The following is a 113,031-nucleotide window of genomic DNA, read 5'->3' on the forward strand; positions in this document are numbered from 1 at the left end:
AGCGCGAGCGCCTCGGTCGCCATGAGGGACCGCTCGTAGGTGAGGCCGGCCGCGTCCGCGGGGGAGAGCTTCACGATGACGCGCTCGCCGCCGTCGAGTTCGACCGCTGCGACCTCGTTCGCCGTGCCCGCTCCGAGCATCGTGATGGTCGGGCTGCCGGGCTGCATCGCCGGTCGCTCGGCCGCCCAGTGCTCGGCGACCGCGATCATGGTGTCACTGGGGCGAGGGGTTCGGCTCATCCGCCCACGGTAGCGCGCCCTTCGCCCTCCGCCCGCCGCTCGCCGCTCGCCGCTGGCCCGCTCGCCGACTGCCCCTACCCCGGTCACCGAGCCCCCCGCCCCGGTCACCGAGCCCCCCGCCCCGTTGCCGAGCCTCCCATCCGGTCACCGAGCTTGTCGAGGTGCGAAGCCCAGAGCGTTCACAACTCCTGCTGGAGTCGCGCGCGGCTCACACGGGGTGCGGGACCTCCTGGCGGGCGGCGTCGGTGGGCTCATCCTGCAGGAGTTGTGGACGACGGCGGGAGCGCTTCGCGGCGGTGGACGCACCGATGATGACGATCAGGCCGAGCAGGGTGATGGCCGCTCCGGCCCAGATCGGCGAGGTGTAGCCGAGGCCGGCGGTGATCGTGACGCCGCCGAGCCAGGCGCCGAGCGCGTTGCCGAGGTTGAACGCGGCGATGTTCGCTCCCGAGGCGAGCGTGGGAGCGGCCGACGCGTACCGCATGACCCGCATCTGCAACGCGGGGACGGTCGCGAATCCGAAGCCGCCCATGAGGACGAGGGCGATCACGGTGGCGACGGGCGACTGTGCGGTCGCGGCGAAGGCGACCAGGATCACGGTCAGTACCGCGATGACGACGATGAGCGTCCGGTCGATGTTCCGGTCGGCCGCCTTGCCACCCACGATGTTGCCGACCAGGAGCCCGACGCCGAAGAGGATGAGGAGCCACGGCACCGTGGTCGAGGCGAAGCCGCTGACCTCCGTGAGTGTGTACGCGATGTAGGTGAACGCACCGAACATGCCGCCGTAGCCGAGGACCGTGACAGCGATCGAGAGCCAGACCTGGCCGGAGCGGAACGCGCGCAGCTCGGCGAGGAGCGATGCCGGGGCTTCGTCGCGCTTCGGCTTCGGCACGAGTGCCAGGATGCCGACGAAGGCGACGACCCCGATCACCGTGATGGCCCAGAAGGTCGAGCGCCAGCCGAAGTGCTGGCCGAGCAGCGTGCCGAACGGGACGCCGAGCACGTTCGCCGCGGTGAGGCCGGTGAACATGACCGCGATCGCGCCGGCCTGTTTGTGGGCGGGGACCATCGCCGCCGCCAGGACCGAGCCGATACCGAAGAACGCTCCGTGGCTGAGGGCGGCGAGGATGCGGCCGGCGAGCATGATCTGGTAGTCGCCGGCGAGTGCGGAGACGAGGTTGCCGACGATGAAGAGCACCATCAGGGCCAGCAGGACGGGCTTCTTCGGCAGTCGGGTGACCGCCGCGGTGAGGGCGAGCGCCCCGACGACGACGGCCAGGGCGTAGCCGGAGATGAGCCAACCGGCTGCGGCCTCCGAGACGCCGAAGTCGGCCGCCACCTCGGGCAACAGCCCCATGATGACGAACTCCGTGAGGCCGATGCCGAAGCCGCCGAGGGCGAGGGCGATGAGACCGAGTGGCATGACGATTCCTGCGATTCCTGGGGGTCGTGGGGAGAGTGCTGGTGGCCTGCAGCCGGGGCGCGTACGCTGATAGTTGCAGACGCGCGATAGATATCGTTGCACGCGCTAGGTAATAGCGCAAGCAACTATGTGCGTCTGCAATCAATTGATCGATGTTCGAACCGAGGAGTCCCGATGGGCATCGCCGACGACGCTGTTGAGATCCGCGCGCAGGGGTGGCGGACGCTCGCCGCCCTCTACGGATCGATCGAGTCCGATCTGGAACGCGCGCTGCAGACCGAGGCCCGGCTCTCCGTGGTCGAGTACACCGTGCTCGACGCCCTGGGGCGCCAGGACGGCTGGCACATGCGCATGCAGCAGCTCGCCCGCGCGACGGCCCTGTCGCCGAGCGCGACCACCCGGCTCGTCAACCGCCTCGAGGACCGCGCGCTCCTCACCCGCGTGCTGTGCGCCGACGACCGACGAGGGGTCTACACCGAGCTCACGGCGGCCGGGAAGGCGCTGCTCGAGGAGGCCCGACCGGTGCACGATCGCGCCCTCGAGGAGTCGCTCACCACCGCGGAGTCGCTCCCGGAACTCGCACCGCTCGTGGAGGCGATCCACCGGCTGGAGCCCGTCGCCACCATCGCTTGACCGACCGGACCGTTCTCAGGAGAACTCCGGCGCGTCGCCCGGGGAGCAGGGCGGCGTGCCGGAGGAGTCCTGAGACAAGGACGTCCGCGTCGCAGAACGGTGCACGCGCGCGTCGGTGGGTGATGCCATGCTGAGTCGTCCGACTCGAGGGAGCACGATGAGCACCGCAGCACCGAACACCCGTGTCACCGCGCTCGTCGCACCAGGGTCCCGCAGGGTGCTGGGCGCCTATCTCGGCGCCGCGCTCATCTGGGGTGCCAGCTTCCTCTTCATGAAGACCGGCCTGACCGGGCTCGCTCCGGCGCAGGTCGCCCTGTCCCGCGTGGTGCTCGGTGCCCTGACGCTCTGCATCATCATGCTCGTCACCCGACGCCGCTGGCCGCGAGAGCGTCGGCTCTGGGCGCACCTCGCCGTCGTCTCCGTCTTCCTCTGCGTCGCCCCGTTCCTCCTGTTCTCCTGGGCGGGACAGTTCCTGCCGTCCGGCCTGTCGAGCATCCTCAACGCGACCACGCCGATCATGACGCTCGCCGTCGGCGCCGTGTTCCTCCCGAAGGAACGGCTGAACGGCCTGCAGGTGTTCGGCATCTTCGTCGGCGCCCTCGGCGTCGCGATCGTCGTCGGCCCCTGGCGCGTCCTGGCCGACCCGGCGATCCTCGAGTCCATCCCGGCTCAGCTCGCCTGCCTCGGCGCGACCCTCTGCTACGGCATCGCCTTCGTCTACCTCCGGAAGTTCGTCCTCGGCACCCACAGCTACGACGCGGTCGTCATCTCCGCCGTGGAGATCTCGCTCGCCGCCGTCATCATGCTCGTGCTCTCGCCGTTCATCGCGATGCAGCCGGTGTCGCTCGACGCCCCGGTCGTCCTCAGCATGCTCGCCCTGGGAGCACTCGGTACCGGCGTCGCCTACATCTGGATGACGACGATCGTCGACTCCTGGGGCCCGACGGCGGCGTCGACCGTCACCTACCTCACGCCCCTGGTCGGTGTCGTCCTCGGCATCCTCGTGCTCGGTGAGATCCTGCACTGGAACGAGCCGGTCGGCGGCGTGATCGTCGTGCTCGGCATCCTCGTGAGCCAGGGCCGGCTCCGGCTCCGGCGGCGCACGCCCCCACTCTCGGCATAGGGTGGCTGGACGGCCGCGCGCTGACGGTCGCGGCCCTTCCCACGGAACGAGGTTTCACATGCGCATCGCATCCGGGCAGTTCTCCGCCGGAACGGACATCGACGAGAACCTCGCCAGCGTGGTCGCCCTGCTCGGTGAGGCCGCGGCGGGAGGTGCCGAGCTGCTCGTGCTGCCCGAGATGAGCAGCTACGCCACCTCAGAACCGCCGAGCGCGCTCGCCGCGATCGCTCAGCCACTCGACGGCCCTTTCATCACGGGCGTCGCCGCCGCAGCCGCTGCGCGCTCCCTCCCGACGGTCGTCGGCACCATCGAGGAGAACCCCGGCGGGTTGCCCTACAACACGCTCGTGGCGATCGACGCCGAGGGGGACATCACCGCGACGTACCGGAAGGTGCACCTCTACGACGCCTTCGGGTACGCCGAGAGCGACGGCATCTCGGCCGGGGAGCTCACCGAACCGTTCGTCCTCGAGCTCGGCGACCTCCGCATCGGTGCCTTCACCTGTTACGACCTCCGCTTCCCGGAGAGCGCGCGGCGACTCATCGACGCCGGCGCCAACGTCATCCTGCTGCCCGCGATGTGGATCGTCGGCCCCGGCAAGGAGGACGCCTGGACGACCCTCGTGCGCGCCCGGGCGATCGAGAACACCGCCTACGTCGTGAGCGCCAACCAGACCGGCCCGCTCGCCACCGGGAACTCGATCATCGTCGACCCCGCCGGCGTCGTCATCGCCGCCGCCGGCGAGGCGCCCGGGGTGGTCTTCGCCGAGCTCGATCCTGCGCGACTCGACGCCGTCCGTGCGCGGGTGCCCTCGCTCGCCAACCGCCGGTTCACCGTGGTCCCGCGGACCGCCGAATGAGCGTGGGCGAGCGCGTGAGCGACCCGGTCGGTCTCCCGGAGGTCGTCTCCATCACGCGCGACCTCATCCGGATCGACACCTCGAACTACGGCGGCGGGCGTGCCGTCGGCGAGTCCCGCGCGGCCGACCTCGTCGAACGCCTGCTCGACGAGGTCGGGATCGTGTGCGAGCGCTTCGAGGCCGAGCCCGGCAGGACGAACCTCGTCGCGCGGTGGCCAGGTCGCGACCGCACCCTGCCCGGCCTCCTGCTGCACGGGCACCTCGACGTCGTCCCGGTCGACGCGGCAGCATGGACGGTCGACCCGTTCGGTGGCGAGATCGCCGACGGCATGCTGTGGGGCCGCGGTGCCGTCGACATGAAGAACATGGTGGCGATGATCGTCGCGTCGGTCCGGCGCATGGTGACGGCGGGGGAGCAGCCCGAGCGAGACGTCGTCCTGGCGTTCTTCGCCGATGAGGAGGCCGGGTGCGTCCTCGGCTCGCACTGGATGGTGGAGCACCACCCGGAGCAGTTCGCCGGCGTCCGCGACGCGATCAGCGAGGGCGGCGGGTACAGCGTCACCCTCGGCGAACGAGCCGACACCCGCGCCTACCTGCTCAACACCGGCGAGAAGGGCGTGCTCTGGTTGCGACTGACCGCCCACGGTGCCGCCGGTCACGCCTCGCTCGCGAGTCAGGATTCGGCGATCGTCAAGCTCGCCGCCGCGGTCGGCCGGATCGGCGCGCTCGACTGGCCGGTGTCGTTCACCGAGACCACGACGCACCTGTTCCAGCGGCTGCGTGAACTGACCGGAGCGTCCTCCGAGCTGTCGCCGTTCGAACTCGCCGCGCTCGTCGGCCCGAGTGCGTCGCGGCTGCGCGCCGGCCTGCAGAACGTGGCGAACGTCACCATGATCTCCGGCGGGTACAAGGAGAACGTGATCCCCGAGTCCGCGACCGCGACGGTCGACGCCCGGTTCCTGCCCGGCCAGCGGGACGAGGTCATCGCGCGCATCCGCGAGGCGGCGGGTGAGGGGGTCGACGTCGAGGTCCAGCTGGAGCTCATCGCGATGGAGTCGCCGAACGACGGTGAGCTCGTCTCGGTGATCGAAGCGGTCATCGAGCGGCACGATCCCGGTGCGACCGTGCTCCCGCACCTCATCCCCGGCGGCACCGACGCGAAGGCGCTCAGCCGGCTCGGCATCACGGGGTACGGGTTCATCCCGCTCCGGCTGCCGGCGGACTTCGACTTCCCCGGGATGTTCCACGGTGTCGACGAACGCGTGCCACTCGACGCGCTCGACTTCGGCTGCGCGGTGCTCACGGACATCATCCGCTCGGCCTGAGCTGACGCATGCCGGTCCCTGAGCCTGTCGAAGGGCGGTGGCGGGCTCGGTCGGGGCACCCTTCGACGAGCTCAGGGACCGGCGCTTCGCTCAGGGACCTGCGCTTCGCTCAGGGACCTGCGCTTCGCTCAGGGACCGGCGCTTCGCTCAGGGACCGGGGGGGGGGGGGCAGACCGGTGTTCGGGTTCGCCGATCGGCCACCCGGAGTCGGTGGCACGGTGTTCTGGCGAGCTCGGAGTCCGGGAGTCTCCGCGGTACTAGCGTGCGGGCGGAACAGGCGTCGGTGCCGTCGCGAACGGGCCGGAGAGCCTCGCCCACTGCAGCAGCATGATGGTCTTCGCGTCGATGATGTCGTCGCCGATGCGCGCGATCGCGTCGTCGATGTCGAGTTCGAGGAGTTCGATCTCCTCGCCCTCCTCGGCGAGCCCGCCCCAGTCGCCGCGACGCGCAGCGGGGTCGTACTCGGCCGCGTAGAAGTGCAGGCGCTCGGTCACGGAGCCGGGGCTCATGAAGGCGTCGAACACATGCTGGACGGCCTCGACCGCGAACCCGGTCTCCTCGCGGGCCTCACGGGCGACCGCCGTCTCAGGATCGTCGTCGTCGAGTAGGCCGGCGGCGGTCTCGATGAGCTCGCCGGTCGGGTGTCCGTTGACGTACGCCGGGTAGCGGAACTGCCTGGTGAGCAGGACCTTCCGGGAGTCACCGTGGTAGAGCAGGATGGTCGCGCCGTTGCCGCGGTCGTAGGTCTCGCGCTGCTGCGTCGACCATGCGCCTGAGCGGTCCTGGACCCGCAGCGTCGTCCGGCGGAGGACGTGCCAGGCGGCGGCGACCAGTTCCACGTCGGTCACCTGGACGCGCGGGTTGCCGGTGAGGTCGAGACCGGTCCGGTGCAGGCCGGTGCGCCCGCGGGCGTCGGGGAGGTCTCCTCCGGGTTGCGGCTCCCGGACCGTCGTGGAATCGGCCATCCATCGAGTGTACGACCGCCCGCGAACGGCATACCAGCGGGGTGTCCCGTGTGCGCCGCTCGGGTGAGCCCTGCTGTGCGCCGCGTCCGATGGTGAATGACGACTGCTCTTCGGTTTTCGCGGGTTCTGCAACATACTGGTGGGAGCACCGGTCGCGGTCCACGGAGGACCCCCGTCGAAAGGCACTCGATGACGAGCAGCAGTCCCGCCACCAGCGGCCCCGCCACCAGCGGAGGCACCACGCCTTCAGCGCGGTCGGTCACCTGGGTCGTGACCACCCAGGACGCACCCTGGCAGGAGCAGGAGCCGCTCGGGTTCGGACGACTCGCGGGGATGCAGAACGTCATGGTCGACGTGATGAACCCCCGGCAGACCGTCGACGGCATCGGCGGGTGCTTCAACGAACTCGGCTGGACGGCGCTCGGGCTCCTGTCCGAGGAGGACCGCGAGGGCATCCTTGCCGACCTCTTCACGCCGGGCGCTGGACTGAACCTCTCGCTCTGCCGCATGCCCGTCGGCGCCAACGACTTCTCCACCGACTGGTACTCCTACGACGAGGTCGACGGCGACTTCGACCTCGAGCACTTCAGCATCGACCACGACCGCGCGACGCTCGTCCCCTTCATCCAGGCGGCGCAGCGGTACCGGGGCGACCTGCGTCTCTGGGCGTCGCCGTGGAGCCCGCCCACCTGGATGAAGACGAACGGGCACTACGCGGCTGCACGCCCCTGGGCGGGATCGGACGTCGACAACGGCATCCGTGACGACCAGCTGGGCTCCGAGGGGACCGATCTGTTCATCCTCGAAGACCGCTACCTCGAGACCTACGCCCGGTACTTCGCCCGCTTCGTCGAGGCCTACGGCGAGGAGGGCATCCGCGTCGAGATGGTCATGCCGCAGAACGAGTTCAATTCGGCGCAGGTGTTCCCGAGCTGCGTGTGGACGGCCGAGGGGCTCGCGCGGTTCATCGCCGTCATCGGCCCGGAGATGGACCGTCTCGGAGTGCGGGTCTTCCTCGGCACGCAGGAGCGGCCTCACGACGCGCAGATCGAGACCGTGCTCCGGGATCCGGCGGCCGGCCCGTGGGTCGCCGGAGTCGGATTCCAGTGGGCAGGCAAGGGCGCGATCGCCGCCGTGCATCACGCCCACCCCGACCTCGCGCTCTACCAGACCGAGCAGGAGTGCGGCGACGGACGGAACGACTGGCGCTTCGTGCGGCACACCTGGGGACTCATGCGCCACTTCTTCACACACGGTGCGCAGGCCTACACGTACTGGAACCTCGCGCTCACCGAGGGCGGGGTCAGTCGCTGGGGCTGGGCGCAGAACTCGCTCGTCGTCGTGGACCCCGAGACCCGGACCTTCCGATACACCCACGAGTACTTCCTCATGCGGCACCTGGGGCACTTCCTGCAACCGGGGGCACAGCGGCTCGCGACGATGAGCTGGACCGGGCACGAGAACCTGCTCGCCTTCCGCAACCCGGACGGCGGCGTCGTGCTCGTGATGCAGAACGACCTCGGCGAACCGCTCCCCGTGCAGATCGTGGTGGGCGACGACGTCATCACGCCGACCCTGCCGGCAGACTCCTTCGCGACGCTCGTCATCCCGCCCGCCTGACCGTCGGTGCCGGAGCCACCCCTTGTGGGCGGTCGCCTCTGCGGCCTAGCCTCTCGCGTACCGGCACTGGCGACGGAGGACACATGGGCAGGCTCATCTACTCGGCGATCAGCTCGCTCGACGGCTACCTCGCCGATGAGGAGGGCCGCTTCGACTGGAGCGCCCCGGACGCCGAGGTGCACGCCTTCGTGAACGAGCTCTCCCGGCCGATCGGCACCTACCTGTTCGGCCGGCGGATGTACGAGATCATGACGTTCTGGGAGACGGCGGACGAGCTGCCGGACGAGCCCCGCGAGATCGCGGACTTCGCGGCTCTGTGGCTCGCTGCCGACAAGGTCGTGTACTCGACGTCGCTCGACGCGGTCTCGACGGCCCGGACGACGCTCGAGCGATCGTTCGATCCGGAGGCCGTGCGCCGGTGGAAGGCGGAATCGGACCGAGACCTCAGCGTCGGCGGCCCACACCTCGCAGCCGAGGCGATCGCCGCGGGGATCGTCGACGAGGTGCAGTTGTTCCTCTCGCCGGTGATCGTCGGCGGCGGCTTGCGTGCGCTGCCGGCCAACCTCCGGCGACGCCTGGAACTCGTCGACGAGCGTCGCTTCGAGGCCGGCGTCGTCCACCTCCGCTACACCGTCACCGGCGAGCCCGTCTGAGTCGGCAGCGCGGCCAGCTCGTCTCGCGCACAACTCCTGCTCCTCCGAGGCGGGGATCGGTGCCGAGCGTCAAGCAGGAGTTACGGACGGGTCAGACGGCCTCGAGGATGATCGCGGAGCCCTGGCCGCCGCCACCGCAGATGCCGGCTGCACCGATCGAACCTGAGCCGGCGGCGGCGAGGCGCCGGGCGAGGTGCCCGACGATCCGGGTGCCGGAGGCGCCGATCGGGTGACCGAGGGCGATCGCGCCGCCGTTCGTGTTGACGATCGCAGGATCGACCCCGAGTTCGTCGGTCGAGTGGACCGACACGGCGGCGAACGCCTCGTTGATCTCGACCGCTGCGAGGTCGCCCGTCGTGTGGGAGGTCTTCGCGAGGGCGGCGACGATCGCGTTCGACGGCTGGGCGTGCAGGCTCACATCGGGTCCGGCGACGAGCGCGTGCGCGACGACCCGGGCGATCGGGGTGAGTCCCCGGGCTGCAGCCGCCTCCTCGCTCATGAGCACGACCGCGGCCGCTCCGTCGGTGATCTGGGAGGAGTTGCCCGCGGTGATCGTCCCCTCGCCGCCGAACGCGGGACGCAGCCCGGCCAGCGACTCGGCGGTGGTGTCGGCGCGGAGTCCGTCGTCGGCGCTCACGACCGTCGGACCCTTGCGCCCCGGCACGGAGAAGGGTTCGATCTCCTCGGCCTGGACGTCCGCAGCTGCCGCGAGCCGCTGGTGCGAGCCGGCCGCCCAGGCGTCCTGCTCCGGGCGTGCGATGCCGAGTGAGCCGTTGCGCTCCTCGGTGGACGAACCCATCGACCGGTGCTCGAACGCATCGGTCAGGCCGTCGTGATCGAGGGTGTCGACGAGCTCGATGGCGCCGTAGCGCTTGCCGGCGCGCGAGCCCGACCAGGCGTGCGGGGCGAGGCTCATCGACTCCTGGCCGAGCGCGACGACGACGTCGACTTCGCCGGCGTCGATGAGACGCGTGCCGGTGACGATCGCCTCCATTCCGGAGAGGCACACGGCGTTGACGGTGATGGCGGGGACGGTGAAGGGGATGTCGGCCCCGACGGCGGACTGCCGGGCGGGGTTCTGTCCGGCGGCGCCCTGCAGCACCTGGCCGGCGATGACCTGCTGCACGTCGGCGGCGTCGACCCCCGCCCGGGACAGGGCCGCGCGGATGGCGTGGGCGCCGAGCTCCGTGGCCGGCACGGACGCGAACGCCCCGTTGAACTTCACGAACGGGGTGCGGGCGTACCCGACGATGACGGTGCTCATGCGTGTGCCTCCTGAGGCGTGGCGGGTGCGGTCGGCACCTCGCCGGTGGTGGTGGGGTCGAGTTCGACGGAGAACTCCGCGCCTGTCAGGGTGCGCAGCTCGGCGACGCTCGTGTCGGGCGCGACGGCCCGCAGGACGAGCGCCCCCTCGACGATATCGAAGACGGCGCGGTCGCTGATGATCCGGTCGACGACACCGACACCGGTGAGTGGGAGATCGCACCGCTCGACGATCTTCGGGCTGCCGTCCTTCGCGACGTGCTCGGTGACGACCACCACCCGCGGGGTCCCGGCGACGAGGTCCATCGCGCCGCCCATCCCCTTGACGAGCTTGCCCGGGATCGTCCAGTTCGCGAGGTCGCCCGCACCCGAGACCTGGAGTGCGCCGAGGATGGCCAGCTGCACGTGGCCGCCGCGGATCATGCCGAACGACATCGCCGAGTCGAAGTAGCTCCCGCCCTCGAGGAGCGTGACCGTCTGCTTCCCGGCGTTGATGAGGTCGGCGTCCTCCTCGCCCTCGATCGGGAACGGACCCATGCCGAGGAGGCCGTTCTCGCTCTGGAGGGTCACGTGCACCCCCGGCGGGACGTGGTTCGCGACGAGCGTGGGGATGCCGATGCCGAGGTTCACGTACTCGCCGTCGCGGAGTTCGGTCGCCGCGATCGCGGCCATGTCGTCTCTCGTCCACATGATGATCAGGCTCCTGCCGGTGTCGTGGTGGCGGCCGCCGGACGGACGGTGCGCTGTTCGATGTCCTTCACCCGCGGCGTCGCCGTGACGAGGCGCTGGACGAAGATGCCGGGGGTGACGACGGTGTTCGGATCGAGGTAGCCGTCCTCGACGACCTCTTCGGCCTCGGCGATCGTCAGCCGGCCGGCGGTCGCGACGATCGGGTTGAAGTTCCGCGCCGTGTGGCGGAAGACGAGGTTGCCCTCGCGGTCGGCGCGGAACGCATGCACGAGGGCCACGTCGGCGACGATGCCGCGCTCGAGGACGTAGGTCTCCCCGTCGAACACCTCCGTCGGCTTGCCCTCCGCGACCGGGGTGCCGACGCCGGTCTTCGTGTAGAACCCGGCGATACCGGCGCCGCCCGCGCGCAGCCGCTCGGCGAGCGTGCCCTGCGGGGTGAACTCGACCTCGAGCTCACCGTCGAGGAACTGCTTGGCGAAGAGCTTGTTCTCGCCCACGTACGACGCGACGACCTTCCGCACCTGTCGGTTCTCGAGGAGGATGCCGAGGCCCTTGCCGTCGACACCCATGTTGTTGGAGACGATCGTGAGGTCGGTGGCGCCCGTGTCCCGGAGGGCCTCGATGAGATCGGTCGGGTTGCCGCTCAGGCCGAACCCGCCGACCGCGATGGTCGCTCCGTCCCGGACGACCTCGTGCAACGCCTCGGCGGCGCTCGACCAGTGTTTCGTCATGTCACTCCCTTGTGGATGGCGGACCGGCCTGCCCACATGGTGGTTCTGGCCGTTCGTCTCTCCTGTAGTCAGTCACAGCGGTCCTGCGGTGTCAAAGGTGGCATCGGGTCCGATCCCGGATTCACTCATGACGTGGTCCGGTCTGCAGCGTAGGCTCACCATGTGGACAAACTGGGGGTACGACGTGGCTGAGGGGATGCGCGGCGCCCAGGTCGTCTCGCGCGTGAGCCGGATCCTGAAGATCGTGTCGGAGCATCCCGGTGGTGCGTCGTCTTCGGCGGTGGCCGCGGCCGCCGGGCTCACCCGGCCGACGGCACACCGCCTGCTCGCCTCGCTCGCCGCCGAGGGCTTCCTCGACCACGACGTCCGCGCCGCCCGGTGGCACCTCGGCCCGGAGCTGTTCCTCCTCGGATCGCTCGCGGCGGAGCGGTACGACGTCGCCGAGCTCGCCCGGGAGAGCGTGCGGATCCTCGCGCACGAGAGCGGCGAGAGCGCGTTTCTGTCTGTGCGCCGCGGCTTCGAGACCGTGTGTCTGCTACGTGAGGAGGGGAGTTTCCCGGTGCGGTCGTTCGTCCTGACCGAGGGTGTCCGCTTCCCGCTGGGGGTCGCGTCGGCGGGGCTGGCGATCCTCGCGTTCTCGAGCGACGAGGAGATCGACGACTGCCTGGGCCGCGTCGACCTCGTCGAGCGGTGGGGTGGGGCCCACGCCGCCGACCGCGTGCGCGAGCGGATCCGCGAGACGCGCGAGCGCGGGTACGCCGTGAACCCGGCGCTCATCCTCGAGGGCAGCTGGGGCATGGGCGCGGCGGTCTTCGATGCGGCGGGGAAGCCCGCCTGGGCGCTCAGTCTCACCGGGATCGAATCCCGGTTCCGGCCTGAGCGCCAGGCGTTCCTCGGTGGCCTGCTGCTGGAGCAGGCGCACGAGCTGTCGAAGCGGCTCCGCTGAGCCGGGTGGTCGGTCCCTGAGCTGCGCTGCACTTCGACAAGCTCAGTGACCGGGTGGCCGCTCCGTGACCGGCGGCGCGGTTCCTGAGCCTGTCGAAGGGCGCACTTTGACAAGCTCAGTGACCGGAAGGAAGCGTCAGTGACCGCGCGTCCGGGCTACTCCGAGACGGCGGACAGCTCCTCGAACTCGTCGTCGGTGAGCTCGATCGTCGCGCCCTGCAGGTTGTCCTCGAGGTGCTCGATGCTCGACGTCCCCGGGATCGGGAGCATGACGGGCGAGCGCTTGAGCAGCCAGGCCAGCGCGAGCTGCGACGGGGTCGCGTCGTGTCGCTCGGCGAGCTGCGTGAGCGGGCCGTCCTCCTTGCTGAGGGCGCCGGTCGCCAGCGGGAACCACGGGATGAAGGCGACGCCGCGCTCGGTCGACCAGTCGAGGAGGTCCTCCGAGGAGCGGTCGGTGAGGTTGTAGAGGTTCTGCACCGACGCGATCGGAGCGATCTTCTGGGCCGCCTCGACCTCGGCGACGCTGACCTGGCTGAGGCCGATGTGCCGGATCTTGCCCTCGTCCTGCAGCTTGCGCAGCTCGCCGATCTGGTCCTCGAACGGCACGGTCGGGTCGATCCGGTGCAACTGCAGGAGGTCGATGCGCTCGACGGCGAGACGGCGGAGACCGAGCTCGACCTGCTGGCGGAGGTAAGCGGGCACGCCGGTGGGCGTCCACTCGCCGGGACCCTGTCGCGTCTGGCCGACCTTCGTCGCGATCACGATGTCGTCGTAGGGGTGCAGCGCTTCGCGGAGGAGGGTGTCGGTGACATCGGGGCCGTAGGCGTCGGCGCTGTCGAAGAAGTTCACGCCGAGCTCGGCGGCGCGCTTGATCAGGCGGATGGCGCCGTCGCGGTCGTCGGGCTCGCCCCAGACGCCCTCGCCGGTCAGCTGCATCGTGCCGTAGCCCAGTCGGTTGACGGTGAGGTCGCCGCCGAGCTGGAAGGTGCCGGCGGCGGTTGCGGGGCGGGTGGTGGTGTCGGTCATGCGGGTGCTCCTTCGGAGGAATGCGGAAATTCCACCCAAGCACCGGCGGCTGGGAGGTGCACCCCCCTTGCGCGTTCGTCCAGGCACATCCTCGGGCTCAGCGGCCGTATTTTCCCAACAGGTGGGTTGCTTGCCGAGCGATCTGCGGCTGCTGGGGATAATTTTCAGCCGCGCTCTCTAAGGGCTTCCTGCGAGAGCTGGAGCTCCTCTTGGAATGCATAGAGAGGCCCGCGTTCATCGGTATTGATGGCCATGGATCAGGCGAAGCAGATCCCAGATCTCGGAACCCAGTGAATGCAAGCCGCGGCCTCAAGGCGCCCCGAGGACCCGAGTCCCTTTATAGAACTGTGGTGATCCTGAGCCCATCTTTCGGAAAAACTGAGAGTAAGTCGGCAACCTTGGCTAATCAAAAGCCCTGGGGGGCTCGTCAGGAGGCGGCAATGGTAGCGAAATCTGGAATCGCGGTTCCGATCTACAGGATCGATATCGACGGAGTGCTCGAGAGCTTTCCCGGGGACGTGAACCTAGAGGACATCCCGGCTCTCCTCGTGCAAGCGTACAATAACGAGAAGTCAGCCCTCGTGTACCAATCGCAAGGGCGCGCGGTGATCGATGGTCACTTCATCGAACTCTTCCACAACGTAAAATCCCAGCCACACACGAGTTCGTGGGTCAAGTTTTTCGAGGGTTCCGGGGTCGAGCTTCCCGAAATCGAGAGTCAGTTTCAGCATCTTCTTTGCTTCATCGTTATCGAGGACGAGCTCTACGCGTTCACCGCAGGACAAGCTGCAGTGGTATTCGAGAGATATGTCGATATCGCCTTTCCGCTGGATGTCGGACGCCGGGTGGCTCGCCCAGAGATTCGTTCCGCCAGGGCAAATCAGATCACAGGTCGCACGCTCGTGAGTGATCAGCACTTCCGAGACCCTCGTAGAATCATGTTGTCGGAGTCGCTAGACACGGTCTGGAGTTCACTCAGTGGCGATGTGCGGAACGAGTGGCTAGCCGACCCTGAGTTGCAGAACATATTTGGTGCAAAAAAGAAGATGCGCATCAGTGTCACCGGTGCTATTCGGCTAGGCCCGAAGATCGAATCGCTCGAAAAAATGGTCGCTCTCGTCACGTGGCTAGGCACGATAGTAGATCAACCACTTCCTGTCGATGACGCCTGGAGTGCGTTGGATTCGATCAAGGCTCTTAATCCTCGGAAGCAGAAGCGACTGATCGCACGACTTCGTGCGGCACTCGCTCGTCAGATCTTCGTCGACAGGAATACCGACGAACTGGCGCTCACTCACCCCGACGTGTCGTTTTACACTAGCGCCACGGATTACATGGCTACGTTGGACGGCGAGGTACTCTTTGAAGTCGACGTGGAGCCGACGCTCCGAGAGATTGTGGACGCAGCCGGGGTGGGGAGCGAAGGTGCGGAGAGTGCTCTTGAGTCAATCGTCATCACTAGCGTGAACGCGGACTTCGGGGATGCATTCGCGACGAAGGGTAGCCTCCTTGCTCACACCCACGGCGAGCTGCGCGTCGACGGGAAGACTTACTTTTTGCTCGCCGGTCGGTGGTACGAGGTGGACGCGAGTTTCATCGACAGTATCAAGCGTGAATTTATCGAGCTTGCGGGTACCTTGGAGATGGATCGCGAGGATATCGGGCTCGAGGCGTGGCGCACTGAGGATGCGGAGGGCGTGTACAATATGGGATCAATATCCCATGACTCGTCGATCAATGGCGATACCGTTTTGACAGACAATATCGAGTTGTTCGATACGTTGTCTTATGCCGCCGACGACCGGCTGCATATCCTGCATGTCAAACGGGGATTCAATGTAAAGATACGCGATGTTCGATCGCAACTTGTTGCATCAGCGCAGCTTATCGAGAATGATCTACGCACTGGTGGAGCGAAACTTCGGAGTCACTTCGAGCAGCTGCGGTCGAAAGGCCGCACCTCGCTGTCTGAAGACGAATTTATGGAGCTCTTCGAGCGGCCTCGAGTCTACGGTTTGTGTTACGCATCCGAAAGGAAGATTTCGCCGCAGACGGCTAGTACTTTCAGATCTAGTGTTGCAAAGATGGAGTTGGTCTCGCTGAATGGTCAGTTTCGGCAGTTGAGCTCAAATGATTCAGCCGCGTCCCTTAGGTTGATTTGGATTCCGATTGTTTGATCCTGGACACCGCGCCTAGTTGCCACGGAATTGCTTTGATGGTCTGGATAGTGAGGCTGCTGAGTCCGCAGGTTGAGGAATCGTGGTTGGCTATGCTCCGCTAGCTGAGATCTGATGGAATGCAATCTCCAGCTATGCCGCCGCGTCCTCGAGGGCGGCGCGGAAGGCGACGATCGCCGGGCGGGTGACGCCGGCCTCGCGCGCGGAGGTGAAGATGGTGCGCCGCGGGAGGTCGGGCAGGTCGACGAGGCGACAACTGGCCGGCTCGCCCGCCCACTGGAGGTCGGGGATGAGGGCGACCGCGTTGCCGGACTCGATCAACCGGATCTGCGCCTGGAGGTCGGCGGTCTGGTAGCGGACGTCGGGCTCGAACCCCGCACGGCGACACAACTGCTCGGCGAAATGCCGTGACGCCGCTCCGTGCGGCTCCATCACCCAGGGGAGGTCGGCCGCGTCCTCGATGCGCAGGACCGGGTGGATCTCGTTCGCGACCGGCGGGCACGCGAGTCGGATCGGGTCGGTGGCGAGCTGACGACGGTCGAGTCCTGGATGCCGCGGGGCGGCGTGGGCGGGGTACTGCTCCGCGACGACGACGTCGAAGTCGCGCGCCCAGGTCTCGGCCAGTGCCGTCTCCGGCTCGTGTTGCACCATCTCGACGCGGACGTCCGGGTGGTCGCGGCGCATGGCGCTCAGGGCCGCCGGCATGAGCGCGAGCGCCGCCGACTGGAAGACCGCGACGCGGATGGTGCCCGACACGGTCGTGAGGGACGCCCCGAGGTCGGCTTCGGCCCGTTCGAGGGTGTCGAGGAGTGCGTCCGTGTGCCCCACGAGGATCTCGGCCTGCGGGGTGAGCTGCACCCGTCGACCGACCTTCCGCAGGAGCTCGACGCCGGTCTCCTGCTCGAGGACGGAGAGCTGCTGCGACACCGAGGAGGGGCTGAAGTTGAGGGCGGAAGCGACCTCGGCGATCGTCCCGCGGATCTTGAGTTCGCGCAGGAGGCGGAGCCGTCGGACGTCCAGCACGGTGCCCTCCAAAACCATCGGCTCAACCGATGGATATCGTTCGAAAACCTTCGCTGTATCTTATTGGTCTCGACGCCGATACTGGCACCATGACCGACACTCTTGCACCGACGCAGCAGCTCGACCGCGACGCCCTCGCCACCGAGGCCATCGCCCTCGTCCGCCGCTGGCTCCAGACGGCCTCGACGATCCCCGCCGACGCCTCCGCGCAGCAGCTCGCCGGTGTGTTGAAGGATCCGACCGGCCTCGAGTTCACGGTCGGCTTCGTCGACGGCGTCGTGCGTCCGGAGGACCTCCGCGTCGCGGCCCGCACCCTGCAGACGATCGCCCCGAAGGTGCCCGCGTTCCTCCCCTGGTACTTGAAGGCCGCCGTCCGCTGCGGCGGTGCGTTCGCCCCGATCCTGCCCGGCGTCGTCATCCCGATCTCCCGCAAGGTGCTCCGCAACATGGTCGGCCACCTCGTCGTCGACGCCACTGACAAGAAGCTCGGCCCCGCGATCGCGAAGATCAAGACGCCCGGCACCCGGCTCAACGTCAACCTGCTCGGCGAGGCCGTCCTCGGTACGGGTGAGGCGGCACGTCGTCTCGAGGGCACCCACAAGCTGCTCGCGCGCCCCGACGTCGACTACGTCTCCATCAAGGTCTCCTCCACTGTGAGCCCCCACTCGGTCTGGGCGTTCGACGAAGCCGTCGAGCACGTCGTCACGAGCCTCACCCCGCTGTTCGAGCGTGCCGCCAAGGCCACACCTGCGAAGTTCATCAACCTCGACATGGAGGAGTACAAGGATCTCGACCTCACCATCGCGGTCTTCACCAAGCTCCTCGACCTCCCGCAGTTCCGCGATCTCGAGGCCGGCATCGTCTTGCAGGCCTACCTGCCCGACGCCCTGTCCGCGATGATCCGCCTGCAGGAGTGGTCGGCCGGGCGTCGTGCCGCGGGCGGTGCCGGCATCAAGGTGCGCATCGTCAAGGGTGCGAACCTCCCCATGGAGCAGGTCGAGTCGTCGCTCCACGACTGGCCGCTCGCCACCTGGTCGACCAAGCAGGACTCCGACACCAACTACAAGCGCGTCGTCGAGTACGCCCTGCACCCCGACCGCATCGACAACGTGCGCATCGGCGTCGCGGGCCACAACCTCTTCGACATCGCCTTCGCCTGGCTGCTCGCCAAGCAGCGTGGTGTTGAGCGTGGCGTCGAGTTCGAGATGCTGCTCGGTATGGCTCAGGGCCAGGCCGAGGCTGTGAAGCGCGACGTCGGCGAGCTGCTGCTCTACACGCCGGTCGTGCACCCGCAGGAGTTCGACGTCGCCATCGCGTACCTCATCCGCCGCCTGGAGGAGGGCGCGAGCCAGGACAACTTCATGTCCGCCGTGTTCGAGTTGAGCGAGAACGAGACCCTCTTCGCCCGTGAGGAGCAGCGGTTCCTCGCGTCGCTCGCGGAGCTGGACACCACCGTGCCCGCGCCGAACCGGCAGCAGGACCGAACGAAGCCTGCCGAGGCGTCCCCGGTCGACGCGTTCGAGAACACCCCCGACACCGACCCCTCGCTCCCCGCGAACCGGGTCTGGGGACGCGACATCCTCACCCGCGTCACCGAGTCGCGACTCGGGAACGACACCGTCGCCGCGTCCATCCTCGACAGCGTCGAAGCCCTCGACGCCGTCATCGACGGAGCGACCGCAGCGGGCGCCTCGTGGGGCTCGCTCTCCGGCGCCGAGCGTGCGGTCATCCTGCACCGCGCCGGCGACGTCCTCGAGCAGCGTCGTGCCGACCTCATGGAGGTCATGGCGTCGGAGACCGGGAAGACCCTCGACCAGTCCGACCCCGAGGTGTCCGAGGCGATCGACTTCGCCCACTACTACGCCGAGCGCGCCCGCGAGCTCGACCACGTGGACGGCGCGACCTTCACCCCCGCGAAGCTCACCGTCGTCACCCCGCCGTGGAACTTCCCCGTCGCCATCCCCGCCGGTTCGACCCTCGCGGCGCTCGCCGCCGGGTCGCCCGTCATCATCAAGCCCGCCCGTCAGGCTCGCCGAAGCGGCGCGGTCATGATCGAGGCGCTGTGGGAGGCCGGTGTGCCGCGCGAGGTGCTCCGCTTCGCGCAGCTGGCCGACAACTCGCTCGGAGAGCGCCTGATCGCCCACCCGGCGGTCGAGCGCGTCATCCTCACCGGCGGCTACGAGACGGCGGAGCTGTTCCGCTCCTTCCGTCCCGAACTGCCGCTCCTCGCAGAGACGTCCGGCAAGAACGCGATCATCGTCACCCCGAGCGCCGACCTCGACCTCGCGGTGAAGGACGTCGTCGCGTCGGCCTTCGGTCACGCCGGCCAGAAGTGCTCGGCCGCGTCGCTCGTGATCCTCGTCGGTTCCGTCGCATCCTCGCGCCGCTTCCGTCACCAGCTCGTCGACGCCGTCACGTCGCTCAAGGTCGGCTACCCGGTCGACCCGACCACGCAGATGGGTCCGATCATCGAGCCGGCGAAGGGCAAGCTGCTCAGCGGCCTGACGACCCTCGGCTCCGGCGAGTCGTGGCTGGTCGAGCCGAAGCAGCTCGACGACAGCGGCAAGCTGTGGAGCCCCGGCGTGCGTGCCGGCGTCGCCCGCGGCTCCGAGTACCACCTCACCGAGTACTTCGGTCCGATCCTCGGTGTCATGACGGCCGAGACCCTCGAGGAGGCCATCGCCATCCAGAACGAGATCGACTACGGACTCACCGCCGGGCTGCACTCCCTGAACCCGGCCGAGCTGCGCCTCTGGCTCGACGGCATCCAGGCCGGCAACCTGTACGTGAACCGCGGCATCACCGGCGCGATCGTGCAGCGTCAGCCGTTCGGCGGTTGGAAGAAGTCCGCGGTCGGCGCGGGGACGAAGGCCGGTGGCCCGAACTACCTCATCGGCCTCGGCTCGTGGGCGAGTGCCGAGAGCACGGCGGAGCGCACCGTCGGTCGGTCGGCGGAGCGCCGTGGCCCGAAGCCCGCTGTCGCCTCGGTGCTGCGTGCCGCTGACGCGGTGCTCACCCCCGACGAGTTCGCGTTCCTGCGTCGGTCGGTCGCGAGCGACGCAGCTGCGTGGGCCGACGAGTTCGGGGTCGCGAAGGACGTCTCGAAGCTGACCGCCGAGCGCAACGTGTTCCGGTACGTGCCGCGTGAGGTCCACGTGCGTCTCGTGGACGGCGGTTCGGTCGCGGAGCTCCTCCGTGTCGTCGCCGCCGGTGCGACCGCGGGCGCGACCGTGCACGTGTCGTCCGCCGTCGCGCTGCCGCCGAAGCTCGTGCCGGCCGTCGAGGCGATCACCGGGACGATCACCGTCGAGAGCGAGGACCGCTGGTACGTGACGGCGTCGTCGCTCGTCGGGACGAAGACCGGGGCTCGCGTCCGGATCATCGGTGGGACGACCGAGGGTGTCGCCCACGCGACCTCCGGGAGCCCCGACGTCGCGATCTACGCCGGCGACGTCACCGAGGCCGGCCGCATCGAGCTGCTGCCGTTCCTCCAGGAGCAGGCGGTCTCGATCACGGCGCACCGCTTCGGGACGCCGAACCACCTCTCGGACGACCTCATCTGACCCGACTCCGCGCGGTTCGCGACCCAGGAACGCCCCGGCGTGTCATCCCGACACACCGGGGCGTTCTGCGCGACGCGCCGACATCCTCCTGAGTTGTGAACCTGTCTCAGGAGAACTCCGGCGGTCGGGTGGGTGCGGGGGCGACGCGCCGGAGCTGTCCTGAGTTAGGTACGCGTGCGGAGACGAGGGTGGGCTAGCGGAGGGTGCCGTGGACGGCGAACTCGTCGATGCGGGCGAGTTCGGCGTCGTCGAAGTCCAGGCGGTGGATTGCCGCGTAGTTGCCCTCGAGCTGCTCGACCGAGCTGGCACCGATGATCGCCGACGTGACCGTGTCGCGACGCAGCACCCACGAGAGCGCCAGCTGCGCGAGCGTCTGGCCGCGTTCCTCGGCGATCGCCTGCAGGCCGCGGGCGCGTTGGAGGTAGGTGTCCGTGATCGACTCCTCGTTGAGGAAGTGGCTCGTCGCCGCACGCGAGTCCGACGGAACGGTCCCACCGAGGTAGCGGTCGGTCAGCATGCCCTGCGCGAGCGGGCTGAACACGACGGCACCGAGACCGAGGTCGTCGAGGGTGTTGAGCAGGCCGTCCTCGACCTCGCGGGAGAACATCGAGTAGCGCGGCTGGTGCACGAGCAGCGGGACGCCGTGCTCACGAAGCGCGGCCGCCGCGGCGATCGTCTGCTCGGGGGAGTAGTTCGAGATACCGGCGTACAGCGCCTTGCCCTGCTTGACCGCCGTCGCGAGCGCACCCATCGTCTCCTCGATCGGGGTCTCCGGGTCGGGCCGGTGCGAGTAGAAGACGTCGACGTACTCGACGCCGATACGGCCGAGGCTCTGGTCGAGCGAGGACAGCATGGTCTTGCGCGAGCCCCACTCGCCGTAGGGCCCCTGCCACATGGAGTAGCCGGCCTTCGAGGTGATGATGATCTCGTCACGGTGGGCGGCGAGGTCCTCGGCGAAGATGCGGCCGAAGGCGGTCTCGGCGGAACCCGCGGGTGGGCCGTAGTTGTTGGCGAGGTCGAAGTGGGTGATCCCGAGGTCGAAGGCGCGGCGCACGATGGCCCGCTGGACCTCGATGCTGCGGCCTTCGCCGAAGTTGTGCCAGAGACCGAGGGACAGCGCGGGGAGGCGCAGTCCGCTGCGGCCGACGCGGCGGTAGGTCATGTCGTCGTAACGGGTTTCGGCTGCTTCGTAGGGCATGGTCTGCGCTTTCATCATCGAATCGTCGTGGTGCCGGGAGCAAGCGTACCGTGATCGTTCACGGTCGAGTCGGTGCGGCGTCGAGTAGCGTGAGCACGTGTCGTCAACCGCGCTTCCGCCCGCTGAAGAGCCCGTGTCGCAGCCGCGCTCCGGGTGCGGCGTCGCGATCGTCCGCGAGGGTCGGATCCTCCTACTCGAGCGCCTGCGCGAGCCCGAGGCCGGATCCTGGGGCATCCCCGGCGGGAAGGTCGACTGGATGGAACGCCTCGAGCACGCCGTCCGTCGCGAGGCCCTGGAGGAGACCGGGCTCGAGCTCGGCTCGATCGAGCTGTTGTGCGTCGTCGACCACTTCGAGGAGGCGCTGCAGCAGCACTGGATCTCGCCGGTGTACCTCGCGGAGGACACCGTCGGCGAGCCTGAACTCCGAGAGCCGGAGAAGCATGGCGGCCTCCGGTGGTTCCCGCTCGAGGTGTTGCCGGAACGGGTGACCGTGTCCACGGTGGCGGCGGTCGAAGCGATCGCGCGGTCTCGCGGATCCAGACGCCCGGACGGCGCCGACTCGTAGACTCGGGCGCGTGACCGATCACCCGTCGTCCGACGCCCGCAACGACTTCGTCACCTTCGACGCGCTCCGAGCGGAGGCCGTCGAGCAGCCGGTCCGACGTGGAGCGGGCGCATGGGGCTTCTTCGGCACGGTCGCGATCGTGATCGGCGCCCTGCTGATCCCGGTCGCCCTCGTCAGCACCTGGGCGGACACGATGCTCCGCGACACCGATGCGTTCGTCGACACCCTCGCCCCATTGGCCACGGAACCCGCCGTCCAAGCCTTCGTGGGGGACCAGGCGCTCGCCGCGCTGGAGAGTCAGGTCGACCTCGATGCGGCGGCTGCAGTACCGGCCGACCTCGCGGCGACCCTCTCGCTCCCGCCGGCGATCTCGGAGGTGCTCGGCGCGATCGGTGGCGACACCGCGGATGCGCTGCGCGAGGTCCTGCGCCGGAACGTCGCCGAGTTCGCGGCCTCGCCCGCGTTCGCGACCGCCTGGACCGAAGCCCTCCGCGTCACGCATGAGCAGCTCGTCGCGGGCGTCTCCGGTTCCCAGGGAGCGGTCATCGACGTCTCGGCCGAGCAGGGCCTGGGCGTGCAGTTGGGTCCGATCGTCTCCGCGACCCGCACGTGGCTGGTCGACGCGGGGTTCGGCTTCGCGGCCGTCATCCCGGACGTCGACCGCGTGGTCGACGTCGTCCCGGCATCGCAGGTCGCGCCGGTACTCAGTGGAATCCAGGTGATCGAGACGGCGGCGGGTTGGTCGCCCTGGCTCGCAATCGGGCTCCTCGCACTCGGGGTGATCCTGCTCTGGCTGGGGCGCCGCAACCCGAGCCGGACCGTGGCCGGAGCCGCGATCGGCGTCCTGCTCGCTGCGGGCCTGACGCTCATCCTGCTCGGCGCTGCCCGGCTCGCCCTCGTGTTCGCGGTGTCGGTCGCGATCCCCGGCGGCGTCGGAGACGCGGCGGCGTCGCTGCTGCTGGGCCCGCCCACTGATGCCGCCTGGTCCGTGCTCTGGGTGTCGCTCGCCGTGGCGGTGCTCGCCTTCGTCAGCGCCGCGTTGCGGCTCCCCGAGCGCATCGCGCAGGGCGTTCGGTCGGCGCGGGGTCCGCTGTCGGGCACGAACGCCTAAGCGCCGGTCGCCGATCCGTCGGCGTGGACGGCCCGGCTCGTGCGCGGTGCGGCGAGTCTCCGATGCCACGGCACCTCCACGAGCGTGTGGAGCAGCCACGACGCGGCGAGGATCGAGCCGAACCAGGCCAGGATGATCGGAGCACGGAGGAGGAGCGGTAGCTCGCCGACGGCGCTCGGCGTGATCGCCTTCGCCAGCAGGACGAGCACGAAGACGTGCACGAGGTACGTGGAGAACGAGAGCTGCCCCAGGAAGCGCGCGGGGCGGCTGCGCAGCCCCGCGGTGGAGCGCGGACTCGCGACCGCCAGGCCTCCGACGACGATCCCCGCGAAGGTGATCGCGGCCCAGGCTCGTGGTGCTCCCGGTTCGAGTGTGATCGCCGCCACCACGAGGCCGGCGGCGCCTCCCGCAGCGACCCACGCCGCTCGTCGGGTGGCGGGGAGGGCCGCCGTCCACTCCGCCAGACAGATGCCGAGCGCGAAACAGCACAGCACACGGACGGCCGGGGTCGCCATACCGTTCATGGCCGACGGGGCGAGGGCGGCGGCGATCGTCGTCGCGCTGACGAGCACGATCGACAGGGTGACCACCGGGACCGGGCCGCGCACCCGGCCGCGGAAGGCGAGGGCGATCGCCGGGAACAGGATGAACGCGAGGAACTGGGCCGACAGCGACCAGGCGGGTGGGTTCCACCACAGTGCGTCGCCGAACCACGCGCGGGTGAGCGTGAGTTCGGCGAGGAGGCCGATGGGCGGGAACGCCCCGTCGTCCGTTGGGACACCGACCATCGCCCCGCCGACGCAGAGCAGTGCGAAGGCGAGGAGCACGGCCACGTGTGCCGGGTAGAGGCGCGCCACGCGGTTCCGGAGGAAGCGACCGTAGGCGGGCCAGGTCCAGCGTCGATCCAGGTGGGCCCGGGCGATCGTGTACCCGCTCAGGACGAAGAAGACGTCCACGGCGAGTCCGGTGTGGGCCATCGGCGCGAGCCACGAGAGCTCGGGGAGGACGGAGAACAGCCAGTCCGCGGAGTGTGAGAACACCACCCACCAGGCGGCGGTGGCGCGGGCTCCGGCGAAGGCGGTGTGGTCGACGCGGGGTGCCGGTCGGCGGCCCGGCCCGGTCGCGCGGTTCTCCGGTGACGGCATGGTGCTCCTGAATGATCGGACGGCGGTGATCACGCCGCACGCCAACTCTAGGATGCTTCTGCGCCTCATGCTTCTGTACTGTGTGGATTGTGGACAAGACATCATGGCGCGACGGAACAGCCCGGGGGCGGGGGACCGGAGCGGAACCCGAACCGATCCCGGAACCTGAACCGACGGCCCTCGATCCCGATCCCGAACCCGAGGCCCCGTCGTCACCACCCGACCCCGACCCCGCACGATCGGCACCGAGCGGGAGCGCGGACACCCAGGCCGCCCCGCCCGTCGAACTCGTGCTCGAGGGTCCCGGGATCGATCCGACCGGTGCCTCCGTCAGCACCGCCGCGGTCCTCGCCTGGTTCGCGGCCGTTCCGGTCGGCAGCACCGTGATCGTCCGCGGCGGCGACGTCATCGCTGTGGACGCGACGATCAGGATCGACCGTCGAGTCCATCTCCGCGGGCGCGGCGAGCTGCGGTTCGTCGGAGGTGTCGAGGCGGCCCCGGCGCTGAAACTCATCGTGTCGGGCAGCTCGGTGACCGGTGTCCGGGTCAGCTACGCGGGCCCGCCGGCATCGAGCACGGGTGAGCGCAACACCGGGATCAGCATCTGGGCGAGCGACGTCCTGATCGACGGCGTCACCGTCGACGGGTTCCAGAACGGCATCGCCGTGCAACCGTCAGGCGAGTTCGAGGGCGTCGTCATCTCCGCGTGCCATGTCCTGAACGTCGTCGGCTCGGGCGGAGGGCGAGGCTCCGCCTCGTCCGCGGGGGAGGACCGCGGCGACGGCATCACCGTCTGGGGTGCGCGTTCGGCGGTCATCGGTAACATCGTCTCGGCTGCCCCCGGCACCGACGCACGGGTCGGCATCCACGCGGAGAACCTGCCCGACTACGCGGTCGATCCCGGGTCCTGGGCCGATTCGATGGTCACGATCGAGGGCAACGTCGTCACCGGGCCGTTCCGCCGATCCATCGCCGTGGAAGGCATGGCCCACACCGTCGTGACCGGCAACACCGTGTCCGACGCGACCTGGTGGGGACTCGCCGTCATCGACACCCGATCGGTCGCCCTGGTCGCGAACACGGTGCGCTGGACGCGGACGGCCGACGACGACCAGGGGTCGGCCTGGGGGCCGAAGCGCTGCCCGGTCATGATCTACCGCGACGCGCAGGGAACCGTGGTCTCCGGGAACGTCATCGAGATCCGCGGCGTCGCGGCCGCGGGCATCATGGCCCAGGCGGCGACACCGCCCCGCGGTTCGACCACCGTCATCGGCGCCGTCGACGCGCTCATCACCGACAACGTGGTCCGCATCGCCGCCGGTACCTGCCCGATCGGGATCGCGCTCGATCGGACCAGGCAACCCGTCGTCTCCGGCAACCGCGTCGCCGTCACGCTCGCATCCGGCTCGGTGGGCGGTGTCGTGTCGTACCTCGCCGAGGATGCGGTGGTCTCCGACAACTCCATCACCGGGGCGGCGACCTCCAACGGGTTCGGGGTGCTCCACCAGGGTGCCGGCTCGATCGTGGTCATGGGGAACCGCATCGACCGCATCCGCGTCGCGGTCGCCGTGAGCAACTGCACCGGTGGCGCGACGATCATCGGCAACACCGCGCGCGAGTGCGAGTACGGCCTCGACACCTTCGGCACGACCGGGCATTCGGTGGTGCAGGGCAACCGCTGGGAGTCGAGCAACACGGCGCACGCGAACGCGCAGCCGAACACGAGCTACCTCTCCACGCGGCACATGGGGCTCGCGCGGCCGTACGGCGGCCGCTCCGGCGACATCCTCGTCGGGAACGGACGACTGTGGGTGAACGATCAGGGCACCTGGCGGTCGACCACCCTCAGCTGAACCGACGGGCGGGCGCCCGGGAATCGAGCGCCCGCCCGTCGTGGCGTCGGTGTCGGATCAGCTGCGCGGTGCGTGCGCCGTATCGGACCCGCTGGCGACGGCTGCCTCGTCGATCGCCGACTGCTCCTCGCCACCGCGGAACTGCGTGCGGTAGAGCTCGGCGTACGCGCCGTCGACCTCGAGGAGCTGCGCGTGCGAGCCCTGCTCCACGATCCGGCCGTTCTCCATCACGAGGATCGTGTCCGCGTCGCGGATGGTCGACAAGCGGTGGGCGATGACGAACGAGGTGCGGTCGGACCGCAGCGCCGCCATCGCGTGCTGCACCAGCAGCTCGGTCCGCGTGTCGACGGAGGACGTCGCCTCGTCGAGGATGAGCAGCTTCGGCTTCGCGATGAACGCGCGGGCGATCGTGATGAGCTGGCGCTCACCGGCCGAGACGCTGCCGCCGTCCGCGTCGAGGACGGTGTCGTACCCGTCGGGCAGCTGCCGCACGAAGCGGTCGACCATCGTCGCCTCAGCGGCCTCGACGACCTCCGCGTCGCTCGCGTCGAGTCGGCCGTATCGGATGTTCTCGCGGATCGTCCCCTCGAACAGCCAGGCGTCCTGCAGCACCATCCCGACCTGCGACCGCAGCTCGGCACGCGTCAGCGCCGTGACGTCGACCCCGTCGAGGAGGATGCGCCCGCCGGTGAGCTCGTAGAACCGCATGACGAGGTTCACGAGGGTCGTCTTCCCGGCCCCGGTCGGGCCGACGATCGCGACGGTCTGACCCGGCTGCGCGGAGAAGGAGAGGTCCTCGATGAGTGGCTTCTCGGGGTCGTAGCTGAAGGAGACGCCGTCGAACTCGACGTGGCCGTCGGTGTGCTCGGGCAGGTGCGCCGTCGCCGTCTCCGGGTCCTGCTCCTCGGCGTCGAGCAGCTCGAAGGTGCGCTCGGCGGACGCGACACCCGACTGCAACTGGTTGGCCATGCCCGCGATCTGGCCGAGCGGCTGCGAGAACTCGCGGGAGTACTGGATGAACGCCGTCGCGTCGCCGAGGGTCATCTGCCCGGAGGCGACCCGGAGGCCGCCCACGACGGCGATGAGCACGTAGGACAGATAGGAGACGAAGGTCATCGCCGGCATGATCATGCCGGACACGAACTGCGCGCCGAACGCCGCCGTGTAGAGCTTCTCGTTCCGCTCGTCGAACTCGGCGAGCATCTCCTTGTCGCGACCGAAGACCCGCACCAGCTCGAGGCCCGAGAACGACTCCTCGATGTGCCCGTTGAGCGAGCCGGTGTTCTTCCACTGCGCGGTGAAGAGCTTCTGCGAGCGGGAGCCGATGACCCCGGCGATCAGCGCGGACAGCGGCAACGCGATCAGCGCGATGAGTGCGAGCTGCCACGACACGATGAACATCATCGCCGTGATGCCGAGCACCGTGAGGGCGGACTGCACGAGTTGTGAGAACGCCTGCTGGAGGGCGGTCTGGATGTTGTCGACGTCGTTCGTGACCCGGGACATGAGGTCGCCGCGCTGGCGGGTGTCGAAGTAGCTGAGTGGGAGGCGGTTGAGCTTCCGTTCGATGTCCTGGCGCAGGTTGTAGACCACGCGCATGACGAGTCCGTTGAGGATGTAGCCCTGCGCCCAGTTGAGGATCGACGCGACGATGTACATGGCGAGCACGATGATGATCAGGCGGCCGAGCAGGGTGAAGTCGATGCCCTGGCCGGGCGTGATGTCGGACTTCACGAGCATGTCGGCGTACTGGTCGTTGCCGGACGCGCGTGCTTCGTCGACGATCCGGTCGAGCGGGACGCCCGCCGGGAGTTGCGAGCCGATGACGCCGTTGAAGATCGCGTCCATCGCGAGCCCGAGGATCTTCGGGGCGATGACCGTGAGGACGACGGAGAGCACGACGAGCCCGACGACGAGGCTCATCTTCACCTTCTCGGGTGCGAGCAGACCGACGAGCCGCTTGGCGGACGGCCAGAACTGCTCGGCCTTCTTCGAGGGCGTGCCGCCGAACATGTCGCCGTCGGACTCTCCCGGGGTGAACTCCGGCTCGAGGACGTCTGCCTCGATCGCGTTCAGCTCGGGAGCCTGGGCGGTGTCCTTCGAGGTGCGCTTGTCACGTGGTGAACGGGCCATGGTCACGCCACCCCTTCCACAGCGAGCTGCGATTGGACGATCTCGCGATACGTCTCGTTGGATTCCAGGAGTTCGTCGTGGGTGCCGCGGCCGACGATGCCGCCGTCGTTCATGACGATGATGTGGTCGGCCTCGCGGATCGTCGCGATGCGCTGCGCGACGATGATGACGGTCGCGTCGGCGGTGCTGTCGCCGAGGGCTGCCCGGAGTCGGGCGTCGGTGGCGACGTCGAGGGCCGAGAACGAGTCGTCGAAGAGGTAGACCAGGGGCTTCGCGACGAGGGCCCTGGCGATGCACAGGCGCTGACGCTGGCCGCCGGACACGTTCGTGCCACCCTGGGCGACGCCGTCGTTCAGCATCTTCGGCTTCGCGCGGACGAAGTCCTCAGCCTGCGCGACGTCGAGGGCGCTCCACAGCTCGTCGTCGGTGGCGTCGGGACGTCCGAACCGGAGGTTCGAGGCGATCGTGCCCGAGAACAGGTACGGCTTCTGCGGCACGATCCCGACGACCCCGGCGATCTGCTGCCGGGTGAGCTGCGAGACGGGGACGCCGTCGATGGTGACGTGGCCCTGCTGCGGGTCGTAGAGGCGCGGGATGAGCGAGAGGAGCGTCGTCTTGCCGGAGCCGGTCGAGCCGACGATCGCGGTGGTCTTGCCGGGCTCCGCCGTGAACGTCACGTCCGACAGGACCGGTCGCTCCGCACCGGGGTATCCGAAGGTGACGCCGGTGAACTCGACGCGACCGACCGACGGCACGCGGATGTCGGTGCTGGTCGGCACCGTGAGGCTCGGCTCGGTGTCGAGGACGCTCTGGATGCGTTCGGCGCACACGACCGCGCGAGGGATCATCATGACCATGAAGACGCCCATCATCACCGAGGTGAGGATCTGGAGCAGGTACTGGAGGAACGCGGTGAGGGAACCGACCTGCATCTGTCCGGCGTCCACCCGCTGACCGCCGAACCAGAGGACGGCGGCGGTCGCGAGGTGCAGGACCATCATGATGACGGGGAACATGAGGACGAAGATGTTGCCGACCTTGATCGAGACGCGCGTGAGCGCCTCGTTCGCACGGTTGTAGCGCTCCGACTCGAACGGCTCGCGGACGAAGGCGCGTACGACGCGGATGCCGATGATCTGCTCGCGCAGCACGCTGTTGATGCCGTCGATGCGGTCCTGCATCTGCCGGAACAGCGGCATGAGCAGGTAGACCAGGAACCCGACGATGATGAAGAGCACCGGCACGGACACCCACACCAGCCAGGACAGCCCCGCGTCCTCACGGAGGGCCATGATGATGCCGCCGACGCACATGATCGGTGCGGACACCATGAAGTTGAGGGTCATGAGGATCAGCATCTGGACCTGCTGGACGTCGTTCGTGCCGCGCGTGATGAGCGTCGCGCTGCCGAAGCCGCCGATCTCGAGGGCGCCGAGCGAGTCGACCTTCCGGTAGAACTCCCGGCGCAGGTCGCGGCCGATGGCCATGGCGGTGCGGGCGCCGAAGTAGACCCCGCCGATGGCTGCGGCCACCTGGACGAGGCAGACGAGCAGCATCGTCATGCCGGTGGACCAGATGAAGTCCGTGTCGCCCCGGGAGACGCCCTGGTCGATGATCTGGGCGTTCAGGCTGGGGAGGTAGAGGGCCGCGATCGTCGAGACGAGCTGCAGCACGAACACCGCGACCACCCAGGCCGCGTACGGCTTGGCGTGTCGGAGGGCGAGGGCGAGGAGGGCCACGTGAGGTCCTTAGACGGTTCGTGTCCGGCGCGGGGCATCGCGCGGACGGGTGACGAGGTGGAGCGGGCCTGGCGCGAGACCAGTGCTCCGGTCGGCGGCGCAGCCGGACAGGAGCGTGAGGGACGTGCCCGAGTGACGATACTCCGCACCGGTGACACGGTGGTGTCCCGGTTCGGAATCGTGATGATCCCGGGTCAGTCGACGCCGACGGAGATGGTGTGCCAGCCCTCCGCGCCGTCGGGGACGACGTCGACGGGGGTCTCGCTCTGCGTCTTGCCCGCGGCGTCGGTCGCGCGGACGGCGATGGTGTGGTCGCCGGCCGGGGCGTCCCACTGGAGGACCCACTGCACCCAGGTGTCGTCGGAGATGGCGGTCGCGAGCGTCGTGTCGAGCCAGTCGCCGTCGTCGATCCGGACCTGGACCCGGTTCACGCCCGTGTGCTGCGCCCAGGCGACGCCGGCGATCGCGACGTTCCCCGCCGCGACACGTCCACCATTGCGCGGTACGTCGATGCGCGACTCCGTCTTGATGGGCCCGCGCTCCGACCAGCCGCGGTCGGTCCAGTAGGCCCGGGCGTCCGCGTAGCGGGTCACCTCCAGCTCGACGACCCACTTCGTGGCGGAGACGTAGCCGTACAGGCCCGGGACGACCATGCGCACCGGGAAGCCGTGCTGCAGCGGGAGCGGTTGCCCGTTCATCCCGACGGCGAGGAGGCTGTCGCGACCATCGTCCTGCAACACCTCGAGCGGAGTGCCGGCGGTGAACCCGTCGATGCTCCGCGACAGGACCATGTCGGCTCCGGCCTTGGGCTTCGCGCGGGCGAGCAACTCGCGGATCGGGTACCCGAGCCAGAGCGCGTTGCCGATGAGGTCGCCGCCGACGGGGTTCGAGACGCAGGTCAGCGTGATGATCGACTCCTGGAGCGGGAGGGCGAGGAGTTCCTCGAACCCGATCTCGACCTCCTGCTCGACCATGCCGGTGATCTTGAGGCTCCAGGTCGAGGGGTCGATGTTCGGCACCTGGAGGGCCGTGTCGATCCGGTAGAAGGAGTCGTTCGCCGACACGACCGGGGTGAGTCCGTCGATACCGAGTTCGGCTCCGGCGGGGACCGGCGGTGCGGCGACGGCGGCCGTCGGGAGCTTGAGCGCCTTCCGGATGGTCTCCACGGCGACCGCTCCGGCCGAGGCGACGCGCGCGCCGACGCCGACGACGAGTGCGCCGACCGCGGTGCCGCCGAGCAGGACGAGGAAGGAGCGCCGGGGGAGTTCGGCCCGGGAGGCGCCGACGACCGGCCGGGCTTCATCCGCGACCGTCGCGTCGTCCCAGGTGCGGAGCCGGGTGACGAGCAGTCGCAGGACGAGGATGCCGACCGCGGTACCGACGACGCTCGGGAACGCCCAGTCGAGGCCCGCGTCCGCGCGGGTGATCGCTGCGACGACCGCGACGACACCGACGAGCGCGAGCGCGATGCTGCCGACCACCGGGCGACGCTCCTCGAGGATCCCGATCCCGACGGCGAGGGCCGCGACCAGGACGCCGAGCACGATGAGCAGCACGAGCTTGTCGTTAGTGCCGAACAGGGCGATGACGAGGTCCTTCACCCAGCCGGGCACGAGGTCGATCACGAGGGAACCCACGGCGAGCAGTGGCGAGCTCGCGGGGGCGACGAAGGCTGCGACGGCCTCGGCCGAGCCGAGGGTGGCGACGGCTGCGACGACGCCGGACGCACCGGCGAGCAGGGTGCGGCGGCGGGGCTCCATGTCCGTCATGCTACGCGCGCCCGCTGGGCGTTCCTCCCCGAAGCGGCTCTAGAGGGGCAAGTCGGCCGTCCATCCCCGTACTCTGGGGGGATGACCACAGTCGGGCTCGGAATCCCACGCATCGGGTCGCCGCTCAGGCACATCCCGGACGCTGCCGGGCGCCCCGACGTCGACGGCCTCATCGACCGCTTCGGCAGGGTCGCCCGCGACCTCCGGGTGTCGATCACGGAGAAGTGCTCGCTGCGCTGCACGTACTGCATGCCCGAGCAGGGTCTCCCCGCGATCGCCCGCGACGACCTGCTGACGCCCACCGAGATCGGTCGCCTCGTCGAGATCGCCGTCCGCGACCTCGGGGTGCACGACATCCGCTTCACGGGTGGCGAGCCGCTCATGCGCCCCGACCTCGCGGAGATCATCGCCCGCAGCTCCGCGGTCGCCGGCGACGCCTCGATCTCCATGACGACGAACGGCATCGGACTCGACAAGCGCGTCGACGAGCTCGTGGCCGCCGGGCTCACCCGCGTGAACATCTCCCTCGACACCGTCGACCGCGACCACTTCGCGCGACTCACGCGTCGCGACCGACTCCCCGCCGTCCTGGCCGGCATCGAGGCCGCCAAGCGCGCCGGGCTGACGCCGCTCAAGATCAACGCCGTCCTCATGCGCGACACGCTCGACGGCGCGGTCGCCCTGCTCTCCTGGGCGATCGAGAACGGTTGCCGCCTCCGCTTCATCGAGCAGATGCCGCTCGACGCCGACGAGGCGTGGGTGCGGGAGAACATGGTCGACGCGGCCGAGTTGCTCGACGTCCTCGGCTCCCGCTTCACGCTCACTGCCCCGCATCGCGAGGACCCCTCCGCTCCCGCAGAGGAGTGGCTCGTCGACGGCGGCCCGGCCACGGTCGGCATCATCGCCTCGGTCACGCGCTCGTTCTGCGACGACTGCGACCGCACGCGTCTCACCGCCGAGGGGACGATCCGCTCCTGCCTCTTCGGCGACGACGAGACCGACCTTCGGGGCATGTTGCGTTCGGGCGTCGAGGACGTCGAGATCGCGGATCGCTGGCGCGCGGCGATGTGGCACAAGCAGGCCGGGCACCGCATCGCGTCACCCGACTTCGTCCGTCCCGAGCGGAGCATGGGAGCGATCGGTGGCTGAGACGACGACCCTGCAGGTGCTCGTGCGCTACTTCGCCGCTGCCGAGGAGGCCGCCGGCGTCCCCGAGGAGTCCTTGCCGGCGGTCGCGACGGTCGGCGAGCTGAAGTCGGTGCTGCTCGAGCGCTACGGCGACGCGATGGCGAAGGTCCTCGCGTCAGGCTCGTTCCTGGTCGACGGCGTCGTCAGTCGCGACGACACCCGTCCGCTCGGCGCCCGGGTCGACGTCCTCCCACCCTTCGCCGGCGGCTAGGACGGGGACGTCGCTGAGCGACCACGCTCGGCGAGGGCGCGGGTCGCGCGGTGTTGGAACCATCGCAGGAGGTCCAGGATGCGATGGCGCCGTGCATCCGATTCGTCCTCGTGCGACGCGCGGTAGCCGGGGACCGAATCAGCCGGGTAGTCGTCGAGGTTCTCGCAGCGCATGGTCCAGTCCGGGAACCGCCGGTAGTCGATCTCCTCTTCGACCAGGACCCGCAGCTCGCTGTGTCGGGTGTCCTCGCGCAACCGCTGCAGCACGTGGCGCACGGCCGTAGGAGGCCCTTCGATCACCTGGAAGAAGTCGTCGCCGCGCACGGCGAGCATGCCGGTGAGGCCGGAGCGTCCGTTGTTGTCGCGGGACTGCCGGAGGATCGCTTCGAGGGCGGTCTGGGTCAGCGGCGCAGCGGAGGTGCTCACGTAGGTCAGGGAGAGGAACGCGGATTCGGGCTGCGTCATACTCCGTGACCTTACACGTCAGGTGTCGGATAGGGGCTCATCGCGAAGCCTGCCAAGCGCGACGGGCCACCCCGGCCGACCGGAACATCAGGATGAGCGAGCAGATCGCTCCGACGACGGTCGCCAGGAACGCCACGAGCGCGAGCATCTGGAGCAGTTCACCGATCGATGACGACCGGCCGACGTACGGCGGGATCTCGTCGGACACGGTGTTCCCGACGCCGAAGCCGGCGACGAACATGGCCAGGAGACCGAGCCAGACGAGCATCGAACCGAGTGTCGCGACGTGGACCCAGTGTGTGCCGAGCCGGCCGCGCCATCCGAAGTGGGTGAACACCAGAATGGCTGTGAGGCCGAGCAGGAACGCGATCGCGACACCGACGAGGCCGACGGCCAGGGTGGTGGGCGTGAACACCCCGTAGATCGCCTCGATGCCGTAGGAGTCGTCCGTCATCGCGAGCGGCGCCCAGATGAGTTCCTCGATGGGAGCCAGCACCAGCATCACCGTCGCGGCGACCGCCCAGACGACGACGGCGATGCGCTGAGCGCGGAGGTCACGGCGTGCATCGGTCGTCTGCATGGACTCCACGCTAGGCGCTCGGCGACGGCGGGGCGTCATCCCGCCGACGCGTCCTCCGGTGACGGTGCCGCTCCGAGCAACGCCAGTCGCTTCGCCAGGTAGGGCGCGGTGCGGCTGTCGGGGTCTGCGGCGACGGTGTCCGGCGTGCCCGCGGACACGATGCGTCCACCAGCGTCGCCGCCGGACGGTCCGAGGTCGATCACCCAGTCGGCCGCCGCGACGACGTCCATCTCGTGCTCGACCACGACGACCGTGTCGCCGGAGTCGACGAGCGCGTTCAGTTGCGCCAGCAGACGACGGACGTCGGCCGGGTGGAGGCCGGTCGTCGGCTCGTCGAGGAGGTAGAGGGTGTGGCCGCGTCGCACCCGCTGGAGTTCCGTCGCGAGCTTGATGCGCTGCGCCTCACCGCCCGACAGCTCGGTGGCCGGCTGGCCGAGCCGCAGGTACCCCAGGCCGACCTCGAGCAGGGTGCGGAGGCTGCGCGCAGCCGCCGGGACGGCCGCGAGGAACTCGGCCGCCTGCTCGACCGTGAGTGCGAGGACGTCTGCGATCGACTTCCCGTCGTAGGTGACCTCGAGGGTCTCAGCGTTGTACCGAGCGCCGTCACAGGTCGGGCACTTGCCGTAGCTGCCGGGGAGGAACAGCAGCTCGACCGACACGAAGCCCTCACCGAGGCAGGTCTCGCAGCGACCTCCCGCGACGTTGAACGAGAACCGGCCGGCCGTGTAGCCGCGTTCGCGGGCGAGGTCCGTGGCGGCGAAGGCGGCGCGGACGGCGTCGAAGAGGCCGGTGTAGGTGGCCAGGTTCGACCGCGGTGTGCGTCCGATGGGCTTCTGGTCGACCCGGACGAGGCGGTCGACGTGCTCGAGCCCTCGGACGCGGCGGACGGTGAGCGTGTCGGCATGTCCGTCCGGCACCGTCGCCTCCGCCAGGCCGGAACCCTCGGCCGCATCCGGATCGGTGGGCACCTCGTCGTCATCGTCTGCGACGTCGTCCGTCGTCCGGCCGTCTGCCCGCAGGTGATCGCGCACGACGTCGCGGAGGACGCGGCTCACGAGGGTCGATTTGCCGGAACCGGAGACACCGGTGACGGCCACGAACGTCCCGAGGGGGATCGAGGCGTCGACGCCGGCGAGGTTGTGGAGCGTGATGCCCTCCACCTCGAGCCAGTCGCGCGCCTCACGGAGTGCTCGTCGCTCGGGAGCCGGACCGTGCTGGTCGGGGAAGAGGAACGGACGGGTCGCCGACGCCTCGACGTCGGCGAGACCCTCGACGGCGCCGCTGTAGAGCACGTCGCCGCCACCCTCACCCGCGCCGGGGCCGACGTCGACGATCCAGTCCGCGTTCCGGACGACGTCCATGTTGTGCTCGACGACGTAGACCGAGTTGCCGGAGCGCTTCAGCTGCTCCAGCACCTCGAGGAGGGGCTCCGCGTCGGCCGGGTGCAGACCCGCTGACGGTTCGTCGAGGACGTAGACCACGCCGAAGAGCCCGGAGCGCAGCTGGGTCGCGAGCCGGAGCCGCTGCATCTCGCCGGGGGAGAGCGTCGTCGTCACGCGTCCGAGGCCGAGGTAGCCGAGTCCGAGGTCGGTGAGCACGCGGATGCGCGCGAGGAGGTCGGTCGTGATGGCGACGGCGACGTCGGTGCGCTCGCCGGACAGCGTGGTCGGGAGCGCGGGCGCCGCGTCGGTCAGCTCCGTGGTGGGGCGGATGACCTCGGCGAGTTCCGTCATCGGCAGGGCGTTGAGCTCCGCGATCGTGCGGCCGGCGAAGGTGACCGCGAGCGCCTCGCGGCGGAGTCCCGTGCCGTGGCAGAGCGGGCACGGACCCGAGCGCACGAACTGCAGCACTTTGTTCCGCATCATCTGGCTCTTGGAGTCGGAGAGGGTGTGGAAGACGTACTGCTTGGCGCTCCAGAACATGCCGTTGTACGGTTTCGCGACGCGGTCGCGTTGCGGCGTGATCTGCACGACCGGCTGCTCCTCGGTGAAGAGGATCCAGTCGCGGTCCTCCTGGTCGAGCTCCCGCCAGGGGCGGTCGACGTCGTATCCGAGCGCGATGGTGATGTCGCGGAGGTTCTTCGCCTGCCAGGCGCCCGGCCAGGCGGCGATCGCGCCCTCGCGGATGCTCAACGACGGGTCGGGCACGAGGGAGTCCTCGGTGACCGTGTGCGCGACGCCGATGCCGTGGCACTCCGGGCAGGCGCCGACGGCGGTGTTGGGGGAGAAGGCGTCCGAGTCGAGTCGGGTCGTGAACCCCTCGGGGAAGGTGCCGGCGCGCGAGAAGAGCATGCGGAGCGAGTTCGAGAGGGTCGTCACCGTGCCGACGCTGGAGCGCGAGCTGGGGGCGCCGCGACGCTGCTGCAGGGCGACCGCCGGTGGCAGACCGGAGATCGAGTCGACGTGCGGGTCATGACCCTGCTGGATCAGCCGCCTGGCGTACGGTGCGACGGACTCGAGGTACCGTCGCTGCGCCTCGGTGAAGATGGTGCCGAACGCGAGCGACGACTTGCCCGAGCCGGAGACCCCGGTGAAGGCGACGATCGCATCGCGCGGCACGTCGACGTCAACGTTGCGGAGGTTGTTCTCGTTGGCTCCCCGGACGCGGACGAACGGGTCGGATGCTTCGGGGGCGTGTTCGGGCATCAGATCACCCTACGTCGCCGCGGTCCGGTGGGCGACCGGTTGACGTGCCCCGCCCGATGCGCGATGTCGGGGGTGGACGGCAGGATCGTCCTCATGACTCGTGAACGATCCTGGCACGGCTGTGTCTTCATCGGCGTGAGCCTCGACGGCTTCATCGCAGGGCCCGACGGTGACCTCGGCTGGCTCACCGAGCTCGAGCCGCGGGGGCATGCCGCGGATGCGCCAGGGCAGCACCCGGCGCTCGACTGGGATTCGTTCTTCCCGACGATCGACACCCTCGTGATGGGCCGCACCACCTACGACACCGTCCTCGGCTTCGGCGAGTGGCCGTTCGACGGCAAGCGGGTCGTCGTGCTGAGCACCACGCTCGAGGTCGGGGACGACCGCATCACGGTCGCCGGGTCGCTCGACGAGGCGGCCGCCCTGCTCGACGAGGCCGGGGCCGGCCGCGTCTACATCGACGGCGGCAGGACCATCCAGGCGTTCCTCGGTGCGGGCCTCGTCGATGAGATCACCGTGTCGGTCGCACCGGTGCTCATCGGCTCGGGCGCCCGCCTCTTCGGCGACCTCGACGCCGACGTCCGCCTGCGGCTCCGCGGTACCCACGCGACGCCCGAGGACGGGCTCGTGCGCATCACCTACGACGTGCTGCCGCGCTGACAGTCGATTCGCCCCGGATCGTCGCCCACGCTTCGTGCGTGCGACCACTCGGGGCGAATCGAGGACGAGCCGCTACAGGCCGACCCATTCCGTCTCGCCGTCGGCCAGGTGTTGGCGCTTCCAGATGGGGACGGTGCGCTTGATCTCCTCGACCAGGCGCTCGCAGGCGGCGAACGCCTCGGCCCGGTGCGCAGCGGCGACGGCGGCCACGAGGGCCAGGTCGCCGACGACGAGTGACCCGACGCGGTGGGCGGCGGCGACCCGCAGGCCGGTCTCCGCGGCGACCGTCCGGCAGCAGTCCTCCAGGAACCGTTGGGCGTCGGGGTGGGCCCGGTAGTCGAGGGCGTCGACCGCCTCGCCGTGGTCGTGGTCGCGCACGATGCCTCGGAAGGCGACGAGGGCGCCGTTGGCGGGCGCCGCGACGAAGTCCTCGATCGCATGCGCGTCGAGGGGTGACTCAGAGATGAGGGCGAGGACCTCGGGAACCGTCGACTCACTCATGCGCGCCACCTCCGGCGATCTGGGCGACGAGGTGGTCGAGCAGGCCGTCGAGGACCGCGAGTCCGTCCTTCACGCCGCCGGTCGATCCGGGCAGGTTCACGACGACGGTGCCGCCGGAGACCCCCGCGAGCCCGCGACTGAGCGCCGCGGTCGGGGTCTTGGTCGATCCGAGGGTGCGGATCGCCTCCGCGATGCCGGGCAGCTCTCGGTCGAGGTGGGGCTGCGTCGCCTCCGGAGTTCGGTCGCTCGGCGAGAGGCCGGTGCCGCCCGTCGTGATGATCACCGCGGGCGCGGCGTCCAGGGCTGCCGTGATCGCGAGGTGCACGTCGGCGTCGGAAACGACCGTCACCGCATCGACCGCGTAGTCGTGCTCGGACAACCACGCGGAGATGCGCGGCCCCGTGAGGTCCTCGCGCGTGCCGGCCGCGCCGGCGGTCGACGCGACGATGACGGCCGCGGTTCGTGGACGGACCGTTCGCGCCACAGGTGCTTCGATCGGCTCCACCGCTTCCGGCGTCCAGTTCCCGCGCTTGCCGCCGGACTTCTCCAGCAGCCGGATGTCGCCGAGGACCGAGGCCGGGTCGACGGCCTTGACCATGTCGTGCAGGGTCAGGCCGGCGATCGACGCGGCCGTCAGGGCCTCCATCTCGACCCCGGTCTGGCCGGTGGTCTTCGCCGTCGCGGTGATGACGATGGAGTCCGCGGTGAAGGCGAAGTCGAGGCTCACGGACGACAGCGCGAGCTGGTGGCACAGCGGGATGAGCTCGCTCGTCCGCTTGGCCCCCGCGATCCCCGCGATGCGAGCGGTCGCGATGACATCCGCCTTCGGCAGGCCGTCCGCCTGGACGAGTGCGATCACGTCTGGTCGGGTGGTGAAGGTCGCGGTCGCCGTCGCGACCCGCTTCGTCGTGGCCTTGTCGCCGACATAGACCATGCGTGCGCGGCCGTCGTCGTCGAGGTGTGTGAGCCCGGTCATAGTGCCCATGCTTCCACAGCGTCACCGGCGTCGAGCTCGAGCGTGTCCTCCGGGATCACGATCAGCACGTCGGAGGCCGCGAGCCCGGCGACGAGGTGCGAGCCGGGGCCCGAGACCGGTTCGACCCGGCCATCGTCTCGTCGGCGTCCGCGGAGGAACTGGCGCTTGCCGGGCACCGAACGCACGGCGACCGCGAGTTCGGCCGGTGCGCGTGTCGCCTGCGGCAGCCCGGCGACCCGGCGGAGGACCGGAGCGACGAAGACCTCGAACGAGAGCTGGGTGCTCACCGGGTTGCCGGGGAACGCGATGATCGGGACGCCCCGGTGGGCCCCGAGCGCCTGTGGTCCGCCGGGCTGCATCGCGACCGAACCGATCCAGCCACCCAGCGGACCGAGGACGTCACGGACGACCTCGTGCTCACCCATGGAGATCCCGCCGGAGGTGAGGATGAGATCGACCTCGCCGTGGAGGTCGTCGAGCAGGGCGAGCAGGACGTCGGCATCGTCGACGACGCGCGCACGGGCGTTGACCTTGGCCCCGGCTGCGACGACGGCGGCCGCCAGCGCGGTCCCGTTGGAGTCGAAGGTCTGGCCGAGCGTCGGAGTCTCGCCGGGTTCGACGAGTTCGGCACCGGTCGTGACGATCGCGACCCGCACCCGCCGACGCACCTCGACGGTCGTGATCCCGGCCGCAGCCAACACGGCGAGGTGTCGTGAAGCGAGGCGCACGCCGGCCGGCAGCAGCTCCTCGCCGGCGCGGACGTCGCTCCCGCGTTCCCGGACGAACAGCCCCACCGGGCGCTCGCCACCGCCGCGCGCAGGACCGAGGAGGACGGTCTCGACACCGTCCGGATCCGTCTCGACCTCGCTCTCCTCGACCGGCACGACGATGTCCGCACCCGGCGGAACGACCGCGCCCGTCATGATGCGCACCGAGGTCCCCGCCTCGAGCGGCGCGGGGTCGATCGGGCGCGCGGCGATCTCGCCCACCACCCGCAGACGCGTCTCATCGCCCGTGAGGTCTGCCGCCCGAACCGCGAAGCCGTCCATCTGCGAGTTGCGGAACAGCGGCAGGTCGACCGGTGACGGCACCGCCACCGCCGTCACCCGAGCTGCGGCCTCGTCGATCGGCACGTGCTCGGCGCCGGTGTCGGTCACGTCGTCGAGGAGGGCTGCGACGTCGGCGGCGTGTTGCTCGACGGTCTTCCGACTCGTGGGCGCTGGCGTCGTCATGGTGGTTCCCGTCGTCGAGGTCGGTCGGTGGGGCTGCATGGGGTGTTCGGAGCCGCGGTCAGTAGCGGGGGACGGTCGGATCCACGAGCCGCGACCACGCGTCGATGCCGCCCTCGAGATGGACGGCCGAGTAGCCGCGCTCGAGGAGCAGGCGAAGCGCGGACTCGGATCGGATGCCGTGGTGGCAGTAGACGACCACGGGCGTCTCGGGGTCGAGCCCGTGGAGCGTCTCGGGGAGCGAGCCGAGCGGCATCAGCGTCGAACCGGGCAACCGGGCGATCTCCGCCTCCCACGGCTCCCGGACGTCGAGCAGGACGGCCTCATCGTCGCTCGCCGCGAGCTGCGGTGCGGTGATCGTGCGGCCGCCGTGTCGCGGCTCGTGCGGGGCTGCCGCTGCGGCGCTCGCCGCGTCCCCTCCTGGCGTCCGATGCAGATGCTCATCGAGCGACACCTGCCGGGCGCCCGCGGGGTCGCGCTCGTACCGGAGTTCGCGGAACCCGCCGCTCAGCCCGTCGAACATCGTCACCCGGCCGAGCGAGAGGGACCCGACCCCGGTGAGCACCTTGATCGCCTCGGTGGCCATGACGGACCCGATGACCCCGACCGTGGTGGGCAGGACGCCGCCGGCCTCGCAGGAGAGCACCGAACCGTCCGTCGGCGGGTGGGGGAAGAGGTCGCGGTAGCGCGGGCCGCGAGACGACCAGCTGAGTCCAGCCTGCCCGCCGTACTGCGAGACCGCACCCCAGACGAGTGGGACGTCGGCGAGCGTCGCGGCGTCGTCGACCAGGTAACGGGTCTCGAAGTTGTCGCTGCCGTCGATGACGAGGTCGATCTCCGCGTCGGCCAGGAGGCCCATGATCTCGCCGGGTCCGAGGCGGAGGCGGTGCCTGAGGATCGTCGCATCGGTGTTGACGGCGAGGGCGCGGTCCGCTGCGGAGTCGACCTTCGGACGGCCGACGTCCGCGGTGCTGTGGACGGTCTGCCGATGCAGGTTGCTGAGCTCGACCGTGTCGTCGTCCACCAGGTGGATCGCGCCGTCACCGGAACCGACACCGGCAGCGGCAAGCGCCGGGATGACGATGCTGCCGAGGCCGCCGGCGCCGACGATCAGCACCCGTGCGTCGGCGAGACGCTGTTGCGCCGCTGGTCCGAACCCGGGGAGGGCGAGCTGCCTGGCGTACCGCGCGGTCGAGGACATGCGCCGATTATCCCACCGGCACCGTGCCCGTCGGCCCTCAGACCGCATCCGCTCGCGTCCGCAGAAGGCTGCAGGCGCCGCCGCGGGAAACCGACAGGAGGTGTGAAGTGGCACGACGCGTCGATCGATGCTGGGATGGACGCATGGATGACCACCTCCCCATCGTCGAGTTCGCGTTCCCCGGCCCGCTGCGGGACAGGCTGGTGGCGGCGATCGAGTCCGGCGAGAAGGCCGCGACGAGTTCCCTGGCGCACGAGTACGAGGTGGCAGGCGAGGAGTTGCCGGCGGTCGGGCAGCGCGGAATCGTCGTCGATTCCGATGGCGCTCACCGCTTCGTCATCGAGACGGTGGGTGTCGAGGTGGTACCGCTGGACGAGGTGCCACTGGCTCACGCTCTGGCGGAGGGCGAAGGCTACGCCTCGGTCGCCGACTGGCGTGCCGGTCACGAGCGGTTCTGGACCTCACCGGAGATGCAGGCCGAACTCGGCGCCGACTTCCGCCTCGACGACACGACGCTCGTCGTCCTCGAACGGTTCGCCCTCATCGCCCGGGACTGAGGCCGATCAGACCGGCTTGACGGGCGTGCGCAGGAGGCAGAAGGCGTTGCCCTCGGGATCGGCGAGGACGTGCCACGACTCATCGCCCGTCTGCCCGATGTCCGTCGGGCGCGCTCCGAGGGCCAACAGGCGCTCGAGTTCGGCGTCCTGGTCGCCGTCGGTCGGGCTGACGTCGATGTGGAGCTTCGACTTCGGCTGCGGCGGGTCGTCGCTGCGGCTGAGGATGATGGTCGGCTGCGATCCACCGAAGCCGTCCCGCGCTCCGATCTCCACCCCGTCCTCGTCTCGGTCGAGCACGACGAAGTCGAGGACCTCGCACCAGAAGCGGGCGAGCGCTTCCGGATCGCGGCAGTCCAGGACGAGTTCACTGATGCGGCATGACATGACGGCACGCTACCCCGCACGCGTCGTGCAGCGGAACCCGTTGCGGATCGGCTAGGACTCGTCCCCAGCGGTCTCGGCCCAACGGGTCAGCGTGATCACGAAGCCACGGACGAGGCGGTCGAAGCTCCGGTCGAGGTCGCGGTCGAGGCCGAAGGAGCCTGCCGCCTCGAGCGAGACGAAGCCGTGCAGGGTGGAGCGGAACGCGCGGATCGCGTCGATGGCGTCGTCGCCGCGGAGCTCGTAGGCCGTGAGGACGTCGCTGATGACCTGGATGGCGCCGAGCGACGCCGCCGCGTCCTCCTCATCCTCCGGCCCGGCGATCCACTGCGCGGCCGTATAGCGTGCCGGGTGCTCCAGGGCCCACTCCCGGTAGGCGCCGGCCATCACCGTGATCGCATCCGCGCCCGAACGGCCGACGGCGGCGCGCAGCAGGACGTCGCCGAGCTCGCCCTTCGCTTGGAGGGAGATGCTCCGGCGGAGTCCGGCGAGCGAGTCGAGGTGCTTGTAGAGCGAGGGCTGCCGGACGCCGAGCCGTTCGGCGAGGGCGGCGAGGGTCAGCCCCTCGAGCCCGACCTCGTCGGCGAGTTCAGCCGCTTCGTCCACCACGCGCGCGCGGCTGAGTCCCGCCCTAGGCACGGTGCAGCGCCGACTGGAGGAAGCCGAGGACGGCCTGCGAGGTGACCTCGGGCTGCTGGGCCTGCGGGTAATGGCCGGCGTCCTCGACGAGGACGACCTCCGCCTGCAGGGTGTCGCCGATCCAGCGGGCCTCTCCTGCGGGGTCGGGGAAGTCGGGGTCCTTGGTGCCCATGATCACGAGCGTCGGAGCGCTCACGCCGGGGAGCGCAGCCTCGGCCGGGGCATGGTCGGTCTGTCTGGTCGTCTGCGAGAAGGCCTTGCCGTAGGCGGGGCGACGCAGGCTCGCGAAGACGTCGGCGAGGTAGTCGTCGAAGTCGACCGGCTTCCGGCCCGCGTTCAGCGTGGGGAGGTAGGCCTTCCAGACCCGTGCGATCCACAGCGGAGCCATCATGGCGCGGAAGACCGCCTGCATGACGGCGCCCGCCTTCGGGTTGCGGACGAAGGGCCCGACGAGGACGAGACCGGACACGTCCTCCGGGTGCTCGGCGGCGACGATCACGCCCGCGCCGGCAGCGAGGGAGTTCCCGATGACGACGGCTGGGGCGCCGAGGTCGCGGATGAGGGCGTGGACGTCCGAGGCGGTCGCGACGTCGCCGTACGAGGAGAACGTCGTGTCGCTGTCGCCGTGACCACGGAGGTCGGTGGAGGCGACGCGGTACCCGGCCTGGACGAGCGCGGGAGCGAGGAAGCGGTAGGAGGAGCGGAGCTCGCCCATTCCCGGGACGAGGACGACGAGCGGGCCGTCGCCCTGGATCTCGTAGGCGATCTTGCCCTCGGGACGGTCGAGGTAGCGGGTGGCAGGCCCTGTCGATGCCGGGTTCGTGTTCATGAAGCTAGTCTGCATCGCCGTTTAGCTAATGTCAATAGCTTTGATGGACGAGGTTCATTCGCCCATCTTTGGGCGACAGAAGCAACGTTCGCCCAAGGATGGGCGAACGAGTGCGGGGGAGGGGCGGTCAGCCGAGGTCGGTCCACCAGCGGACGCCGTCGAGGGTGACGCGCGTGGTCTCCTCGTGATGGAGGACGACGAGCAGGACGTCGTCGCAGTGCCGACAGCGAACCACCCACGCGTCCGGGGTGCCGAACACCAGCTCCGCGGCGAGGGGCGAGACGTCGCGGCACCCGAGGCACTGCGACATCGTGCCGCTCGGGTCGGTGCCGGTCAGCTCCGACAGGGTTCCGGCGAGGACGTTCCCGTCCAGATGCGAGGTCATCACGCGCCTCCGAACCGCTCGGTCTTGATACGGGCGGGATCATGGCCGATCGCGACCAGGGTGTCGGCGACCGCCTCGACGAAGCCGGTCGGTCCGCAGACGAACACCGACGGGGCCTCGCCGCCGGTGGACTCGAGCGCCTGCAGGTCGGCCGCGACCAGGCGTCCGGCGGGACGGGGCCAGCCATCGGGCGCTCGACGGGTGTAGATCCAGGTGACCTCGACCCCGGTCGCCGCAGCGAGCTCGTCGGCGAAGAAGGCGTCCTGCGGTGAGCGGACCGAGTACACGAGTCGGAACGGCGTCGTGCTCCCGGCCGCCTCGTGCGCTCGCACCATCGCCATGAGCGGCACGATGCCCGAACCTCCGCCGATCAGGAGGACCGGCTCCGTGTCCTCAGGGCGCCAGACGAACCAGCCGCCCAGTGGTCCACGCACCTCGACCTGGTCGCCGACCTCGATCGCGTCGACGAGGAAGGGTGAGACCTCGCCGTCGGGGACCCGGTCGACGGCGATCTCGATGCGGTCACCGGCGTCGGCCGAGGCGATCGAGTAGGAGCGGACCGCCTGGTAGCCGTCGGGTGCGGTGAGGCGGACGTCGGCGTGCTGCCCGGCGAGGTTCCCACCCCAGCCCGGGGCGTCCAGGATGAGGCTCCGCCCCGATGGGGTCAGCTGCGTCGCCGTGACCACGGTGGCCGGCTTCCAGACGTCGACATGGTTCGTGCGCCTCACGAGTACCGCTGTTCGAGCCAGGGATCACCGTAGGCGTGGTAGCCGTTCTGCTCCCAGAACCCCGGTTCGTCGTCCTGCTGCATGACGAGCCCGCGGATCCACTTCGCGCTCTTCCAGAAGTAGAGGTGCGGGATGAGAAGCCTCGCCGGGCCGCCGTGCTCCGCGGCGAGCGGCTCGCCGTCGAAGCCGGTGGCGATCCAGGCCTTGCCGTCCAGGAGGTCGTCGAGTGGGACGTTGGTCGTGTAACCGCCGTAGGAGTGGGCCATCACGAAGTCGTAGCCGCTCTCGACCTCGGCGAAGAGCGTGTCGAGGGAGACGCCCTGCCAGCTCGTGCCGAGCTTCGTCCACCGGGTCACGCAGTGGATGTCGCGGGTGATGTCGTCCTGCTGCAGGGCCTGCATGGCAGCCCAGTCCCAGCGGTGGGTCTCGCCCGTCTCCGTCCGGATCTGGAACTCCCACTCATCGGTGTCGATCCGCGGCGTGGGTCCGGCGGACAGGACCGGGAAGTCCTCGGTGAGGAACTGGCCTGGCGGGAGTCGGTCGTCCTGCTCCCGTGACCGTCCTCCGAAACCGCGTGTGAACACCGCCATGTCGACCTCCTCAGGATGGTCATCACCCTAGTGAGCAGGTGTCGGTGAAGCCAGGCCCTCCTGGGGTCACCAAGTGGTTCCGGTCTCGCTCAGCCGGTGATGAGGTTCGACAGCGCGTCGATCGAGTGGACGACGGCGAGGGCACCGGTGGCCTCCGCCGGCGAGCCGTAGCCCCACTCGACGAGGATCGTCGGGATCCCGTGCGCCGCTGCGCCCTCGATGTCGTGGAGGCGGTCGCCGACCAGTACGGTGCGGGACGTGTCGACGCCGGCGGCCGTGAGGCGCCGGAGGGCCTCACCGACGACGTCGGCCTTGCTGCTGCGGACCTCGTCCTCGGAGGCGCCCGTGACGACGGTGAAGTACTGGCTCAGGCCGAAGTGGTCGAGGATCGTGTTCGCCTGCGACTCGGGCTTCGAGGTCGCGAGCCCGATCGGGATCCCGGCCTCGGAGATGCGCGCGAGCAGCCCGGCGACGCCCGGGAACACCGCGGTGCCGACCTCGGCCCCCTCGATGGCGACCTGGCGACGGTACTCGGTGAGGGCGAGCTGCGACTGCAACGGGTCCATGTCCGCGAAGTCGCGGAAGGAGTCGAGCAGCGGTGGTCCGACCCAACGCAGCAGCGATTCGTCGGACGGCACGACGGCACCGACGTTCGCCAGGGTCGTCTTCATGCGGGAGATGATGCCGGGAGCCGAGTCCACGATCGTGCCGTCGAGGTCGAACAGCACGCAGGACCAGCTGCGGTGGAAGGACACGGTCGTACTCGCGAGGTAGAGATCGGTCACACGCTCCATCCTAGGGCGACCCCTCCGGCTGCAGAGGGTTGTCAACCGGTTGCCAGAGCCGTAGGCTGACAGGACCGGCAGCCCGACTGCCTGGTTCCCGATGACGAGAACGAACGCGAAGGCGGAAGCGCACGTGAATGCACAACAACCGGTGAGCTGGACCCTGTCGGGCTTCGGAGACGAGATCGACGCCGACCCGACGACGCAGATCGCCGTGCTCGAGGCGCTCGGTGCGTCGCACATCGAGGTCCGGAGCGCGTGGGGCGTCAACATCATCGACCTCGACGCCGACCAGCTCGCCCGACTCGGTGCGCAGCTGCAGCGGTCCGGCATGGGCGTGTCCGCCATCGGATCGCCGATCGGCAAGGTCGACGTGGCCCTCGACGCCGAGCTGGAAGTCGCCCGCCTCGCGCGAGCGGTTGCCGCTGCACACGCCCTCGGGACCCCCAACATCCGCATCTTCTCCTTCTTCCGCGGTGAGGGCGTGCCGGTGGAGGCCACCCGCGACGACGTCCTGGTCCGCATGCGCCTGCTCGCCGACCTGGCCGAGCGGGAGGGGGTCGTGCTCCTGCACGAGAACGAGAAGGACATCTACGGCGATGTCCCGGAGCGCATCCTCGACCTCGTCGAGTCGGTCGGATCGCCCGCACTCCGCCTCGCCTGGGACAACGCGAACTTCGTCCAGGTGGGCGTCGCGCCGTTCGACGACGGCTACGCGATGCTGCGCCCGTACCTCGACTACCTGCAGGTCAAGGACGCGGTCGCCGAGAGCGGCCAGGTCGTGCCGTCCGGCGAGGGCGACGGGCAACTGCGTGAAACGCTCACGGCGTTGCGCGACGACGGCTACGCGGGGTTCGCCTCGCTCGAGCCGCACCTCGCCGACACCCACGCGCTCGGCGGCTTCTCGGGTCCCGCCTCGTTCGGCGTGGCCGCCCGGGCCTTCCGGAGGCTCACCGACGAGCTGGGGATCGAACTGCGATGAGCCGCGGGCCCGCACCCGTCCTCCGTCGCGTCGCCGTGGTCGGGTGCGGCGACATCTCCGCCCTCCACATCGCGGCGATCGGAACGGTGCCCGGTGCGCAGCTCGTGGCGGTGTGCGACGTCGACGCCGGCCGGCTCGATGCGGCGATGGCTGCGACGGGTGTCCCGGGCTTCACCGACCTCGATCGACTGTTCGAGGAGGCGCGACCCGACGTCGTCCACATCTGCACCCCGCACCACCTGCACGCCGACCAGGCGATCCGGGCGCTCGAGCGCGGGATCAGTGTCATCCTCGAGAAGCCCCTCGCCCACACGCGCGATGAGGCCGAACGGCTCCTGGCCGCGGCGGAGCACAGTCGCGCGAAGATCGCGGTGTGCTTCCAGAACCGCTACAACCAGCCGGCGGAGCGCGCCAAGGAACTCCTCGACTCGGGTGAGCTCGGCGCAGTGCTCGGCGCCTCGGCGGTCGTGCCGTGGCATCGGACGGCGGCCTACTACGAGGATCGCCCGTGGCGCGGTCGCTGGGAGACCGGCGGCGGTGGACTCCTCATGAACCAGGCGATCCACACGATCGACCTCGTGCAGTGGTTGGTCGGCGACCCGCTCGAGGCGACGGGGTCGATCGCCACCCGCGCGCTCGCCGAGGTGATCGAGGTCGAGGACACGGCCGAGCTGCGCATCGTGCACGCGGGTGGCGCGACGAGCACGGTCTACGCGACGGTCGCCGGGGTCGCGAACCTGCCCGTGACGATCGACGTCGTCTGCGCGTTGGGCACGCTGAGCTTAGGGGCCGAACTCACCGCACGCTTCGCCGATGGACGCGTCGAGACCACCGTCGAGCGGGTGACGGCCAGCGGAGCGCGTGCCTACTGGGGTGTGTCCCATGAACGGCTGATCCAGGACTTCTACGCGGGGCTCGACGAGCCGGGCGCCTTCTGGCTCCACCCCGCAGAAGCGCGGAAGGCGTTCGACGTGGTCCAGGACGTCTACGACGCGGCGATCCCCGAGCGACGGTCGTCGGTCCCCGCCGCGCAGCTCGGCGGTCGCTGAGCCGTCACCCGCCGCGGGCTGTGACGGCTCAGGACGCTGCGGTCCGCTTGACGAGCAGCTGCGCTCCGTCCGGGTCGGGGAACCGCTCCACGTCTCGGACGGCTGTCTGCAGGACGGTGACGAGCTGCTGGGACGCCAGGCTCACGCCACCCATCGCCACCGCCTCCGAACCCAGCGAGGAGACGACCACGTCCGGTGGCAGCGGGCAGATCTCGCCGAGGGTGCGGATGAAACGCGGCAGGAAGACGTCCGCGCCCGGAGCACTGCCGCCGCCGACCACGAGGAGTTCCGGATCGAGTGCGAGGACCATGGCCGCCGCGCCGGTGGCCAGGTCGTCCGCGAACTCGTCCATCGCCGTCAGGGCGATCCGATCACCGGCGCGAGCCGCATCGAAGATCTCCTCGCGGGACGGCCGTGGTGAGCCGAGGACCGACTCGCCGTACTGCTCGTTCAGGCGGGACCACCGGAGTTCGGGCATCTCGCCGACGATCCCTGCCGCACCGTGCACGCCGCGATGCACCTTCCCGTCGACGATGGAGGCGGCGCTGGTGCGCACGCCGCAGAGGAGGTAGACGACGTCGCGGTGGCCCTGTGCCGCGCCGACGGTCAGTTCCGCGCGGGCGCCGAGCGCGACGTCGCCCTCCACCAGGACGGCTCCGTCGAACTCCCGCTCGAACCGCTCGCGCAGGTTCAACCCGACCCAGTCCGGGAGTCCCGTCCCGCCGAAGTGCAGCACCTCGCCGTCCCGGCCGATCGCGCCGGGGGAGCCGACGGCGACGATCCACACCGACCCGCGGGTGAGGTCGAGGGTGCTGAGCACCGCATCGCCGGTCGCCAGCGCCAGGGTGATGCGCTCGGTCGCGCCCGTGTCCTCGGGCAGGCGAGCCGTGCGCTGGCCCAGGACGGCACCGGCGAGGTCGGTCACGACGGCGTGGATGTGGTTCGCGCCGATGTCGAGCGACAGGAGGTGGCCGAGTCCGGCCCGCACGCTGAAAGCGGTGGCGGGTCTGCCGACCCGGGACGCCGAGGCGCGTTCGACGGATTCGAGCCAGCCCATCTCGACGAGATCCGTCACGATCGCGTCGATGGCCGTCCGAGACAGCCCGGACGCGTCCGCCAGCTCCCGCAGGGTGAGTGCCTGCGGGAGCAGGGCGCGCAGCACACCGAGCGAGTTCATCCTCCGGAGCAACGACCGACTGCCCATCGATCCGCCGGACGGCTCCACCATCGCCTCTCGAGGCATTCGCCATTCCCCCCTTGCGACTTTTCACGGCACGTTGCAGTATTAACTCCGCCTCCTCGACTTTACCTGCGGCAGCCCCGCGGCGGCAGTCGGGAGTCCCGCGTCCATCCCGGGAGCGCCCACCCACACAGAAAGCCGGCCATGCTGCACACCTTCACCTTCGGTGACCTCCGCATCCCCGCGAACCTCGCCGGCGAACCGACCGCCACGAGCACGGGGTTCGTCGTGCCCGCCGGCCCGGTCGCGCTGCTCCACCCCTTCGGCGACACCGGCTTCTACCGGCACGGCTGGAACTCGTGGAGCCCGAGCGGGTGGACCACCACCGACGGCGAGACCATCGGCATCAAGAACAGCCCCGACCGGCTGCTCACCGCCGACGACGCGGTCAACGAGACCCCGCACCTCCACTCCGGCAGTGGCGTCGGAGCCATCGCAGGACCGGACGGCACCGTCCTGCTCATCGGGACCCTCGGGCTCGGCAACCCCCGGGTCGGTGCCGACCGCAACACGATCTGGGCGCGGAGCGAGACCGACGAAGCCGAGTGGTTCGTCACGTTCGGACCGGAGCAGCAGGCCTTCGCCGACTACGCGGCCATCCTGTCCGAACGGCTCGGGCGGCGCTCGCAGCGCGCCGGTCGCGTCTGGAGCAGTTGGTACTCCTACTACGAGGGCATCGACGAGGAGCTGGTCGCCCGCACCGTCGCCGATCTCACCGGGTACCCCTTCGACGTGTTCCAGCTCGATGACGGCTGGGAGCCGATCGTGGGCGACTGGACGGCCGGACCGGACTTCCCGTCGGGCATGCAGGCGACCGCCGGTCGCATCGCCGAAGCCGGGTTCCGCCCGGGGCTCTGGCTCGCCCCGATGATCGCGCTTCCCGACTCCACGATCGCGCGGGAGCGCCCCGACCTCCTCGTGCAGGACGACGCCGGCCGAGCGCTTGCGACCGGCTACAACTGGAACTCCCACTACTACTCGCTCGACACCACCCAGCGGGAGGTGCAGGACCACCTCCGCGAGGTCTTCGAGCGCGTCACCGGGTGGGGCTTCAGCTACCTCAAGCTCGACTTCATGTACGCGGGCGCCGTCACCGGGCGGCGGCACCAGGACGTCCACCGCGAAACCGCCTACCGGGACGCGATCTCGTTCATCAGGGAGACCGTCGGCGACGACGTGTACCTGCTCGGCTGCGGCGTCCCGATGATCCCGTCCATCGGGGTGTTCGACGGCGCGCGCGTGGGGCCGGATGTCGGTCCGTTCTGGGACAACGCCGAACGCGTCGGCGACCCGTCGGGCGTCGGGGCGTGGAACTCCATCGTCGACTCCGTCAACCGCGTCTGGCTGAAGGACGTCTACGAGGTCGACCCCGACGCCGTCTACTTCCGCAGCGCTCGGAACCTCCTCGACCCCGTCGAACGTCGCATGCTCCAGGACGTCGCCGCCATCCTCGAGTTCAAGTCGACCTCGGACCCGGTGGTCTGGCTGCACGAGAGCGAACGCGCCGAACTCCGCCAGTACCTCACGGGGACGCCGACGGTCGAACAGACGGGGCGGTTCACGTTCCGCCTCGACGGCCGCGAGGTCGACCTGACTGCCGTCGTGGCGGGAGAGGCCCGCTCCGACACCTCGTACATCGGGTGACGCCTGGCGCTCGGCGGCGATCCGGCGTTATCCGATAAACGAACGCCGACCGCCCGGAAGTGGAGCTTTGGCACAGTCGTGGGATTCTGAGCAGGATGAGCGCGAAACCAGGGTCCGCGGAGCGGTTCGAGGCCGCGGGGAGCGACGTCGACGACGCTCGCGAGCTCTACCGCGAGGCCTACCGGATCGGCGGGATGACGGTCGAGCCGACCGCCGCCGAGTTCGGATACCGCTTCACCTCCACCGGCGACGACGACCTCTCCCTCCGTGCCTCGCAGGTCGAGGGACGGATCACGGGTGCGTCGTTCACCCAGGGCGAGTACGTGGTCTCCTGGATGACGCGTGGCGAAGGCGTCTCAGACCTGCTCGGCTCGCCGATGAAGTTCCTGCACGGGCAGCCGGCGATGTTCGCCAACGACCGCCCCGCGCAGTTCGACCTCATCGACTACCGGCTCAACATGATGCACTTCGGCGGCGCCTATCTCGAGGGTGTCGCGGGGGAGACCGAGGGGTCGGTGGGTCCGATCCGGTTCGACACGACGTTCCGCCCGTCGGGCGCGGGACTCCACCGATGGAACGCCTCCGTCGCGGCCGTCGCAGGGGTGGTCTACGACGACGACAGCCCGGCGCTCCTGCGCGCGGAGGCCAGGCGAGCGGCCGCGGTGTCGTTGCTCGAGACGTTCCCGCACCTCGCGCTCCGGCCGCCGACCGAGGTGGCCGTCGCCGCCAGCGCTCGGACGCGGACCGCGGTGGAGTACCTCGTCGCGAACGCTCATCTGCCGATCCGCACCGAGGACGTCGCAGCGGCGGCCGGCATGAGCCTCCGCAGTCTGCAGTCGGCGTTCCGCCGGGAGTTCGACGTGACACCGGCCGACTACCTCCGCGCGGTCCGGCTCGACCGCGTCCGCGACGACCTGCGGGACGCCGACCCCGGACGGACGACGGTCGGTGACGTCGCCCGTCGGTGGGGGTTCGGTCATCTGGGGCGGTTCGCCGCCGGGTACTCGCGACGCTTCGGCGAGTACCCGAGTGCGACGCTGGCCTCGTCGAACGCCATCGGAACCCGCCCGCGTTCCCTAGGCTGAGGCCATGACCCGATCCACCGTGACCGACCCGCACGCGCCCGAACCCGTCGGGCCGTACTCGCATGCGGCGTCCGGCCCGAGCGGGGCACTCCACCTGTCGGGGCAGACGCCCATCGACCCCTCGACCGGAACCCTCGTCGAGGGCGACGTCGCGGCACAGACCGAGCGGGTGTTCGCCAACCTCGAGTCGGTGCTGACGGCCGCCGGTCGAGGCTTCGGCGATGTCGTGAAGGTGAACGTGTACCTCGTCGACATGGCCGATTTCGCCGCGATGAACCGCGTCTACGAGACGGTCTTCTCGGCGCCCTACCCTGCGCGCACCACGGTCGCGGTCGTCGGGCTGCCGCTCGGCGCGCGCGTCGAGATCGAGCTCGTCGCCTGAGGACCACGCGAGGGGCGGCCCTACTTGTCCCAGGCCTCGGTCGGCGGCAGGCCCCGCGCGGTGCGTTCCTCGTTCAGCAGCGCTTCGATGAGCGGGAGTTTCGCCGCCGTGTAGGCGCGGCCGTCGTCGGTCCTGGCGAGCTCCAGCTTGAGCTCCTGATACCGGCGCCGAGCGGATGCGTCGTGCAGTAGCTTGTCTCGGAACAGCCGCTGGTTGCAGTGCTCCCACGCGTCTGGGCCGAACATGTGGAGGATGTGCGTGCGACGGGCTCGCTCTGAGCGGACGTACACGGCATGCGTCTTCGGTCCCGCGGCGTTCGGCTCGTACCCGAGCCCGGCCAGGAGCGGTCCGAGGGCGAACGGGTCGACGCCTGCCATCGCTCTCGCGGCGAGGTCGATGATCGGCTTGGCGACGAGACCAGGGACGGCGGTGCTCCCGATGTGCTCGATCGCGTCGACACGTCCGTCGAGGACGTCCGAGAGTCGCGCCGCCTCGTGTCGGAACGCCGTCGCCCACGCCGTCCGGTGCGGGCTCAGCTCGATCATCGGATCGAGCGTACCCCGCGGTCGGTCCCCGGGCGAGGGACCGTCCCGGTCCCTGAGCCTGTCGAAGGGCTGGGTGACGCCCCGACTCAGTCCGTAGCCGGCGGCGGAGCGGTCGACTCGCGCATGATGAGCGTGGTCGCGAGGTCGGTGATGGTCGGGACGGCGGTGCCCCCGAGGTGCGCGAAGAGGGTCTGCACGGCGTAGGAGCCGGAGGCGATGTGCGGGCTGCGGATCGAGGTGAGTGCCGGTGTCGTGAAGTCCGAACCGAAGATGTCGTCGAAGCCGATGAGGCTCAGCTGGGTGGGCATCTCGACACCACGTGAGCGCAGCTCCAGCATGATGCCGATGGCCAGGAGGTCGTTGTACGCGAGGACCGCGGTGGCACCCGTCTCGAGCACGGCGGTGGCTGCCGCCCTGCCTGCGGCCATGTCGGGCTGCGTCGAAGGGACCCGCACCGTCTCGATGCCGCGCTCCGCGCACAGCTCCCGTGTCCGGCTCCACCGATGCCGCGACATCCAGGACCGACCGGGGCCGGAGACGAACGCGAGCCTCCGGTGCCCGAGCTCGGCGAGGTGGTCGATCGCCGCGGTGAGGCCCGGGTCGATGTCGGCGACGATGCTGTCGACGTCGTCGACCTGACGGTTGATCACGACGACGGGCTTCTCCTGGCCCAGCGCGCGCACGTCGTCGGGCAGAAGCCTCGAGGTCGCGAGGATGAGACCGTCGACCGACGGCATGAGCCGCCGGGCGGTCAGCAGCTCCATCTCCGCCGACTCCTTGAACTCCGCGAGCACGAGCGTGTAGTTGCGCTCGGCGGCCTCACGCTCCGCGCCGCGGACGACGTCGAAGAACATCGGGTTCGTGATGTCGGCGACGATGAGGCCGAGCGTGCCGGTGCGCCCGGTGGGGAGCGCTCGGGCGGCGGGGTTCGCGACGTAGTTGAGCTGCTTGGCGGCGTCGTGGATCTTCTGCGCCGTCTTCTCGTTGATGCGGCCAGGGCGGCTCAGCGCCCGCGAAACGGTCGACGGGTTGACGCCGGCGAGCTGTGCGATGTCGTAGATCGTCGCGGCACGTTTCGTCCTCGCGGCCCCTGCCGTGGGTTCGGGCGTTCCGGGCTCGGGAGCGACCGTCTCCGCGGATGCGTCAGAGGTGCTCATGGGGCCCGCTCCTCTCGATCGCCGCCCTCGGCGACCTGAGCCATCGTACTGCCGCGGCCTCGGCGTGCGGGCTCAGGGCGGCCTGGTCAGCGGGTCGCGACATCGAGTGCGTGGCTGGCCCATTCGTACGACAGGCGGTGCGACTCGTAGACGCTCTCGACGCTCGGGAAGTCGACCTCGATCATGTAGTCCCCGTCGTAGTCCGCGGGCATCGCCGCGACGATCGCGTCGAAGTCGAGCACACCGAGCCCGGGTTCCGCCCACAGCCGCTTCGTCTGCGACGTCTCGTGGTAGCTCAGCGCGCCGTCCGCTGCGCCATCGAGGTGATCGGCGTACACATCTTTGATGTGGATGCCGCCGACGCGGTCGCGGTAGTCGGTGATCATCGCGACCGGGTCCGCTCCCGCCCAGCGGAGGTGCCCGGTGTCGGGCCCGAACCCGATGAGGTCCGGTCCGAGGGTGTCGAGCAGACTGCGGATCTCGTGCTCGGTCTCGAAGACACCACCGACGTGCGAATGGTGCAGGGGACGGATCCCCTCGGCGAGCAGGACCTCGCAGGTGCGGCCGACGTTTTCGATGGCCAGGTCGAGGCGCTCCTGGGAGAAGTCGGCGCCGATCGCCGGCGTCGCCATGCGCGCCGGGATCGCCATCGAGGAGATCATCGTCCGGTCGAGTCCGAGGGAGGCCTGGGCCGCCCCGAACGCCTTCGCCGCCTCGAGGACCTCGGCCGGGTCGACCGTCTCGTCGAACGCGCTGCTGAACAGGCTGAGCGACGGTGCGAGGCCGTAGCCGCCGATCCACGTGCGGTACTCGTCCGCGGTCATGCCCTCGGGGATGTCGGCCTTCACCGCGGTGAACCCGATGCGCTGGAAGTCGGCGAAGGCCTCCTCGAACACCTCGCGGGTCTTGCCGCGCGCACTCCAGTACGGGATGGGGTTCGCCGCCACCCGGTTCGTCCGCTGGGCGCTCATCGGGCCACCGCCGCAACGGCGTCGAGGCGGACCGGCTGGCCCGTGCGTGCGGATTCGTAGAGACCGGTGATGATCGAGATCGCCTGGCGGTTCTCGGCCAGCGTCACGCGGAGCGAATCCTCCCCGCGGATCGCGGCGAGGACGTTCCGGTACTGGCGCAGGTGCGCGTCCGACATCTGTCCGGCGACGCTCGAGCCCGCCTGCGTCTCGTCGGCGAACTGCGCCGCCTGGTTCGTGTCCTTGCCCTGCGAGCCGAAGAAGGCCTCGGCGCGCTCCATCCCCGCGGGAGTGGAGTGGAAGTACGTCAGCTGGTCGTTCTCGATGACCGCGGAGCCGCGGTCACCGTGGACCTGCAGCCGCGCGACGAGGCCCGGGTAGACGGCCGTCGAGCCGTGGATGACGCCGAGCGCGCCGGATGCGAAGCGGACGACACCGACCGCGACGTCCTCGGTCTCGATGCGCTCGTGGGCGAGGAGCGCGGTGTAGCCGAAGACCTCGACAGGGCGTCCGAGGAGGGCGACCAGCAGGTCGACCGTGTGCACGCCCTGGTTCATGAGTGCGCCGCCGCCGTCGAGCGCCCACGTGCCGCGCCAGTCGCCGGAGTCGTAGTAGCTCTGCCCGCGCCACCAGTCGACCGATGCGATGCCCGAGGTGATGCGCCCGAGGTCTCCGCGTTCGGCGGCGGCGAGGACGATCTCCGTCGACGGGTCGAAGCGGTGCTGGGAGATGACGGTCACGACGGTACCGGCGCGCTCCTGGGCGGCGATGATGTCGTCCGTCCGCGAGACGGTGACGTCGGCCGGCTTCTCGATGATGACGTGCTTGCCGGCCTCGAGCGCCTCGATGGCGAGGTCGGCGTGCAGACCGGTGGGCGTGCAGACGACGACGATGTCGGGGTCGGTCTGCGCCAGCGCCTCCGCGAGGGTCGTGAACGCCCGTCCGCCGCGCTCGGCGACGAGGGCCTCCGCCTTCGCGAGCTCCGGGTCGGCGACGGCGACGAGTTCCAGCTCGTCGCGCAACTGGTCGATGACGATGCCGTGCTGCTTCGAGATGATGCCGGCGCCGGCGATGGCGATGCGGTGCGGTCGGGACATGCGGGGGTTCGCTCCAGTTCTGTGCGTGGGGTGCGTCGGTGTCCGTGCCGGCTCAGGCGAGCCGACGGAGGTGCGCGAGGGCGGCCTCGAGCTCCGGTTCGAAGTCCTCGAAGAGGCACTCGACGGTGATGGGGCCGTCGTAGCCGCCGTCTCGGAGGGCCGTGATGAATTCGGTGAGTGGCCAGTCGCCCTGGCCGGGCGGCCGTCGTCCGGCATCGGCGATGTGGGCGTGTCCGATGCGGGCGCCGAGGGCCTGGACGACGGCGAGCGGCTCCTCCTCCAGCATGATGTGGAAGAGGTCGGCGACGACGGGCACACGGTCGATCCCGAACTCGTCGAGGAAGGCGACCGTCTCCTCGAGCGAGTTGAGCAGGTTCGTCTCGTCACGGTTCAGCGGCTCGAGGACGATCTGCAGTCCGTTCCGTTCCGCCGTGTCGCGCGTCTCGACGACGACCTCTGCGAACCTCGCGCGGGCGGCCGCGACGTCCACCCCGGTGGGGATGGTGCGCGCCGTACCGCTCCCGAACACGATCTTCGCGCCGGGCTCCGAGACCGAACCGATGATCGGCATGACGGCGTCGAGGTACGCGGTGACGCGTTCCGCCGGGAAGCCGGGGTCGGCGAGCGACAGGTCGCCGGGGAACAGGATCGCGAACGAGCCGCGTCGGACGCTCACGTCGTAGTCGGGGTGGCGCGTCCACCCGGCTCCGTCGGCAACGATGAGGTTGCCGACGATGGTCGGTTCCGCGTAGTCGGCTCCGGACGCGAACGCACCGGGGATGCGTTCGGAGGGGACGATCACGCCGTACCCCGTGAGCGGGTGCCGCTGGGCGGTCGCGATGTCGATACGAACGCTGCTTGCCACTGCAATCTCCTGTGATAGCCGGGTCTGCTCCTCGCGTCGCTGACGCGTTCCAGTGGTCCTGGACCACGACGGTTCCGGTCGGAAGCGGGATCAGTCTCGCAGACGGTCGGCGTTCCGGCAAGCGATTGCCAGCAGGGTGTGGCAATCGGTTGACAGACGGAGGCCTCACCGTTTCAATGGAGGCGTGCCGACGACGCTGCAGAACGATCCAGACCGCCTCCTCCCCGCCGACCCGGGGACGCGCGACGTCGCCAGGGCGCTCTACCGCTCGGTCGACGCCCTGCCGATCATCTCGCCGCACGGGCACGTGGATCCGGCGATCCTCGTCGAGGACACCCCGTTCGCGAACGCCACCGAGCTGTTCCTCCGGCACGACCACTACGTCACCCGCCTGCTGCACGCCGCCGGGTTCTCCCTCGCGGACGTCGGTGTGCCCGACCTCGCGGAGGGTGGTGCCGTCGCCGCGCCGCGGGACGCCTGGCGACGGTTCTGCGAGCACTGGCACCTGTACGCCGGCACCGCCTCCGGTTACTGGCTGAGCTCGATCCTCGGTGAGCAGTTCGGCGTCACGGAGCAGCCGGACGGAGCGAACGCCGACCGGCTCTTCGACACGATCCAGGACGCGCTCCAGGCGCCGGCGTTCCGTCCGCGTGCGCTGTTCGACCGCTTCCGCATCGAGGTGCTCGCGACCACCGACGACCCGATGGACGACCTCGCCGCGCATGCCGCCCTCGCAGCGGACCCCACCTTCAGCGGGCGCGTCCTGCCGACCTTCCGGCCCGACGCGTACCTCGATCCGGCGAAGGCCGGGTGGGCGGAGCGGGTCGCTTCGCTCGCCGCCTGGAACGGGACGCCGGAGGGCAGCTATCGCGGCTACCTCGAAGCGCTCGCCGGGCGCCGTCGCCACTTCATCGAGCACGGGGCGGTGTCCGCCGACCACGGTGTCCCGCAGCCACTCACGCTCGAACTCGAGGAGGCGGACGCCGCAGCGCTGTTCGACCGCGCGCTGTCGGGCACTGCCGACGCCGCGGACCTCGAGCGGTTCGCCGCCCACATGCTGTTCGAGAGCGCCCGGATGAGCGTCGAGGACGGCCTCGTCATGACGGTGCACCCCGGCGTCCACCGCAACCACCACACGCCGACGCTCGCCCGCTTCGGACCGGACACCGGGCACGACCTCCCGGTCCGCACCGACTACGTCCGCCCCCTGCGTCCGCTGCTGGAGCGCTTCGGCACGGCTCCGGGGTTCCACCTCGTCCTCTTCAGCGTCGACGAGACGAGCTACTCGCGGGAGATCGCGCCGCTCGCCGGGTTCTACCCGAGTGTCTTCATCGGCGCGCCGTGGTGGTTCCTCGACGCGCCCGACGCCGTCCTGCGCTTCCGGTCCGCCGTGACGGAGACGGCAGGGTTCTCACGCGGATCGGGGTTCATCGACGACACGCGGGCGTTCCTCTCGATCCCCGCCCGACACGACATGTCCCGGCGCCTCGACGCGTCCTTCCTCGCGCGACTCGTGCGGGAGGGGCGGATCGACGAGGCGACGGCCGAACGCATCATCCTCGACCTCGTCGTCGACCAGCCGCGACGGGTGTTCAAGCTGTGAGCACCGTGACGAACGTCGACAGCGCTGCCGGAGCGCCGGGGGAGCCGGCGGTCCCGCGTCTGTCCCGCGTGCGGCTGCCCGAGTTCCCATCGGCGCCGGTCCGGATCGTCCACCTCGGACTCGGCGCCTTCCACCGTGCCCATCAGGCCTGGTACACCCAGCTCGTCGACCCCGATCACGAGTGGGGCATCGCCGCCTTCACCGGCCGGAGCCCGCAGGCCGCAGTCGATCTGGATGCTCAGGACTGCCTCTACACCGTCGTCGAGCGCTCGGCGGACGGCGACTCGGCCACGATCGTCGGTTCGATCGTCGAGGCGCGGGACGGTGCCGACGTCGCACGGCTCCATGACCTCCTCGCCGCTGAGACCACCGCCATCGTCACCCTCACCGTCACCGAGTCCGGGTACCGGCTCGATGCCGAGGGCAAGCCGGACGCGTCGGATCCGGCGGTCGAGCGGGACGTCGCTCTGCTGTCGGACGCCTTGGACGGCGGGGCGGACCTCCGCGACGTCCGACCGACGACGACGCTCGGCAGACTGCTCCTCGGCCTCGAAGCCCGTCGTCGTGCCGGGGCCGGTCCGATCGCGATCCTGCCGTGCGACAACATCGCCGACGGCGGCGCGCTCGTCCGTCGCGCGATGCTCGCCCTCGCCGACCGGGTCCGCCCGGAGACCGCTCGGTGGATCGCCGACGAGGTCTCGTTCGTCTCGTCCTCGGTCGACCGCATCACGCCGCGTCCCACGCCTGCCGACGAAGCGGCGGCCGCGACCCTCACCGGATTCGCCGATGCCGCTCCCGTCGTCACCGAGCCCTTCACCGACTGGGTGCTGAGCGGCGACTTCCCCGCCGGGCGGCCGGCGTGGGAGTCCGCGGGTGCCCGGTTCGTCGACGACCTCGAGCCCTACGAGCAACGCAAACTGCGGCTGCTGAACGGCGCCCACTGCCTCCTCGCCTATGCGGGCCCGCTGCGCGATCATGCGACGGTCGCCGAGGCGGTCGGCGACGAGCAGTGCCGGGCCTGGGTCGAGGAGTACTGGGACGAGACGGAGCGCCACCTGCCGGACGACCTCGGGCTGACGGCGTATCGCACCGCACTCCTGGAGCGCTTCGACAACGCGCGCATCGAGCATCGACTGCAGCAGATCGCCCTCGAGGGCGTCACCAAGCTGCGGGTGCGGATCGTGTCGACCCTCCTCGCGGAACGGGCCGCCGGTCGGCCGGGGACCGGGTCCCTGCGCGTGATCGCCGCGTGGGTGGCGGCCGTCCAGGGCGACGACCGCCCGGGCGATGCGAGCGGTGCCGCGGTCGCCGAGGCACTCCGGTTCCACGGCCGGGAGCGGGCCGTGGCGCTCGTGCGCCTGATCGATCCCCGCCTCCTCGACTCGGAGCCGGATGACGGTTCCACGCTCGTCACCGAGCTGGAGCACCTGGTCGACGAGCTGACCGGACGCCCACGGAACCCCTGACACCCGCCGCTGCAGCCGACCCGCAGTCCGTCGGAACCACCCCGGCCACATCGGCCGCAACGCACGAAGGAGTAGTACCCATGAACATCGACAAGGCCGAGGTCATCGTCACGAGTCCCGACCGGAACTTCGTGACGCTGAAGCTCACGACCGATGACGGCCTGACCGGCCTCGGGGACGCGACGCTGAACGGGCGCGAGCTCGCTGTGGTGGCGTATCTGACCGAGCACGTCGTCCCGCTGCTGCTCGGGCGCGATGCGTCGCGGATTGAGGACACCTGGCAGTTCCTGTACCGCTCGGCGTACTGGCGGCGGGGTCCGGTGACGATGGCGGCGATCGCGGCGGTCGACATGGCGCTGTGGGACATCAAGGGCAAGGCTGCGGGCATGCCGGTGTACCAGCTGCTGGGCGGGGCGTCCCGGACGGGGCTGCTCGCCTACGGGCACGCGTCGGGCAAGACGAACGAGGAGCTGTTCGACAGCGTGCGCGAGCACCAGGCGCAGGGCTACAAGGCCATCCGGATCCAGACGGCGGTGCCCGGGCTGAAGTCGATCTACGGGATCGCCTCCAACGCCACCTTCGAGGGCAACACCGGCGTCCGCTACGACCACGAGCCGGCGCAGCGCGGTGGCCTGCCGAACGAGGAGGACTGGGACACCCGGTCGTACCTGCGTCACCTGCCGACGGTGTTCGAGGCGGTGCGGAACGAGTTCGGGCCGGAACTGCCGTTGCTGCACGACGGGCACCACCGGATGACGCCGATCCAGGCCGCGAAGCTCGGCAAGAGCCTCGAACCGTACGACCTGTTCTGGTTGGAGGACTGCACGCCGGCGGAGAACCCGGAGGCGTTGCGCCTCGTGCGGCAGCACACGACGACGCCGCTGGCGATCGGGGAGATCTTCAACACGGTGTGGGACTACCAGCAGATCATCCGCGAGCAGCTCATCGACTACGTCCGCAGCGCGGTCACGCACACCGGCGGGATCACCCATCTGAAGAAGGTGCTCGACTACGCCTCGCAGTATCAGATCAAGTCGGGCATGCACGGACCGACGGACATCTCGCCGGTGGGGATGGCCGCCGCGATGCACCTGGGCTTGTCGATCCACAACTTCGGCATCCAGGAGTACATGAAGCACGGCGCCAAGACCGACGCGGTGTTCCAGCAGTCCTACACCTGGGAGAACGGCATGCTCCACCCCGGGGATGCGCCCGGCCTCGGTGTCGACTTGGACGTCGACGAGGCGGGCAAGTACCCGTACCAGCGCGCCTACCTGCCCTACAACCGTCTCGCCGACGGCACCGTCCACGACTGGTGATCCCTGCGGCCAGCGCGGTGCGCTGACCCGACCGTGCCCCTGCGGCGTGAGTGCGCCCCTCCGGAGGCCCGCGCTCACGTCACAGGGGCGCGCTCACGAATGCCTCGAAACATGGTCAGCCCGCGAGGAGGGCGACGCCGATCACGACGACGGTCGCCGCGGCGATCCGGCGCACGGGTCGGCCCTCGCGGAGCACGAGCGCGCCGAACAGGCTGACGAGGATGACGCTCACCTCACGCATCGGCGCGACGAGCGCGACCGGTGCCATGGTGATGGCGACCAGTACGAGGATGTACGACATCGGCGAGAGCACCCCGAAGGCGAGGATGCGCGGCCAGTGGGCGCGCAGGACCGTCGGCAGCTCGCGTGCCCGGCGCCCGAGCGAACCGGAGAACAGCACGACCTCGACCGCGGTGCAGCCGACCATGAACGCGACGGGCGAGGCGCCCCACGTGCGGACGGCGTGCGCGTCCCAGATCGTGTAGGCCGCGATCGCGACCCCGGTGAGGAGTCCGAAGGCGACTGCAGGGTCGATGCGTCGTCGCGTGGCGCGTACGTCGACGGCGATCGGTGCCGGGTCGCTCCCGCGGTCGACGAACCCGATCGCGACGACGCCGACGACGATCGCCGCGACGCCGAGGAGCGCGAGCAGCGACGGGCGCTCGCCGAGGAGGAGGACGGCGATGATCACGCTGATCGTCGGGCCGGTGCCGCGTGCCGTGGCGTAGACGGTGGAGAGGCGCCCGCTGGCGTAGCCGCGCTGCAGCACGAGCATGTAGACGTAGTGCAGCACGGCGGAGACCGCGACGCCGATGGCGAAGCCGACGAGGTCGTCCGTACCGAGTCCGCCCGTGAACGGGACGACGACCGCCCACAACACGGTGCTCGCCACCGCTCCCCACCAGAGGAAGGGCATGCCGATCCGGCTGACGCCGTGGGCGACGATGTTCCACGCCGCATGGCAGACCGCGGCGGCGAGGACGATGGTGACGGCGAGCAGAGACACGTGAGACCCTTCCGATCCTCGCGGGCGCGACGATCAGGGTCCTCCGGGCTTTTGTCCTGTCAGATGACGGTCGTCGGCTGGCCGCCGACCGTGGCGCCGCTCGGACCAGTCGAGCTGTCGCTCCGGAACCCTAGGCGCTATCGCGCACCACGCTACCAGCCTCCGACGAGGCGTGTTCGTTCGCCCGAAGATGGGCGAACGAACGCTCGGTCGCCCAGAAACGGGCGAACGGCCTGCGTCAGTCGACGATCGCGATGGCGTCGATCTCGACGAGCATCTCCTCGCGCGGCAGGCCGGTGAAGACCGTGGTCCGGGACGGCAGCACGCCACCCTGCACGCGCGAGCCGACGAACTCGCCGTAGGCGTCGTTCATGATCGCGAAGTCCTCGCGCTTGGTGAGGTAGACGCGCAGCATCATGACGTCGTCGAAGGTCGCGCCGCCGGCCGCGAGGATCGCCTCGACGTTCTGCAGCGTGCGGGTGGTCTGCGCGGCGACGTCGCCCGGGAACAGGTACTCGTTCGTCGCGGGGTCGACGGGGCCCTGGCCGGAGACCTGGACGAAGTTGCCCTTGCGGACGCCCTGGGAGAAGGTGTGCGCGGGAGCCGGGGCGTCGGTGGTGGAGATGGCGGTGCGGTCGGTCATGGGGTGTGTCCTTCGGTTGGTGGCCCTTCGACAAGCTCAGGGGCCGGGGTAGGTGGTCAGGGACGGGGTAGGTGGCCCTTCGACAAGCTCAGGGACCGGATGGTGGGGCTCAGGGGCCGAGGTCGGCGGGGGCTCAGGGACGGGAGGGGCGGGAGGTCAGGCGGTCGCGGGGGCCTCGGCGGGCGCCGGCGGTGCGTAGCCGAGTTCGGCGGAGATCGCGGTCGTGGTGGCGAGGAGCTGCGGCAGGAGTGCGCGGACGCCGCTGTGGGGGAGCACCATCGTCGGGACCGAGATCGACACCGCCGCGGTGACCCGGCCGTCGGGCCCGAAGACCGGCGCGGCCACGCAGTTCATGAAGCTCTCGTGCTCCTCGTGGTCCTCGGCCCATCCGCGTTCGGTCGAACGCTCGATCTCGGCGAGCAGGGCGTCGGCGTCGGTGATGGTCTTGTCGGTGTACCGCTCGAAGACGATGCCGGTGACGACGCGTCGACGCTCCGCCTCGTCGAGTCCACCGAGGAGGACCTTCGCGACCCCGGTCGCGTACAGGGAGGCGGGCAGGCCGACACGTGAGTACATGCGGAGGGGCTGACGGGACTCGACCTTGTCGATGTAGAAGACGGAGCCGCTCTCGTAGGCGGCGAGGTGCACCGTCTGGCCCGTGGCCGCCCCGAGCGCCCGGATGTGCGGAGCGGCGACGCCGCGGACGTCCTGCTCGTCGAGCGCGGTCTGGGTCAGCTCGAACATCGCCCGCCCGAGGTGGTACCGGAACGACGCGTCGCGCGTGACGAAGCCGTGCTCCTCGAGCGTGTTGAGCAGGCGCAGCACCGTGGTCTTGTGCACGCCGGCCGTCGCCGCGAGCGCGTCGAGGGAGTTGGTGCCCGAGACGATCTCGCGGAGGAGGTCGAGGGCCCGGGACAGCGATTGACTCATGCGTCGATCATCCCGTGCGCGCCGACCGTGGTCCACGGCAGCGGGTGGTCCGCGGTGATCCGCCACGACGCCCATTCCTCATCGGACGCCTCGACGATGGTGTCCACGCCCTGCGCGTCGGGCACGAGCTCGGGGCGGTCGCCGTGGCAGATGAGCGTCGACGCCGCGACCGCGTGGCCGAGCCGCGTGCAGGCGGTGTCGGAGCGCCCCGAGGCCAGCCCGGCGAGGTAGCCGGCAGCGAACGCGTCGCCCGCACCGACGGTCTCGACGACGTCGACCGACAACGACCGCACCTCGATGCCCGCCTCGGAGTCACGGTGGAGGGTGGTCGCTGCGTTCTCCTCGTCCTTGAGCACGATGCGCTGCAGGGTCGGCAGCTCGGCGAAGAGGCGGGCGGCGTCCGTGTGGCCGAAGAACAGCTCCGCTTCGTCGACGCCGAGGAACAGGACGGACGCCTGGTCGAGCAGGCGGTGCAGCGGGGCGGTCGAGCGACGCTCCCAGAGGCGCGGCCGGAAGTTGAGGTCGACGCTCAGGACGGTGTCGCGGGGGAGCGCGTCGCCCAGCTCGCCGACGAGCAGCGCCGTCGAGTCGGAGAGCGCCGGGGTGATGCCGGAGGTGTGCACGATGGCGGAGGCGGTGATGGCCGCCCGGGTCGCCTCGTGCCGCAGGGTGTCGGCGCCGAGCTGCGACGCTGCGGACTCGCTGCGGTAGTAGTGCATCCGCGGCCGACGGTCGCCGTCGCCGCTCACGACCGTCTCCTTGACGTAGAGGCCGGTGGGCCGGTGGTCGTCGCGTTCGACGGCGTCGGTGAGGACGCCGTCGTGCCGGGCCGTCTCGAGGATGTAGTCGCCGAACCCGTCATCGCCGAGGCGCGAGATCCAGTGGGTGGGGACGCCCAGGCGCGCGAGGCTCGAGGCGACGTTGAACTCGGCGCCCCCGACGCCCGTCCGGTATTCGCGGGCTTCGGCGACCGGGAGCTGGTTCTCGGGCAGGAGGACGACCATCGCTTCGCCGATCGTGCTCACGGTGGACGGTGACATCGTCATCACGGTTCCCCTCGCGTCTCGGCCGGGTCCGGTTGACGGCCTGTGGACGCAATGCTAGAACAGACGTAGCGCCGGATGCAATGTACGTTGCAAAATGCGCAACGCTAGGCGCTCACGACGTCGGCGGGTGCAGCGCTCGATCGCGAAACGAGGAGACGATGACGGACGACTTCGATGCCGGCGCGCTGGGCGTGCTCGACGGCAGCCTCAAGGGCTTCCCGCCGGCGTCCGTCGGGACCGACGCCGCCACGTTCCTCGCCGGTCGACCGGCGCTCGCCGACTTCACGACGCCGCTCGTCACGCTCGACCGCTCGGCGGTCACCGACAACGTCGAGACCATGCGGCAGTGGTGCGACCACGCAGGGGTGGGCCTCGCACCGCACGGCAAGACGACGATGAACCGCGCCCTATGGCAGCGTCAGCTCGACGCGGGTGCCTGGGGCATCACCGTCGCGACCCCGTGGCAGCTCGCCGTCGCGCTCGACTGGTCGATCCCCCGCGTGATGTTGGCCAACGCCCTCGTGCAGCCCGAACACCTGCGCGCCGTCGGACGGTCCCTCGACAGCGGGGACGCCGAGATCGTCGTGTGGGCCGACTCCGTCCGAGCCGTGCAGATCATGTCGCGCGTGCTCGCCGAGCAGCCACCCCGTCGCCCCCTCCACGTGCTCGTGGAACTCGGTGCGCCGGGTGGCCGCACCGGAGCCCGGGACCAGGCCACCGCGCTCGAGATCGCCGAGGCCGTCGTCGCCTCGCCCGAGCTCGCGCTCGCCGGCGTCAGCGGCTACGAGGGGGCCCTCGCGCACCACGGCGACGACGGTTCGCTGCAGATCGTCCGCGACTACCTGGAGTCGCTCGCCACTCTTCATGACGCGCTCCTCGCAGGCGGCCGGTACGACGAACGTGTCCGGACGCTCATCGTGACCGCCGGGGGCAGCGCCTACTTCGACGTGGTCGCCGAGGTCCTCGCCGGACTGCGCGACCTCGACGGTGCTCACGGACGCGCCGTCGACGTGCTGCTGCGCTCCGGCGCATACGTCACCCACGACGACGGCTTCTACCGCGGCATCACCCCGCTCGGCCGCCACGAGGGCACCGGCGACTTCCGCTCCGCGATCCACGGCTGGGCGACGATCGTCTCCCGCCCCGAGCCCGGCCTCGCGCTCGTCGACGGCGGGAAGCGCGACTTCCCGTTCGACGAGGGGCTCCCCGAGGTGCAGGGCGTCCGCCGCGCCGGGTCCGCCACCGTCGAACCGCTCCCGGGCGCGACGACCACGGCCATGAACGACCAGCACACCTTCGTCTCCCTGCCGCCCGGTAGCGACGTCGAGGTCGGCGACGTCATCCGCCTGGGCCTCTCCCACCCGTGCACCACCTTCGACAAGTGGCGTGCCCTCGTGGTCATCGACGACGTCCGTCTCGCCGAACCGAGCGCCGTCGACGCCGTCACCACCACCTTCGGCTGAGCCGAACCGAACAGGAGCCCCGCATGACGCTCGAGACCCCTCCCTCCACGCCGCACGCCCTCGACGCCCTGTACGCCGACCGCGCCATCGCCGTCGTCCGCGTACCCGTCATCCCCGACCCGGTCGAACTCTGTCGGGCGCTCGCCGCGGGCGGGATCCGCAGTGTGGAGTTCACCTTCACCACGCCGGGCGTCGAAGCCCTGATCCGTGCCGCAGCCGACGCGATCGGCGACCACGGGGCCGTGATCGGCGCGGGGACGGTCGTGGACCGCGACACCGCGCAGCGCGCCGTCGACAGCGGTGCGCAGTTCCTGGTCACGCCCGGTCTGAGCGAGGAGGTGGCCGAGGTCGCCACCGCCGCCGGCATCCCGTTCCTGCTCGGTGCGATGACGCCGAGCGAGGTCATGCGCGCCGCGTCGCTCGGTTCCCACGCGGTGAAGATCTTCCCGGCCGCCGCCATGGGGCCCGGCTTCCTCAAGGACCTCAAGGGCCCGTTCCCGGGTCTCCGGCTCGTGCCCTCGGGCGGACTGCACGCAGGCAACGCCCGGGAGTACATCCAGGCCGGCGCAGCCGCCGTGACCGCGGGGTCGAGCGTGGTCGGTGCGGCCGACGTCGCCGCGGCCGACTGGGCCGGGGTCACCGAGCGCGCGACCGCCTTCACCACGGCGGCCCTCCTGCCGTGACGTCGCGACCGACGGACGATGCGCGCGCGGTGGTCATCCGCGGCGCTCGCATCGTCGACGGCACCGGCGGACCGAGCGTGCACGGGTCGCTGCTCATCGACCGGGGCCGCATCATCGCGATCGGGGCGTCCGCCGAGGCCGACGCGCCCGCCGACGCCCTGATCGTCGACGCCGACGGTCTGATCGCGTCGCCCGGCTTCATCGACATGCACGCCCACTCCGACCTCGCCGTCCTTCGCGACCACGAGCACCTCGCCAAGGTCTCGCAGGGCGTCACCACGGAGGTCCTCGGACAGGACGGGCTCTCCTACGCCCCGACCGACGACCGCACCATGGCCATCGTCCGGCAGCAGATCGCCGGCTGGAACGGGCAACCCGGCGACGTCGACTTCGCGTGGCGGACCGTCGGCGAGTACCTCGACCGGGTCGACCGCGGAGCCGCGCTGAACGTCGCCTACCTCGTGCCGCAGGGCTCCGTCCGGATGCTCGTGGTCGGCACCGAGAACCGGGCTGCGACCGCTGACGAGATCGCTCGCATGCAGGAGCTCGTCGCGGCGGGTCTGCGGGAGGGGGCCGTCGGCATGTCCTCCGGCCTCACCTACGTGCCCGGCATGTTCGCCGACACCGAGGAGCTCGTCGCGCTGTGCCGCACCGTCGCGGAGCACGGCGGCTTCTACGCCCCGCACCAGCGCTCGTACGGCAAGGGCGCGCTCGAGGCGTACGCGGAGATGATCGACATCAGTCGTCGTTCCGGGTGCGCGCTGCACCTCACGCACGCGACGATGAACTTCGGCGTCAACGCCGGCCGGGCCGCCGAACTCGTGGCGCTCATCGACGCCGCCATCGCCGACGGGGTCGACATCACGCTCGACACCTATCCCTATCTGCCAGGTTCGACGACCCTGTCGGCGTTGCTGCCGAGCTGGGCGGCGGTCGGCGGGCCGGACGCGACGATCGAGCGCCTGGGTGACGACGACGTCCGTGCGCGGATCCGATACGAGCTCGAGGTGCTCGGCACGGACGGCTGTCACGGTGTCGTCACCGACTGGGCCACGATCGAGATCTCCGGCGTCGCGAACCCCGCGCTCGCCGGCTTCGTCGGGCGGACCGTCGCCGACATCGCCGCCGAGGATGCGGGACACGCGTGGTCGGGCGACCCGACGGCCCTGTTCTTCGCGCTGCTCGAAGCCGACCGGCTCGCGACCGGCATCCTCCAGCACGTCGGCGACGAGGCCAACGTGCGCACGATGATGGTGCACCCTGCCCACACCGGCGGAAGCGACGGGATCCTCGTCGGCGCAAAGCCACACCCGCGTGCCTGGGGCACCTTCCCGCGCTACCTCGGCCACTACGTCCGCGAGGAGGGTGTGCTCGGGCTGGAAGACGCCGTCGCCCACCTCACCTCGCGTCCGGCCGCGCGTCTCGGTCTCAGCGACCGCGGCGTGCTCCGCGTCGGAGCCGTCGCCGACCTCGTCCTGTTCGACCCCGCGACCATCGCCGACCGCGCGACGTTCGCCGAGCCCCGGCAGCAGGCCGCCGGCATCCCGTGGGTGTTCGTGAACGGTGCCGCCGTCATCGCCGACGGTCGACGTACCGACGCCCTCCCCGGTCGCTCGATCCGTCGCAGCCCGGCCTGACCGCTCCCCCCCGTCCCTGCCCTCCCCGCGCCCACAGACACAGAAGGTCCTCCCATGCCCATCACCGCCCTCGCGCGCAGCGTCGTAGCCGCCGCCGCACCAGCCCCGAGCGATCCCATCGGGTGGCTGCAGCAGACCACCCCCGGCCTGCTCATCCTCTGCGCCGTCGCCATCGCGGTGCTGCTGTTCCTCATCATCCGGGTGAAGCTCGAACCGTTCATCTCGCTCTTCATCGTCGGCATCGGTCTGGCCCTCGCGACGGGGACGAGCATCTACCAGATCGTCGGCGTGGCCGTGCCGGACCCCTTCGACGACGAGCAGATCAAGCCCGGGGCGTCGCTCCTCGAAACCGGCTTCGGCGGCATCCTCGGGCACATCACGATCATCATCGGTCTCGGCACCGTGCTCGGCGCGATCCTCGAGCGCTCCGGCGGTGCGGACGTCCTCATCCGGAAGCTCCTCGGTCGCTTCGGGGAACGCGGCGCTCCGATCGCGATGGGGCTCACCGGTCTCATCTTCGGTATCCCCGTGTTCTTCGACGTCGGCATCTTCGTCCTCGCGCCCCTCGTCTACATCACCGCGCGTCGCGGCGGAAAGTCGCTCGTGCTCTACGCGCTCCCGATGCTCGCCGGCCTCTCGATGACGCACGCGTTCCTACCGCCGCACCCGGGACCGACGGCGCTCGCCGGCACCTTCGAGGTCGGGCTCGGCTGGCTCATCCTCATGGGCTTCCTCTGCGGCATCCCCGCCTTCATCGCGTCGGGCATCGCCTGGCCGCTCTGGATCGGGAAGCGCGTCATGGTCTCGGTTCCCGAGGAGTACGTGCTGGAGCCCGAGGACGACGCCCCCGAGCGCAAGGACGTCTCGCTCTGGAGCGTCGGTCTCATCATCATCACGCCGATCCTGCTCATCCTCGCCGCCACCTTCGGTGCCCTCGCCCTCCCGAACGGCCCGGTCCTCGAAGCGTTGACGCTCATCGGCAACCCGGCGGTCGCGCTCACGATCGCCGTCTGCCTCGCGTACTACGTGCTGGGGGTGCGGCGCGGCATGACGCTCGCCGAGCTGGGCGAGCTCTCCGGTCAGTCGCTCCGGCCGATCGGCATGATCCTGCTCGTCGTCGGTGCGGGTGCGTTCTTCGGCGCGGTCATCTCAGCGACGGGTGTGGGTGCGGCACTGGCCGAGGTGCTCGGTTCGCTCGGCCTGCCGATCATCGTGTCGGCGTACCTCATCAGCTCCGGCCTCCGCATCGCGCAGGGCTCGGCGACCGCGGCGATCGTCATCACGGCGGGGATCCTCCAGCCGGTCGTACTCGCGGGTGACTACTCGCAGCCGCAGCTGGCGCTCATCGGCATCGCGATCGCGGCGGGTTCGATCACGCTCTCGCACGTCAACGACGGTGGGTTCTGGATCATCGCGAAGTACTTCAACATGTCGGTGAAGCAGACGCTCGCGACCTGGACCGTGCTCGAGACGATCCTCTCGGTCGTCGGCTTCGGGATGGTCGCCCTCATCTGGCTGTTCGTCTAGTCCGAGTCGTGACCGTCGGTCCAGTGCCTTTCTCAGGAGTGTCCGGGCGTGTCGGTGTCTGGTGAAGCCGGCGCGCCGGAGGACTCCTGAGAAAGGTCACTGAGCGGTAGATGGTGCCTTTCTCAGGAGTGTCCGGGCGTGTCGGTGCCTGGTGACGCCGGCGCGCCGCAGGACTCCTGAGAAAGGGACCCAGTCGACGTCAGAAGAGGCGGGAGTCGCTGTCGTCGAGGCCGCGCATCGCGTCGTAGTCGAGGACGACGCAGCGGATCCCGCGGTCCTGGGCGAGGGTGCGCGCCTGCGGCTTGATCTCCTGTGCGGCGAACACGCCCTGCACGGGCGCGAGGAGCGGGTCGCGGTTCATGAGCTCGAGGTAGCGGGTGAGCTGCTCGACGCCGTCGATGTCGCCGCGGCGCTTCAGCTCGACCGCGACGGACGCCCCGGTCGCGTCGGTGGCGAGGATGTCGACCGGGCCGATCGCGGTCATGTACTCGCGGCGGATGAGTCGGTAGCCGTCGCCGAGGAGTTCGATCTGCTCGGCGAGGAGCTTCTGCAGGTGCGCCTCGACGCCGTCCTTCTGGAGGCCCGGGTCGACGCCGAGCTCGTGCGCGCTGTCGTGGTGCACCTCGTGGATCGACACGATGAGCGCGTCGCCCGTCTTCTTGTGGGTGACCTTCCACAGCTCGGTGATCCCGGCGGCGGCCTGGGTCTCATCGGGCTCGACGGTGGTGAGGACGCAGGGCGGGCTCATCCAGTTGAGCGGCTTGTAGGAGCCGCCGTCGGAGTGGACGAGCAGGCTGCCGTCGTTCTTCACCATGAGCAGCCGCTTGGCGAGCGGCAAGTGAGCCGACAATCGTCCGGCATAGTCGACCGAGCACTCCGCAATCACCAAACGCACGACGACGAGCCTACCCTCCGGACGTAGGCCCCCGACGCGCAGCCGGCGTCCGGCGGCTGCGCACAGTTCCTGCTGCCGTCAGCACGGCTCCGCTCACAACTCCTGCTGGTGCCCCTTCCGGCGAGTCATGAGCCCGGAGTAGTCGGGTCGTCGGGTCGCGGGAGATGCGATGAGCAGGAGTTGCGAACCGGGCGCGGGCGACGGGCAGACCGTCGGCAGGAGCTGTGCACCCTCGCCAGGTGGGGCGAACGAACTGCGCTCAGCGCTTGCGGCGGCTGCTCTCGCGGGCGGCCGGCGACGCCAGGCCGGCGAACACGATGAGTACGAGCACGACGAACAGGGCGTTCAGCAGGCCGATGGCGTCGCCGAGGATGCCGATGAGCGGCGGACCGACGAGGAACGCGCAGTAGCCGATCATCGCGACGGCGCTCACCCGTGCCGCAGCGCGCTTGGAGTCGTCGGCCGCGGCGGACATGCCCACCGGGAACCCGAGCGAGGCACCGAGGCCCCACAGCACGGTTCCGAGGACCATGAGTCCGGTGACCGGCGTGAGGATGAACAGGACGAGTCCGGCGATCGCCGCGGCGGCCGACACCTGCAGCACCGGCACCCGGCCGAAGCGGTCGATGAGCGGCCCACCGACGATGCGACCGACGGTCATCGCGGTGACGAACACGCCGTAGACGAGCGCGCCGGTTGTGTTGCTCTGCTCGTGGCCGTCGACCACGGCGAGTGCGAGCCAGTCGTTGGCGCTGCCCTCGGCGAAGGCCATACCGAGCATGATGACGCCGATGAGGATGAGCCGGCCGTCCGCCCAGACCGACAGGCTCTCGCGCAGCCGCTCCCGCCACGGCGCCTTCGGGGCCTCGTCGAGTTCGTCGGCGACGACCTGCTCGGCGGGGACGAAGCGCACGGCGACGACGGCGACGATCGCGATGACGACCGCCATGACGAGCGCGTGCCAGAAGACCTCGAGGCCGGCTGCGGACGCGAGTGCGCCGAGTCCTGCTCCGGCGACCGTGCCGAAGCTGAAGCACGCGTGCATCAGCGGCATCACCGTCTTGCCGAGCTCCTGCTCGGCCGCGGCGCCCTCGACGTTCATCATGACGTCGAGCGCTCCGTTCCCGAAGCCGAAGATGATCAGGCCGACGAGCACGATGCCGGCAGTCGGGACGAGGCTCGCGCCGATCCCGATGAGGAGCAGCCCGACGGCGATGAGCCCGAGCGTCAGTTGCATCCCGTGCCGCGGGCCGAGCCGTCCGAGGATGTGCTGCGAGGCGATGAGGCCGAGGATCGACCCGATCGACATGCCGAGGATGAGGAGTCCGACCGTGCCGGTGGTGAGGTCGAGGTTGTCGCGGATGGCCGGGAGGCGGGCCACCCAGGTCGCGATGCTGAGGCCGCTCAGGGCGAAGATCACGAAGATCGCGTTGCGCCAGGCGAGGAGCTCGCGGCGTGGGCGCAGGGCGACGGGTGCGGTCGGCGGGTTGGTCGGCTCTGACACAGGGTCCTCGGGATCGGTGCTGGTGCGCCTGGGCGCTCGGTGGAGCGGGGTGGTGAGGCCCGTGCATCTGGGTGGATCTGACGAGAATCGAATCGATTCGATTCCGTCGACTAAGCTAGCAGATCGTGGACCAGGAATCACGCCCCTCGCGACCGACGCTCGCCGATGTCGCCGAGCGCGCGGGGGTGTCGCCGTCGACCGCCTCGCTCGCGTTCAGCGGCGCCGGACCCGTCTCCGAAGCGACCAAGCAGCGGGTGCTGCAGGCTGCGGCCGACCTCGACTACGCCGGCCCCGACCCCCGGGCCCGTTCCCTCCGCCAGGGACGCAGCGGCATCGTCGGAGCCGTCGTCGCCGGCCGGATCGGGCACTCCTTCCGCGACCCGGTGATGATCCAGACCCTCGACGGACTCGCCGACGAACTCGGCGCGGTCGGTGCCGGTCTGCTGCTCCTGAACGACGCGCAGGAGGGCACGCTGCAGTTGAGCAACGCACCGATGGACGGCGTCGTCCTCATCGGCTGCAGCCCGAACCTCGACAGCTCGGTCGCGATCCTCAGCCGGCGGGGGATGCCGATCGTGTCGATCGAAGGACTCGCAGCACTCGGCGTCCCCGACATCGCCGTCGACAACCGCGGCGGCGTGCGTGAGGAGGCGCGACACCTCGCAGATCTCGGCCACGAGCGTGTCGCCGTCGTCACCCTCAACCTCGACCCGACCGAACGCCGCGGCCCGCTCACGCCCGAGTGGGAGCGATCCGCCACGACGGTCCCGGCGATCGAACGCTTGCAGGGCCTCCGCGACGTCTTCCCCGACGCGCAGGGGTTCGTCACCACGGGGTCATCGCTCGAGGAGGGACGGGTCGCCGGTCACGCCATCCTCGACGTTCCGGCGGGTGAACGCCCGACGGCGATCGCCGCACAGAGCGACCTCCTGGCCGCCGGCGTCATCCGCGCAGCTGAGGAACTCGGCATCTCCGTTCCCGCGGAGCTCAACGTGGTCGGGTTCGACGGCATCCGGGTCGAGGGGCTCGACTACGACCTCACGACGGTGTGGCAGCCCTCCCGGGAGAAGGGGTCGGCCGCCGGCCGCGCGATCGTCGCCATGCTCGACGGCCGCGATCCGGAGTGCGAGCAGTTCAGCGTCCGCTTCCACCCTGGAGCGACGACGGCACGGGCGCACCGGGCCCGGTGATGCGACCGACCACCCTCCCGTCCATCGCCGACCTCGGGGAGCTGGCCGAGGCCCTCACGGAGTTGCGCGCGGAGGCCGGTGCGCCGTCGTTCGCCGAGCTGGCCCGGCGGGTCGGTGCCTTCCGGCTCGGACGAGGTTCCCGCGACGCCCCCGGCAAGGTGACCGTCTACGACTGCTTCCGCACCGACCGGCATCGGGTCGACGCCGAACTCATCCACGACCTCGTCCTCGCCCTCGGAGCTTCAGCGTCAGCGGCCGCCGAGTGGCGCACCACTGCTGCGCGCCTCAACGGTGCGACGCTCGGAGGCCCGGTGTCCGCCTCCGTCCTACCGGCAGCCGAGGAATCGACGTCCACCGGTGTGGAACCCGCTGCCGCACCCGTCGTCGTCCTCACCGGGCTCCCCGGGGTCGGCAAGGCCGAGTTCGCGAGGCGGCTCGCCGAGGTCGAACGCCGCCGTACCCCCGGTGCGGTGGTGCTCCGCGTCCGGCTGCACGGATTCGAAGACGGGCAGCGTCCGGCGGAAGCGGACGAGGTCCTGCGCGAACTGGTGCGCGCCGTCGGCGGTCGGTCCGATCGTCGGCTCGACGCCGCATCGCTGCGCGAGACGCTCAGAACGGCGGCACACGACCGCAGGATCATCGTCCTGCTCGAGGATGCGTTCTCCGCAGCGCAGCTCGCTCCACTCCTGATCGCCGATCACGCCCGGGGTCCCGCCGGGTGCGGTCTCCATCTGATCGTGACCTCGCGAGCCCGGCTCGACGGCCTCGAGGCGCTGGCGGCCGCGGAGGGACTCGCGGTGGACCGCCGGACCGTCCTGCCGCTCGAGACTGAGGAGACGGCCCGGCGGCTCTCGGCCGCGACCGCCTCGCAGCGTCCGACGTCCTCCTCGACCGACGACGCGGCGGTCCGCCGGCTCGCGAACGCGATCAGCGGGATCCGCCTCGACCTCGACCTCGTGCTGCGCTTCATCGAAGACCACCCGGACTGGTCGCTCGCCGATGTGGCCGAGCGCTTCGGCGACCGCCCGCGGCGCGACCACGCGGTGCCGCTCCTGGAACCCTCGGTCGCCGCCATCGGACCGGACGCCGCGACCCTGTTCCGGCGACTCGGCCTGCTCCGCGGCCCCGTACGGCTGGACGTCGTCGGGACACTGCTGGACGACGCCGGTGCGGATGCGCCGACCTCGGTGCGCCTGCTCCGTCGCCTGGCGGACATGCACCTGGCCACCGTCTCGGAGCGGACCGTCGAACTGCACCCGCTCGTCCACACCGCGGCCCACCGGCTCGCGCTCGAGCAGGAGCGCCCGTCGGTCCTCGTGGTGCTGGCCGAGCGGGTGTTGGAACGGTTCCGCGAGTTGGTCGGCTCCGTCCGCTTCGACGCGTCGCTCGCCGACGGGCTGGTGGCCGCCGCAGCGCTCGCAGTCGACCAGCGGGCGGGTGCCGCGCTCGCCGCGGTCGTCTTCCACGTGGTGGAGCCGGTGGGTGATGCCGGCTATTGGAGCCATGCGGCCGAACTCCTCCAACTCGCCGCGCCATTCGTGTCGCGGGAACGACGAGGCACGACCGCGGAGCTCCTCGCCCGCGCCTTCGAGAAGCTCGGTCGGTACGACGACGCCCTCGACCACCTGCATCGGGCGAGCCGCCTCCTCACCGAGGAGCAGCCGGGTCGCACGATGAACGTGATCGCCAATGTGGAACGCCAACTGGGACGGATGGCGGAGGCCGAGCAGTCGTATCTCCGCGCCGCTCGGATCGCGGCCGCAGCCGGCAATCCGATCACGCGGGGGCGCGCGCTCGGCAACCTCGGCAATCTGGCGCGCATCACGAGCCGGTATCGCCGGTCGGAGCGGTTGTTCGATCTCGCCGAGGCGGTGAGCGCTCGAGCCGGGGATGACGTCAATCGGACGATCGTCGAGTCGAACCGTGTGCTCCTGCTCCAGGCGCAGGGGCGGTTCGACGAGGCGCTCCGGCGCTGCGCGACCCTACTCGAGCGCGGCGGTCCCGGCGTCAATCGCGGATACCTCTTCACCCAACGCGCCATGATCCTGCTGGATCTCGACCGTGTGGCCGAGGCGGAGGAGGCCCTGCTCGCGGCAGGGGCGGACGGCGGCGGTCCGACGACGTTCGACGAGGACGCCGAGATCGCCATCCAGCTCGCCCAGGTCGCCCGTCGACGCGGGGACCTCGTCGAGGCTGCGCGTCTGGCGGACACCGCCCTGGCCTCGGCCGAGCGCGTCGGCTACCCACTCCTCCGCTCCGACGCCTGCAGCACCCTCGGCGAGATCGCCGCCGACGCCGACGACGCCGGGACCGCCGAACGCTGGGCGCGAGGCTCGCTCGAGATCGCCGAACTGCTCGGTGACCGGGTCGAGCAGGCGAGGGCGTTCGAGACGATCGGGAGGGCGGCGGCGATCCGCGGCGACCGAGCGGCGGCCGACGCCGCGTTCGCCGCCGCCGCCGACCTCCTCAGCGCAGTCGGCCACTGGCGAGCCACGGCCGTCCAGACGATGCGCGCGGACCTCGCCCGGGCCTGACTCCACCGCCACCAGGCGTGCGCGACCTCCGTTCGTCGACCCGCGCGAGTCGTTCGGGCTCGTTCGGGTGGCTGGCTCGGAGCCGCGGCGCTCCGGCACCATCGGTTCGGGCACGCCGTGGAGCGTGCCGCCACCCCCAGACGACCGGCCGGACGACGCGTGTCGCTCGGTCCGTGCCAGGAGAAGGACGAACCACATGACGCACCGCACACGATCGATGAGCCGGCTCCCGCGCCTGGTCGGAGGAGGTGCTGCGCTCGTCTTCGCCGCGACCCTCGTCGGCTGCTCCAGCGGTTCCGTCTCGGTCGGCGAGACGGCCACCGTGACCCTGCCCGCCAAGATCGCGGGGAACGACGATCAGGACTTCGCCGTCACGGTCGCCTCGCTCGACGAGGCACCCGCCGAGGTGACCGCGCAGATGGGTCGTGACGACGACGTCTACTTCGCCTCCATCGAGTTCGCGTACGAGGGGGACGCCACCGCCGAGGTGCTCGCGTTGCCCTGGAACAACGTCTTCGCCGAGCTGTCGGACGGGAGCTTCCTCGAGACGTCGTTCATCGGTCTCACGGAGTGCACCGGGACACCGGACGATCCGACGACGGCAGCGGAGGACCTCGTCGGCGGCGAGACGATCACGGTCTGTGTGCCGCTGTCCTCGACCGATGGCCTCCAAGTGACGGGCGTCTCCGTGGGCGGTTCCGACGTCGGCGCCGGCGGAACGGTCTGGAAGCGATGAGCGGCGGGCAGCAGCCTGGCCAGCAGCCGGAGCAGGAACCGGTTCAGCCGGGCGAACCGGAGACCCCATCGCAATGGTCCGTCGAGGAGTGGGGGAGTTCACCGTTCGGGTGGTTCGTCGGTGCGGGGATCGGCGTGCTCGTCGCCGTGCTCTGCTTCACCCCGATCTGGGACGAGGTCGCCGGACGGAGCACCGGACGGCGAGCCGGTTTCGGTGCGCTGCTCGGCACGATCGGGCCGTTCGGCGTCGCCGCGATCGCGCTGGCCGTCGCCGTCGTGTTCGTGGTCGTCGGTGTCCGGAAGCGACGCGCCGGCGATCGCGGCTGATCGCCCGAGCCGGCGCCCGGCCGACGATACGGACGGCATGCCACGTAGGGTTGGGGGCGACGCTCGAAGGAGACCCATGACCGACCAGCCCATCGCCACCGCAGCACTCGTCCAGCAGGAGGCGGCATCGCTCGCCGTGTCGCTCGCACCGGTGTACCAGGATCTGCACGCCAATCCGGAGCTCTCCTTCGCGGAGCACCGGACGGCCGCCCTGGTCGCGGATCGCATCACCGGCCTCGGGTACGGGGTCGCGACGGGGATCGGCGGCACCGGTGTCGTCGGCGTCCTGGAGAACGGCGAAGGACCGACGGTCCTCCTGCGGGCCGACATGGACGGCCTGCCCGTCCTGGAGGAGACGGGCCTCGACTACGCGAGCGTCGCGCGCGGGGTCGATCCGGAGGGCAACGACGTCCCGGTCATGCACGCCTGCGGCCACGACGTCCACGTCACCTGTCTGCTGGGAGCCGCCGAACTGCTCGCCGCACGGCGCGACACCTGGTCCGGGACACTCGTCGTCCTGTTCCAGCCGGCCGAGGAAGCCGGCGGCGGGGCGCAGGCGATGGTCGACGACGACCTCTACGCACGAGTCCCGAAGCCCGACATCGTGTTCGGCCAGCACGTCGGTCCGCTGCCGGCCGGTGTCGTCGGCACGCACGCCGGTCCGTCGTTCGCCGCGACCGACGCCTACCGCGTCACCTTCCACGGCCGCGGCGGGCACGGATCCCGCCCGCAGTCGACGATCGACCCGATCGTGATGGCGGCGTCGGCGGTCGTCCGACTCCAGAGCATCGTGTCCCGCGAGGTCGCCGGAACCGACACCGCGGTGCTCACCGTCGGCACGATGCACGCCGGCACCAAGAACAACATCATCCCCGACACCGCGCAGATCGGCGTCAACATCCGCAGCTACGAACCGCACGTGCGCGACCGCGTCGTCGGCTCCATGGAGCGCATCATCCGGGCCGAGGCCGCAGCATCGGGCGCCGAGCGGGAACCGGTGATCGAACACACCGAGGCCTTCCCGGTGCTCGTGAACGATCCCGCGGCGACCGGCGCGGTGACGGCGGTGTTCGCCGACGCGTTCGGTGCCAACCGCGTCGTCGACCCCGGTCTCGTCACGGGGAGTGAGGACGTCGGCATGCTCGCGACGGCCGCCGACGCTCCCATCGTCTACTGGATCCTCGGGGGTGCCGACCCACAGGCCTTCGCGGCGGCCTACGCCTCGGGGCGCATGGAGCAGGACCTCCCCGGCAACCACTCCTCGAAGTTCGCTCCGCTCATCCACCCCACCCTCGACACCGGCATCGCAGCGCTCTCGCTCGCGGCACTGTCGCGTCTGGCCGGAACGGCGGCCACCGCATGATCGTCGTGACGACGGACACCGTCGCCGGACACCGCATCGACGCCGTCCTCGGCGAGGTCGTCGGGCTCACCGTGCGAGCCCGCGACTGGGGCTCCTCGATGTCGATCGGCTTCTCGGCGCTCGGCGGCGGCGAGGTCCCGGGGATGACCCAGCTGCTGTTCGAGTCCCGCCAGGAGGTCATGCGACGCCTGGTGGCCGACGCGGAACAGCGCGGCGCGAACGCGGTCCTCGCGATGCGCCTCGAGACCACCGACATCGGCGGTGCGTGGACGCAGCTGACCGCCTACGGCACCGCGGCGTATCTCGTCCCGATCCCCGCAGGGGAGCCCGGAGCCACCGGCCAGTCCGCCTACGCGGCGGAACAGCCGGACGCCCCGAAACCACGCGGCGACGTCTGACGGTGGAGCCCCATGACCGCTTGGATCGACGAACTCATCACCGAGGTGACCACGGCTGTGCGGGAGCGCAGTGACGAACGGGTGGCCGAGATGTTCGAGCGCTGCTTCGCCGACACCCTGCACAGCACGATGACGCCCATGCCGGACGGCACCGTGTTCATGCTCACCGGCGACATCCCCGCGATGTGGTTGCGCGACTCGAGCGCCCAACTCGCTCCCTATCTCCACTTCGCAGCCGACCACCCCGAGCTGGCCGAGCTGCTCGTCGCCGTCAACCGCCGGCAGCTGGACGCGATCGCGCTCGACCCCTACGCGAACGCGTTCAATGCCGAACCGAACGGACACGGCCACCGCGACGACCGCACCGACGCGTCGCCCTGGGTGTGGGAACGCAAGTACGAGATCGACTCGCTCTGCTACCCGCTCCAGCTCGCACACGACATCTGGCTGGCGACGGGGCGCCGCGACCACCTGGATGCGCGGTACCGCTCCGCCGTCGTCGCGGCGATGGAGGTCTGGCGGGTCGAACAGCACCACGAGGAGCGCTCGCCGTACCGGTTCCAGCGGTTCGACGCCCCGCTCTCCGACACCCTCGTCCGCGACGGACTCGGGCCGGAGACGGCGTGGACCGGGCTCTCGTGGTCGGGGTTCCGGCCGAGCGACGACGCAGGGCGATACGGCTACAACGTTCCGGGCAACCTCTTCGCTGCGGTGACGCTCGCCGGGGTCGAATCGATCGCTGTCGATGTGCTCGACGACGCGGCACTCGCCGCGCAGGCCGGTGCGCTCCGACGCGAGCTCGAGACCGCGATCGACGCCCACGGTGTCGTGACGACCGATCAGTACGGCGACGTCTACGCCTACGAGGTGGACGGGTTCGGCAACGCGCTCCTGATGGACGACGCCAACGTGCCGAGCCTGCTCTCGCTGCCGTTCCTCGGCTGGTGCGCGCCCGACGACGCCCGGTACCTCGCCACCCGACGGTTCCTGCTCAGTGAGGACGACCCGAGCTACTTCGTCGGGTCCGCCGCCCGTGGGGTCGGGAGCCCACACACGCCCGACGACCACATCTGGCCGATCGCCCTGTCCATCGAGGGCCTCACCTCGCAGGACGAGCAGGATCGCGCCCGCCTGCTCGACACGCTGCTGCGGACCGACGCCGGCACCGGGGTCATGCACGAGTCGTTCCACAAGGACGACCCCGACACCTTCACCCGCCCCTGGTTCTCCTGGGCGAACGCGATGTTCTGCGAGTTCGTCCTCGACGTGGTGGGTCTGCGCACGCACGTGCGGCGTCCTGTGCCCCGAGGTGACTGAACGGACCCGCAGCCTCGTGCGCCGGCTCAGAGCAGCCGCAGCTCCTGTGCACGGGTGACGGCCCTGGTCCGGTCGGCCACCTCGAGCTTCTCGAAGACGTGCAGCAGGTGCGTCTTCACCGTCGACTCCGAGATGAAGAGTGCCGCCGCGATCGCCCGGTTGCTGTTGCCGGCGGCGACGAGCGCCAGGACCTCGAGTTCGCGAGCGCTGAGCTGCGGGCGGGCTGGGGTCCCACCCTGCATGCGGCCGACGAGCGTCGCCGCGATCGTGGGCGCGAGCACCGTCTGACCGGCGACCACCGAACGGATGCCGGCCAGGATCTCCTGCTCGGGCGCCGCCTTCAACAGGTAGCCGCCGGCTCCGGCCTCGATCGCGCCGAGGATGTCGTCGTCGGTCTCGTAGGTCGTCAGCACGAGCACCCGGACGCCTGGCGCGCGCTGCACGATGCGCGCCGTCGCCTCCGCACCGCCGAGGACCGGCATGCGCAGGTCCATGAGCACCAGGTCCGGCCGGTGCTCCTCGGCCGCCGCGACCGCCGCAGCGCCGTCCGCCACCTCGGCCACGACCTCGAGGTCGTCCGCGCGCCCGAGCAGCGCGACGATGCCCGATCGCACGATGGGGTGGTCGTCCGCGACCACGATCCTGATCCGTGTCATCGTCCGTCCTCCACGGTTCTTGAGCCTGTCGAAGGGCTGCCGACCGGGAGGCCGTTCGTGGTCCCTGAGCCTGTCGAAGGGCCCGCTTCGATCGTCACCGGCACTCGCACCAGCACCGTCGTCCCCGCTCCGGCGGCACTCGTGAGTTCCACCGTTCCGCCGAGCAGCGTCACCCGGTCGTGCATGCCGTGCAGCCCGAAGCCCGCGCCCGGACTGGTCCCGAGCAGCGCGCCGTCCGGGTCCGCGATCCCGACCCCGTCGTCGGAGATCCGCAGTTCGGCCCAGCCGTCGTCGACGGTGAGTACCAGCTCGACGCGGTCGGCGGCGGCGTGCTTCCGGATGTTCGCGAGACCCTCCTGGGCACTCCGGAGCAGCACGACCTCGGGTGCTCGCTCGAACCGTTCTGACGGGGCGTCGACCTCGACGACCACGCCCGTCTCACGGCTGAACCGCTCGCCCAGGCGCCGCAGGCTGTCACCGAGGGTGGTGTCGGCGGCCGGCATCGCGGCCAGCGTGGCCACGAGGGATCTCGCCTCGCGCAGGGCGTCGCGTGCCGTGCTCTCGATGAGGTCGATGCTGTCGAGGGCGGTGATCGGTCGACCGTCCAGCGGGGAGGCGTCCGGCGTGCCCGCGACGGTCTCACCGACCTCGGAGCGGGCGCGTTGCGCGAGCAGCACCACACTCGTGAGGCTCTGCGCGATGGTGTCGTGGATGTCGCGAGCCATGCGTTCGCGTTCGGCGGCCGCTCCGGCCTCCCGGCTCGCCCGTTCCGATTCCGCCTGAGCGGTCTGCAGACTCACGAGGAGTCGTGCCTTCTCGTCGCCGAGCTCGGCGATCCGGGTGATCCAGAGCCCGAGGGACAACGCGAAGACGAGCGAGACGCTCTGGATCGCGAGCCCCTGCAGGATCGCCTCCGGGGCGGCACCTTGTCCGACGATGAAGCCGACGGCGAGGGCCGCGGCGCTCGCGATGTTGAGGATGATCGCGTTCCGGGTGTTCGGCGTCAGCACCCACAGCAGTGGGAACACGAGGCACTGGAGGGTCAGGACGTTCGGGGAGAACGCCGTCCCGACTGCGGTGAGGGCGATGAGGGTGACCGCGAACCAAAGCCCGCCCTGCGGACGCTCGAGGGTGCGGCGCCCGGCCGTGTAGTAGACGAGGCAGAGCGCCGCCAGCACGATCCAGACGCCGACGGTCCGCTCCGGTGCCCCTGCCGCGCTGACGCTCACGAGCGCACCGACGATCACGCACCCCGCGCCGAACGCGATATCCCACCACCGTCGTCCGTCCATGTCCCAACCCTCCCATCCCTGCTCGCGAACTGTCACTTCCCGCCAGTTCCGGCGGCGTACACCCACCGGAACTGACAGTTCACGGGCTAGGAGCGGCGGACCCAGCGGAAGGTGAGGCGGGTGAGGACGAGGCCGACGATCGCCCAGACGACGAGGACGAGCGCGACCGTCGGGAGGTCCCAGCCACCGGACGGCTCCTGCGAGGCGAACCCCTCCGGCAGGAAGACGGAGCGCATGCCCTGCGCGATCCACTTGAGCGGGAAGACACTCGCGACGTTCTGCAGCCACTCGGGGAGCATCGTGAACGAGAGGTAGACGCCGGAGATGAACTGCAGCACGAGCACGATCGGGATGATGACGGCCGTCGCGCTCTTGCCGGTGCGGGGGAGCGCCGACAGGGCGATACCGAGGACGGCCGACGTCGCGATGCCGAGCAGGTAGATCCAGGCGAAGGTGAGCCACCGCTCGGGCTCGGTCGGCAGGGTGACGTCGAACAGGAACCGCGAGACGAGGAGCAGCAGCGCGATCTGGAGTACCGAGGTGACGAGGACCTGCCCCATCTTCCCGAGGAAGTAGGAGATCACCGGGAGCGGGCTGCCGCCGAGGCGCTTGAGCGTGCCGTCGCTCTTCTCCGTCGCGATGTCGGTCGCGAGGTTCTGGACGCCCGAGAGGAGGATGCCGGCGGCGATCATGCCGGGGAGGTAGAAGGCGGCCTGGCTGACCCCGCCGGTGCCGTCGGGTGCCTCACCGACGTTCCCCATCGCGCTGAACGCGGTCGAGAAGATCGCGAGCATCACGACGGGGAAGAGGAAGGTGAAGAACACCTGGTCGCCGGAGCGGAAGTAGATGCGGGTCTCATAGCCGATCCGGCTCGCACCGAGTCGGAGGGTGCGTCCGTGGGGGAGTGACGGGACGAGCGCGTTGGTGGTGCGGTCGATGGTGGTCATGCGCCGACTCCTGTCATGGTGACCGTCGTGGCCGGTGACGGTGCTGCTGATGGGGTGGTCGACGACGCAGCGCCGTCGGCCGCGTGGACGAGCCCGAGGTAGATGTCCTCGAGGCTCGGACGGATGACCTCCAGGTCGCGCGGCTCTCCCCCCAGTGTCTCCGTGAGATCGGCGACCCGTGCGGCCGGCACCTCGGTCCGTTCCTCATGGAGGCCGTGCTCGTCGCGCCAGCGCACCACGGGGATCCGGGCCTCGGCACCGCCGATCTCGTCGACCGCGCCGATCTCCACGAGTCGACCCGCCGCGATGACGGCGACGCGGTCGGCGAGTTGGGCGGCTTCGTCGAGGTAGTGGGTGGTGAGGAGGATGGTCGTGCCGTCGCGTTTGAGCGAGCGGATGAGTTCCCAGAACTGCCGACGTGCCTCAGGGTCGAACCCGGTCGTCGGCTCGTCGAGGAAGAGGAGGGCCGGGCGGCCGACCACCCCGAGCGCGACGTCCACCCGACGACGCTGGCCGCCCGAGAGCTTGCCGATGCGCGTGCCCGCCTTGCTCGTGAGCCCGACCGCCTCGATGACCTCGTCCACATCCCGCGGGTCCGCGTAGTACCGGGCGAACTGTGTGAGCTGCTCACGGACCGTGACGTTGGCAGCCTCAGCACTCGACTGGAGGACGATGCCGAGGCGGGCCTTCCAGTCGAGACCGCCCTTCGTCGGGTCGACACCGAGGACGCTCGCCTCGCCGCCCGTCCGGTGCCGGTAGCCCTCGAGGATCTCGATCGTGGTGCTCTTCCCGGCGCCGTTCGGGCCGAGGAGGGCGAAGGTCTCACCCGGGTGGATGTCGAAGGAGACCCCGTCGACGGCGGTGAAATCGCCGTACTGCTTGCGCAGCTCGCGGACCTCGATGATCGGTCGTGTGCTCATGGTGTCCATGCTCGTCCGCTGCGGCGCGCACCGGTAGCGGTGGAGGGGCTGATCCTCGTATCCACCGATCGGTTGATGCGCGAGCGGCCTGATTCTCCGCCGCGTCTGCTCGGTGGGTCGACAAGCACGAGCGCCCACCCACCCGACGAGGGTGGATGGGCGCTGGCGTGACGCTGGGGCGGCTCAGCCGAGCGCCGCGGTGGAGACGACGACGACGAGGTCCTCGACGTTCTCGAACCCGGCGGTCTCCTGGGTAAGCTGGGTGAACGGGATCCCGATGATCGTCAGCCCGTCGAGCGATCCGGTGAACGTGCCGGCGGCTTCGGTCACGCTCGCGCCACCGGCCGTCGCGTTCGCGGCCGCTGCGGTGAGGGAGGCAGCGCCGCCGGAGAGGACGGCGTAGCTGCCCGAGGCGTCACCCGCTTCGTAGCTGAGGATGCACACGGTCGGCAGGTCGCCGAGGACGGCGGCCGGAGCGAAGGTGGCCTTCGCCGCGGCGACAGCGGCCGCCGGGACCGCGACGCCGCTGGCGGCGCTGAGCGTGTTGACCTGCTCTTCGGTGCACTTCGTCGCGCCCGATGCCGGCTCCTCCTGGGCAGCGTCCTCCGTGGCCTCGGGCGCGGTCGTGGCGCTCGTCGAGGGTTCGGAGTCGGCCGGCGCGTCGCCGCTACTGCAGGCGGCGAGCCCGAAGAGCCCGATGACGGCGACGGCGGTCACCGCGGAGACGCGGAGACGGTGGTGAGCGGAGCGAAGTGACATGGTGGTTCCCCCTGGAATCGTGAGCGTTGACGGATGCTCAGGTCCAGGATGGGGGACCGAGGAGGCCGCCTCAATGGGGACAACTCCCCAGTTGTCCGTCAGGCCCCGGTGCGCATCCACGCCGTCGTGCGGGCGCGGAGCCCGAGGGTGGTCGCGCGCGCGCCGAGATAGCCGACGAAGAAGGTGAGCGCCAACCAGGTGAGCCCGGTCTGCCCGCCGGGTGCCCAGGCGAGGACCGCGAGCGCGAACGGCAGGAAGACGAGCGTGTTGAGCAGCCCGGTGATCGCGAGGTACTTCGCGTCGCCGGCGCCGATGAGGACGCCGTCGAGGACGAAGACGACGCCACCGAGCGGGGTGGTGACGGCGAGCACGATGATCGCGGGCACGATGAGCGCCGCGAGGTCGGGGTCGCTCGTGAAGAGCAGGCCGATGACCGGGCTCGCGAGCGCGATGACCAGGCCGAGCACGATCCCCGAGCCGACGCCCCACTGCAGGCAGCGGACGAGGACGGCACGCACACCTGCGACGTCGCCGGCCCCGAGCCCCTTGCCGACGAGCGCCTGCGCGGCGATCGCGAGGGCGTCGAGCGCGAAGGCGAGGGTGGCGAAGAGGGTCATGACGAGCTGGAACCCGGCGAGTTCGTCGGTCCCGAGGTCGGTCGCGACGAACACGGCGATGAGCATCGCGGCACGGAGGCTGACGGTGCGGAGGAACAGCCACCCGCCGGAACGGGCCGCCCCACCGAGGCCGGCGCGGTGCGGGCGGAGACTCGCTCCCGTCCGCCGCACATGGCGCAGGACGACGACGAGGTAGGCCACGACCATGCCCCACTGCGCGATGACGGTGCCGATGGCGGATCCAGCGATGCCGAGGTCGAGGCCGTAGATGAAGAGGAAGTTGAGGCCGATGTTCGCGGCGAACCCGGCGCCGGCGACCACGAGGGGCGTGGTGGTGTCCTGCAGGCCGCGGAGGAGCCCGGTCGCACCGAAGACGAGCAGCATGGCGGGGATGCCGAACATCGAGATGCCGAGGTAGGTGTCGGCCTGCTGGGCGACGGCATCCGTCGCGCCGAACAGCCCGACGAGCGTGGGCGAGAGGAACCATCCGGCCGCACCGATCACGACACCGAGCCCGAGCGACAACCAGAGCCCATCCACCCCGAGCGATACCGCGCCGCGTTCATCGCCGTGTCCGAGACGCCGGGCGACCGCAGGCGTCGTCGCGTAAGCGAGGAACACCATGAGTCCGATGACCGTCTGCAGGACCGCGCTCGCGACCCCGAGGCCGGCGAGCGGCACGACGCCGAGGTGGCCGATCATTGCGGAGTCGGCGAGCAGGAACAGCGGCTCCGCCATCAGCGCCCCGAGCGCCGGGACCGCGAGCCGGAGGATGTCGCGGTCGACGGGCCGCAGCCGTCGCCTGTCCTGTCCCGTGGTCACCCGCCGAGCCTAGCCGCGGGTGGTGACACGCCGCGTCGCCGTCCGAGACGGGACGAGTCGACGGCCTACCGCGCGAGCAGCGACCCGCTCAGGCCAGGGAGGTCGCGGAGACGGATGCCCGTGAGGAAGCCGGCCGCGGCGGCGTAGGCGACCCGCGGTTGGTCGGCGTCCTCGCGGCAGGCGAGGAACAGCGGCACGGCGGTGGCGCCCAGGCGCTCGGCGACGTCGGCGATCTCCGCGAAGCCGACGAGCGGATCGACCCGGTGGGCGATGCCGGCCATCGTGCGCACGGCGACGCCGTCGGGCTCGGTGCCGTCCTGTGCCAGCCCGGAAGCAGCGAACGAGACCATGGCTGCGCCTTCGGACGCGAATCGTCGGCAGGCGTCGGTCAGGGCCCGCTCGACGGCTCGGCTGGTGTGTTCCCCCGACGGTGCACCCGCACTCGCACCCGCAGCCGTGTCGGCGTCGTCGTCCGGCAGAGCACGACGGACCGCGTCGAGCGCCCACCCGTGCACGGTGCCGCCGGCGCCGGGGATCGGCAACCAGGACACCGCCGCGAGCACGGTGCCTGCGGCGTCCGTCACGACGGAGACCCGGACCGCGGTCGGCTCCCGGTCGTCGCCATCGGGGGCGTCGATGCTCCAACCCACGGTGAGACCGAGTTCGGGCACGTGCCGGTCGGACACCCACACCGACGACAGCGCGCGGATCTGGCTACGGAGCTCCCACGGCAGTTCGCGAGCGGCCAGGAGGATCGAGGTCGTCGGATCCGCGCCGATGGCTCCCGTCGCATCGTCCGGACCAGCGGGTTCTGATGCATCAGCCCCGCTGAGGTCGAGCACGAGGTCTCGACCGAGCGGCGACACCCGCCACCCCTCGGGCACGATGCGCGCGTCGCGGGTGGCGAAGACCGCCGGTGTGAGCCCCTCCTGCTCGGCCGCCGTCGCGAACGCCGAAACCGCGGCGACTGCACCGCCGGGGTCGCCGATCGGCTTGTCGAGGGCCAGCGCGACGCCGGCATGCTGCTGGTAGGCGACCGCGTGTCCACCGTCGGCCGTGACGAACACCCGGTTCTCGGGTCGGAGTGCCGAGGCCGCCAGCGGTCCGCCGCCGTGTTCGCGCAGCAGCTGCGCCGCCTTGGCGCGCGCTCGCCGCGCACCCGGACCGATCGCCCCGGGCAGGCGTCGCCTGGTCTGGTTCGCCGCGACCCGGAACGCGTGGCGCGACAGCACGAGGATCACCGCCTGTCCCACCCACAGGACGCTCGCGGAGATCCAGATGGTCGACGCCACGACCGGCACCTGGGCCAGCCAGGCGAGGGCGATGAGGGCGAGCGTGACCAGGAGGTTGCCGACGGTGAGCACCATCGCCGCCCACCAGGCCCAGCGATGACCACGGCGGAGCCAGTTCGCGATCACCAGGATCGCGATGGTGTCGACCCCGACGTCGAGGATCGAGCCCTGCGTCAGGGTGGTCGAACCGAGCGGCCCGTCGAGCGGCACGAGGGTGACGAGCAGCTGCACCGCACCGATCACGAGCAGTCCGGAGACGGCGAACAGCCGCCAGTCGCGCATGGTGGGTCGCGGGGTCGACCGGTGCTCGCCGAGGAGGAGGCGGGCCACGATCACGAAGACGACCGTCGTGATGAAGTGCTCGAGGTCGTCGATCTTCCCGACGTAGAGGAGCGCGATCGACACCCACGACAGGAGCAGCAGCCGCCAGCGCAGCCGGTAGGGGGAACGCATGAACGCGGTCGCGGTCGCGACGCAGGCGAGGATGCCGCAGCTCGGACCGACGTCGAGCGTCGTCACGAGGGACTGCGCCCACGGCCAGTCGAGCCGAGCCAACGCCAGGGCCGCACCGAGCGCGCCGAGAATACCGACGAGGTGGCCGGCCACGAAGATCGCCGACGCCCGCAGCGTGCCGAATCGGGCCTCGACCCACCCGCCGAACACGGCCGCGCCGACGATCGCGACGAGGTAGGCGAGCGGGTCGGCGGTGATGAACATGCCTGTCAGGACCGTCCACCAGCGCCCGGCTTCAAGGCTCGGCACCCCGTACGCGAACGCCGGGTACCAGGCGGTCTGGTCGATCGGGCGCCACAGGCCACCGGTCACGACGCCGAGGGCGACGAAGACGGTGACGAAGGCGGTGGTCGCGGGGGTCGTCCGCAGGGCCCAGCGCAGCGGCGTCAGGACGACGGCGATCGCGGCGCGCAGATCGGTGCGGACGGGGGCCGAGCTGGCGGCCCGGGTGGTCGGCGCGTCCATGCGGACGTCGGCGTCGGTCGTAGCCGGGACCGACCCGGATGGCGACAGCAGTTCGTCGAGCTCCGCCTCGGTCATCGACACGGGCGCGCGATCGGCGGCCGGCCGGGCGGCCCGACGACGGATCCGGAACACGACGACCACCGCGATCACGACGGCCGCGGCACCGGCCAACGCGAGCGCCGCCCAGGAGAAGCGGTGCAGGAACTCGGTCGCGGCACTCCCCAGGACGGTGACGACCGTCACCACGAGCGAGGCCCAGGCGATGCCACCCGCCGCGTTGGCGACGAGGAAGTGCGGGTACGTCATGCGGAACATGCCCGCGAGCGGTCCGGAGAAGATGCGGAGGACGGCGATGAACCGTCCGACGAACACCGCCCACGGCCCCCACCGCCGCATGAGGTGCACCGCGGCGCCCAGTCGCTTCGGCCCCACGTGCTTCGGGAATCTGCGGTTCAGCACCGACAGGAGCCGCCGGCCGTACCGCTTGCCGATCCAGTACCCGATCGAGTCGCCGAGGATCGCACCACCGGCGGCCGCGGCGGCGACAAACACCGGGTTCAGGCCGCTCGACGCGGCGAGGAGGGTCGCCCCGATGAGCACGGTCTCTCCCGGCAACGGCACGCCGAGGCTTTCGACCGCGACGACCAGGAAGACGACGAGGAGCAGGACGCCGGGCGGGAAGTCGGCCAACCAGTCCACGCGGGCTCCTTCCGGCCGGGTGGGTCAACGGTAGTCCCTCGTTCCCCGAAGCGCTCGCGACGCTCCTCCACAGGACTCGGTCCAGAGCGGCACGCCCGCTCTGAGAGAACACCCGAGCCGTGGTCAGGTGCCGTCGCTAGGCTGATCCGCATGACTGACGCGCAGCTCGCCTCCGGCATCGACCGCTCCGAACTCGACCCGGCCGTGCGGCCGCAGGACGACCTCTTCCGCCACGTGAACGGCAAGTGGATGGACCGCACCGAGATCCCCGATGACAAAGCTCGCTGGGGATCGTTCCACCAGCTGGCGGAAGACGCCGAGAACGCCGTCCGCGACATCATCGAGGAGTCGCAGACGAACCCCGACGGCGAGGAGGGCGTGAAGATCGGCGCCCTGTACGCCAGCTTCATGGACGTCGACCGGGCCAACGCCCTCGGAGCGACCCCGCTCGCCGACCAGCTCGCCCGCGTTGCAGCGGTCGACTCCATCGAGTCCTTCCTCCGCCTGTCCGGCGAGTTCGAGGCGGAGGGCGTCGGCGGCTTCCTGCAGCTCTTCGTCGACAACGACCCGGGCAACCCCGAGCGGTACCTCGTCTTCGCCGAACAGGGCGGCATCACGCTGCCCGACGAGTCCTACTTCCGTGAAGACACCTTCGCCGAGATCCGCGAGGCCTACCGCGCACACCTCCAGACGATGTTCGAGCTCGCCGGCATCGACGACGCCGCCGCACGTGCCGACCGCGTGTTCGCCCTCGAGACGGCGATCGCGTCCAAGCACTGGGACAACGTCGCCACTCGCGACAGCGAGAAGACGTACAACCTCTACTCGTGGGACGAAGCTGCGGCGCTCGCCGCAGGCGCCGACCTCGACGGCCCGGACATCGCCGTCTGGCGCGATGCGATCGGCGCCGCCGACGCGGTGTTCGCCGAGATCGTCGTGCGCGAGCCGAGCTTCCTCGAGGGCCTCGGGGAGCTCCTCGTCGACGAGCAGCTCGAGTCCTGGAAGGACTGGCTGGCCTGGAAGGTCGTCCACGGTGCCGCACCGTACCTCTCCGAGGAGTTCGGTCGCGCCAACTTCGACTTCTACGGCAAGACCCTCACCGGCACGCCGCAGCAGCGCGAGCGCTGGAAGCGCGGCGTCTCGCTCGTCGAGGGCATGCTCGGCGAGGCCGTCGGCCGCATCTACGTCGACCGGCACTTCGGCGCCACGTCGAAGGACGAGATGGACGTCCTCGTCGGCTTCCTCGTCGAGGCGTACCGCGACAGCATCGAGAACCTCGAGTGGATGAGCCCCGAGACCCGCACGCGGGCGTTGGAGAAGCTCGACAAGTTCACGCCCAAGATCGGTTTCCCCGTGAAGTGGCGCGACTACTCGGCGTTGGAGCTCGAAGCCGACGACCTGCTCGGCAACGTCCGTCGAGCCAGCCGGTTCGAGATGGACCGGGAGCTCGGGAAGATTGGCAAGCCGCTCGACCGCGATGAGTGGTTCATGACGCCGCAGACGATCAACGCCTACTACAACCCAGGCTTCAACGAGATCGTCTTCCCCGCCGCGATCCTCCAGTACCCGTTCTTCGACGCCGGCCGCGACGCCGCCGCCAACTACGGTGCCATCGGGGCGGTCATCGGGCATGAGATCGGCCACGGCTTCGACGACCAGGGCTCCAAGTTCGACGGCGACGGCCGACTCACCGACTGGTGGACCGAGGCCGACCGCGCCGCCTTCGAGGAGCGCACCGCCTCGCTCATCGAGCAGTACAACGCCCTCGCGCCCGCACAGGTACCCGACCACCACGTCAACGGTGCGCTCACGATCGGCGAGAACATCGGCGACCTCGGCGGGCTCGGCATCGCCTGGAAGGCGTACCTGCTCTCGCTCGAGGGTGCGGAGCCGCCGGTCGTCGACGGTCTCACCGGTGCAGAGCGGTTCTTCCTCTCCTGGGCTCAGGCCTGGCAGCAGAAGGGTCGCGACGCCGAGGTCATCCGCCTCCTGTCGATCGACCCGCACTCGCCGAACGAGTTCCGGTGCAACCAGATCGTCCGCAACATCGACGCCTTCTACGAGACGTTCGGCGTGACGGAGTCCGACGCAGCCTGGCTCGCCCCTGAGGAGCGCGTCACCATCTGGTGACACCCGTTCCCCGGCCCCGGTCCCTGAGCTTGTCGAAGGGCAGGAACCGATGGGCCACCCACGTCTGTCGCCCCTCCCCGATGTCCCCTCTATTGGGACCTGTGGAGGGGCGTCGGTCGCTGTCAGAATCACTCTGGAGTCGACGAATCGTCATCCCGATGCACCCGTGAAGCCCACGGCGCGAGACCCGAACAGCGCCCGGGTGGACCTGGTCCGATCCGTCCGGTTCACAGCAGCGTCACCGTCGATGCCGCCTGAACGCCCGCCGTCCCCCGGCGGGCGTTCGGCGGTACCGGCGGTGACGTGCTCCGCACCCCGCGAACCCGTAGAATCGCAGGCGTGTCTAAAGTCTTGAGCAGCCTCCCCGTCGGCGAGCGCGTCGGCATCGCCTTCTCCGGAGGTCTCGACACCTCCGTCGCCGTCGCCTGGATGCGCGAGAAGGGTGCCGTCCCGTGCACCTACACCGCCGACATCGGCCAGGCCGACGAACCGAACATCGGTGCCGTCCCCGATCGCGCGAAGGAGTACGGCGCCGAGATCGCGCGCCTCGTCGACGCGAAGTCCGCGCTCGTGGAAGAGGGGCTCGTCGCGCTGCAGTGCGGTGCGTTCCACATCCGCAACGCCGGCAAGACGTACTTCAACACCACGCCGCTCGGCCGCGCGGTGACGGGCACCATGCTCGTCCGCGCGATGAAGGAGGACGGCGTCGACATCTGGGGCGACGGTTCCACCTACAAGGGCAACGACATCGAGCGGTTCTACCGCTACGGTCTGCTCGCCAACCCGCGCCTGCGCATCTACAAGCCGTGGCTCGACGTCGACTTCGTCAACGAGCTCGGTGGCCGCAAGGAGATGAGCGAGTGGCTCGTCGCCCGCGACTTCCCGTACCGCGACTCCACCGAGAAGGCGTACAGCACCGACGCCAACATCTGGGGCGCCACCCACGAGGCCAAGCGCCTCGAAGAGCTCAGCTCCGGCATGGAACTCGTCGAGCCGATCATGGGCGTGCCGTTCTGGCGTGAAGACGTCGCGATCGCCTCCGAGGTCGTCACCGTCACCTTCGAGGCCGGTCGCCCGGTCGCGCTCAACGGCGTCGAGTACGCCGACGCGGTCGCGCTGGTCCTCGAGGCCAACGCCATCGGTGGTCGTCACGGCCTCGGCATGAGCGACCAGATCGAGAACCGCATCATCGAGGCGAAGAGCCGCGGCATCTACGAGGCCCCCGGCATGGCGCTCCTCCACATCGCGTACGAGCGTCTGCTCAACGCGATCCACAACGAGGACACGGTCGCCAACTACCACAACGAGGGCCGCCGACTCGGCCGCCTCATGTACGAGGGCCGCTGGCTCGACCCGCAGTCGCTCATGCTGCGCGAGTCCATCCAGCGCTGGGTCGGCTCCGCCGTCTCCGGCGAGGTCTCCATCCGTCTGCGCCGCGGCGACGACTACACGATCCTCGACACCTCGGGCCCCGGCCTCAGCTACCACCCCGACAAGCTCTCGATGGAGCGCGTCGGCGATGCGGCGTTCGGTCCCGACGACCGCATCGGTCAGCTCACCATGCGCAACCTCGACATCGCGGACTCGCGCTCGCGGCTCGAGCAGTACGCAGCGGCCGGCATCGTCGGCGGCGCGACCGCCGACCTCGTCGGCAAGCTCGAGCAGGGTGAAGCGCAGGAGATCCTGGGCGGCGAACTCCTCGACCCGACCGCCGACGCCCTCGAGCGCGCGACCGATCTCGCTTCCGAGGGTGCCGCGTTCGACTCCGGCACCGACTAGTCGCACCCCGCAACGCCGAACGCCCGCCGCACTCGAGGAGTGCGGCGGGCGTTCTGTCGTGGTCCTTCCCGTTCCGTTCTCAGGAGTGCTGCTGTGCGTCGAGCGGGAGCGCTTGCGACGCACCGGACGACTCCTGAGTTGGGGACGGCAGGGGTTCACAACTCAGGACCGGTGCGGCGCGTCCCGCCGGACACACCGGGTGGCCGATGTGACCCGCCGGGGCCGTCCTGAGTTGTGAACCGGCCGGGCCTACGCGGGGACGGGGGACTCCGCGTACCGCTCGGGCCGGAAGGTCGCGAGCAGCGGCGAGGGTTCGCCGTCGATGATCTCGTCCGCGAGGAGTTCACCGGCGATGAGCCCGAGTGTCGCACCGCTGTGGCTGAAGGCCGTGAAGAGCCCCGGCAGCTGCGGGGCCGCGCCGAAGACCGGCTCGCCGTCTCCGGGGATCGGCTTGTAGCCGGCCCCGATGTGGTCGAGTTCGAGGCTCGGGTTGCCGGCGAGCACCCGCGATCCCTCGGCCAACAGCCGCTCCACGGTCGAGTCCGAGATGTGCAGCGAACCGTCGTCGCGGACCTCGATCTCCTCTTCCGACCACGCGGAGTCCAGCGCGAAGCCGCCCTCCCTGGTGCGACGGACGGCCACCCTCGGCGTGTTGAGGACGGCGACGAGCTCGGCTGCGACGGGCTTCGTGAACGCGACGAATGCGGCCGGGCTCTGGTCGCCGATCGTGATGCCGAGTGCGGCGAGCTGGGCCGGGACGTCGGGACCCGTGGCCAACAGGACGGCGTCGGCCTCGATGCGGTCGCCGTTCGCGAGCACCGCACCCACGGCACGTCCGCCGGACGAGGCGATCTCGGCGCCGGCGTCCGTCACGATCCGTCCGCCGCGGGCGACGAACTCGCGGGACAGCACCTCGATCACGGACGGCAGCTCGACCCAGCCCTCGCCCGGATTGAAGATCGCGCCCTCCGCAGCCACGGCGGCCGGATCGACTCCCGGCGTGACCGAGGCGACCTCCTCCGGAGCCAGCCACCGGGCGTCGTAGCCGATGCCGCGCTCGTAGGCGAAGGTCTCCGCGTAGGACTCGCCCTCCGGTGCCCACATCAGTCCGCCGTCGAAGCGGAGGAACTCCGCGCTCGGGATCTGCGCGGCGAAGGTCCGCCAGCGGTCGATCCCGAGGACACGGAGCGCGTGGTACTCGCTCGACCGCTGGGCCGCGGAGTTCAGCCAGGCGAGCGATCGTCCCGAGGCGCCGCTGGCGAGGGAGCGGTCGGTCACGAGGGTCACGTCGGCACCTCGGCGGGCGAGGGCGACGGCGCTGGACGTTCCAAGGATGCCGCCGCCGATCACGACGACGCGTCGGCTGGTCTGGGTGGTGCTGCTCATGCTGTCTGCTCTTTCTGTTCTGGAGTGCTGCGCTGGTGAGGTGCTGCGGCCGCGTGGACGGCCTCGATGATCTCGAGGACGGCGATCGCGTCGGCCGGATCGACCGGTGGAGGACCGCCGTCGTGGAGGGCGGTCGCGAGGAGGCGGGTGAAGGCGGCGTAGTCGCCGTCGGCCATGGGGACGGGCTCTGTTGCACCGTCGACCCCGATCGCGCCCCAACCGGACGGGTCACGCCGACCGAATCCGTCGTCACGTGGATCAGCACCGGCCTTCAGTGCGGGCTCCTGGCCGTCGAGTCCCCACGAGGTGTAGGCACCGGAGGATCCGAGGACGCGGAACCGTGGGCCGGCCTGGGCGACGAGCGACCCCATCCAGAGGTGCGACCGGACCCCCGAACGGTGACGGAGCGCCACGAAGGCGTCGTCGTCCGCGACCGCTCCGGGCCGGACGACACCGAGTTCAGCCTGGACGTCCTCGACCTCGCCGAACAGTTGGATGGCCTGATCGATCACATGCGTGCCGAGGTCGTAGAGGATGCCGCCGCCCTCCGCTGAGGTCGCGGCCGTCTTCCACGATGCGGGCGGATCGGGCTTCCACCACTCGAAGCGTGACTCGAAGCGATGGACGTGCCCGAGCATGCCCTCGTCGAGCAGCCGCCGCACGGTCAGGAAGTCGCCGTCCCAGCGGCGGTTCTGGAAGACCGTGACGAGGCGGTCGGCGGCTGCAGCACGATCGACGATCGTGCGGCCCTCGGCCGCGGTGACGGCGAACGGCTTGTCGACCACGACGTGCAGGCCGGCGTCCAGGGAGGCTGTCGCGAGCGCGGCGTGCGTGCCGGACGGCGAGCCGATGACCACGAGGTCGAGCTCGTCGGCTCGGGCGAGGAGCTCCTCGGCGGTCGACACGACCTTGACGCCCGGGTACCGCCCGAGCGCCTCGGCCCGTCGATCCGGGTCGGAGGTCACGACGAGGTCGAGCGAGTAGTCGGGATCCGCGGCGAGGAACGGCGCGTGGAACACCGCGCCGGAGGTGCCGAAGCCGATGACGCCCGTCCTGATCGTGCCGGAGACGCGCGCCGCCATCAGAGGACCTCGGAGAGGAAGCGCTGCAGGCGGGGGCTCTGCGGGGCGTCGAACAGCTGCGACGGGGTCCCCGCCTCGACCACGCGGCCCTCGTCCATGAACACGACCTGGTCGGCGACCTTGCGGGCGAAGCCCATCTCGTGGGTGACGACGAGCATCGTCATGCCGCGCTGCGCGAGCCCGGCCATGAGGTTGAGGACGCCCTTCACGAGTTCGGGGTCGAGCGCGCTGGTCGCCTCGTCGAACAGCATGACCTCGGGCTCCATCGCGAGGGCCCTGGCGATCGCGACCCGCTGCTGCTGGCCTCCCGAGAGGTCGCGCGGCCGGTGGTCCGATCGTTCACCGAGTCCGACGTCGTCGAGGCGCGCTGCTGCGACTTGGAGTGACTCGCTCTTCGACATGCCCTTCACGTTGCGGAGTGCGAGGGCCACGTTCTCGAGCGCGGTGTGGTCGGGGAACAGGTTGAAGTGCTGGAAGACGAGGCCGACCCGCGTCCGGAGCCGTTCCGGCTTCATCTTCAGGGCGCTCTCACCGGCGAGGAGGACGTCGCCGGAGGTGGGCTCGTGCAGGCGGTTCACCCCGCGGAGCAGTGTCGACTTGCCCGAGCCGGACGGCCCGATGATGCAGGTCGTCGTGCCGGGCTCGACGTCGATGCTCACCTCGCGGATGACCTCGATGTCGCCGTACGCCATCGAGACGTCGCGGAGCTCCAGGCTCGAGCCGCGGTAGAAGTGTCCGTCGGTGACGGGCAGGGGAGAGGTGTAGGTCATGTGTTGCTCCCGGTGGTGGCTGGCAGGGGTGGCTGCACCTCGTCGAGCTCGTCGAGGCCGCTCTTCGGCGGGGTGGCCTTGCGGCGACCGGTGCGGAAGCGGTTGTCGAAGAAGTTGACGAGGTGGGTGAGGGGCACGGTGATGACGAGGTAGAACAGCCCCGCCATGACGAGCGGGGAGAGGTTGCCGGTGAGGACGGCGGCGTCCTGACCGACCCGGAACAGCTCGCGCTCACTGACGAGGAGCCCGAGGAAGTAGACGAGGCTCGAGTCCTTCACGATGGCGATGAACTGGTTCACGAGCGCGGGGAGGACCCGGCGGATGCCCTGCGGCACCACGACGAGTCGCATCGCCTTGCCGTAGCTCATGCCGAGTGCCCGGCAGGCCTCGAGCTGGCCGCGGTCGACGCTCTGGATGCCGGCGCGGAAGATCTCGCCGATGTAGGCGGAGGCGATGAGGCTGAGCGCGAGGATGCCCAGCGGATAGGGCGAGGGGCCGAACAGCTGCTGGCTGAAGCGGGCGAAGCCTTGGCCGATGAGGAGGATGGTGAGGATCGCCGGCAGGCCGCGGAACACGTCGGTGTAGATCCGCGCGGGTACTCGGAGCCAGCGTGAGGGCGAGATGCCCATGATGGCGATGATCATGCCGAGGATGACCCCGATCACCGTGGCGGCGATCGAGATGACGAGGGTGTTGACGAGTCCCACGCCGAGTAGCTGCGGGAACACCTGCCACATCGCGTCGAAGTCGAAGAAGGTCTTGATGATGCTGTCGAGCCAGTCCATGCTGTCTGCTCCTGAGGGGTGGGATGGTGTGGTGCGGGCCGGTGCTCGGCCCGCACCACGAGACGGGGACTACTCGGTCGACGAGGTCGGGCTGGGGCTGGAGGTCTGCTCCGCCTTCGGGAGGTACTGCTCGGGCATCGGAGAGCCCGGGAACCACTTCTGGTAGAGCTTCTTCCAGGTGCCGTCCTCCATCGCCTCGGCGAGGGCCTTGTCGAGGGCCTTCTTGAATTCGGGCTTGTCCTTCGCGATCGCGAACCCGGCCGGTGCGTCGAAGGACGGGATGTCGATGGCGTTCACGAGCCCGTACTGGGCCGCGTACTCCTTCGCCGCCTCGTAGTCGAGGAAGTGGGCGTCGATGCTGCCGCTGTTGACGGCCGAGATCGCCGAGTTGTTGTCGGGGAAGCGCACGAGTTCGGTGTCGGTGAAGTGCTTGACCGCGTAGGCCTCTTGGAGGGTGCCCTGGACGACGCCGAGGCGCTTGCCGGCGAGGCTGTCCGCGTCGGTGATACCGGAGTCCTTCGCCGCCATGACCGTGAGGTACCCGGCGAGGTAGCCGTCGGAGAAGTCGACCGTCTGCTCGCGCTCCTTGGTGATGCCGATGGCCGCGACGCCGACGTCGAACTGACCGTTCGCGACGGCGGAGAGCAGACCGGAGAAGTCCTGACCGGTGAACACGACGTCGTCGATCCCGATCCGCTTCGCGACGTCGGTGAAGAGTTCGACGTCGAAGCCGGTGAACGTTCCGTCGGCGTCGGTGAAGGTGTATGGCTTCGAGTCGCCGAGGCTGGCGACGCGGATCTGTCCGGGGGTGATGAGTCCGTACGGGTTGTCCTCGGTGCTGCTCGCGGTTCCGGCACCACCGGAGCACGCGGAGAGGATGAGGGCGGTCGCCGCAGCGACGGCGAGGAGGGCCGTCCTGCGGAGGGTGAAGCGATTCGTCACGGCGAGTCCAATCGTGGGGAGGAGTTCGTGGTGCGTGGAGGGAACCGTCGGCTCGTGTCTTGTGGACGCCGTCAGCTCCATTGCTGTCGTTCTGCTGGTGAGACCGGTCTCAATGTCGTAGGTTGAGACCGGTCTCAACAGGTTGTCCAGGACAGTACCCTGGTTCTCGGACAACGTCAACGACGCAACAGACCCCATCGGAGGGCACATGGCAACGGATCCGGGTACCGGCAGACGCGAGGCGACGGTGTCGGACGTCGCGAAGGCCGCACGGGTGTCGAAGGCCACTGCGGCCCGCGCGCTCGGCGACTACGGGGCCGTGAGCGAGGATGTGCGGGACCGTGTGCAGGCCGCCGCGGAACGCCTCGGTTACCGCCCGAACGCCCTCGCGAAGAGCATGAACACGGGGAAGTCGAACACCATCGGGGTGGTCATCGGCGACATCGAGAACCCCTTCTTCGCCCGTGCGACCCGGGGGATCTCCGACGTCGCGCAAGCAGCCGGATTCGACCTCATCCTCGCCAATTCCGACGAGGAGGTCGACGCTGAGACGGCCGCGATCGAGCTCCTCCTCGACAAGCGCGTGGACGGGTTCATCGTCACGCCGGCCTCCTCGATCGAAACGAGAAGTTTACAAACGGCGCTCGCCGAGGGGCGTCCCGTGGTGCTCCTCGACCGTCGTGCGGCCGGTATGGAGGCCGACACGGTCGTCGCCGACAACGCCTCCGGGGCGGCCGCGGCAACCCGGCACCTCCTCGCCGCCGGACACCGTCGGATCGCGTTCATCTCGACCCTCGGCCACGGGGAGCCGTATGCCTCAGGGGACGATGTCGGCTCCTCCTCGGTCGGCGATCGCATCGACGGGTTCACGGGTGCCCTCCGCGAGGCCGGCGTCGAGGACCCGGCGGCGTCCGTCCACCTCAATGCGCGCGCGGAGGGGATCGACGTCATCACCCGGAAGGTCCTCGGCGACCGGGACCCCGTGACCGCGATCATCGCCTCCGACAGCCTGGTCGGTTCCGCGGTCTTCCGGACCATCCGCGAACTCGGCCTCGCGATCCCCGACGACGTGTCGCTCATCGCATTCGACGACGCAGACTGGACGAGCCTCACCACGCCGCCGATCACCGTCGTGTCGCAGCCGATCTACGAACTCGGTGCCGAATCCGCGCGCCGGCTGATCGTCCGGATCGGTGGGGCGGGGGCCGACGCGGAGGAGTTGGTGCTCGCCCAGACGCTCATCGAGCGCGGCTCCGTGGGTGCGCCTCCGACCCGCTGATCCGTCGACCTCGGTTCGTAACTCAGGACTGCCGCGGCGTGTCGCCTGCGACACGCCGGCCGCGCGCCGCGACGCGCCGGGACACTCCTGAGTTAGGGACGGGTGGAAGGCCGTCGGCCCGGGGTGCGCGGCAGGTGTTGTTGTGTCCCCAACTCAGGATCGCTGCGGCGTGTCGGGCGCGACGCGCCGGCCAGGTGGCGCGACACGCCGGGAGGCTCCTGAGTTAGGGACGGCGACGGAGGACGAGGACGCTGTCGTCGAGCTCGGCGGGCTCGCCGTCGGGCCCGATCGCGGCGCGCGCGACGAGGCTCGCGGTGACGACCTCCCACTCGGACGACGCAAGCTCCAGCGAGGCGTGGACCTCGTCGGGCGTCGGGAAGTGCGCGTGCGCGATGTGCTCGGTCGCCCAGGGCGGCGGGCCGGCGTGGCCGACGATGAGCAGCGTGCCGCCGGGAGCGACCGCCGACGCCGCACGGTGCAGGACCGCCTCCCGGGGAAACTCGACGGGGGAGTGCAGGAACGTCGCGGTGACGAGATCGAACGACGCCGACGGTTCCCACTCGACGAGGTCGGCCTGCACCCAGGTGACGCGATCCGCGACCCCCGCCTCGCTCGCGGTCGACGCTCCGAGGGCGAGCGCGCTCGGGGAGATGTCGACGGCGGTCACGGACCAGCCCTGCCGGGCGAGCCACACGGCGTCGGCACCCTCCCCGCTGCCGAGCTCGAGCGCGGTGCCGGGCACCAACCCGCCCACCTCGCGCTCGAGTGCGGCGTTCGGCTTGCCGCTCCACACCTGGCCGCGGCTGCTGTAGCGGTGCTCCCAGAAGGCGGCGGGATCGGTGATGGCGGGCTCGTGCTCGGAGGTCATGGCATCAGCCTGCCGTGACACCGGCTGCGAACACGTGATTCTTGCCGGAACGGCAACGGAGGTTGTCACAGTGTGGCCTTCGACACTTCGACAGGCTCAGTGACCGGGTTGCGGCTCAGTGACCGGGTTGCGGCCCAGTGACCGGGTTGCGGCCCAGTGACCGGGTTGCGGCTCAGTGACCGGGTTGTGGATGGGCTGATCCGGTCACTGAGCCTGTCGAAGTGCTCGCGGGGAACGACGGTCCGGTCGCCGCCCGTCGACAGGCTCAGGGACCGGGCACCGACGCCGCGTCCTGCGTCAGGCGCGGAAGTTGAGCGCCAGGTCGATGAGGAGGCGCGTGCCGTACCCGGTCGCGCCCTTCGACCGCCAGGACTCGTCCGACTCCACGAGCATGGTGCCGGCGATGTCGAGGTGCGCCCACGGGATGTCGCCGACGAACTCCGCGAGGAACAGGGCGGCGAGCGTGGAACCGGCGAACCGGCCGCCGATGTTGGCGAGATCCGCGACGTCCGAGTCGAGCTGCTTCCGGTAGCTGCGTTCGAGCGGCAACTGCCACAGCTGCTCGTCGGTGGCCTTCGATGACGCGAGCGTCTGGTCGACGATGCCCTGGTCGGTCCCGTGCACGGCCGCCGTCTTCGTGCCGAGCGCCATGATCGCGGCACCGGTCAGCGTCGCGATGTCGACGATCGCGTCGGGCTCCTCCTCGACGGCGAGGCTCAGGCCGTCGGCGAGGACGAGGCGACCCTCGGCGTCGGTGTTCTTGATCTCCACGGTGGTGCCGTTGCGGAACGTCAGCACGTCGCCGAGCATCGTGGCCGAGCCCGAGGGCATGTTGTCCGTGCACATGAGGAACGCCGTGACGCTGCTCGTGCAGTGCAACTCCTCCAGCGCCGTCATGGCGGACAGGATCGCTCCGGCGCCCGCCATGTCCATCTTCATCGCCGCGTGGGACGGGTCGGACGGCTTGAGCGAGATGCCACCCGAGTCGTACATGATGCCCTTGCCGACGAGCGCGAGGTGTCCTGCGGCCTCGATCGGCGAGCCGTCGTCGTCCTTCGGCGTGTACCGGAGCTTGATCATGCGCGGTTCCTCGACGCTGCCGGCGTTGACCCCGAGCAGGCCGCCGAGACCGAGCTCGATGAGCGCGTCCTTGTCGAAGACCTCGACGTCGAGCCCGTTGGCGGCACCGAGCGTCTCGGCCACCTCGGCGAGGTCGGTTGCCGTGAGATGTCCGGGCGGCGTGTTCGCGAGGTCGCGGGCGAGGTTCGCCGCGCGGGCGAGGACCTCACCGCGGTGCGCGCCGGTCGCGGTCTCCGGGAGGTCTTCAGCACCGGCGACGAGGTGGAGCGCGACGAGCGGGGTGCGCTTGGTCTCCCGCTTCAGCTCGGTGTAGCGGTACCGGGCGAGGAGCGCGCCCTCGACGACGAGCTGGCCGGCGGAGGCCGGGTCGAGGTCGAACGAGCGCGCCACGTCGAGGCCGATGCTCGCGAAGGAGGATGCCGCACGGGCGAAGGCAGCAGCGATGTCGCGGAGGGCTGACGGGGTGCGCTTCTCGGGGGCACCGACGCCGACCGCGATGTACGTCGGGGCGTCCTGGCTGGGGATGACCAGCGTCTGGCCGATCTCGCCGGTGAAGCCGGCGCGGGTCAGGGCCGCACGGTCGAGTCCGAGCGCCGCGGGGATGTCGTCGCCGGCACCGTCGGCTGCGGGGGCGACGGCCAGGCCGATCGCCTCGACGCCCTCGGGGAGTTCGATCGCGACGCTCAACTCGACCGCCTCGGCGTCGAGTGAGGGGGTGCGGGAGAAGGTCGGCGGGATCAGCTTGGTGGGGCGGGATGGCATGCAGCGTCCTTCGTCTCGGAGTCGGGCTGGATCCATCGTATGGGCCTCACCTGGCCGCTGACGCGAGGGGTCTGGCAGGATGCCGGGATGGGTGCATGGGGAACGGCGATCTTCTCGAACGACACGGCGTCGGACATTCGCACCGAGTACCGCGAGTACGTGCAGGACCGCGTGCCGGACGACGAGGCGACGCGACGGACCATCGCGTCGTTCGCCCACCTGGTGGAGCGCGAGGACGGCGAGCTCTGGATCCCGCTCGCGGCCGCGCAGAGCGAGGTCGGCCGGCTCGATCCCGACGTGCGGACGCGGGCGCTCGCGGCGATCGATCGCGGTGCCGACCTCGAGCTGTGGGCTGAAGCAGGCCCGGGGGAGGTCGCGAGGCGGACCGCGGCCCTCGACCGTCTCCGCGAGAAGCTCCTCGGCCCGCAGCCCGCCCCGAAGCGCCTCCGTCGATCGTGGCGCCACGTGGAGGACGACCTGACGCCGGGCGACGTCCTCGCGTTCACGGCTCCCAACGGACGGACCGCCCTGTTCCGGGTCGCCGGCATCCATCGGTCCCGATACGGCGACTCACCCGAGCTCGACGTCCTCGACTGGGTGGGTGAGCAGGTCCCCGGGCCGGAGACCCTGGCGACGCTGGGGGCGAAGCGCGAGCCGGCGTCGGGCAGTCTGCCTGAGCGTCCGGTCGCCTGGCAGCCGCACCGCTTCCGGAAGACGGACCCCGTGTGGCACGAGGTCGGTTTCGTCCGTGTCGCACGCGTCGAGGGGTGGCCGAACCGGCCGGGCCAGACGCCGGGCCACTCCGGCCTCTGGCGGGTGCTCAACCTGGTCGTGACCCGCGACCTCCTCGACGGCACCTGGTGAGGTGAGGCGGATCGTCGCTCGCGGGGTGCGCGGGCGACGATCCGCCTCACCTCAGCGGGAGGCGACGAGCGCGGCCCGGACGTCGGCGCGCGGCTCGGCCTCGATCGCCCGCGTGTGCGCCTGGGCGAGCACGTCCGCGATGACCACGCGCTCGCCGGACTCGGCGGACCGCACGGCGGCCTCCACCATCGCGAGGCTCAGCACGTTGGCGTGCACCTCACCCGACGGGACACGCCCCGTGCGCAGGGCATCGACGAACTCGACGAGCGAGCCCGCGATCTCCTCCGGTACGTCCGGCTCGAGCTCAGCGGTCTCGACCGCCGACGGAGATCCGCCCTGCGGCGCGAGCTGCCGCTGCGGAGCGGAGTCGCCGTCCCAGACGGCCGTACCGTGCTCGCCGTTCACCCGCCAGCTGCCGTTCCACGAGGTCTCCACGCCGTCCGCACACCAGCTGCCGCTGTAGGTGTACCGGACTCCGCCGGCGAACTCGAAGATCGCGGTCGCGGCGGCGTCGGCGGAGAACCAGCTCCACCCCGGGTTGTACTCCTCGCAGTACACGGCGATCGGGTCGCTGCCGAGGACGTAGCGGGCGGCGTCGAAGGCATGGATCGCCATGTCGACGAGCAGCACGTGCGCCATCTCCTCGCGGAAGCCGCCGAAGTGCGGTGCCTTGAAGAACTCGGTCGTCGCGGATCCGAGCCGACCGAGCGTGGCGACCTGCTCCCGGAAGGCGGCGATCGATGCGTAGTAGCGACGCGACTGGCTCGTCATGAGCAATTGCCCGCTGGCCTCGGCCGTCGCCGCCAACGAGAGGGCCTGCGCCACCGTCGGTGCGATCGGCTTCTCGCAGAGCACCGGCAACCCGGCGAAGAGCGCCTCGGTGTTCACCGGGTGGTGCGCGGCGGGCACGGTGACGTTGACGACCGCGTCCGCCCCCGTCGCCTCGGCGACGACCGACACGCTGGTGCCGACGACGACACCCTCGGGGCCCACCCGGAGCCCGGCCTCGGTCACCGCCGACTCGGCGAGGGCCGTGTCGAGGTCGACGACGCCCACGAGTTCCGTGTCCGGGTTCGCGAGGATCGTCCGCAACCAGGCCCGTCCCATCCCGCCCGCACCGACGAGCACGAGCCGGACCGGCCTCCTGGTGGCGTCCGCGAGCGTCGCGAAGCCACCGTCGACAGGAGCACTCATCGCGCGAGCGCCCCTTCGTACCCGCGGCCGTTGTAGAAGTCCTCGGTCTCGTACCGAAGCAGGACCGGCACCGCGCGTTCCGGACGCAGCGTCTGCGCCCAACGGACGCCGTTCGCGAGGACGCGACGGACGTGCTCGTGGTGGTAGACCGGGTAGTCCTGGTCGCCGGGGGAGAAGAAGAAGATCTTGCCGAAGCCGCGCTTGTAGGTCATGCCGGAACGGAAGACCTCGCCACCGGTGAAGGTCGAGAGGAAGACGAGCTCGTCGGGCGCGGGGACGTCGAAGAACTCGCCGTACATCTCCTGCGCCGGGATGATGAACGGGTGCGGGATCCCCTGGGCGATCGGGTGGGTGGGGTCGACGGTCCAGACGATCTCGCGGTCCTCCTCCGACCGCCACCGGAGCGTGCACGAGGTCCCCATGAGCTTGCCGAAGATCTTCGACCAGTGGCCGGAGTGCAGCACGAGCAGGCCCATACCGGCGAGCACGTGCTGGTGCACGCGCTCGACGACCTCGTCGGCGACCTCACCGTGAGCCGCGTGGCCCCACCAGACGAGCACGTCGGTCGCGGCGAGCACCTCCTCGGTGAGCCCGTGCTCCGGTTCGTCGAGCGTGGTCGTGGTCACCACGGCCTCGGCGCCGAGGTGCTCTTCGATGCCCTCCTTGATGGTCGTGTGCATGCCGTCCGGGTAGATGGCGCGGACCTTCTCCTCGATCTGCTCGTGGCGGTTCTCGCCCCAGACGAGGACGCGGATGGGGGTGCTGCTGTCGGACATGGTGGTGCTCCTTCGAGGATGCGTTGCGTGGTCGGAGAGGGTGTCGGAGTGGTCGTCGGTCATTTCACGGCACCGCCCGTCGCACCCGCGGCGATGAACCGCTGGGCGATGACGAGCAGCAGGATCGCGGGCAGGGACGAGAGGACGGCGGTCGCCATCACCGCGCTCCAGTTCGAGACCTGCGAGCCGAGGTACTGGTAGATGCCCAGCGTCACTGGCCGGACGTCCTCCGTCGTCGTCAGCGTCAGGGCGAACAGGAAGTCGCTCCAGGAGAAGAGGAAGGCGAACAGGCCGGCGGTGATGAGCACGTTGCGGCTCACCGGGAGGACGATCGAGACGAAGGCCCGCACGTGCCCCGCGCCGTCGACCCGTGCCGCCTCCACGATCGACGGCGGGATGGTCTGCATCGACGCCCGCAGGATGAGGATCGCGAACGGGATGGCGTGCGAGGCGTCGGCGAGGATCAGCCCGGGGATCGAGTTGAGCAGGCCGAGGTCGTTGTACGCCGAGTAGAGGGCGTTCGCGATCACGATGCCCGGGATCATCTGGGCGATCAGGATCACGAGGAGCGCGATGCTGATCCAGCGGAACCGGAACTGTGCGAGGGCGTAGGCCGCCGGGGCAGCGATCGCGAGCGACAGGACGACGGTACCGAGCGAGATGACGAGGCTCGTCACGAGGTGCCCGCCCTGGTCGGCGATCGCCTTCTCGTACCCGGCGAAGCTCGGGTTCACCGGGAAGAAGTCCCCCGTGAGCGTGTTTCCGGAGGGTTGCAGGGACGCGTTCACCATCCAGTAGACGGGGAAGAGCATGATCGCGAGGATGATGACGCCGACGACGGTGTAGCCGAGGTGGCGTCGGTCGCCGTGGTGTCGACGCTGGCCGACCGGGGCGAAGCGGCGCGTCTGCCGGCCGCCGGTCACGATGCTGGTCGTGGTCATGAGGGTCCGTGTCCTTACTCGTCGACGGCGCGTCGGTTGACGCGGAGGTAGACGATCGCGAAGAGGAGCGAGATGACGATCAGGATGTTGCTGAAAGCGGCGCCGACGCCGAACTCGAAGTTCACGAACGACTCCTGGTAGGAGCGCACCGCGAGGGTCTGGGTGGCGTTCGCCGGCCCGCCGTTCGTGAGGCCGAGGATGATGTCGAGCACCTTGATCGTGTAGACGACGCCGAGCACGAGCACGACGCTGACCACGGGGCGGAGGTTCGGCCAGGTGATGTGGCGGAACGCCTTCCAGCCGGTCGCGCCGTCGAGCGCTCCCGCCTCGTAGAGCTCGTCGGGGATGTCCTGGAGGCCGCCGTAGAGGATCGTGACGTTGAACGGGATGCCGATCCAGATGTTGACGAGGACGACCGCGAACAGGGCCACCGACGGGCTCGTCAGCCAGGGGACGCCCGACAGGCCGATGGATCCGAGGGCGGCGTTCAGGACGCCGCTGTCCTGGTCGAGGATCGACCGCCAGGTGGCGCTCGACACGATCAGGGGGAGGAGCCAGGGGAGCAGCAGCATCGCGCGGAGGAACGAGCTCAGGGGGAAGCGTCGCTTGAAGAAGACGGCGAGCGCGAGCCCGATCACGAACTGCCCGGCGATCGACCCGATCGTGAACAGCGCCGTGTTGAGCAGCGCCGGTGTGAACAGTTGGGAACTGAACACGGTCACGTAGTTCGCGAACCCGACCCACGGCGCCTCGCCCGTGAAGAACGTCTTCGTCGTGTACTCCTGGAAGCTCATCGTGACGTTCTTGACGACCGGATAGCCGAAGAAGAGCACGATGTAGAGCGCTGCTGGGAGGACGAAGCCGAGCTTGATCAGGTCTTCCCGACGGAAGCGTCGGGACCGGCGGCCGGCCCCGGCGGGGGTGCGCTTGGTCGGCGCGCCCCCGTCGGTGCCGCTGGACCGCTGGCCGGTCTTCCGGTCCTGGAGCGATGCTCCGGCGATGCCACTGCTCATCGGGATCAGCCCGCGGCCGCCTGCTTGAACGCCTCTTCAGGCGTCGCCTGCCCGGTCAGGGCGAGCTGGATGGCGGTGTAGATCTCGGTCGCGGCCTCCGGCCACTCCTCGCCGAGCTCGCCGGTGCGCGAGCGGGCGTTGGCGACCTGCTCCGTGAACGCGGCCATCTCGGGGACCTTCGCGACGTATTGCTCGGCCAGGGCCGTCTTCGTCGGGACGGTGAAGCGGGCCTCGGCGAGGGCGAGCTGGTTCTCGTCACTCGAGATGCACTCGACGAACTTCGCCGCCTTCGCCTGCTTGTCCTTGTCGCCGGTCACGGGGACGGTCCAGACCTCGCCACCGAGCGGGGCGACGGGCGTCTGGCCGGCCTTGTTGACCGGAACCTGCACGCTGCCGTACTTGAGGTTCGTGTCGGCGCTGAGGGCCGGGATCTGCCACGGGCCGTTGATCATCATCGCGGCCTTGCCGGCCATGAACTGGTCGTTCACGTCGGCCTGCGACCAGTTGATGACGCTCTTCGACGCCGAACCCGAGTTCACGAGGTCGACCTGCAGCTGGAGGGCCTCGGCGACGGCGGGCGTCGTGAGGTCGGCCTCGTCGCCGCCGTTGGTCCACATGAACGGCAGGAACTGCCAGCTGCCCTCGTAGGTGGCGATGGAGCTGAAGGCGAGCCCGTAGGTGTCGCCCTCGGTCAGTGCGGCGGCGGCCGTCTTGAGCTCGTCCCACGTGGTCGGCGGGGTGATGCCCTTCGCGGCCAGGAGATCCTCGTTGTAGAAGAGGCCGAGGGTGTTGACCGTCGGCGCCAGGCCGTAGACCTCGCCCTCGTAGCTCGCCGCGTCGAGGATGCCCTTCGCGAAGCCCGAGGTGTCGACGCCGTAGTCGCTGAGTGGCGAGAGGCCACCCGTCGCGGCGATCTCCTGGACGTCCGGGTTGTCGAGCATGAGGACGTCGGGCAGCGTTTTGGACGACGACTGCTGGAGCACCTTCTGGATGAGGTCCTTACCGGGGACGGTCTCGCGCTTGATCTTCACGCCGACGTCGTCCGCGCACCGGTCGAGGGCGTCGCCCACGAGGGTCTTGTCGGGTTCGTTGTTGTAGTAGTCGAGGATCGTGAGGGTGCCGGCGTCGCCTCCGGCCGCCGCGCCACCGCCACCGCTGCACGCGGTGAGGGCGAACGGGGTGATCGCGAGGATCGCGAGCGATCCGAGCACGTGCGGCCGACGGATGATGCGTGGCCGGGTGTCGCGGGTGGTCGTGGATCTCATGTCATGGCTCCTTTGCCTGGTGAGTGGTGTTCGTGATGCGGTGGTGATCGTGGTGCGGTGGGTGGTTCGGTCAGTGGTCGAGTGGGATCCAGGCGGCGCCTGCGTCGGCGCTCGCCGAGACCGCGGTGAGCACGCGCTGCACCAGGAGGCCGTCGGCGAAGCCCGGTTCGGGCGCCCGGCCGGCGGCGAGGTCACGGGCGAGGTCGGCGACCTCGTGGACGAAGGTGTGCTCGTAGCCGAGACCGTGTCCGGCCGGCCACCAGGCGTCCGCATACGGGTGGCCGGGTTCGGTGACGAGGATGCGCCGGAAGCCCGCCTCCTCGGCCGGAAGGGTGTGGTCGTGGAACTGCAGCTCGTTCATGCGCTCGAAGTCGAAGACGAGCGATCCGTCGGAACCGTCGACCTCGAGCCGCATCGCGTTCTTGCGACCGGTGGCGAAGCGGGTGGCCTCGAAGGTCGCCAGGGCGCCGCCATCGGTGCGGGCGATGAACACGACCGCGTCGTCGACGGTCACCCGCCCGGTGAGGGTTTCCGGCACCTCGCCGTCCTCAGGATCGCCGTCCGTGGTGGCGCTGAGGCCGCTCGACGAGGTGGGGAGCGGCCGCTCGGTGACGAAGGTCGAGGTCAGGGCGCTCACGCCGGTCAGCTCCTGCCCGGTGACGAACCGTGCGAGATCGATGATGTGGGCGCCGAGGTCACCGAGCGCACCGGAGCCGGCCTGGTCGGCGTCGAGCCGCCAGACGAGCGGGAACGTCGGATCCGCGATCCAGTCCTGCAGGTACTGGGCCCGGATGTGACGGATCGTCCCGAGGCGACCGTCGGCGACGAGCCGTCGTGCATAGGCGAGTGCGGGGGTGCGCCGATAGCTGAAGCCGACCATCGCGTGAACGCCGCGCGCCGCAGCTCGCTCGGCCGCGGCGTTCATCCGCTCGGCCTCCTCGAGCGTGTTCGCGAGCGGCTTCTCGCACAGGACGTGGATACCGGCGTCGAGTGCCGCGATCGCGATCTCGGCGTGGAGGTGGCCAGGGGTGCAGATGTCGATCACGTCGATGTCGCCGCGGGTGAGGAGCGCTCGCCAGTCCGTCTCGACGTCGGCGATCCCGAACCGGTCGGCGAACGCGCGGGCGGCGTCGGCATCGCGACCGCTGACGGCGACGAGGTCGACCCCGCGGCCGAGGTCGAAGAAGCGGGGAGCGGTGGTCCAGGCCTGCGCGTGGATCGTGCCCATGAAGCTGTACCCGACGATCGCGACGCGCAGTGGCTGCTCGGACCGGCGGTCCTCCGTGGTCGGTACAGGCATCAGCACGGCTCCTTCGCCGGTCGAGGTCGGATCGCGCAGACCAGAAAGTTAACCGGTTTACTGCGCGCTTCGGGAACCAGCATGCACCGCGCCGCCGGAGTCGTCAAGGAGCAATTTAACCGGTTTACCGAATCGTGATCCGTGAGAGACTGACCGGACAGCACCGCACCTGAACGGGGATCCATGGCAACGATGCGTGACGTCGCGCGACTCGCAGGGGTCTCGGTCGCCACGGTGTCGTTCGTCGTCAACGATTCGAAGCCCGTATCCCCGGCCACCCGACTGCGGGTGGAGTCGGCGATGGTCGAGCTGGACTTCCGCCGGAACGCGGTGGCCCGCGCGCTCGCGAGCCGGCGGACCCGCATCATCGCACTGCTGTTCCCGGTCCTCCAGCATCGACTGTCCGACAACGCGGCCCGCTTCTTCACCGGTGCTGCGGAGGCTGCCGCTGAGCTCGGGTACACCGTCGTCCTCTGGCCGGAGCCGAGCGACCCAGACGCGCTTCGCGAGTTCACCTCCGACGGCCTCATCGACGGCGTCATCCTCATGGAGGTGCGGCTCGACGACCATCGGGTCGACCGTCTGCTCGCGGCCGGGACGCCACTGACGCTCATCGGTCGGACGCGCGACCCCTCCGGTCTCGACTATGTCGACGTCGACTTCGAGGGGATGGTCGAGTTGTCCATCGACCGCTTGCAGGCCCTCGGTCATCGGGAGTTCGCCCTGCTCGAGGAGGTCGAGCGGGCCGATCTCGACGGTTACGGCCCGGTGATCCGCGTGCAGGAGACCTTCCACGCCGTGTGCGCGGCCCGTGGACTCCGCGCTCGGACGCTCCAGTGCACTCCCGATCCGGCCGGTGGTCGCGAGATCGCGGCGGCCCTCCAGGAGGAGGCGCCCGAGGTCACCGCCGTCCTCGTGCTCAACGATCGGGCGGCCCTCGGTTTCGTGAGCGAGCTCGGCAGGCGCGGCGTCTCGGTCCCCGACGACCTGTCCGTCGTCCTCGTCGCCTCCACGCGAGAGGTGTCGGAAGCGGCCGACCCGGCACTCGCCGTCACGTTGCTGCCCGCCGCCCAACTCGGCCGAATGGGCGTCGAGACCCTCGTCGGCCGTCTCGACGGCACCCTCGGTGAACTGCGTCACGAACTCGTCATGGGCGCCTTCCTCGAGGGCGCGTCCCTCGCGCCGCCGCCCGATTGAGTCATCTCGTCGCGTGCATGGCCCGCGAGCGACCGGTCACTGCACCTCAGGGTGCCGGGAGGACTCCGCCGCTCGGTTCGCGATCGCCCGGTGCCGTGCCTGCCCGATCAGTGATTGGGTGTAGCCGACGCGGTTCATGGTGTCGTGTCGGGCGAAGTCGGTCGAGATCGGGACCTGCTCGGTGTAGGTGTACGGGCCGGCCTGGACGTTCACGGAGACGAACCCCGAGACACGCCTCTCCTTCGCGAACAGGAACAGCAGGCTGAGGAAGAAGAACCAGATCAACACGATGACCAGCACGATGGCCCACGCCGGGGTGTGGGTGGTCGTCGAGGTCTGATCGCTCGACGTCACGTTGACGTCCGCGAGTGGCCACGTGCCGGCGGGTGTCATGATCACGTCCTCAGTGACCCTGATGTTGCCGATCTGGACGAGGAGGGGCTGTGGCATCGGCGGGAGCTGGGTGGTCATGGGCATCGACCATAACCAATCGGTCCAGACCGCCGCCGAAGTTCTCCACAGCCCACGATGGAGTGGAAGCCGGGTCGCGGAGCCCCGCCCCGTCACGGTCGTTGGAGACCGATCCGCGGGTAGAGCGCACGGAGCGTCTGGTCCAGCCCGCCCGTGAGCGAGCTGGCGCCGTGGTCGCCACCCGGTATCGCGAAGGTCTGGACCTTCCAGCCGGCCGCCGTCGCGGTGGCTGCGGCGCGCCGCATCATGTCGGTGTAGACCGCGTCCGCCGTCCCCGCGGAGAAGAACGCCTCGGTGTCGACGTAGGTCGTCTTCGCCATGATGGTCGCCGGTTTGATCGCGTCGTACGCGTTCTGGTCGCCGTTGAACATCACGCGCAGGTTGTCCGCCGGGAGGCCGGCTCCGGGATACTCCTCGCCCGAGACACTGACGACGTTGCCGAAGGTCTGCGGGTACTTGGCTCCGTAGTAGATCGCACAGCTGCCGCCGGCCGAGTACCCGGCGACCGTCCAATCCTTCGGCGACTGGAGGATGTGCAGGTTCGCCTTCGCCCAGGGGAGGACGTCCTGCGTGACGTAGGTCTCCACCTTCCCGTACCGCCCGTCGATGCACAGCGGATCCACCGAGGGGTCGCCGAGCTGGTCCACGACGAGCGCGATGGGGGCGAGACCCTGGTGGTCGGCGGCGATCGCGTCGAGCGCCTCGCCGATCCACTTCGCGTCGGGGTCACCCGGTTGTCCCATCATCATGAGGACGAACGGGAGCGCCGGGGGATCCTTCACGAGTGCAGCGGGTGGGTAGTAGACCTGCGCCGGGCGGGCGTTGAACCCGGAGTTCGTGTTCGGGATCCGGTCGCCGGTGGGAAGCGGGCCGAACCTGCCCGTCTTCGGCAGATCGGCCGGCGGCTTCCACGTCTCGTACAGCGGACGGGCCGGATCGCCGGTGGGCGTGCTCGTCGGCGTCACGAGGGTGATCGGCTTGCGGTTCTGGACGTGGAACATCGACCCGAGGGTGGTCTGGACACCGTACGCGCCGTTGACGCCCAGCGCCGCGGTCGCGCCGAAGACGAGGATGCACGCGACGGCGATGACGCGCCGCTGCCACGAGACGCGCCAGCAGATCGTCAGGACGGCGAGCGAGATGCCGGCGAAGACGCCGATCAACCAGGGCTCCGCGGAGCGGATCAACGGCCCGCCGAAGAGGTTGAGCACGTCGAAGACCAGCCACACCGTCCCCAGGGCG

Annotated in this window: 101 protein-coding genes (2 of these 101 only partly in view); 40 read left to right on the plus strand and 61 right to left on the minus strand. The window is 70.2% G+C overall.

The genetic code is table 11. The features are described from left to right. Positions 1 to 239, minus strand: partial view of a phosphotransferase family protein gene (locus ACLIME_RS14495; protein WP_411557338.1) — the 5' portion only. Its footprint begins 838 nt before the window's first position; only the first 239 of its 1,077 coding nucleotides appear in the window; the start codon lies at positions 237 to 239; its stop codon lies off the left edge, out of view. Positions 240 to 447: 208 nt separating this feature from the next. Beyond that, positions 448 to 1,665, minus strand: coding sequence for an MFS transporter (locus ACLIME_RS14500; protein WP_411557339.1), 1,218 nt, complete (start codon positions 1,663 to 1,665; stop codon positions 448 to 450). 174 nt (positions 1,666 to 1,839) lie between these two features. Here ACLIME_RS14500 and ACLIME_RS14505 point away from each other — a divergent pair, with 174 nt between their 5' ends. The 4 genes from ACLIME_RS14505 to ACLIME_RS14520 all read left to right on the plus strand — a co-directional run bounded on the left by ACLIME_RS14505 (position 1,840) and on the right by ACLIME_RS14520 (position 5,605). After that, positions 1,840 to 2,298 (plus strand): MarR family winged helix-turn-helix transcriptional regulator, encoded by a 459-nt coding sequence (locus tag ACLIME_RS14505; protein ID WP_124767901.1) that lies wholly within the window; start codon positions 1,840 to 1,842, stop codon positions 2,296 to 2,298. 157 nt (positions 2,299 to 2,455) lie between these two features. Then, positions 2,456 to 3,421, plus strand: coding sequence for a DMT family transporter (locus tag ACLIME_RS14510; RefSeq protein WP_159876659.1), 966 nt, complete (start codon positions 2,456 to 2,458; stop codon positions 3,419 to 3,421). A 58-nt stretch (positions 3,422 to 3,479) separates the two neighbouring features. After that, a complete protein-coding gene (locus ACLIME_RS14515; RefSeq protein WP_138945810.1) occupies positions 3,480 to 4,280 on the plus strand; it encodes a carbon-nitrogen hydrolase family protein in 801 nt (266 codons plus the stop codon). Continuing rightward, positions 4,277 to 5,605 carry a M20/M25/M40 family metallo-hydrolase gene (locus tag ACLIME_RS14520; protein WP_411557340.1) on the plus strand — a complete coding sequence of 443 codons (1,329 nt, stop codon included), beginning with the start codon at positions 4,277 to 4,279 and terminating at the stop codon, positions 5,603 to 5,605. Before ACLIME_RS14515 ends, ACLIME_RS14520 begins: the two co-directional genes overlap by 4 nt. A 257-nt stretch (positions 5,606 to 5,862) precedes the next feature. On the opposite strand, the gene ACLIME_RS14525 is transcribed toward ACLIME_RS14520, so the two are convergent. Then, positions 5,863 to 6,570 carry an NUDIX domain-containing protein gene (locus tag ACLIME_RS14525; protein WP_411557341.1) on the minus strand — a complete coding sequence of 236 codons (708 nt, stop codon included), beginning with the start codon at positions 6,568 to 6,570 and terminating at the stop codon, positions 5,863 to 5,865. A 189-nt stretch (positions 6,571 to 6,759) separates the two neighbouring features. Between ACLIME_RS14525 and ACLIME_RS14530 the strand changes: the two genes are divergently transcribed. Continuing rightward, positions 6,760 to 8,190, plus strand: coding sequence for a glycoside hydrolase family 30 protein (locus ACLIME_RS14530; RefSeq protein WP_411557342.1), 1,431 nt, complete (start codon positions 6,760 to 6,762; stop codon positions 8,188 to 8,190). Positions 8,191 to 8,273: 83 nt separating this feature from the next. Beyond that, positions 8,274 to 8,843, plus strand: coding sequence for a dihydrofolate reductase family protein (locus ACLIME_RS14535; RefSeq protein ID WP_411557343.1), 570 nt, complete (start codon positions 8,274 to 8,276; stop codon positions 8,841 to 8,843). Between the two features lie 91 nt (positions 8,844 to 8,934). Here the strand turns inward: ACLIME_RS14535 and ACLIME_RS14540 are convergent, their stop codons facing one another. Genes ACLIME_RS14540 through ACLIME_RS14550 form a run of 3 tightly spaced genes read right to left on the minus strand, consistent with a single transcriptional unit; the run spans position 8,935 to position 11,527 of the window. Further along, on the minus strand, positions 8,935 to 10,107 hold the full coding sequence (locus tag ACLIME_RS14540) for an acetyl-CoA C-acyltransferase (protein WP_411557344.1): 1,173 nt from the start codon (positions 10,105 to 10,107) through the stop codon (positions 8,935 to 8,937). Next, complete coding sequence (locus tag ACLIME_RS14545; protein ID WP_411557345.1) at positions 10,104 to 10,796, minus strand: 3-oxoacid CoA-transferase subunit B; 693 nt, start codon at positions 10,794 to 10,796, stop codon at positions 10,104 to 10,106. Before ACLIME_RS14545 ends, ACLIME_RS14540 begins: the two co-directional genes overlap by 4 nt. A 5-nt stretch (positions 10,797 to 10,801) precedes the next feature. Further along, positions 10,802 to 11,527 (minus strand): CoA transferase subunit A, encoded by a 726-nt coding sequence (locus tag ACLIME_RS14550; protein ID WP_085511404.1) that lies wholly within the window; start codon positions 11,525 to 11,527, stop codon positions 10,802 to 10,804. A 160-nt stretch (positions 11,528 to 11,687) separates the two neighbouring features. On the opposite strand from ACLIME_RS14550, the gene ACLIME_RS14555 reads away from it, so the two are divergent. Next, positions 11,688 to 12,473, plus strand: a complete 786-nt coding sequence (locus ACLIME_RS14555) for an IclR family transcriptional regulator (protein ID WP_411557346.1) — start codon at positions 11,688 to 11,690, stop codon at positions 12,471 to 12,473. A 155-nt stretch (positions 12,474 to 12,628) separates the two neighbouring features. On the opposite strand, the gene ACLIME_RS14560 is transcribed toward ACLIME_RS14555, so the two are convergent. Further along, positions 12,629 to 13,498, minus strand: a complete 870-nt coding sequence (locus ACLIME_RS14560) for an aldo/keto reductase (protein ID WP_411557347.1) — start codon at positions 13,496 to 13,498, stop codon at positions 12,629 to 12,631. 350 nt (positions 13,499 to 13,848) lie between these two features. Between ACLIME_RS14560 and ACLIME_RS14565 the strand changes: the two genes are divergently transcribed. Then, on the plus strand, positions 13,849 to 15,675 hold the full coding sequence (locus ACLIME_RS14565) for a DUF6119 family protein (RefSeq protein ID WP_411557348.1): 1,827 nt from the start codon (positions 13,849 to 13,851) through the stop codon (positions 15,673 to 15,675). 132 nt (positions 15,676 to 15,807) lie between these two features. Here the strand turns inward: ACLIME_RS14565 and ACLIME_RS14570 are convergent, their stop codons facing one another. Then, complete coding sequence (locus ACLIME_RS14570; RefSeq protein WP_411557349.1) at positions 15,808 to 16,698, minus strand: LysR family transcriptional regulator; 891 nt, start codon at positions 16,696 to 16,698, stop codon at positions 15,808 to 15,810. Between the two features lie 89 nt (positions 16,699 to 16,787). On the opposite strand from ACLIME_RS14570, the gene ACLIME_RS14575 reads away from it, so the two are divergent. Then, positions 16,788 to 20,261: a bifunctional proline dehydrogenase/L-glutamate gamma-semialdehyde dehydrogenase gene (locus ACLIME_RS14575; protein ID WP_411557350.1), complete on the plus strand. Its 3,474-nt coding sequence runs from the start codon at positions 16,788 to 16,790 to the stop codon at positions 20,259 to 20,261. Between the two features lie 193 nt (positions 20,262 to 20,454). Here the strand turns inward: ACLIME_RS14575 and ACLIME_RS14580 are convergent, their stop codons facing one another. Next, entirely contained in the window at positions 20,455 to 21,459 is a 1,005-nt protein-coding gene (locus tag ACLIME_RS14580; RefSeq protein WP_411558799.1) for an aldo/keto reductase, read from the minus strand. A gap of 97 nt (positions 21,460 to 21,556) precedes the next feature. Between ACLIME_RS14580 and ACLIME_RS14585 the strand changes: the two genes are divergently transcribed. Together ACLIME_RS14585 and ACLIME_RS14590 are read left to right on the plus strand one after the other, a co-directional pair. After that, positions 21,557 to 22,024, plus strand: coding sequence for an NUDIX domain-containing protein (locus ACLIME_RS14585; protein WP_197977354.1), 468 nt, complete (start codon positions 21,557 to 21,559; stop codon positions 22,022 to 22,024). Between the two features lie 10 nt (positions 22,025 to 22,034). After that, a complete protein-coding gene (locus ACLIME_RS14590) occupies positions 22,035 to 23,135 on the plus strand; it encodes a hypothetical protein (protein ID WP_411557351.1) in 1,101 nt (366 codons plus the stop codon). On the opposite strand, the gene ACLIME_RS14595 is transcribed toward ACLIME_RS14590, so the two are convergent. Continuing rightward, the gene (locus tag ACLIME_RS14595) at positions 23,132 to 24,280 is read right to left on the minus strand and encodes an acyltransferase family protein (RefSeq protein WP_411557352.1); all 1,149 of its coding nucleotides are present in this window, start codon (positions 24,278 to 24,280) and stop codon (positions 23,132 to 23,134) included. The two genes, ACLIME_RS14590 and ACLIME_RS14595, sit on opposite strands and share 4 nt — an antisense overlap. 89 nt (positions 24,281 to 24,369) lie before the next feature. On the opposite strand from ACLIME_RS14595, the gene ACLIME_RS14600 reads away from it, so the two are divergent. Further along, complete coding sequence (locus ACLIME_RS14600; RefSeq protein WP_411557353.1) at positions 24,370 to 26,133, plus strand: NosD domain-containing protein; 1,764 nt, start codon at positions 24,370 to 24,372, stop codon at positions 26,131 to 26,133. A gap of 57 nt (positions 26,134 to 26,190) precedes the next feature. Here ACLIME_RS14600 and ACLIME_RS14605 read toward each other — a convergent pair whose 3' ends face one another. The 3 genes from ACLIME_RS14605 to ACLIME_RS14615 all read right to left on the minus strand — a co-directional run bounded on the left by ACLIME_RS14605 (position 26,191) and on the right by ACLIME_RS14615 (position 31,765). Next, on the minus strand, positions 26,191 to 28,266 hold the full coding sequence (locus tag ACLIME_RS14605) for an ABC transporter ATP-binding protein (protein ID WP_411557354.1): 2,076 nt from the start codon (positions 28,264 to 28,266) through the stop codon (positions 26,191 to 26,193). 2 nt (positions 28,267 to 28,268) lie between these two features. Next, the gene (locus ACLIME_RS14610) at positions 28,269 to 30,005 is read right to left on the minus strand and encodes an ABC transporter ATP-binding protein (RefSeq protein WP_079704423.1); all 1,737 of its coding nucleotides are present in this window, start codon (positions 30,003 to 30,005) and stop codon (positions 28,269 to 28,271) included. A 194-nt stretch (positions 30,006 to 30,199) separates the two neighbouring features. Continuing rightward, complete coding sequence (locus ACLIME_RS14615) at positions 30,200 to 31,765, minus strand: molybdopterin-dependent oxidoreductase (protein ID WP_411557355.1); 1,566 nt, start codon at positions 31,763 to 31,765, stop codon at positions 30,200 to 30,202. A gap of 90 nt (positions 31,766 to 31,855) precedes the next feature. Between ACLIME_RS14615 and moaA the strand changes: the two genes are divergently transcribed. Then, a complete protein-coding gene (gene moaA / locus ACLIME_RS14620) occupies positions 31,856 to 32,923 on the plus strand; it encodes a GTP 3',8-cyclase MoaA (protein ID WP_064293946.1) in 1,068 nt (355 codons plus the stop codon). Then, positions 32,916 to 33,173 carry a MoaD/ThiS family protein gene (locus ACLIME_RS14625; RefSeq protein ID WP_079704425.1) on the plus strand — a complete coding sequence of 86 codons (258 nt, stop codon included), beginning with the start codon at positions 32,916 to 32,918 and terminating at the stop codon, positions 33,171 to 33,173. The genes moaA and ACLIME_RS14625 overlap by 8 nt, the downstream gene beginning before the upstream one ends. Here ACLIME_RS14625 and ACLIME_RS14630 read toward each other — a convergent pair. From ACLIME_RS14630 to ACLIME_RS14640, 3 genes are read right to left on the minus strand one after another with little or no spacing between them, the layout of a single operon-like run. Beyond that, positions 33,170 to 33,637, minus strand: coding sequence for a BLUF domain-containing protein (locus tag ACLIME_RS14630; RefSeq protein ID WP_124767916.1), 468 nt, complete (start codon positions 33,635 to 33,637; stop codon positions 33,170 to 33,172). The two genes, ACLIME_RS14625 and ACLIME_RS14630, sit on opposite strands and share 4 nt — an antisense overlap. Before the next feature lie 37 nt (positions 33,638 to 33,674). Then, complete coding sequence (locus ACLIME_RS14635) at positions 33,675 to 34,217, minus strand: hypothetical protein (protein WP_124767917.1); 543 nt, start codon at positions 34,215 to 34,217, stop codon at positions 33,675 to 33,677. Between the two features lie 35 nt (positions 34,218 to 34,252). Then, on the minus strand, positions 34,253 to 36,862 hold the full coding sequence (locus ACLIME_RS14640) for an ABC transporter (protein ID WP_411557356.1): 2,610 nt from the start codon (positions 36,860 to 36,862) through the stop codon (positions 34,253 to 34,255). Between the two features lie 93 nt (positions 36,863 to 36,955). On the opposite strand from ACLIME_RS14640, the gene ACLIME_RS14645 reads away from it, so the two are divergent. Beyond that, positions 36,956 to 37,522: a dihydrofolate reductase family protein gene (locus tag ACLIME_RS14645; RefSeq protein WP_411557357.1), complete on the plus strand. Its 567-nt coding sequence runs from the start codon at positions 36,956 to 36,958 to the stop codon at positions 37,520 to 37,522. A 72-nt stretch (positions 37,523 to 37,594) separates the two neighbouring features. On the opposite strand, the gene ACLIME_RS14650 is transcribed toward ACLIME_RS14645, so the two are convergent. From ACLIME_RS14650 to ACLIME_RS14665, 4 genes are read right to left on the minus strand one after another with little or no spacing between them, the layout of a single operon-like run. Continuing rightward, positions 37,595 to 38,023, minus strand: a complete 429-nt coding sequence (locus ACLIME_RS14650) for a molybdenum cofactor biosynthesis protein MoaE (protein ID WP_056011786.1) — start codon at positions 38,021 to 38,023, stop codon at positions 37,595 to 37,597. Next, the gene (gene moaCB / locus ACLIME_RS14655) at positions 38,016 to 38,999 is read right to left on the minus strand and encodes a bifunctional molybdenum cofactor biosynthesis protein MoaC/MoaB (protein WP_411557358.1); all 984 of its coding nucleotides are present in this window, start codon (positions 38,997 to 38,999) and stop codon (positions 38,016 to 38,018) included. Before moaCB ends, ACLIME_RS14650 begins: the two co-directional genes overlap by 8 nt. Beyond that, positions 38,996 to 40,231, minus strand: a complete 1,236-nt coding sequence (gene glp / locus ACLIME_RS14660; RefSeq protein ID WP_411557359.1) for a gephyrin-like molybdotransferase Glp — start codon at positions 40,229 to 40,231, stop codon at positions 38,996 to 38,998. Before glp ends, moaCB begins: the two co-directional genes overlap by 4 nt. Before the next feature lie 58 nt (positions 40,232 to 40,289). Then, positions 40,290 to 41,429, minus strand: a complete 1,140-nt coding sequence (locus ACLIME_RS14665; protein WP_411557360.1) for a ThiF family adenylyltransferase — start codon at positions 41,427 to 41,429, stop codon at positions 40,290 to 40,292. Between the two features lie 143 nt (positions 41,430 to 41,572). Between ACLIME_RS14665 and ACLIME_RS14670 the strand changes: the two genes are divergently transcribed. Continuing rightward, entirely contained in the window at positions 41,573 to 41,986 is a 414-nt protein-coding gene (locus tag ACLIME_RS14670) for an ASCH domain-containing protein (protein WP_411557361.1), read from the plus strand. Between the two features lie 6 nt (positions 41,987 to 41,992). Here ACLIME_RS14670 and ACLIME_RS14675 read toward each other — a convergent pair whose 3' ends face one another. From ACLIME_RS14675 to ACLIME_RS14705, 7 genes are all read right to left on the minus strand, one after another. Continuing rightward, positions 41,993 to 42,370 carry a VOC family protein gene (locus tag ACLIME_RS14675; RefSeq protein WP_071261898.1) on the minus strand — a complete coding sequence of 126 codons (378 nt, stop codon included), beginning with the start codon at positions 42,368 to 42,370 and terminating at the stop codon, positions 41,993 to 41,995. A 51-nt stretch (positions 42,371 to 42,421) separates the two neighbouring features. After that, positions 42,422 to 42,976, minus strand: a complete 555-nt coding sequence (locus ACLIME_RS14680) for a WHG domain-containing protein (RefSeq protein ID WP_197977355.1) — start codon at positions 42,974 to 42,976, stop codon at positions 42,422 to 42,424. A gap of 22 nt (positions 42,977 to 42,998) precedes the next feature. Then, a complete protein-coding gene (locus ACLIME_RS14685) occupies positions 42,999 to 43,835 on the minus strand; it encodes an alpha/beta fold hydrolase (protein WP_192004075.1) in 837 nt (278 codons plus the stop codon). A gap of 127 nt (positions 43,836 to 43,962) precedes the next feature. Beyond that, complete coding sequence (locus tag ACLIME_RS14690) at positions 43,963 to 44,220, minus strand: DUF6510 family protein (RefSeq protein WP_079704433.1); 258 nt, start codon at positions 44,218 to 44,220, stop codon at positions 43,963 to 43,965. Next, a complete protein-coding gene (locus ACLIME_RS14695) occupies positions 44,220 to 44,948 on the minus strand; it encodes a ferredoxin reductase (protein ID WP_139382348.1) in 729 nt (242 codons plus the stop codon). Before ACLIME_RS14695 ends, ACLIME_RS14690 begins: the two co-directional genes overlap by 1 nt. After that, a complete protein-coding gene (locus tag ACLIME_RS14700) occupies positions 44,945 to 45,538 on the minus strand; it encodes a sulfite oxidase-like oxidoreductase (RefSeq protein WP_411557362.1) in 594 nt (197 codons plus the stop codon). Before ACLIME_RS14700 ends, ACLIME_RS14695 begins: the two co-directional genes overlap by 4 nt. An 89-nt stretch (positions 45,539 to 45,627) precedes the next feature. Continuing rightward, positions 45,628 to 46,323: an HAD hydrolase-like protein gene (locus tag ACLIME_RS14705; protein ID WP_194599907.1), complete on the minus strand. Its 696-nt coding sequence runs from the start codon at positions 46,321 to 46,323 to the stop codon at positions 45,628 to 45,630. A gap of 100 nt (positions 46,324 to 46,423) precedes the next feature. On the opposite strand from ACLIME_RS14705, the gene ACLIME_RS14710 reads away from it, so the two are divergent. Both ACLIME_RS14710 and ACLIME_RS14715 read left to right on the plus strand, forming a co-directional pair. Then, positions 46,424 to 47,305: a sugar phosphate isomerase/epimerase family protein gene (locus ACLIME_RS14710; protein WP_411557363.1), complete on the plus strand. Its 882-nt coding sequence runs from the start codon at positions 46,424 to 46,426 to the stop codon at positions 47,303 to 47,305. Beyond that, the gene (locus ACLIME_RS14715) at positions 47,302 to 48,354 is read left to right on the plus strand and encodes a Gfo/Idh/MocA family protein (RefSeq protein WP_411557364.1); all 1,053 of its coding nucleotides are present in this window, start codon (positions 47,302 to 47,304) and stop codon (positions 48,352 to 48,354) included. The genes ACLIME_RS14710 and ACLIME_RS14715 overlap by 4 nt, the downstream gene beginning before the upstream one ends. A 28-nt stretch (positions 48,355 to 48,382) precedes the next feature. Here the strand turns inward: ACLIME_RS14715 and ACLIME_RS14720 are convergent, their stop codons facing one another. After that, positions 48,383 to 49,531: an ROK family protein gene (locus tag ACLIME_RS14720; RefSeq protein ID WP_411557365.1), complete on the minus strand. Its 1,149-nt coding sequence runs from the start codon at positions 49,529 to 49,531 to the stop codon at positions 48,383 to 48,385. Positions 49,532 to 49,738: 207 nt separating this feature from the next. Here ACLIME_RS14720 and ACLIME_RS14725 point away from each other — a divergent pair, with 207 nt between their 5' ends. The 3 genes from ACLIME_RS14725 to ACLIME_RS14735 all read left to right on the plus strand — a co-directional run bounded on the left by ACLIME_RS14725 (position 49,739) and on the right by ACLIME_RS14735 (position 52,705). After that, positions 49,739 to 51,238, plus strand: coding sequence for a glycoside hydrolase family 36 protein (locus ACLIME_RS14725; protein ID WP_411557366.1), 1,500 nt, complete (start codon positions 49,739 to 49,741; stop codon positions 51,236 to 51,238). Between the two features lie 95 nt (positions 51,239 to 51,333). Next, positions 51,334 to 52,323: a helix-turn-helix transcriptional regulator gene (locus ACLIME_RS14730; RefSeq protein ID WP_411557367.1), complete on the plus strand. Its 990-nt coding sequence runs from the start codon at positions 51,334 to 51,336 to the stop codon at positions 52,321 to 52,323. A 4-nt stretch (positions 52,324 to 52,327) separates the two neighbouring features. Further along, positions 52,328 to 52,705 carry a RidA family protein gene (locus ACLIME_RS14735; protein WP_079704440.1) on the plus strand — a complete coding sequence of 126 codons (378 nt, stop codon included), beginning with the start codon at positions 52,328 to 52,330 and terminating at the stop codon, positions 52,703 to 52,705. A gap of 20 nt (positions 52,706 to 52,725) precedes the next feature. Here ACLIME_RS14735 and ACLIME_RS14740 read toward each other — a convergent pair whose 3' ends face one another. The 5 genes from ACLIME_RS14740 to ACLIME_RS14760 form a co-directional block, all read right to left on the minus strand. Then, positions 52,726 to 53,250, minus strand: coding sequence for a GrpB family protein (locus ACLIME_RS14740; RefSeq protein ID WP_124767931.1), 525 nt, complete (start codon positions 53,248 to 53,250; stop codon positions 52,726 to 52,728). 86 nt (positions 53,251 to 53,336) lie between these two features. Next, the gene (locus ACLIME_RS14745; RefSeq protein ID WP_192018933.1) at positions 53,337 to 54,407 is read right to left on the minus strand and encodes a LacI family DNA-binding transcriptional regulator; all 1,071 of its coding nucleotides are present in this window, start codon (positions 54,405 to 54,407) and stop codon (positions 53,337 to 53,339) included. Positions 54,408 to 54,493: 86 nt separating this feature from the next. After that, positions 54,494 to 55,378: a sugar phosphate isomerase/epimerase family protein gene (locus ACLIME_RS14750; protein WP_411557368.1), complete on the minus strand. Its 885-nt coding sequence runs from the start codon at positions 55,376 to 55,378 to the stop codon at positions 54,494 to 54,496. Continuing rightward, entirely contained in the window at positions 55,375 to 56,472 is a 1,098-nt protein-coding gene (locus ACLIME_RS14755) for a Gfo/Idh/MocA family protein (RefSeq protein ID WP_411557369.1), read from the minus strand. The genes ACLIME_RS14750 and ACLIME_RS14755 overlap by 4 nt, the downstream gene beginning before the upstream one ends. Positions 56,473 to 56,524: 52 nt before the next feature. Beyond that, a complete protein-coding gene (locus ACLIME_RS14760) occupies positions 56,525 to 57,337 on the minus strand; it encodes a sugar phosphate isomerase/epimerase family protein (protein ID WP_411557370.1) in 813 nt (270 codons plus the stop codon). 184 nt (positions 57,338 to 57,521) lie between these two features. On the opposite strand from ACLIME_RS14760, the gene uxaC reads away from it, so the two are divergent. The 3 genes from uxaC (at position 57,522) to manD (ending at position 61,725) form a co-directional block, all read left to right on the plus strand. Further along, positions 57,522 to 58,940 carry a glucuronate isomerase gene (gene uxaC, locus ACLIME_RS14765; RefSeq protein ID WP_411557371.1) on the plus strand — a complete coding sequence of 473 codons (1,419 nt, stop codon included), beginning with the start codon at positions 57,522 to 57,524 and terminating at the stop codon, positions 58,938 to 58,940. A gap of 5 nt (positions 58,941 to 58,945) precedes the next feature. Then, positions 58,946 to 60,406: a mannitol dehydrogenase family protein gene (locus ACLIME_RS14770; RefSeq protein WP_411557372.1), complete on the plus strand. Its 1,461-nt coding sequence runs from the start codon at positions 58,946 to 58,948 to the stop codon at positions 60,404 to 60,406. Between the two features lie 80 nt (positions 60,407 to 60,486). Further along, positions 60,487 to 61,725: a D-mannonate dehydratase ManD gene (gene manD / locus ACLIME_RS14775; RefSeq protein WP_124767937.1), complete on the plus strand. Its 1,239-nt coding sequence runs from the start codon at positions 60,487 to 60,489 to the stop codon at positions 61,723 to 61,725. 115 nt (positions 61,726 to 61,840) lie between these two features. Here the strand turns inward: manD and ACLIME_RS14780 are convergent, their stop codons facing one another. The 4 genes from ACLIME_RS14780 to ACLIME_RS14795 form a co-directional block, all read right to left on the minus strand. Continuing rightward, a complete protein-coding gene (locus tag ACLIME_RS14780; protein ID WP_411557373.1) occupies positions 61,841 to 62,731 on the minus strand; it encodes an EamA family transporter in 891 nt (296 codons plus the stop codon). 238 nt (positions 62,732 to 62,969) lie between these two features. Further along, positions 62,970 to 63,374, minus strand: a complete 405-nt coding sequence (locus ACLIME_RS14785; protein ID WP_079704451.1) for a RidA family protein — start codon at positions 63,372 to 63,374, stop codon at positions 62,970 to 62,972. Between the two features lie 156 nt (positions 63,375 to 63,530). After that, positions 63,531 to 64,304 (minus strand): IclR family transcriptional regulator, encoded by a 774-nt coding sequence (locus tag ACLIME_RS14790; protein ID WP_159876741.1) that lies wholly within the window; start codon positions 64,302 to 64,304, stop codon positions 63,531 to 63,533. Then, the gene (locus ACLIME_RS14795; RefSeq protein WP_411557374.1) at positions 64,301 to 65,350 is read right to left on the minus strand and encodes a sugar kinase; all 1,050 of its coding nucleotides are present in this window, start codon (positions 65,348 to 65,350) and stop codon (positions 64,301 to 64,303) included. The genes ACLIME_RS14790 and ACLIME_RS14795 overlap by 4 nt, the downstream gene beginning before the upstream one ends. Positions 65,351 to 65,508: 158 nt before the next feature. Between ACLIME_RS14795 and ACLIME_RS14800 the strand changes: the two genes are divergently transcribed. The 4 genes from ACLIME_RS14800 to ACLIME_RS14815 are packed head-to-tail and all read left to right on the plus strand — an operon-like array spanning position 65,509 to position 70,660. Next, the gene (locus tag ACLIME_RS14800; RefSeq protein WP_411557375.1) at positions 65,509 to 66,813 is read left to right on the plus strand and encodes an amino acid deaminase; all 1,305 of its coding nucleotides are present in this window, start codon (positions 65,509 to 65,511) and stop codon (positions 66,811 to 66,813) included. 23 nt (positions 66,814 to 66,836) lie between these two features. Continuing rightward, positions 66,837 to 67,496, plus strand: a complete 660-nt coding sequence (locus ACLIME_RS14805) for a bifunctional 4-hydroxy-2-oxoglutarate aldolase/2-dehydro-3-deoxy-phosphogluconate aldolase (RefSeq protein ID WP_411557376.1) — start codon at positions 66,837 to 66,839, stop codon at positions 67,494 to 67,496. Continuing rightward, complete coding sequence (locus tag ACLIME_RS14810) at positions 67,493 to 69,133, plus strand: N-acyl-D-amino-acid deacylase family protein (protein ID WP_411557377.1); 1,641 nt, start codon at positions 67,493 to 67,495, stop codon at positions 69,131 to 69,133. The genes ACLIME_RS14805 and ACLIME_RS14810 overlap by 4 nt, the downstream gene beginning before the upstream one ends. A gap of 54 nt (positions 69,134 to 69,187) precedes the next feature. Beyond that, positions 69,188 to 70,660, plus strand: a complete 1,473-nt coding sequence (locus ACLIME_RS14815) for a GntP family permease (RefSeq protein ID WP_086472615.1) — start codon at positions 69,188 to 69,190, stop codon at positions 70,658 to 70,660. A gap of 199 nt (positions 70,661 to 70,859) precedes the next feature. Here the strand turns inward: ACLIME_RS14815 and nucS are convergent, their stop codons facing one another. Together nucS and ACLIME_RS14825 are read right to left on the minus strand one after the other, a co-directional pair. Further along, entirely contained in the window at positions 70,860 to 71,555 is a 696-nt protein-coding gene (gene nucS / locus ACLIME_RS14820; RefSeq protein WP_064294112.1) for an endonuclease NucS, read from the minus strand. Positions 71,556 to 71,814: 259 nt separating this feature from the next. Continuing rightward, complete coding sequence (locus ACLIME_RS14825) at positions 71,815 to 73,059, minus strand: MFS transporter (RefSeq protein ID WP_411557378.1); 1,245 nt, start codon at positions 73,057 to 73,059, stop codon at positions 71,815 to 71,817. A gap of 125 nt (positions 73,060 to 73,184) precedes the next feature. Between ACLIME_RS14825 and ACLIME_RS14830 the strand changes: the two genes are divergently transcribed. The 7 genes from ACLIME_RS14830 to ACLIME_RS14860 all read left to right on the plus strand — a co-directional run bounded on the left by ACLIME_RS14830 (position 73,185) and on the right by ACLIME_RS14860 (position 80,923). Next, positions 73,185 to 74,249 carry a LacI family DNA-binding transcriptional regulator gene (locus tag ACLIME_RS14830; protein WP_411557379.1) on the plus strand — a complete coding sequence of 355 codons (1,065 nt, stop codon included), beginning with the start codon at positions 73,185 to 73,187 and terminating at the stop codon, positions 74,247 to 74,249. Continuing rightward, on the plus strand, positions 74,249 to 76,783 hold the full coding sequence (locus ACLIME_RS14835; RefSeq protein WP_411557380.1) for a hypothetical protein: 2,535 nt from the start codon (positions 74,249 to 74,251) through the stop codon (positions 76,781 to 76,783). The genes ACLIME_RS14830 and ACLIME_RS14835 overlap by 1 nt, the downstream gene beginning before the upstream one ends. Before the next feature lie 196 nt (positions 76,784 to 76,979). Next, the gene (locus ACLIME_RS14840; RefSeq protein ID WP_411557381.1) at positions 76,980 to 77,519 is read left to right on the plus strand and encodes a hypothetical protein; all 540 of its coding nucleotides are present in this window, start codon (positions 76,980 to 76,982) and stop codon (positions 77,517 to 77,519) included. Continuing rightward, positions 77,516 to 77,845, plus strand: a complete 330-nt coding sequence (locus ACLIME_RS14845; protein WP_411557382.1) for a hypothetical protein — start codon at positions 77,516 to 77,518, stop codon at positions 77,843 to 77,845. Before ACLIME_RS14840 ends, ACLIME_RS14845 begins: the two co-directional genes overlap by 4 nt. Positions 77,846 to 77,921: 76 nt before the next feature. Beyond that, positions 77,922 to 79,208 (plus strand): amidohydrolase, encoded by a 1,287-nt coding sequence (locus ACLIME_RS14850; protein ID WP_079704463.1) that lies wholly within the window; start codon positions 77,922 to 77,924, stop codon positions 79,206 to 79,208. Then, on the plus strand, positions 79,205 to 79,606 hold the full coding sequence (locus tag ACLIME_RS14855; protein ID WP_079704464.1) for a YbjQ family protein: 402 nt from the start codon (positions 79,205 to 79,207) through the stop codon (positions 79,604 to 79,606). Before ACLIME_RS14850 ends, ACLIME_RS14855 begins: the two co-directional genes overlap by 4 nt. A 12-nt stretch (positions 79,607 to 79,618) precedes the next feature. Beyond that, positions 79,619 to 80,923 (plus strand): glycoside hydrolase family 125 protein, encoded by a 1,305-nt coding sequence (locus ACLIME_RS14860; protein WP_411557383.1) that lies wholly within the window; start codon positions 79,619 to 79,621, stop codon positions 80,921 to 80,923. Positions 80,924 to 80,949: 26 nt separating this feature from the next. Here the strand turns inward: ACLIME_RS14860 and ACLIME_RS14865 are convergent, their stop codons facing one another. The 7 genes from ACLIME_RS14865 to ACLIME_RS14895 all read right to left on the minus strand — a co-directional run bounded on the left by ACLIME_RS14865 (position 80,950) and on the right by ACLIME_RS14895 (position 89,905). Continuing rightward, positions 80,950 to 81,579, minus strand: coding sequence for a response regulator (locus ACLIME_RS14865; protein WP_411557384.1), 630 nt, complete (start codon positions 81,577 to 81,579; stop codon positions 80,950 to 80,952). Then, on the minus strand, positions 81,576 to 82,871 hold the full coding sequence (locus tag ACLIME_RS14870; RefSeq protein WP_411557385.1) for a sensor histidine kinase: 1,296 nt from the start codon (positions 82,869 to 82,871) through the stop codon (positions 81,576 to 81,578). The genes ACLIME_RS14865 and ACLIME_RS14870 overlap by 4 nt, the downstream gene beginning before the upstream one ends. A gap of 86 nt (positions 82,872 to 82,957) precedes the next feature. Beyond that, entirely contained in the window at positions 82,958 to 83,818 is an 861-nt protein-coding gene (locus ACLIME_RS14875) for an ABC transporter permease (RefSeq protein ID WP_411557386.1), read from the minus strand. Next, complete coding sequence (locus ACLIME_RS14880) at positions 83,815 to 84,738, minus strand: ABC transporter ATP-binding protein (protein WP_411557387.1); 924 nt, start codon at positions 84,736 to 84,738, stop codon at positions 83,815 to 83,817. Before ACLIME_RS14880 ends, ACLIME_RS14875 begins: the two co-directional genes overlap by 4 nt. A 183-nt stretch (positions 84,739 to 84,921) precedes the next feature. Beyond that, entirely contained in the window at positions 84,922 to 85,497 is a 576-nt protein-coding gene (locus tag ACLIME_RS14885) for a hypothetical protein (RefSeq protein WP_124767954.1), read from the minus strand. A gap of 98 nt (positions 85,498 to 85,595) precedes the next feature. Beyond that, on the minus strand, positions 85,596 to 86,852 hold the full coding sequence (locus ACLIME_RS14890) for an MATE family efflux transporter (RefSeq protein ID WP_411558800.1): 1,257 nt from the start codon (positions 86,850 to 86,852) through the stop codon (positions 85,596 to 85,598). Between the two features lie 149 nt (positions 86,853 to 87,001). After that, positions 87,002 to 89,905 (minus strand): rhomboid family intramembrane serine protease, encoded by a 2,904-nt coding sequence (locus tag ACLIME_RS14895; RefSeq protein ID WP_411557388.1) that lies wholly within the window; start codon positions 89,903 to 89,905, stop codon positions 87,002 to 87,004. Positions 89,906 to 90,055: 150 nt separating this feature from the next. Between ACLIME_RS14895 and ACLIME_RS14900 the strand changes: the two genes are divergently transcribed. Further along, a complete protein-coding gene (locus ACLIME_RS14900) occupies positions 90,056 to 92,035 on the plus strand; it encodes a M13 family metallopeptidase (protein WP_411557389.1) in 1,980 nt (659 codons plus the stop codon). A 339-nt stretch (positions 92,036 to 92,374) separates the two neighbouring features. Beyond that, positions 92,375 to 93,814, plus strand: a complete 1,440-nt coding sequence (gene argG / locus ACLIME_RS14905) for an argininosuccinate synthase (protein WP_071261487.1) — start codon at positions 92,375 to 92,377, stop codon at positions 93,812 to 93,814. 249 nt (positions 93,815 to 94,063) lie between these two features. Here the strand turns inward: argG and ACLIME_RS14910 are convergent, their stop codons facing one another. From ACLIME_RS14910 to ACLIME_RS14930, 5 genes are all read right to left on the minus strand, one after another. Next, a complete protein-coding gene (locus tag ACLIME_RS14910) occupies positions 94,064 to 95,200 on the minus strand; it encodes an NAD(P)/FAD-dependent oxidoreductase (RefSeq protein WP_411557390.1) in 1,137 nt (378 codons plus the stop codon). Beyond that, entirely contained in the window at positions 95,197 to 96,282 is a 1,086-nt protein-coding gene (locus tag ACLIME_RS14915; RefSeq protein WP_411557391.1) for a Gfo/Idh/MocA family oxidoreductase, read from the minus strand. The genes ACLIME_RS14910 and ACLIME_RS14915 overlap by 4 nt, the downstream gene beginning before the upstream one ends. After that, positions 96,282 to 97,052: an amino acid ABC transporter ATP-binding protein gene (locus ACLIME_RS14920; RefSeq protein ID WP_411557392.1), complete on the minus strand. Its 771-nt coding sequence runs from the start codon at positions 97,050 to 97,052 to the stop codon at positions 96,282 to 96,284. Before ACLIME_RS14920 ends, ACLIME_RS14915 begins: the two co-directional genes overlap by 1 nt. Then, positions 97,049 to 97,837 carry an amino acid ABC transporter permease gene (locus ACLIME_RS14925; protein ID WP_079704476.1) on the minus strand — a complete coding sequence of 263 codons (789 nt, stop codon included), beginning with the start codon at positions 97,835 to 97,837 and terminating at the stop codon, positions 97,049 to 97,051. The genes ACLIME_RS14920 and ACLIME_RS14925 overlap by 4 nt, the downstream gene beginning before the upstream one ends. Positions 97,838 to 97,906: 69 nt before the next feature. Further along, positions 97,907 to 98,779: an ABC transporter substrate-binding protein gene (locus ACLIME_RS14930; protein WP_071261542.1), complete on the minus strand. Its 873-nt coding sequence runs from the start codon at positions 98,777 to 98,779 to the stop codon at positions 97,907 to 97,909. A gap of 208 nt (positions 98,780 to 98,987) precedes the next feature. Here ACLIME_RS14930 and ACLIME_RS14935 point away from each other — a divergent pair, with 208 nt between their 5' ends. Continuing rightward, positions 98,988 to 100,058 (plus strand): LacI family DNA-binding transcriptional regulator, encoded by a 1,071-nt coding sequence (locus tag ACLIME_RS14935; protein ID WP_411557393.1) that lies wholly within the window; start codon positions 98,988 to 98,990, stop codon positions 100,056 to 100,058. A gap of 223 nt (positions 100,059 to 100,281) precedes the next feature. Here ACLIME_RS14935 and ACLIME_RS14940 read toward each other — a convergent pair whose 3' ends face one another. Both ACLIME_RS14940 and ACLIME_RS14945 read right to left on the minus strand, forming a co-directional pair. Then, complete coding sequence (locus ACLIME_RS14940) at positions 100,282 to 100,926, minus strand: SAM-dependent methyltransferase (protein ID WP_411557394.1); 645 nt, start codon at positions 100,924 to 100,926, stop codon at positions 100,282 to 100,284. A 297-nt stretch (positions 100,927 to 101,223) separates the two neighbouring features. After that, positions 101,224 to 102,768 carry a leucyl aminopeptidase gene (locus ACLIME_RS14945; protein WP_124767962.1) on the minus strand — a complete coding sequence of 515 codons (1,545 nt, stop codon included), beginning with the start codon at positions 102,766 to 102,768 and terminating at the stop codon, positions 101,224 to 101,226. Between the two features lie 87 nt (positions 102,769 to 102,855). Here ACLIME_RS14945 and ACLIME_RS14950 point away from each other — a divergent pair, with 87 nt between their 5' ends. Further along, positions 102,856 to 103,632 (plus strand): hypothetical protein, encoded by a 777-nt coding sequence (locus ACLIME_RS14950; protein ID WP_411557395.1) that lies wholly within the window; start codon positions 102,856 to 102,858, stop codon positions 103,630 to 103,632. A 51-nt stretch (positions 103,633 to 103,683) separates the two neighbouring features. Here ACLIME_RS14950 and ACLIME_RS14955 read toward each other — a convergent pair whose 3' ends face one another. From ACLIME_RS14955 to ACLIME_RS14980, 6 genes are all read right to left on the minus strand, one after another. Further along, a complete protein-coding gene (locus ACLIME_RS14955; protein ID WP_411557396.1) occupies positions 103,684 to 104,826 on the minus strand; it encodes a Gfo/Idh/MocA family protein in 1,143 nt (380 codons plus the stop codon). Continuing rightward, complete coding sequence (locus ACLIME_RS14960) at positions 104,823 to 105,602, minus strand: ThuA domain-containing protein (RefSeq protein ID WP_159876781.1); 780 nt, start codon at positions 105,600 to 105,602, stop codon at positions 104,823 to 104,825. The genes ACLIME_RS14955 and ACLIME_RS14960 overlap by 4 nt, the downstream gene beginning before the upstream one ends. A gap of 59 nt (positions 105,603 to 105,661) precedes the next feature. Continuing rightward, positions 105,662 to 106,543, minus strand: coding sequence for a carbohydrate ABC transporter permease (locus tag ACLIME_RS14965; protein ID WP_411557397.1), 882 nt, complete (start codon positions 106,541 to 106,543; stop codon positions 105,662 to 105,664). A 14-nt stretch (positions 106,544 to 106,557) separates the two neighbouring features. Beyond that, positions 106,558 to 107,556, minus strand: a complete 999-nt coding sequence (locus ACLIME_RS14970) for a carbohydrate ABC transporter permease (RefSeq protein WP_124767972.1) — start codon at positions 107,554 to 107,556, stop codon at positions 106,558 to 106,560. A 5-nt stretch (positions 107,557 to 107,561) separates the two neighbouring features. Beyond that, a complete protein-coding gene (locus ACLIME_RS14975; protein WP_082916064.1) occupies positions 107,562 to 108,821 on the minus strand; it encodes an ABC transporter substrate-binding protein in 1,260 nt (419 codons plus the stop codon). A 70-nt stretch (positions 108,822 to 108,891) separates the two neighbouring features. Continuing rightward, the gene (locus ACLIME_RS14980; protein WP_411557398.1) at positions 108,892 to 110,121 is read right to left on the minus strand and encodes a Gfo/Idh/MocA family protein; all 1,230 of its coding nucleotides are present in this window, start codon (positions 110,119 to 110,121) and stop codon (positions 108,892 to 108,894) included. Between the two features lie 183 nt (positions 110,122 to 110,304). Here ACLIME_RS14980 and ACLIME_RS14985 point away from each other — a divergent pair, with 183 nt between their 5' ends. After that, entirely contained in the window at positions 110,305 to 111,318 is a 1,014-nt protein-coding gene (locus ACLIME_RS14985) for a LacI family DNA-binding transcriptional regulator (RefSeq protein WP_249404621.1), read from the plus strand. Between the two features lie 36 nt (positions 111,319 to 111,354). Here ACLIME_RS14985 and ACLIME_RS14990 read toward each other — a convergent pair whose 3' ends face one another. Both ACLIME_RS14990 and ACLIME_RS14995 read right to left on the minus strand, forming a co-directional pair. Beyond that, positions 111,355 to 111,789: a hypothetical protein gene (locus ACLIME_RS14990; protein WP_159876789.1), complete on the minus strand. Its 435-nt coding sequence runs from the start codon at positions 111,787 to 111,789 to the stop codon at positions 111,355 to 111,357. A gap of 92 nt (positions 111,790 to 111,881) precedes the next feature. After that, a protein-coding gene (locus ACLIME_RS14995; RefSeq protein ID WP_411557399.1) for an alpha/beta hydrolase crosses the window boundary here: on the minus strand, positions 111,882 to 113,031 show its 3' portion. Its footprint extends 155 nt past the window's final position; the window shows 1,150 of its 1,305 coding nt (coding positions 156-1,305); its start codon lies off the right edge, out of view — the gene reads right to left on this strand; its stop codon occupies positions 111,882 to 111,884.

Source organism: Plantibacter sp. MPB07 (assembly GCF_046619465.1).
Lineage (GTDB): Bacteria > Actinomycetota > Actinomycetes > Actinomycetales > Microbacteriaceae > Plantibacter > Plantibacter auratus.

Excerpts from the sequence above, each read along its gene's own strand:
- ACLIME_RS14500 (WP_411557339.1), bottom strand. The coding sequence starts at position 1,665 with ATGCCACTCGGTCTCATCGCCCTCGCCCTCGGCGGCTTCGGCATCGGC.
- ACLIME_RS14505 (WP_124767901.1), top strand. The coding sequence starts at position 1,840 with ATGGGCATCGCCGACGACGCTGTTGAGATCCGCGCGCAGGGGTGGCGG.
- ACLIME_RS14510 (WP_159876659.1), top strand. The coding sequence starts at position 2,456 with ATGAGCACCGCAGCACCGAACACCCGTGTCACCGCGCTCGTCGCACCA.
- ACLIME_RS14515 (WP_138945810.1), top strand. The coding sequence starts at position 3,480 with ATGCGCATCGCATCCGGGCAGTTCTCCGCCGGAACGGACATCGACGAG.
- ACLIME_RS14520 (WP_411557340.1), top strand. The coding sequence starts at position 4,277 with ATGAGCGTGGGCGAGCGCGTGAGCGACCCGGTCGGTCTCCCGGAGGTC.
- ACLIME_RS14525 (WP_411557341.1), bottom strand. The coding sequence starts at position 6,570 with ATGGCCGATTCCACGACGGTCCGGGAGCCGCAACCCGGAGGAGACCTC.
- ACLIME_RS14530 (WP_411557342.1), top strand. The coding sequence starts at position 6,760 with ATGACGAGCAGCAGTCCCGCCACCAGCGGCCCCGCCACCAGCGGAGGC.
- ACLIME_RS14535 (WP_411557343.1), top strand. The coding sequence starts at position 8,274 with ATGGGCAGGCTCATCTACTCGGCGATCAGCTCGCTCGACGGCTACCTC.
- ACLIME_RS14540 (WP_411557344.1), bottom strand. The coding sequence starts at position 10,107 with ATGAGCACCGTCATCGTCGGGTACGCCCGCACCCCGTTCGTGAAGTTC.
- ACLIME_RS14545 (WP_411557345.1), bottom strand. The coding sequence starts at position 10,796 with ATGTGGACGAGAGACGACATGGCCGCGATCGCGGCGACCGAACTCCGC.
- ACLIME_RS14550 (WP_085511404.1), bottom strand. The coding sequence starts at position 11,527 with ATGACGAAACACTGGTCGAGCGCCGCCGAGGCGTTGCACGAGGTCGTC.
- ACLIME_RS14555 (WP_411557346.1), top strand. The coding sequence starts at position 11,688 with ATGTGGACAAACTGGGGGTACGACGTGGCTGAGGGGATGCGCGGCGCC.
- ACLIME_RS14560 (WP_411557347.1), bottom strand. The coding sequence starts at position 13,498 with ATGACCGACACCACCACCCGCCCCGCAACCGCCGCCGGCACCTTCCAG.
- ACLIME_RS14575 (WP_411557350.1), top strand. The coding sequence starts at position 16,788 with ATGACCGACACTCTTGCACCGACGCAGCAGCTCGACCGCGACGCCCTC.
- ACLIME_RS14580 (WP_411558799.1), bottom strand. The coding sequence starts at position 21,459 with ATGCCCTACGAAGCAGCCGAAACCCGTTACGACGACATGACCTACCGC.
- ACLIME_RS14595 (WP_411557352.1), bottom strand. The coding sequence starts at position 24,280 with ATGCCGTCACCGGAGAACCGCGCGACCGGGCCGGGCCGCCGACCGGCA.
- ACLIME_RS14605 (WP_411557354.1), bottom strand. The coding sequence starts at position 28,266 with ATGGCCCGTTCACCACGTGACAAGCGCACCTCGAAGGACACCGCCCAG.
- ACLIME_RS14615 (WP_411557355.1), bottom strand. The coding sequence starts at position 31,765 with ATGGAGCCCCGCCGCCGCACCCTGCTCGCCGGTGCGTCCGGCGTCGTC.
- moaA (WP_064293946.1), top strand. The coding sequence starts at position 31,856 with ATGACCACAGTCGGGCTCGGAATCCCACGCATCGGGTCGCCGCTCAGG.
- ACLIME_RS14630 (WP_124767916.1), bottom strand. The coding sequence starts at position 33,637 with ATGACGCAGCCCGAATCCGCGTTCCTCTCCCTGACCTACGTGAGCACC.
- ACLIME_RS14635 (WP_124767917.1), bottom strand. The coding sequence starts at position 34,217 with ATGCAGACGACCGATGCACGCCGTGACCTCCGCGCTCAGCGCATCGCC.
- ACLIME_RS14640 (WP_411557356.1), bottom strand. The coding sequence starts at position 36,862 with ATGCCCGAACACGCCCCCGAAGCATCCGACCCGTTCGTCCGCGTCCGG.
- ACLIME_RS14645 (WP_411557357.1), top strand. The coding sequence starts at position 36,956 with ATGACTCGTGAACGATCCTGGCACGGCTGTGTCTTCATCGGCGTGAGC.
- ACLIME_RS14650 (WP_056011786.1), bottom strand. The coding sequence starts at position 38,023 with ATGAGTGAGTCGACGGTTCCCGAGGTCCTCGCCCTCATCTCTGAGTCA.
- moaCB (WP_411557358.1), bottom strand. The coding sequence starts at position 38,999 with ATGACCGGGCTCACACACCTCGACGACGACGGCCGCGCACGCATGGTC.
- glp (WP_411557359.1), bottom strand. The coding sequence starts at position 40,231 with ATGACGACGCCAGCGCCCACGAGTCGGAAGACCGTCGAGCAACACGCC.
- ACLIME_RS14665 (WP_411557360.1), bottom strand. The coding sequence starts at position 41,429 with ATGTCCTCGACCGCGCGGTACGCCAGGCAGCTCGCCCTCCCCGGGTTC.
- ACLIME_RS14670 (WP_411557361.1), top strand. The coding sequence starts at position 41,573 with ATGGATGACCACCTCCCCATCGTCGAGTTCGCGTTCCCCGGCCCGCTG.
- ACLIME_RS14675 (WP_071261898.1), bottom strand. The coding sequence starts at position 42,370 with ATGTCATGCCGCATCAGTGAACTCGTCCTGGACTGCCGCGATCCGGAA.
- ACLIME_RS14685 (WP_192004075.1), bottom strand. The coding sequence starts at position 43,835 with ATGAACACGAACCCGGCATCGACAGGGCCTGCCACCCGCTACCTCGAC.
- ACLIME_RS14690 (WP_079704433.1), bottom strand. The coding sequence starts at position 44,220 with ATGACCTCGCATCTGGACGGGAACGTCCTCGCCGGAACCCTGTCGGAG.
- ACLIME_RS14700 (WP_411557362.1), bottom strand. The coding sequence starts at position 45,538 with ATGGCGGTGTTCACACGCGGTTTCGGAGGACGGTCACGGGAGCAGGAC.
- ACLIME_RS14710 (WP_411557363.1), top strand. The coding sequence starts at position 46,424 with ATGACGAGAACGAACGCGAAGGCGGAAGCGCACGTGAATGCACAACAA.
- ACLIME_RS14715 (WP_411557364.1), top strand. The coding sequence starts at position 47,302 with ATGAGCCGCGGGCCCGCACCCGTCCTCCGTCGCGTCGCCGTGGTCGGG.
- ACLIME_RS14720 (WP_411557365.1), bottom strand. The coding sequence starts at position 49,531 with ATGAACTCGCTCGGTGTGCTGCGCGCCCTGCTCCCGCAGGCACTCACC.
- ACLIME_RS14725 (WP_411557366.1), top strand. The coding sequence starts at position 49,739 with ATGCTGCACACCTTCACCTTCGGTGACCTCCGCATCCCCGCGAACCTC.
- ACLIME_RS14730 (WP_411557367.1), top strand. The coding sequence starts at position 51,334 with ATGAGCGCGAAACCAGGGTCCGCGGAGCGGTTCGAGGCCGCGGGGAGC.
- ACLIME_RS14735 (WP_079704440.1), top strand. The coding sequence starts at position 52,328 with ATGACCCGATCCACCGTGACCGACCCGCACGCGCCCGAACCCGTCGGG.
- ACLIME_RS14740 (WP_124767931.1), bottom strand. The coding sequence starts at position 53,250 with ATGATCGAGCTGAGCCCGCACCGGACGGCGTGGGCGACGGCGTTCCGA.
- ACLIME_RS14745 (WP_192018933.1), bottom strand. The coding sequence starts at position 54,407 with ATGAGCACCTCTGACGCATCCGCGGAGACGGTCGCTCCCGAGCCCGGA.
- ACLIME_RS14750 (WP_411557368.1), bottom strand. The coding sequence starts at position 55,378 with ATGAGCGCCCAGCGGACGAACCGGGTGGCGGCGAACCCCATCCCGTAC.
- ACLIME_RS14755 (WP_411557369.1), bottom strand. The coding sequence starts at position 56,472 with ATGTCCCGACCGCACCGCATCGCCATCGCCGGCGCCGGCATCATCTCG.
- manD (WP_124767937.1), top strand. The coding sequence starts at position 60,487 with ATGAACATCGACAAGGCCGAGGTCATCGTCACGAGTCCCGACCGGAAC.
- ACLIME_RS14785 (WP_079704451.1), bottom strand. The coding sequence starts at position 63,374 with ATGACCGACCGCACCGCCATCTCCACCACCGACGCCCCGGCTCCCGCG.
- ACLIME_RS14790 (WP_159876741.1), bottom strand. The coding sequence starts at position 64,304 with ATGAGTCAATCGCTGTCCCGGGCCCTCGACCTCCTCCGCGAGATCGTC.
- ACLIME_RS14795 (WP_411557374.1), bottom strand. The coding sequence starts at position 65,350 with ATGACGATGTCACCGTCCACCGTGAGCACGATCGGCGAAGCGATGGTC.
- ACLIME_RS14800 (WP_411557375.1), top strand. The coding sequence starts at position 65,509 with ATGACGGACGACTTCGATGCCGGCGCGCTGGGCGTGCTCGACGGCAGC.
- ACLIME_RS14805 (WP_411557376.1), top strand. The coding sequence starts at position 66,837 with ATGACGCTCGAGACCCCTCCCTCCACGCCGCACGCCCTCGACGCCCTG.
- ACLIME_RS14815 (WP_086472615.1), top strand. The coding sequence starts at position 69,188 with ATGCCCATCACCGCCCTCGCGCGCAGCGTCGTAGCCGCCGCCGCACCA.
- ACLIME_RS14835 (WP_411557380.1), top strand. The coding sequence starts at position 74,249 with ATGCGACCGACCACCCTCCCGTCCATCGCCGACCTCGGGGAGCTGGCC.
- ACLIME_RS14840 (WP_411557381.1), top strand. The coding sequence starts at position 76,980 with ATGACGCACCGCACACGATCGATGAGCCGGCTCCCGCGCCTGGTCGGA.
- ACLIME_RS14845 (WP_411557382.1), top strand. The coding sequence starts at position 77,516 with ATGAGCGGCGGGCAGCAGCCTGGCCAGCAGCCGGAGCAGGAACCGGTT.
- ACLIME_RS14850 (WP_079704463.1), top strand. The coding sequence starts at position 77,922 with ATGACCGACCAGCCCATCGCCACCGCAGCACTCGTCCAGCAGGAGGCG.
- ACLIME_RS14855 (WP_079704464.1), top strand. The coding sequence starts at position 79,205 with ATGATCGTCGTGACGACGGACACCGTCGCCGGACACCGCATCGACGCC.
- ACLIME_RS14860 (WP_411557383.1), top strand. The coding sequence starts at position 79,619 with ATGACCGCTTGGATCGACGAACTCATCACCGAGGTGACCACGGCTGTG.
- ACLIME_RS14865 (WP_411557384.1), bottom strand. The coding sequence starts at position 81,579 with ATGACACGGATCAGGATCGTGGTCGCGGACGACCACCCCATCGTGCGA.
- ACLIME_RS14870 (WP_411557385.1), bottom strand. The coding sequence starts at position 82,871 with ATGGACGGACGACGGTGGTGGGATATCGCGTTCGGCGCGGGGTGCGTG.
- ACLIME_RS14875 (WP_411557386.1), bottom strand. The coding sequence starts at position 83,818 with ATGACCACCATCGACCGCACCACCAACGCGCTCGTCCCGTCACTCCCC.
- ACLIME_RS14880 (WP_411557387.1), bottom strand. The coding sequence starts at position 84,738 with ATGAGCACACGACCGATCATCGAGGTCCGCGAGCTGCGCAAGCAGTAC.
- ACLIME_RS14885 (WP_124767954.1), bottom strand. The coding sequence starts at position 85,497 with ATGTCACTTCGCTCCGCTCACCACCGTCTCCGCGTCTCCGCGGTGACC.
- ACLIME_RS14890 (WP_411558800.1), bottom strand. The coding sequence starts at position 86,852 with ATGGCGGAGCCGCTGTTCCTGCTCGCCGACTCCGCAATGATCGGCCAC.
- ACLIME_RS14900 (WP_411557389.1), top strand. The coding sequence starts at position 90,056 with ATGACTGACGCGCAGCTCGCCTCCGGCATCGACCGCTCCGAACTCGAC.
- ACLIME_RS14910 (WP_411557390.1), bottom strand. The coding sequence starts at position 95,200 with ATGAGCAGCACCACCCAGACCAGCCGACGCGTCGTCGTGATCGGCGGC.
- ACLIME_RS14915 (WP_411557391.1), bottom strand. The coding sequence starts at position 96,282 with ATGGCGGCGCGCGTCTCCGGCACGATCAGGACGGGCGTCATCGGCTTC.
- ACLIME_RS14920 (WP_411557392.1), bottom strand. The coding sequence starts at position 97,052 with ATGACCTACACCTCTCCCCTGCCCGTCACCGACGGACACTTCTACCGC.
- ACLIME_RS14925 (WP_079704476.1), bottom strand. The coding sequence starts at position 97,837 with ATGGACTGGCTCGACAGCATCATCAAGACCTTCTTCGACTTCGACGCG.
- ACLIME_RS14935 (WP_411557393.1), top strand. The coding sequence starts at position 98,988 with ATGGCAACGGATCCGGGTACCGGCAGACGCGAGGCGACGGTGTCGGAC.
- ACLIME_RS14940 (WP_411557394.1), bottom strand. The coding sequence starts at position 100,926 with ATGACCTCCGAGCACGAGCCCGCCATCACCGATCCCGCCGCCTTCTGG.
- ACLIME_RS14945 (WP_124767962.1), bottom strand. The coding sequence starts at position 102,768 with ATGCCATCCCGCCCCACCAAGCTGATCCCGCCGACCTTCTCCCGCACC.
- ACLIME_RS14950 (WP_411557395.1), top strand. The coding sequence starts at position 102,856 with ATGGGTGCATGGGGAACGGCGATCTTCTCGAACGACACGGCGTCGGAC.
- ACLIME_RS14955 (WP_411557396.1), bottom strand. The coding sequence starts at position 104,826 with ATGAGTGCTCCTGTCGACGGTGGCTTCGCGACGCTCGCGGACGCCACC.
- ACLIME_RS14960 (WP_159876781.1), bottom strand. The coding sequence starts at position 105,602 with ATGTCCGACAGCAGCACCCCCATCCGCGTCCTCGTCTGGGGCGAGAAC.
- ACLIME_RS14965 (WP_411557397.1), bottom strand. The coding sequence starts at position 106,543 with ATGACCACGACCAGCATCGTGACCGGCGGCCGGCAGACGCGCCGCTTC.
- ACLIME_RS14970 (WP_124767972.1), bottom strand. The coding sequence starts at position 107,556 with ATGAGCAGTGGCATCGCCGGAGCATCGCTCCAGGACCGGAAGACCGGC.
- ACLIME_RS14975 (WP_082916064.1), bottom strand. The coding sequence starts at position 108,821 with ATGAGATCCACGACCACCCGCGACACCCGGCCACGCATCATCCGTCGG.
- ACLIME_RS14980 (WP_411557398.1), bottom strand. The coding sequence starts at position 110,121 with ATGCCTGTACCGACCACGGAGGACCGCCGGTCCGAGCAGCCACTGCGC.
- ACLIME_RS14985 (WP_249404621.1), top strand. The coding sequence starts at position 110,305 with ATGGCAACGATGCGTGACGTCGCGCGACTCGCAGGGGTCTCGGTCGCC.
- ACLIME_RS14990 (WP_159876789.1), bottom strand. The coding sequence starts at position 111,789 with ATGACCACCCAGCTCCCGCCGATGCCACAGCCCCTCCTCGTCCAGATC.